The 113374-nt window shown below is 71.2% G+C and carries 110 protein-coding genes, 4 tRNA genes, 1 pseudogene and 1 riboswitch (2 of these 116 cut by a window edge); of the genes and pseudogenes, 78 read left to right on the forward strand and 37 right to left on the reverse strand.

The window, feature by feature from the left end:
- On the forward strand, positions 1-524 hold the 3' portion of the coding sequence (locus ACQZOG_RS16920) for a hypothetical protein (protein ID WP_430741610.1). 316 nt of this gene lie to the left of the window's left edge; the window shows 524 of its 840 coding nt (coding positions 317-840); its start codon lies beyond the left edge, outside the window; its stop codon occupies positions 522-524.
- Positions 525-605: 81 nt separating this feature from the next.
- Here ACQZOG_RS16920 and ACQZOG_RS16925 read toward each other — a convergent pair whose 3' ends face one another.
- The 9 genes from ACQZOG_RS16925 to ACQZOG_RS16965 all read right to left on the reverse strand — a co-directional run bounded on the left by ACQZOG_RS16925 (position 606) and on the right by ACQZOG_RS16965 (position 8710).
- Complete coding sequence (locus ACQZOG_RS16925; protein ID WP_430741611.1) at positions 606-2051, reverse strand: PE-PGRS family protein; 1446 nt, start codon at positions 2049-2051, stop codon at positions 606-608.
- Between the two features lie 88 nt (positions 2052-2139).
- A complete protein-coding gene (locus ACQZOG_RS16930; protein WP_430741612.1) occupies positions 2140-2820 on the reverse strand; it encodes a hypothetical protein in 681 nt (226 codons plus the stop codon).
- A gap of 62 nt (positions 2821-2882) precedes the next feature.
- Entirely contained in the window at positions 2883-3518 is a 636-nt protein-coding gene (locus ACQZOG_RS16935) for a hypothetical protein (protein WP_430741613.1), read from the reverse strand.
- Positions 3519-3654: 136 nt separating this feature from the next.
- Positions 3655-3981 (reverse strand): hypothetical protein, encoded by a 327-nt coding sequence (locus ACQZOG_RS16940; RefSeq protein WP_430741614.1) that lies wholly within the window; start codon positions 3979-3981, stop codon positions 3655-3657.
- A gap of 31 nt (positions 3982-4012) precedes the next feature.
- Positions 4013-5509, reverse strand: coding sequence for a C2 family cysteine protease (locus ACQZOG_RS16945; RefSeq protein WP_430741615.1), 1497 nt, complete (start codon positions 5507-5509; stop codon positions 4013-4015).
- Positions 5509-5862, reverse strand: coding sequence for a hypothetical protein (locus ACQZOG_RS16950; RefSeq protein ID WP_430741616.1), 354 nt, complete (start codon positions 5860-5862; stop codon positions 5509-5511). The genes ACQZOG_RS16945 and ACQZOG_RS16950 overlap by 1 nt, the downstream gene beginning before the upstream one ends.
- Positions 5863-5945: 83 nt before the next feature.
- The gene (locus ACQZOG_RS16955) at positions 5946-6905 is read right to left on the reverse strand and encodes a hypothetical protein (RefSeq protein ID WP_430741617.1); all 960 of its coding nucleotides are present in this window, start codon (positions 6903-6905) and stop codon (positions 5946-5948) included.
- Between the two features lie 107 nt (positions 6906-7012).
- Positions 7013-7681, reverse strand: coding sequence for a hypothetical protein (locus ACQZOG_RS16960; RefSeq protein ID WP_430741618.1), 669 nt, complete (start codon positions 7679-7681; stop codon positions 7013-7015).
- Between the two features lie 279 nt (positions 7682-7960).
- Positions 7961-8710, reverse strand: coding sequence for a hypothetical protein (locus ACQZOG_RS16965; protein ID WP_430741619.1), 750 nt, complete (start codon positions 8708-8710; stop codon positions 7961-7963).
- Positions 8711-9356: 646 nt separating this feature from the next.
- Here ACQZOG_RS16965 and ACQZOG_RS16970 point away from each other — a divergent pair.
- From ACQZOG_RS16970 to ACQZOG_RS17045, 16 genes are all read left to right on the forward strand, one after another.
- A complete protein-coding gene (locus tag ACQZOG_RS16970; protein WP_037640994.1) occupies positions 9357-10085 on the forward strand; it encodes a hypothetical protein in 729 nt (242 codons plus the stop codon).
- A 17-nt stretch (positions 10086-10102) separates the two neighbouring features.
- On the forward strand, positions 10103-10972 hold the full coding sequence (locus tag ACQZOG_RS16975) for a hypothetical protein (protein ID WP_193456039.1): 870 nt from the start codon (positions 10103-10105) through the stop codon (positions 10970-10972).
- A complete protein-coding gene (locus ACQZOG_RS16980) occupies positions 10969-12276 on the forward strand; it encodes a CpaF family protein (RefSeq protein WP_193456040.1) in 1308 nt (435 codons plus the stop codon). The genes ACQZOG_RS16975 and ACQZOG_RS16980 overlap by 4 nt, the downstream gene beginning before the upstream one ends.
- A 4-nt stretch (positions 12277-12280) precedes the next feature.
- Positions 12281-13294, forward strand: a complete 1014-nt coding sequence (locus tag ACQZOG_RS16985; RefSeq protein ID WP_193456041.1) for a type II secretion system F family protein — start codon at positions 12281-12283, stop codon at positions 13292-13294.
- A gap of 14 nt (positions 13295-13308) precedes the next feature.
- A complete protein-coding gene (locus tag ACQZOG_RS16990) occupies positions 13309-14223 on the forward strand; it encodes a type II secretion system F family protein (protein ID WP_033272710.1) in 915 nt (304 codons plus the stop codon).
- 85 nt (positions 14224-14308) lie between these two features.
- A complete protein-coding gene (locus ACQZOG_RS16995; RefSeq protein ID WP_006133157.1) occupies positions 14309-14560 on the forward strand; it encodes a hypothetical protein in 252 nt (83 codons plus the stop codon).
- A 28-nt stretch (positions 14561-14588) separates the two neighbouring features.
- The gene (locus tag ACQZOG_RS17000; RefSeq protein ID WP_033272554.1) at positions 14589-15038 is read left to right on the forward strand and encodes a TadE family protein; all 450 of its coding nucleotides are present in this window, start codon (positions 14589-14591) and stop codon (positions 15036-15038) included.
- Positions 15038-15466, forward strand: a complete 429-nt coding sequence (locus ACQZOG_RS17005; protein WP_430741620.1) for a TadE/TadG family type IV pilus assembly protein — start codon at positions 15038-15040, stop codon at positions 15464-15466. The genes ACQZOG_RS17000 and ACQZOG_RS17005 overlap by 1 nt, the downstream gene beginning before the upstream one ends.
- 116 nt (positions 15467-15582) lie before the next feature.
- A complete protein-coding gene (locus tag ACQZOG_RS17010; protein ID WP_230229899.1) occupies positions 15583-15999 on the forward strand; it encodes a Tad domain-containing protein in 417 nt (138 codons plus the stop codon).
- Between the two features lie 38 nt (positions 16000-16037).
- Positions 16038-16355, forward strand: a complete 318-nt coding sequence (locus ACQZOG_RS17015; RefSeq protein ID WP_033272552.1) for a hypothetical protein — start codon at positions 16038-16040, stop codon at positions 16353-16355.
- Positions 16352-16615, forward strand: coding sequence for a hypothetical protein (locus tag ACQZOG_RS17020; RefSeq protein ID WP_430741621.1), 264 nt, complete (start codon positions 16352-16354; stop codon positions 16613-16615). The genes ACQZOG_RS17015 and ACQZOG_RS17020 overlap by 4 nt, the downstream gene beginning before the upstream one ends.
- Positions 16616-16642: 27 nt before the next feature.
- Complete coding sequence (locus ACQZOG_RS17025) at positions 16643-17779, forward strand: putative T7SS-secreted protein (protein ID WP_430741622.1); 1137 nt, start codon at positions 16643-16645, stop codon at positions 17777-17779.
- Complete coding sequence (locus ACQZOG_RS17030) at positions 17776-19092, forward strand: hypothetical protein (protein ID WP_430741623.1); 1317 nt, start codon at positions 17776-17778, stop codon at positions 19090-19092. Before ACQZOG_RS17025 ends, ACQZOG_RS17030 begins: the two co-directional genes overlap by 4 nt.
- Positions 19089-19703, forward strand: a complete 615-nt coding sequence (locus ACQZOG_RS17035; RefSeq protein WP_033272549.1) for a hypothetical protein — start codon at positions 19089-19091, stop codon at positions 19701-19703. Before ACQZOG_RS17030 ends, ACQZOG_RS17035 begins: the two co-directional genes overlap by 4 nt.
- A gap of 7 nt (positions 19704-19710) precedes the next feature.
- Positions 19711-20301, forward strand: a complete 591-nt coding sequence (locus ACQZOG_RS17040) for a hypothetical protein (RefSeq protein WP_033272548.1) — start codon at positions 19711-19713, stop codon at positions 20299-20301.
- A 360-nt stretch (positions 20302-20661) separates the two neighbouring features.
- Positions 20662-20895 carry a hypothetical protein gene (locus ACQZOG_RS17045; RefSeq protein WP_033272547.1) on the forward strand — a complete coding sequence of 78 codons (234 nt, stop codon included), beginning with the start codon at positions 20662-20664 and terminating at the stop codon, positions 20893-20895.
- A gap of 30 nt (positions 20896-20925) precedes the next feature.
- Here ACQZOG_RS17045 and ACQZOG_RS17050 read toward each other — a convergent pair whose 3' ends face one another.
- The 3 genes from ACQZOG_RS17050 to ACQZOG_RS17060 all read right to left on the reverse strand — a co-directional run bounded on the left by ACQZOG_RS17050 (position 20926) and on the right by ACQZOG_RS17060 (position 23059).
- Entirely contained in the window at positions 20926-21270 is a 345-nt protein-coding gene (locus ACQZOG_RS17050) for a hypothetical protein (RefSeq protein ID WP_351033120.1), read from the reverse strand.
- Positions 21271-21359: 89 nt separating this feature from the next.
- The gene (locus tag ACQZOG_RS17055) at positions 21360-22412 is read right to left on the reverse strand and encodes a hypothetical protein (protein WP_430741882.1); all 1053 of its coding nucleotides are present in this window, start codon (positions 22410-22412) and stop codon (positions 21360-21362) included.
- A 2-nt stretch (positions 22413-22414) separates the two neighbouring features.
- The gene (locus ACQZOG_RS17060) at positions 22415-23059 is read right to left on the reverse strand and encodes a hypothetical protein (protein ID WP_406716418.1); all 645 of its coding nucleotides are present in this window, start codon (positions 23057-23059) and stop codon (positions 22415-22417) included.
- Between the two features lie 251 nt (positions 23060-23310).
- On the opposite strand from ACQZOG_RS17060, the gene ACQZOG_RS17065 reads away from it, so the two are divergent.
- The 4 genes from ACQZOG_RS17065 to ACQZOG_RS17080 all read left to right on the forward strand — a co-directional run bounded on the left by ACQZOG_RS17065 (position 23311) and on the right by ACQZOG_RS17080 (position 28948).
- Positions 23311-26322: a BTAD domain-containing putative transcriptional regulator gene (locus ACQZOG_RS17065; protein WP_037641002.1), complete on the forward strand. Its 3012-nt coding sequence runs from the start codon at positions 23311-23313 to the stop codon at positions 26320-26322.
- Between the two features lie 13 nt (positions 26323-26335).
- Positions 26336-27073, forward strand: a complete 738-nt coding sequence (locus tag ACQZOG_RS17070) for a prepilin peptidase (protein ID WP_193466741.1) — start codon at positions 26336-26338, stop codon at positions 27071-27073.
- Between the two features lie 68 nt (positions 27074-27141).
- Entirely contained in the window at positions 27142-28341 is a 1200-nt protein-coding gene (mqnC, locus tag ACQZOG_RS17075) for a cyclic dehypoxanthinyl futalosine synthase (protein WP_193456051.1), read from the forward strand.
- 7 nt (positions 28342-28348) lie between these two features.
- On the forward strand, positions 28349-28948 hold the full coding sequence (locus ACQZOG_RS17080) for an imidazolonepropionase-like domain-containing protein (RefSeq protein ID WP_391604858.1): 600 nt from the start codon (positions 28349-28351) through the stop codon (positions 28946-28948).
- Positions 28949-28966: 18 nt separating this feature from the next.
- On the opposite strand, the gene ACQZOG_RS17085 is transcribed toward ACQZOG_RS17080, so the two are convergent.
- A complete protein-coding gene (locus tag ACQZOG_RS17085) occupies positions 28967-29956 on the reverse strand; it encodes a chitinase (protein WP_430741883.1) in 990 nt (329 codons plus the stop codon).
- 234 nt (positions 29957-30190) lie between these two features.
- Between ACQZOG_RS17085 and ACQZOG_RS17090 the strand changes: the two genes are divergently transcribed.
- Positions 30191-30886: a demethylmenaquinone methyltransferase gene (locus ACQZOG_RS17090; protein ID WP_033272540.1), complete on the forward strand. Its 696-nt coding sequence runs from the start codon at positions 30191-30193 to the stop codon at positions 30884-30886.
- Here the strand turns inward: ACQZOG_RS17090 and ACQZOG_RS17095 are convergent.
- Both ACQZOG_RS17095 and ACQZOG_RS17100 read right to left on the reverse strand, forming a co-directional pair.
- Positions 30873-31226: a PASTA domain-containing protein gene (locus ACQZOG_RS17095; RefSeq protein WP_430741624.1), complete on the reverse strand. Its 354-nt coding sequence runs from the start codon at positions 31224-31226 to the stop codon at positions 30873-30875. The two genes, ACQZOG_RS17090 and ACQZOG_RS17095, sit on opposite strands and share 14 nt — an antisense overlap.
- Before the next feature lie 111 nt (positions 31227-31337).
- Positions 31338-31871: a GNAT family N-acetyltransferase gene (locus ACQZOG_RS17100; protein WP_245657350.1), complete on the reverse strand. Its 534-nt coding sequence runs from the start codon at positions 31869-31871 to the stop codon at positions 31338-31340.
- Between the two features lie 71 nt (positions 31872-31942).
- Here ACQZOG_RS17100 and ACQZOG_RS17105 point away from each other — a divergent pair, with 71 nt between their 5' ends.
- Both ACQZOG_RS17105 and ACQZOG_RS17110 read left to right on the forward strand, forming a co-directional pair.
- Positions 31943-33226 (forward strand): geranylgeranyl reductase family protein, encoded by a 1284-nt coding sequence (locus ACQZOG_RS17105; RefSeq protein ID WP_033272538.1) that lies wholly within the window; start codon positions 31943-31945, stop codon positions 33224-33226.
- Positions 33227-33393: 167 nt separating this feature from the next.
- Positions 33394-35079, forward strand: coding sequence for a hypothetical protein (locus ACQZOG_RS17110; protein ID WP_193466738.1), 1686 nt, complete (start codon positions 33394-33396; stop codon positions 35077-35079).
- Between the two features lie 301 nt (positions 35080-35380).
- On the opposite strand, the gene ACQZOG_RS17115 is transcribed toward ACQZOG_RS17110, so the two are convergent.
- Entirely contained in the window at positions 35381-36211 is an 831-nt protein-coding gene (locus tag ACQZOG_RS17115; RefSeq protein WP_033272536.1) for a C40 family peptidase, read from the reverse strand.
- A gap of 712 nt (positions 36212-36923) precedes the next feature.
- Here ACQZOG_RS17115 and ACQZOG_RS17120 point away from each other — a divergent pair.
- From ACQZOG_RS17120 to recQ, 15 genes are all read left to right on the forward strand, one after another.
- On the forward strand, positions 36924-37283 hold the full coding sequence (locus tag ACQZOG_RS17120) for an NADH-quinone oxidoreductase subunit A (protein ID WP_007490928.1): 360 nt from the start codon (positions 36924-36926) through the stop codon (positions 37281-37283).
- A 13-nt stretch (positions 37284-37296) separates the two neighbouring features.
- Positions 37297-37851, forward strand: a complete 555-nt coding sequence (locus ACQZOG_RS17125) for a NuoB/complex I 20 kDa subunit family protein (RefSeq protein ID WP_006133126.1) — start codon at positions 37297-37299, stop codon at positions 37849-37851.
- Complete coding sequence (locus tag ACQZOG_RS17130; protein WP_033272535.1) at positions 37848-38597, forward strand: NADH-quinone oxidoreductase subunit C; 750 nt, start codon at positions 37848-37850, stop codon at positions 38595-38597. Before ACQZOG_RS17125 ends, ACQZOG_RS17130 begins: the two co-directional genes overlap by 4 nt.
- Positions 38594-39913 carry an NADH-quinone oxidoreductase subunit D gene (locus tag ACQZOG_RS17135; protein WP_033272534.1) on the forward strand — a complete coding sequence of 440 codons (1320 nt, stop codon included), beginning with the start codon at positions 38594-38596 and terminating at the stop codon, positions 39911-39913. Before ACQZOG_RS17130 ends, ACQZOG_RS17135 begins: the two co-directional genes overlap by 4 nt.
- Positions 39910-40770, forward strand: a complete 861-nt coding sequence (nuoE, locus tag ACQZOG_RS17140) for an NADH-quinone oxidoreductase subunit NuoE (RefSeq protein ID WP_033272533.1) — start codon at positions 39910-39912, stop codon at positions 40768-40770. The genes ACQZOG_RS17135 and nuoE overlap by 4 nt, the downstream gene beginning before the upstream one ends.
- Positions 40770-42116, forward strand: coding sequence for an NADH-quinone oxidoreductase subunit NuoF (nuoF, locus tag ACQZOG_RS17145; protein ID WP_033272532.1), 1347 nt, complete (start codon positions 40770-40772; stop codon positions 42114-42116). The genes nuoE and nuoF overlap by 1 nt, the downstream gene beginning before the upstream one ends.
- A complete protein-coding gene (locus ACQZOG_RS17150; protein WP_430741625.1) occupies positions 42113-44617 on the forward strand; it encodes an NADH-quinone oxidoreductase subunit G in 2505 nt (834 codons plus the stop codon). The genes nuoF and ACQZOG_RS17150 overlap by 4 nt, the downstream gene beginning before the upstream one ends.
- Entirely contained in the window at positions 44614-45987 is a 1374-nt protein-coding gene (gene nuoH / locus ACQZOG_RS17155) for an NADH-quinone oxidoreductase subunit NuoH (protein WP_033272530.1), read from the forward strand. Before ACQZOG_RS17150 ends, nuoH begins: the two co-directional genes overlap by 4 nt.
- Positions 45980-46621, forward strand: a complete 642-nt coding sequence (gene nuoI / locus ACQZOG_RS17160) for an NADH-quinone oxidoreductase subunit NuoI (RefSeq protein ID WP_033272529.1) — start codon at positions 45980-45982, stop codon at positions 46619-46621. The genes nuoH and nuoI overlap by 8 nt, the downstream gene beginning before the upstream one ends.
- The gene (locus ACQZOG_RS17165) at positions 46618-47460 is read left to right on the forward strand and encodes an NADH-quinone oxidoreductase subunit J (protein ID WP_033272528.1); all 843 of its coding nucleotides are present in this window, start codon (positions 46618-46620) and stop codon (positions 47458-47460) included. The genes nuoI and ACQZOG_RS17165 overlap by 4 nt, the downstream gene beginning before the upstream one ends.
- Positions 47457-47756, forward strand: coding sequence for an NADH-quinone oxidoreductase subunit NuoK (gene nuoK, locus ACQZOG_RS17170; protein ID WP_004927567.1), 300 nt, complete (start codon positions 47457-47459; stop codon positions 47754-47756). The genes ACQZOG_RS17165 and nuoK (ACQZOG_RS17170) overlap by 4 nt, the downstream gene beginning before the upstream one ends.
- Positions 47757-47770: 14 nt before the next feature.
- Positions 47771-49735 (forward strand): NADH-quinone oxidoreductase subunit L, encoded by a 1965-nt coding sequence (nuoL, locus tag ACQZOG_RS17175; protein WP_058916752.1) that lies wholly within the window; start codon positions 47771-47773, stop codon positions 49733-49735.
- A gap of 5 nt (positions 49736-49740) precedes the next feature.
- The gene (locus ACQZOG_RS17180; RefSeq protein WP_033272526.1) at positions 49741-51312 is read left to right on the forward strand and encodes an NADH-quinone oxidoreductase subunit M; all 1572 of its coding nucleotides are present in this window, start codon (positions 49741-49743) and stop codon (positions 51310-51312) included.
- The gene (nuoN, locus tag ACQZOG_RS17185) at positions 51309-52961 is read left to right on the forward strand and encodes an NADH-quinone oxidoreductase subunit NuoN (RefSeq protein ID WP_033272525.1); all 1653 of its coding nucleotides are present in this window, start codon (positions 51309-51311) and stop codon (positions 52959-52961) included. The genes ACQZOG_RS17180 and nuoN overlap by 4 nt, the downstream gene beginning before the upstream one ends.
- A gap of 186 nt (positions 52962-53147) precedes the next feature.
- Positions 53148-55121, forward strand: a complete 1974-nt coding sequence (gene recQ / locus ACQZOG_RS17190) for a DNA helicase RecQ (protein ID WP_430741626.1) — start codon at positions 53148-53150, stop codon at positions 55119-55121.
- An 11-nt stretch (positions 55122-55132) separates the two neighbouring features.
- Here recQ and ACQZOG_RS17195 read toward each other — a convergent pair whose 3' ends face one another.
- Both ACQZOG_RS17195 and fahA read right to left on the reverse strand, forming a co-directional pair.
- Complete coding sequence (locus ACQZOG_RS17195) at positions 55133-56071, reverse strand: M56 family metallopeptidase (protein WP_033272523.1); 939 nt, start codon at positions 56069-56071, stop codon at positions 55133-55135.
- Between the two features lie 156 nt (positions 56072-56227).
- Positions 56228-57442 (reverse strand): fumarylacetoacetase, encoded by a 1215-nt coding sequence (fahA, locus tag ACQZOG_RS17200; RefSeq protein ID WP_230229065.1) that lies wholly within the window; start codon positions 57440-57442, stop codon positions 56228-56230.
- Between the two features lie 264 nt (positions 57443-57706).
- Between fahA and ACQZOG_RS17205 the strand changes: the two genes are divergently transcribed.
- Positions 57707-58579, forward strand: a complete 873-nt coding sequence (locus tag ACQZOG_RS17205) for an HAD family hydrolase (RefSeq protein WP_093550559.1) — start codon at positions 57707-57709, stop codon at positions 58577-58579.
- Here ACQZOG_RS17205 and ACQZOG_RS17210 read toward each other — a convergent pair.
- Positions 58543-59019: a transglycosylase SLT domain-containing protein gene (locus ACQZOG_RS17210; RefSeq protein ID WP_203550310.1), complete on the reverse strand. Its 477-nt coding sequence runs from the start codon at positions 59017-59019 to the stop codon at positions 58543-58545. The two genes, ACQZOG_RS17205 and ACQZOG_RS17210, sit on opposite strands and share 37 nt — an antisense overlap.
- Before the next feature lie 3 nt (positions 59020-59022).
- A riboswitch (cyclic di-AMP (ydaO/yuaA leader) is annotated at positions 59023-59150 on the reverse strand.
- A 568-nt stretch (positions 59151-59718) separates the two neighbouring features.
- Here ACQZOG_RS17210 and ACQZOG_RS17215 point away from each other — a divergent pair.
- The 4 genes from ACQZOG_RS17215 to ACQZOG_RS17230 all read left to right on the forward strand — a co-directional run bounded on the left by ACQZOG_RS17215 (position 59719) and on the right by ACQZOG_RS17230 (position 64100).
- A complete protein-coding gene (locus tag ACQZOG_RS17215; RefSeq protein WP_430741627.1) occupies positions 59719-60729 on the forward strand; it encodes a polyprenyl synthetase family protein in 1011 nt (336 codons plus the stop codon).
- A 255-nt stretch (positions 60730-60984) separates the two neighbouring features.
- Positions 60985-62220: a LolA family protein gene (locus ACQZOG_RS17220; RefSeq protein ID WP_430741628.1), complete on the forward strand. Its 1236-nt coding sequence runs from the start codon at positions 60985-60987 to the stop codon at positions 62218-62220.
- 37 nt (positions 62221-62257) lie between these two features.
- Positions 62258-63238 (forward strand): ABC transporter ATP-binding protein, encoded by a 981-nt coding sequence (locus ACQZOG_RS17225; protein WP_401456327.1) that lies wholly within the window; start codon positions 62258-62260, stop codon positions 63236-63238.
- Positions 63225-64100: an ABC transporter permease gene (locus ACQZOG_RS17230; RefSeq protein ID WP_397665292.1), complete on the forward strand. Its 876-nt coding sequence runs from the start codon at positions 63225-63227 to the stop codon at positions 64098-64100. Before ACQZOG_RS17225 ends, ACQZOG_RS17230 begins: the two co-directional genes overlap by 14 nt.
- 52 nt (positions 64101-64152) lie before the next feature.
- Here the strand turns inward: ACQZOG_RS17230 and ACQZOG_RS17235 are convergent, their stop codons facing one another.
- The 3 genes from ACQZOG_RS17235 to ACQZOG_RS17245 all read right to left on the reverse strand — a co-directional run bounded on the left by ACQZOG_RS17235 (position 64153) and on the right by ACQZOG_RS17245 (position 66522).
- Entirely contained in the window at positions 64153-64737 is a 585-nt protein-coding gene (locus ACQZOG_RS17235) for a flavodoxin family protein (RefSeq protein ID WP_033272515.1), read from the reverse strand.
- A gap of 124 nt (positions 64738-64861) precedes the next feature.
- The gene (locus ACQZOG_RS17240) at positions 64862-66019 is read right to left on the reverse strand and encodes an amidase family protein (RefSeq protein ID WP_359498742.1); all 1158 of its coding nucleotides are present in this window, start codon (positions 66017-66019) and stop codon (positions 64862-64864) included.
- Positions 66016-66522, reverse strand: coding sequence for a DUF6668 family protein (locus ACQZOG_RS17245; protein ID WP_193466729.1), 507 nt, complete (start codon positions 66520-66522; stop codon positions 66016-66018). The genes ACQZOG_RS17240 and ACQZOG_RS17245 overlap by 4 nt, the downstream gene beginning before the upstream one ends.
- A gap of 159 nt (positions 66523-66681) precedes the next feature.
- Here ACQZOG_RS17245 and ACQZOG_RS17250 point away from each other — a divergent pair, with 159 nt between their 5' ends.
- Positions 66682-68148 carry a tetratricopeptide repeat protein gene (locus tag ACQZOG_RS17250; protein ID WP_193466728.1) on the forward strand — a complete coding sequence of 489 codons (1467 nt, stop codon included), beginning with the start codon at positions 66682-66684 and terminating at the stop codon, positions 68146-68148.
- Between the two features lie 94 nt (positions 68149-68242).
- Here ACQZOG_RS17250 and ACQZOG_RS17255 read toward each other — a convergent pair whose 3' ends face one another.
- From ACQZOG_RS17255 to ACQZOG_RS17290, 8 genes are all read right to left on the reverse strand, one after another.
- A complete protein-coding gene (locus ACQZOG_RS17255) occupies positions 68243-68716 on the reverse strand; it encodes a VOC family protein (protein ID WP_033272511.1) in 474 nt (157 codons plus the stop codon).
- A 46-nt stretch (positions 68717-68762) separates the two neighbouring features.
- The gene (gene rarD / locus ACQZOG_RS17260) at positions 68763-69782 is read right to left on the reverse strand and encodes an EamA family transporter RarD (RefSeq protein WP_037641030.1); all 1020 of its coding nucleotides are present in this window, start codon (positions 69780-69782) and stop codon (positions 68763-68765) included.
- A 160-nt stretch (positions 69783-69942) separates the two neighbouring features.
- Complete coding sequence (locus ACQZOG_RS17265) at positions 69943-70797, reverse strand: SDR family oxidoreductase (protein WP_193456060.1); 855 nt, start codon at positions 70795-70797, stop codon at positions 69943-69945.
- A 282-nt stretch (positions 70798-71079) separates the two neighbouring features.
- On the reverse strand, positions 71080-72138 hold the full coding sequence (locus tag ACQZOG_RS17270; RefSeq protein WP_037641034.1) for a 2-oxoacid:ferredoxin oxidoreductase subunit beta: 1059 nt from the start codon (positions 72136-72138) through the stop codon (positions 71080-71082).
- Positions 72131-74059: a 2-oxoacid:acceptor oxidoreductase subunit alpha gene (locus ACQZOG_RS17275; RefSeq protein ID WP_193456061.1), complete on the reverse strand. Its 1929-nt coding sequence runs from the start codon at positions 74057-74059 to the stop codon at positions 72131-72133. Before ACQZOG_RS17275 ends, ACQZOG_RS17270 begins: the two co-directional genes overlap by 8 nt.
- A gap of 142 nt (positions 74060-74201) precedes the next feature.
- Positions 74202-74861, reverse strand: coding sequence for a response regulator transcription factor (locus ACQZOG_RS17280; protein ID WP_058916761.1), 660 nt, complete (start codon positions 74859-74861; stop codon positions 74202-74204).
- A 255-nt stretch (positions 74862-75116) separates the two neighbouring features.
- Positions 75117-76481 (reverse strand): sensor histidine kinase, encoded by a 1365-nt coding sequence (locus ACQZOG_RS17285; RefSeq protein WP_033272505.1) that lies wholly within the window; start codon positions 76479-76481, stop codon positions 75117-75119.
- A gap of 110 nt (positions 76482-76591) precedes the next feature.
- Positions 76592-77818: a sensor histidine kinase gene (locus ACQZOG_RS17290; protein WP_037641036.1), complete on the reverse strand. Its 1227-nt coding sequence runs from the start codon at positions 77816-77818 to the stop codon at positions 76592-76594.
- Positions 77819-78058: 240 nt separating this feature from the next.
- Here ACQZOG_RS17290 and ACQZOG_RS17295 point away from each other — a divergent pair, with 240 nt between their 5' ends.
- The 12 genes from ACQZOG_RS17295 (at position 78059) to ACQZOG_RS17350 (ending at position 89592) form a co-directional block, all read left to right on the forward strand.
- A complete protein-coding gene (locus ACQZOG_RS17295) occupies positions 78059-78451 on the forward strand; it encodes an NADH-quinone oxidoreductase subunit A (RefSeq protein WP_030823404.1) in 393 nt (130 codons plus the stop codon).
- Positions 78442-79149 carry an NADH-quinone oxidoreductase subunit B gene (locus ACQZOG_RS17300; RefSeq protein WP_033272503.1) on the forward strand — a complete coding sequence of 236 codons (708 nt, stop codon included), beginning with the start codon at positions 78442-78444 and terminating at the stop codon, positions 79147-79149. Before ACQZOG_RS17295 ends, ACQZOG_RS17300 begins: the two co-directional genes overlap by 10 nt.
- Positions 79146-80441 carry an NADH-quinone oxidoreductase subunit C gene (locus ACQZOG_RS17305; protein WP_193456062.1) on the forward strand — a complete coding sequence of 432 codons (1296 nt, stop codon included), beginning with the start codon at positions 79146-79148 and terminating at the stop codon, positions 80439-80441. The genes ACQZOG_RS17300 and ACQZOG_RS17305 overlap by 4 nt, the downstream gene beginning before the upstream one ends.
- A complete protein-coding gene (locus tag ACQZOG_RS17310; RefSeq protein WP_033272501.1) occupies positions 80438-81406 on the forward strand; it encodes a complex I subunit 1/NuoH family protein in 969 nt (322 codons plus the stop codon). Before ACQZOG_RS17305 ends, ACQZOG_RS17310 begins: the two co-directional genes overlap by 4 nt.
- Complete coding sequence (locus tag ACQZOG_RS17315; protein ID WP_058916764.1) at positions 81406-81963, forward strand: NuoI/complex I 23 kDa subunit family protein; 558 nt, start codon at positions 81406-81408, stop codon at positions 81961-81963. The genes ACQZOG_RS17310 and ACQZOG_RS17315 overlap by 1 nt, the downstream gene beginning before the upstream one ends.
- Complete coding sequence (locus tag ACQZOG_RS17320; RefSeq protein WP_193466723.1) at positions 81960-82637, forward strand: NADH-quinone oxidoreductase subunit J family protein; 678 nt, start codon at positions 81960-81962, stop codon at positions 82635-82637. Before ACQZOG_RS17315 ends, ACQZOG_RS17320 begins: the two co-directional genes overlap by 4 nt.
- On the forward strand, positions 82637-83041 hold the full coding sequence (gene nuoK / locus ACQZOG_RS17325; protein ID WP_037641041.1) for an NADH-quinone oxidoreductase subunit NuoK: 405 nt from the start codon (positions 82637-82639) through the stop codon (positions 83039-83041). Before ACQZOG_RS17320 ends, nuoK (ACQZOG_RS17325) begins: the two co-directional genes overlap by 1 nt.
- Positions 83038-85032, forward strand: a complete 1995-nt coding sequence (locus ACQZOG_RS17330) for an NADH-quinone oxidoreductase subunit 5 family protein (RefSeq protein WP_230229069.1) — start codon at positions 83038-83040, stop codon at positions 85030-85032. Before nuoK (ACQZOG_RS17325) ends, ACQZOG_RS17330 begins: the two co-directional genes overlap by 4 nt.
- Before the next feature lie 6 nt (positions 85033-85038).
- On the forward strand, positions 85039-86613 hold the full coding sequence (locus ACQZOG_RS17335) for a complex I subunit 4 family protein (protein ID WP_193456065.1): 1575 nt from the start codon (positions 85039-85041) through the stop codon (positions 86611-86613).
- Positions 86610-88109, forward strand: a complete 1500-nt coding sequence (locus ACQZOG_RS17340) for an NADH-quinone oxidoreductase subunit N (RefSeq protein WP_193456066.1) — start codon at positions 86610-86612, stop codon at positions 88107-88109. The genes ACQZOG_RS17335 and ACQZOG_RS17340 overlap by 4 nt, the downstream gene beginning before the upstream one ends.
- A 230-nt stretch (positions 88110-88339) precedes the next feature.
- Positions 88340-89200, forward strand: coding sequence for a zinc metalloprotease HtpX (gene htpX, locus ACQZOG_RS17345; RefSeq protein ID WP_037641045.1), 861 nt, complete (start codon positions 88340-88342; stop codon positions 89198-89200).
- Positions 89197-89592: a YccF domain-containing protein gene (locus tag ACQZOG_RS17350; RefSeq protein ID WP_033272494.1), complete on the forward strand. Its 396-nt coding sequence runs from the start codon at positions 89197-89199 to the stop codon at positions 89590-89592. Before htpX ends, ACQZOG_RS17350 begins: the two co-directional genes overlap by 4 nt.
- Positions 89593-89717: 125 nt before the next feature.
- On the opposite strand, the gene ACQZOG_RS17355 is transcribed toward ACQZOG_RS17350, so the two are convergent.
- On the reverse strand, positions 89718-91007 hold the full coding sequence (locus ACQZOG_RS17355; RefSeq protein ID WP_058916769.1) for an APC family permease: 1290 nt from the start codon (positions 91005-91007) through the stop codon (positions 89718-89720).
- A gap of 93 nt (positions 91008-91100) precedes the next feature.
- On the opposite strand from ACQZOG_RS17355, the gene ACQZOG_RS17360 reads away from it, so the two are divergent.
- The gene (locus ACQZOG_RS17360) at positions 91101-91367 is read left to right on the forward strand and encodes a GlsB/YeaQ/YmgE family stress response membrane protein (protein WP_026243884.1); all 267 of its coding nucleotides are present in this window, start codon (positions 91101-91103) and stop codon (positions 91365-91367) included.
- A gap of 112 nt (positions 91368-91479) precedes the next feature.
- Here ACQZOG_RS17360 and ACQZOG_RS17365 read toward each other — a convergent pair whose 3' ends face one another.
- Positions 91480-91968 carry a YajQ family cyclic di-GMP-binding protein gene (locus tag ACQZOG_RS17365; RefSeq protein ID WP_033272492.1) on the reverse strand — a complete coding sequence of 163 codons (489 nt, stop codon included), beginning with the start codon at positions 91966-91968 and terminating at the stop codon, positions 91480-91482.
- 235 nt (positions 91969-92203) lie between these two features.
- Here ACQZOG_RS17365 and ACQZOG_RS17370 point away from each other — a divergent pair.
- A tRNA-Tyr gene (locus ACQZOG_RS17370) sits at positions 92204-92285 on the forward strand.
- A gap of 95 nt (positions 92286-92380) precedes the next feature.
- Positions 92381-93271, forward strand: a complete 891-nt coding sequence (locus ACQZOG_RS17375; protein WP_193456067.1) for a hypothetical protein — start codon at positions 92381-92383, stop codon at positions 93269-93271.
- 96 nt (positions 93272-93367) lie between these two features.
- Here the strand turns inward: ACQZOG_RS17375 and ACQZOG_RS17380 are convergent, their stop codons facing one another.
- Positions 93368-93733 carry a hypothetical protein gene (locus ACQZOG_RS17380; RefSeq protein WP_193456068.1) on the reverse strand — a complete coding sequence of 122 codons (366 nt, stop codon included), beginning with the start codon at positions 93731-93733 and terminating at the stop codon, positions 93368-93370.
- Positions 93734-93934: 201 nt separating this feature from the next.
- On the opposite strand from ACQZOG_RS17380, the gene ACQZOG_RS17385 reads away from it, so the two are divergent.
- The gene (locus ACQZOG_RS17385) at positions 93935-94147 is read left to right on the forward strand and encodes a hypothetical protein (protein WP_078492980.1); all 213 of its coding nucleotides are present in this window, start codon (positions 93935-93937) and stop codon (positions 94145-94147) included.
- 18 nt (positions 94148-94165) lie between these two features.
- Here ACQZOG_RS17385 and ACQZOG_RS17390 read toward each other — a convergent pair whose 3' ends face one another.
- Positions 94166-94822 carry an SDR family oxidoreductase gene (locus tag ACQZOG_RS17390; protein ID WP_033272490.1) on the reverse strand — a complete coding sequence of 219 codons (657 nt, stop codon included), beginning with the start codon at positions 94820-94822 and terminating at the stop codon, positions 94166-94168.
- An 88-nt stretch (positions 94823-94910) separates the two neighbouring features.
- Positions 94911-96179, reverse strand: a complete 1269-nt coding sequence (locus ACQZOG_RS17395) for an amidohydrolase family protein (RefSeq protein WP_193456069.1) — start codon at positions 96177-96179, stop codon at positions 94911-94913.
- A gap of 209 nt (positions 96180-96388) precedes the next feature.
- Between ACQZOG_RS17395 and ACQZOG_RS17400 the strand changes: the two genes are divergently transcribed.
- From ACQZOG_RS17400 to ACQZOG_RS17430, 7 genes and pseudogenes are all read left to right on the forward strand, one after another.
- Positions 96389-96461: transfer RNA gene (locus ACQZOG_RS17400), tRNA-Thr, on the forward strand.
- Positions 96462-96507: 46 nt separating this feature from the next.
- A tRNA-Met gene (locus ACQZOG_RS17405) sits at positions 96508-96580 on the forward strand.
- Between the two features lie 88 nt (positions 96581-96668).
- Positions 96669-96833, forward strand: coding sequence for a 50S ribosomal protein L33 (gene rpmG, locus ACQZOG_RS17410; protein WP_003948671.1), 165 nt, complete (start codon positions 96669-96671; stop codon positions 96831-96833).
- A gap of 119 nt (positions 96834-96952) precedes the next feature.
- On the forward strand, positions 96953-97405 hold the full coding sequence (locus tag ACQZOG_RS17415) for a MaoC family dehydratase N-terminal domain-containing protein (RefSeq protein ID WP_033272488.1): 453 nt from the start codon (positions 96953-96955) through the stop codon (positions 97403-97405).
- Between the two features lie 8 nt (positions 97406-97413).
- The gene (locus ACQZOG_RS17420) at positions 97414-97842 is read left to right on the forward strand and encodes a MaoC family dehydratase (protein ID WP_193456089.1); all 429 of its coding nucleotides are present in this window, start codon (positions 97414-97416) and stop codon (positions 97840-97842) included.
- 57 nt (positions 97843-97899) lie between these two features.
- Positions 97900-98955: a UDP-N-acetylmuramate dehydrogenase gene (locus tag ACQZOG_RS17425; protein ID WP_033272487.1), complete on the forward strand. Its 1056-nt coding sequence runs from the start codon at positions 97900-97902 to the stop codon at positions 98953-98955.
- A 62-nt stretch (positions 98956-99017) separates the two neighbouring features.
- A pseudogene (locus tag ACQZOG_RS17430) lies at positions 99018-99724 on the forward strand (hypothetical protein).
- Here ACQZOG_RS17430 and ACQZOG_RS17435 read toward each other — a convergent pair.
- Positions 99669-100709 (reverse strand): adenosine deaminase, encoded by a 1041-nt coding sequence (locus tag ACQZOG_RS17435; protein ID WP_058916771.1) that lies wholly within the window; start codon positions 100707-100709, stop codon positions 99669-99671. The pseudogene ACQZOG_RS17430 and the gene ACQZOG_RS17435 sit on opposite strands and share 56 nt — an antisense overlap.
- A 126-nt stretch (positions 100710-100835) precedes the next feature.
- A complete protein-coding gene (locus ACQZOG_RS17440; protein ID WP_033272485.1) occupies positions 100836-102062 on the reverse strand; it encodes a pyridoxal phosphate-dependent aminotransferase in 1227 nt (408 codons plus the stop codon).
- 284 nt (positions 102063-102346) lie between these two features.
- On the opposite strand from ACQZOG_RS17440, the gene ACQZOG_RS17445 reads away from it, so the two are divergent.
- The 10 genes from ACQZOG_RS17445 to ACQZOG_RS17490 all read left to right on the forward strand — a co-directional run.
- Positions 102347-102419: transfer RNA gene (locus ACQZOG_RS17445), tRNA-Trp, on the forward strand.
- Positions 102420-102527: 108 nt separating this feature from the next.
- Entirely contained in the window at positions 102528-102797 is a 270-nt protein-coding gene (gene secE, locus ACQZOG_RS17450) for a preprotein translocase subunit SecE (protein ID WP_033272484.1), read from the forward strand.
- Positions 102798-102877: 80 nt separating this feature from the next.
- Positions 102878-103720 carry a transcription termination/antitermination protein NusG gene (nusG, locus tag ACQZOG_RS17455; protein ID WP_037641051.1) on the forward strand — a complete coding sequence of 281 codons (843 nt, stop codon included), beginning with the start codon at positions 102878-102880 and terminating at the stop codon, positions 103718-103720.
- Positions 103721-103898: 178 nt separating this feature from the next.
- Complete coding sequence (rplK, locus tag ACQZOG_RS17460) at positions 103899-104333, forward strand: 50S ribosomal protein L11 (protein WP_024883170.1); 435 nt, start codon at positions 103899-103901, stop codon at positions 104331-104333.
- A gap of 81 nt (positions 104334-104414) precedes the next feature.
- Positions 104415-105140 carry a 50S ribosomal protein L1 gene (gene rplA, locus ACQZOG_RS17465; protein WP_033272482.1) on the forward strand — a complete coding sequence of 242 codons (726 nt, stop codon included), beginning with the start codon at positions 104415-104417 and terminating at the stop codon, positions 105138-105140.
- Between the two features lie 171 nt (positions 105141-105311).
- The gene (locus tag ACQZOG_RS17470; RefSeq protein ID WP_380827043.1) at positions 105312-106253 is read left to right on the forward strand and encodes a hypothetical protein; all 942 of its coding nucleotides are present in this window, start codon (positions 105312-105314) and stop codon (positions 106251-106253) included.
- Between the two features lie 348 nt (positions 106254-106601).
- Positions 106602-107132: a 50S ribosomal protein L10 gene (rplJ, locus tag ACQZOG_RS17475; protein ID WP_019525220.1), complete on the forward strand. Its 531-nt coding sequence runs from the start codon at positions 106602-106604 to the stop codon at positions 107130-107132.
- Between the two features lie 114 nt (positions 107133-107246).
- Positions 107247-107633, forward strand: a complete 387-nt coding sequence (gene rplL / locus ACQZOG_RS17480; protein ID WP_033272480.1) for a 50S ribosomal protein L7/L12 — start codon at positions 107247-107249, stop codon at positions 107631-107633.
- 581 nt (positions 107634-108214) lie between these two features.
- Positions 108215-111700 carry a DNA-directed RNA polymerase subunit beta gene (gene rpoB, locus ACQZOG_RS17485; protein WP_033272479.1) on the forward strand — a complete coding sequence of 1162 codons (3486 nt, stop codon included), beginning with the start codon at positions 108215-108217 and terminating at the stop codon, positions 111698-111700.
- Positions 111701-111794: 94 nt separating this feature from the next.
- Positions 111795-113374, forward strand: partial view of a DNA-directed RNA polymerase subunit beta' gene (locus ACQZOG_RS17490; RefSeq protein WP_033272478.1) — the beginning only. Its footprint extends 2332 nt past the window's final position; only the first 1580 of its 3912 coding nucleotides appear in the window; the start codon lies at positions 111795-111797; the stop codon falls past the right edge of the window.

Genomic DNA, 113374 nt, shown 5'->3' on the forward strand with positions numbered 1-113374 from the left:
AGTACGTGCGTATCGAGCCGAACACGCTCGTCTGGGAGCTGGCGCGGAAGGTCAATCTGCACCGGGACGAGAAGCCGGAGGAGGGTCTTCCTGAGGTCCGCGTGGAGACCACGATGGCCGCGCTCGACAGTGCCTTCGTCGCCGTGGAGGTGTCGGGGCGTGACGACGAGGCTCCCCACGCACCGGTCCGCGCGGCGCTGGCCGAGGCCGACCCCGGTCTCGCGGGGCCGATGCTCGACCGCTTCACCGAACTCGTCACCTCGCTGAACGCGACCTGGCGCATCACCACGGCCTGGGACGGCGATCACGACAACGAGCGCTCCACCATGATCCGTGCACTCGCCGTGTGGGACTGTGGCCCTGCCGGCTACTGGATACGCGAGCAGCCCGAGGAGCCGATCATGCCCGGTCAAGTCGGCCCCGACAGCCCGCTGGTTCTTGTCCGCTCCCACTCGGCGGAGGTGTGGGACAAGATCATTGACCTGCTGCCGGACCGAGAGGAAATTCTGATCGAGGGCGTATGACTGCACGGAGTGTCCGACCGGACGGCGCCCTGCGGCCGGTGCCGGAATCCTGTCACTTACGACGGCATCCCACGGGCTGGGTCAGAACCAGTTCATCGGATTCGCCTTCGACTTGGCGATGCTCTTGCCCAGGTCTCCGACCTTGTCTCCCACCCACTTCTTCGCTGCTCCCGCGCCCTTCTTGATGTCGTCCCAGTGCTCGACCACCTTGGCTCCGCCATAGATCAGGCCCGTTCCCACAGCCAGGCCGATGGTCACCGGGTTGGGAGCGACCATGGCCGCCGTGAGGGAGGCGTTGAAGCCGACCTCGGCGACGTCGGCGACATACGCGGCGCCCCTCTTCTTGAACGCGTCGACCGGGTTGCCCTGGGAGATGACATTGGCTGCGCTGAAGCCGGTCGCGGCCACACCACCGACGATTCCGGCGCCCCGCAGGAATCCGGCGGTCTTGGCGGCGGCGCCCAGCCCGGTGCGCAATGCGCCGTGGCCCCGAGCGACGTCCGGGGCGACCTGTGCCACGGAGTTGACGAACCGCTGCTGGTTGGCGGCCTTCGTGAAGACTTTGATCAGGCTTGCGTTCCCAGCCCGCGCCACGGGCTGCCCCGCATGCGTGAAACCGCCGTAGGCCTTGGCGAGTTCGTCGGAGCCAACCAGGAAGTCGATCACGCCGTTGGCCCGCAGGGTGCTCATCAGAGGGGTCGATCGGACCCAGTTGTAGCCCTCGCCTAGCAGGTCTCCTCGTATGCCGCTCGTGAGGGGAATACGGGAAACGTTCTGGTAGGCCGTGCTGCGGCCGAAGAGGGATCCCAACTGACCCGGCAGCCAGCTGCCCGGGGCGCTCAAGGAGCGAATCTTCGGTGTCCACTTGATGAGGCCGTTGCCGGCGGACCGTATGAGTCCGTTGTCCGAGCCCCGCAGGACCACGCCCAGGCGGGTCTTCCAGGTGCGCAGGGCTCCGGCCTTCAGGGAATTGCCCACCAGGACCTTGGTGAGCGAGGCACCTTGGATGGTGACGACCGCTGTGGCCGCGGTGACACCGGCCCAGTCGCCGTAGAGCCCGATCATGCTGGCGACCGTCTCTTCGTGCGGTTGCAGCCCGGGTATGCGCGTGATGGCGTGTGCCTCGAGCCGCTCGATCCATTCGCTCAGCGTTTCGTCGGGCTTGCGCCTGAATTCGTTGGCATGGGGATCGTCACTGGCCGCCACCGAGTTGGCCAGGAGGAAGGCGTCCGGCCCGAGCCCTTCTCCTTTGAGCTTCTCTACCTCCTTAGCACTGAATCCGGCCCACAGGAGCCCGGCGTGCGGGTCACCACTTTCCAGACGGGCGAACACACTCCGCTTGCGGAGGTCGGATGCGGTGTCCCGGGCCCAGCCGCGAAGGGGTTTGAGGGAGGCCAGCTTGCTGCTGACTCCGAGCCTGGAGGCCCGCGTGAAAGCCTCGTCCACCTTGTCCTCGACGCCGCCCCGGCCGTCCAGGAGCTTCGCGAGTTGGTCCAGATCGTCCGGGTTGACGTTCCTCAGTGCCATCGTTCGACCCCCGTTCCGGCCTGACGGCGTGCGTCAATGCCTACTCGTCCATGCCCTGATGTTGGTGATCCGCCGTGTTCCGCCTCGGTCACATGCTGCGCAGCAGGCCGTACGCGAAGACCAGGCGCCGGTCCAGCCAATCGGCTCTGATCAGATATCGGACGTCGTTGTCGGACGTCATGACAAGGTCCGTGCCCGACCGCCATTCGAGGACGCGTGATTTGGCAGCCTGGTCGCCACCCTCCGCGCCCATGTCGGCCACTGCCTGAACCGCACCCAACAGCAGTTTTCCGGCGCCACGCTGCACGATGTCCTTGCGTCCGCCTTCGGCCCACTCGGCGCTGCTGACGATGGCAGGGTGGCCCGGCTGGTCGATTCTCCAGGTCGGCTTCAGCGCGTGTCTGAGGGGAGCAGTACGAAGAATCGTTCCGACGATCTCTCCCCCAGCACCAATTACGCGGTGGTGGCGTATGCCGTCCACGTTCTCCGGTTCATCGACGGAACAGAGCAGCTGCGTCCCTTCCGGGTCCTCGTACAGTGACCTTGCAAGGTCCTCCGGGTGGGTCGGAGGAGGGAAGAAGGCGCATGGCGAGAGGACGCGTTGGGCGCCTGCGCCCTGCGCCACTCTGAAGGCACGCGGACCCAGCACGGCGTGCTTGCGATGTGCGGAAGCCGGCCGCTCTTCATCGGTGATGCTGCACTCCCAGATGTCAGACCAGGGGATGACGGGTACGGGCGGCTCGTCCGTCTTCTTGTGCTTGCCGAACATCAGTGAATCTCCATGGCCTCAGGCCGTGACGAGGTGTTTCAGAGGAACGGTCCCAGGCGAGGCTACGCGTTCGAGCGGGCGAGTTTCACGACGGTCTCCGACAGCGCCGACACCTCGAACACGACCCCCGCGAACTCCACCGGATCACCGACACGCACGTCCTCGTACGTGGCGGCGGGGATCGCCGCACAGTTCGCTGCGATGCCCGCCGTCCCCGCGTCGGTGTCGAGGTACGAGACCGTGAGGGACAGGCCTGTGGGGAAGCGCTGGACCCCGCCGTTGCCGACGAGGGACAGATCTTCGCCCTCGTCCGGGAATCCGGCTGATGCGGCGGCGAGGACGTCGGGGTTGGTCGTGAAGCACAGGGGCGCGTCCGCGGAACCGCCCACCGACTTCATGGACTTGGGGGCTGCGGCGAGTGCGGCCCTGTCTGCCGCAGCCTCCGGTTCGAGTACGACGCGGTAGGAGCAGATCTGCCGGACGGTGTAGGCATGGCCGGAGACGTTCACCTGGGCCCCGAGCTCTACGGTCCACTGCTGCTGGCCGGACGCGTACCGTGCGCCCTCGCGCAGGGTCGCCTTGCGTGTCGCGCCGTCGGCCTGGGCCTCGGCGTACTGCACACCCCCGCCGCCGGGCAGCTGGAAGCCGCCACCGCGCAGGACATGCAGTCCGTCCCGCGACGTTTCCCCGACACACACCGGCCCCTTGTCCTCGGCAGCCGCCCGTGTGGTCGTCGGAGCCGTCGTCGGCGTGCCGTCGCCTCCACCGGAGGAGGATCCGCAACCGGCCACGAGCGCGAGCGCGCCCAGTACGGATGCCGTGACGCCGTGGAACCTACTCACCCTGAGCACCGGTTTCCTCCTTCGTAATTCCCGTGACACGTTCCAGTGCCACGTGGGTCCGGTACTCGACCTCCGTCACCCGCCACTCGTCACCGGTGATCTCCACCTTGTCCCCGGGAACCAGCTCGTCGTACTCGACGATGAACTGCCCGTCGCGATTGATCTGGATCCGTCCGTGCACCGACGGCTCGGCGAAGATCGTCGCGAGGATGCGATGGGTGGCGCCGTCGTGTTCGACGGTGTACGGGACGTGGTAGCGCAGCACCCACCGGCCGTCGAACTCGAACGGGTACTTCACCTGAGGACGGTCGGTCGTCACTCCACTCACCTGCCGTGCGTCGCGGGATTCGTCACGGGACATCGAACGCCTCCGGACTCTGGAAGTACTGGTTGAACTGCTCCTGCGTCACGGTGATAGGCGGATAGCCGGAAGTCCCCCAGGGATTGCCGAGGATGACCTTGCCGTCATCGGTGAAGCCGCGGACGTAGTAAGCATGATTACTGTGGTAGGTGCTGCCCCATTCCTTGGGGTGATTCTTGTCCAGGCTCTCGTCGGCCGGCGTGGAGACGGTGACGACCTGCCCCGACTCGAATGCCTTCTTCAAGGCGCTCAGGTCCTTGTCGTCGTGCTCGCCGATGCCGAGAAAGCCACCGGTCTTCAGGTCCTCTCCCTCGCGCCCGGTGAGATAGGGGGCGGACTTCTTCGGGTCGTCGCCCTCGATGCCGCCGTAGCCGCGTTCACCGTCGCCGTCCTCCGAGTAGACCATCGCGAAGGCCTTCTCGTAGTACGCGGGCCAGGACTCACCGTTGCCGTAGGTGCTGATCGGGTTCCCGTTCTGGTCGGTGGGCAGGTCTGCGGTCATGGTGACCCACTGGTAATTGCCCTCCTTGTCCCAGACCCTGACGCTGACCGTGCCGTTCGGGTTCTCCTTGATGCCTTCCTGCACGAACCGGGGGTTCTTCTGCGCCAGGCCCGCCAGCGAGGCGACATACCAGCAGTCGCCGAACTGGTTCTGGTTGACGTCGTCGGCCGAGACACCGTTCACGAACAGGGGGTCACCGGGCGGCGCCCAGTGGATGCCGTTATTGGTCTGCCCGTTCTGGTTGTTGCCTCCCGCCTCGTACGCGCCCGTGTTGGTGAAGGTCGGCTGCATCCCGGGGAAGGCCGCCTGGAACTTCGGCAGATTCTCGGGACTGATCTTCGACAGCATCAGGCCGAGCGTCGCCCGGCGCTTGTCCTCGGGCAGGCCGTTCTTGTCGAACGGGTTCCATGCCGAGTCGTCTGTGCTGGTGAGCAGTTCGTTGTAGAAGGCCAGGTCCTTCGGCGACGCCTTGGACATGAGGGCGTCGATCTCGGCGGCCGTCAGCCCGTCGAGTTCACCGGACACCTTCTCCAGATCGTCACGGTTGCCGTTGGTGCCGAAATCCTTGCCTTCGAGGGCTCGCAGATTGCGCAGGGCCTCGTCGATCTTCTCGGCGTCCGGGGCCTTCTCGTCGAGGAACACACTGCCGTCGGCGACGGGGTATCCCTTACGGGCCAGTTCCTGCACGCCCTCCAACTGTTTGATCCGGCGCTTCATCGACGACTGCATGTCGCCGAGCTCACCGGTCAGGGACCCGGGCAGCCGACGGCGGCCGCCGAAGAAGGAAGGTATGGGTATGACGTCCCCGATCAGGGCCTGCAGCTCGGGGTTGCGGGAGGCGCTCTGCCCGGACGGCAGGTTCTGCTGGGCGGAGGTCAGAACAGCGGCCAACTGACTGTGCAACTTGCCCGCGTCCGAAGCGAGCGCGTCGAGGTGGTTGGCGAGCGCGGTGAGCTTGGGAGCGTCGAACCCTCGGAAGACCATCAGTTGCCCCCAGTGCCGGTCTTGGCCTTGTCCTTCTCCTTGGCCTGCCGCTCCAGTTCCGCGGCCTGGTTCTCCCAACGGGTGGCGTCGGCCAGCAGGGCGCCACCCATGTCGTTGAGGGTGCGCTGCCGTTGCCGAAGCTGTTCGGTGCACGTGTCGGCGTACGGCCCCTGCCAGATGGCGTCCTCGCTGTTGCCGGCCCGTGAGCCGGCGCGGGGGATCGCCTTCTTCACGGCATCGTCCAGGTACGGCCCCAGCTTGCGTGCCAGCGACCGAGCCTCACGTGCACACTCCCGCAACCGCTCGGCTCGCTTCTTCAACTCTGCGGCGCTGTCCGCATCTGTGGGCCCCATGGCCGACGTCCTCCCCGTTCGCTGACATGTCCGCTGTTCTCATGTGGGTGGTGCACGGCGTCGCCGAAGCCTATGAGGGCGGCTCAGCGATTGATCGACTGGATCTCCTGAACCGTGACGGCCTGAGTGGAGCCGAAGGCACCGTCGGGCAGGTCGCCTCCCGCGCCGCCCGTGCCGGTCCAGGAGATCTCCCAGGTGATCGTGGCCTGAAGGTTGTACGTGCCGTTGCCCGACGAGCGGAGGTACTTGATGCCGCACGGCGGGGTGCGGTTCGCCTTGCCCCTCGCGTACGGCTCACCGATCGATCGGTCGCCGTTGATCACGCACTCGCCGGATGCCGGGTAGGTCACGGCGTCCTCGGTGCCGGGCTCGAGGGTCAGGGACACCGGTCTGGCCGTCGTCGTGGCCTGGAGGTTGAAGCCCGGCACATTGAGGGCTGCCGTCGCCTGCACCTCGTCGAACACGGCCGTGTCGAGCCACGCCCAGGTCGGCAGGTTGACCTTGGTGGTCTGCTCCGGTGCGAGGGTCACCTCGGTGTCGGGCAGTTGCATGTGCTGGTAGGCCAGGGCCGCGAGGATCTGGGGTGTGATGGCCTCTTCGTACCGGGGCGGGGGCGCCTCGCCGTTGTCCACCCAGAAGGGAAGGTCGTTGCAGGAGCTCCGCTTGAGCGCGTCTGGTTCGTTCGGGTTCTCGACGCCGGCCCAGAACATGCCCTCGCCGTCCTTGTCGACGTTGTAGTCCTCGTAACCGGGGTTGTCGGACCAGCCGTAGCCCGCCTCGTAGTGGCGCTTCAGCTCGGTGAGGGCGGAGCCGGCGGTGCTGCCGATGCCGGGGGTCTTCAGCTGGCGCTCGATGTCCTTGGACATCTTCGCCTTGAAGTCCTTGGCTCCCAGATAGGGGGCGTACCAGCAGGGTGGGGGAGTCCAGTTGACGTCCGCCGACGTCACGTTGCCGGAGGCGCCGTTCGGAGCCACGGAGCCGGAGTACGTGATGCGGGCCGCGGCGTAGATGCCGCTGTCGTCCTTGCCGCCAGACTGCTCCATCCCGCCCTCGGTGTTACTGGGGATCTCGCCGGCGTAGGCCGTACCTGTGAGGGTGAGACCCAGAGTCAGGGAGAGGACGACGGCGGCGGAGGCGGCCCATGACCTGGTCACTGGCACTTCGCCGCCTTCCCCTCGACGTACACCTCGGACGCCTGCCAGAGGCCGTCACTGGTGGGCATCTTGACCATGATGATCTTGAAGTAGTCGAAGTCCGACAGGCTCGGTGTACCCCTATGCACCTTTCCGGTCTTCACTTCCTTCGAATAGAACTTGGTCGAGTCGACACAGAAAGCCACTTCGACGGTGTCGCCGGCGGGTGTCGAGCGCGTGGTGGCCTGGTAATGACGGCGGGTGCCGGTGGCCGTCCACCCACCGTCGAGCCTGGCGTCGATCTGCGTCTGGCCGTACTTCAGTCCCTGCCCCTTGGAGTAGGCCACCAGGGCGGCGTCGTCGGTCGAGCGGTTGTCGATGCCGTGGTAGATGGCCCGGACGTAGTTCGCGGCGTCATCCATCGCCGCCGCCTCGTTCTTGTCCTTCGGTTTGTCCCAGTCGAAGACCAGCTTCAAGTCCGCAGGCAGCGACAGATCCACGCCGTCAGGCTTGTCCTCCTCCTGCGCCCCCGGCTCCGCCGACTCGCTCGGCTGCTCGGACTGCCGGCCGGCGCCGGTGATCTCGTCGCTGTCGGTGGACCCGTCGTCCCCGCCTCCACAAGCCGTGAGCAGCAGAGCCGTCGCGGCGGCGAACGCGATGGCGGTGGACAAGGTGCGGCGCTTCACAGTGACTCCCCGTGAGACAGAAGTGCAGTCGAGAGCAGAGACGGTATCGGTGCCGTTTCCGGTTTCGCCAGGGCGAAGAGGCCTGCGAAAGGCGCGTTCACGGCGCGTGGGGCTGAAGGGGAGCGATCGGGCGTATCCCCGGAACGCGCAGGTCATGTCAGTGAGATCGGTCCTCGGCGACTGCGGTGTGTTCCATTCCACCCAGCGGCCCAGTCACTCGTCCTCGATGCCAGTGCGAAGAGGGTCAAGTGCGCGCCGGGCTGATGGGTCGGAGCCCCGTCAGTCGTCGAGCAAGGCCCGTAGCTGCGGGGGGAGGTCGGGGGTTTCCGCGCCCGCCGCCCGTGCCGCCGCGACCGCTCGGGCGTATGCCTCCGCCTCCGGCCGCAGGTCCGCCTTGCGCCTTCCCTGGCGGTGGCCCGCGACCCAGACGACGACGGCGAGGGGCACGAGCGCCAGCGCGGCGAGTCCGAGGGGTTCGCCCGAACTGACCGCCACCGCGGCGCCGATCCCGCCGGCGAACAGCAGCAGCCAGCCCACCTCGTCGTGCCAGCCGCCCTGGTCGGCGACGCGCTCGTACTCCGACACCGCCTCCGGCTTCGACGGGGGCGTCATAGTCGGAGGTGTGCCGGTGCCTTCGGTGGACCGCTCCACCGGTGCGTACCTCGGTATCGGCGTGACGCCCCTGCCGCTTCCGTCCTCCCGGCGGCCCTCCAGCCACGCCGGAACATGGGCCGGTTCGATGCCGTAGGCCCGGGCGAGGCCCAGCGCCTCGCGGTAACCCGCAAGCTCCTTGTGCAGCAGGGCACGCTTCCAGCGGAGGCGGGCCAGCGTGAGGCACGCGGCCGCCAGGATCAGCAGCGGGCCCGCGGGGGCATAGGCGAGCAGCGGTCTACCGGCCGTCGCGGGGGCCGCGTGGCCGACGAACGGCCAGATCGCGCCCGCCGCCAGGGCGAGACCGCCGATCCATCCGGCGGGCCCGCGGGCGGCCCGGTCGACGGTACGCCGGTGCCGCTCGAGCAGGTCGCTCACCGCCGCGTCGTCCGTGTAGTCGACCCCGGCACGCGCCCCGACGGCACGGACCCTCTCCGACAGGCGTGCGTCCGTCGCAAACGCCGCACCGCCGAGCGGTGGTGTCCTCGTCCGTGCCTCCGCCACGTGAATCCCCCGCATGCCTGCTTGTCGCGTGCTCGGTGACTTTCCGCGCCGCCGGTATCGGTGTGACGTCCGTCGTCCTGGGCGACCGGCCGGTCACCGGTTCGAGGCACGATCATGGCACGCGACTCCGAGGCCTCCGTGAGCGGTTGGTGGGGGAGGCGTGTGCGGCGGGTGAGAAAGTGGCCGCAAAACGCCCCCGAAGGGGGAGCTGAAGCTTCGCGTCCGCACAGTGGACGCGTCGTCCTGCGGCCGTTCCCACAGGGTTGTTGAAGCATGAAATTGCAGATGGGCAACGGTGAGAGGGTCGAGGCGGCCGAGGGTGAACGTGCCTTGAGGGCCGTATGCCCGGCTGATACGGTGCGATGGCTTGACACTCACGTATGCGTTGGCTATTCGCCCCCATCAAGGCGAGTACGCCCCACGCGTCCCGCCCTGTCCGCGCGCGAGCGGACGCGGGTGAAGTGTCCGATATTTCTAGGAACTTGGCAGACATCATCTTGGGTGTACGGGGAGCGGCTGCGTGAAGATCCAGGAGCGTACGGGGGCGGGCGCGGGTCGTTCCGCGGCTCCGGCCGGGCCGTCGGTCGGTGAGCGGCTTCCCACTCCGCCCCGTGAGCGCAAGCCGGCTCTCGCCGCGCTGGCCGTGCTGCTGATCCTGGTGGGCGCGCTCGGCGCCACCATGCTCGTGCTGCAGGCCGGCGACCGTATCGAGGTTGTCAAGATCACCGAGGAGATTCCGGCCGGGCAGTCGGTCACCAAGAGCAACACCACGTCGGTGATGGTCGCCGAGGACCCGGGCATCCACTACGTCCAGTGGTCCCAGCTCGACGCCCTGAAGAAGCTGAAGGCCGTCACCACCATCCCCGCCGGCGTGGTCGCCGTCGGGGAGATGTTCGGCTCGGAGGCCAAGGTGCCCGAGGGCAAGGCCCTCGTCGGTCTGTCCCTGAAGGAGGGGCAGTACCCGGCCGGGCTCAAGAACGGTGTCACCGTGGCCGCGTACCGCGTCGGCGGCACCTCGCGGTCCGGGTCGGGTGACGACGCCGACGGCGGCTCGGCCGGCTCCGCGGGCGGTAACTCCGTCATCGTCGAGAAGGCCCTCGTCAACTACGTCCAGGAAAAGGGCGGCGACGACCTCGTCAGCAGCAGCAACCTCCCCGTCACGCTCCTCGTCGACGACGCGCAGGCCGCGGCGCTCACCCAGGCCGCCACCAACGGCGAGGTCGCGCTCGTCCTCGTCCCTGGCAACTAGAAGGCGGCACCCGACCCATGGCCCTCATCGCCCTCGCCGCCGACAAGGGTTCCCCCGGCGTCACCACCGCGGCCGTCGCCCTCGCGGCGGTCTGGCCGCGCCGCGTCCTGCTCGCCGAGACCGACCCGGCGGGCGGTGACCTCGTGTACCGCAGCGCCGCCGCGCACGGCGGTCCGCTCAACCCCAACACCGGCATGCTGTCCATAGCCGCCACCGCGCGGCGCGGCCTCGTGCCCGACCAACTCTGGGACCACGTCCAGCCGTTGAGCGGCGGACTCGAGGTCCTCGTCGGGCTCGGCATCGCCGAGCAGGCCGCCGGACTCGCCGGGCTGTGGCCCACGCTCGGGCACGCCTTCGCCTCCCTCGCCGACTCGCCCAACGCGCCCGCCGACGTCATCGCCGACTGCGGCCGCATCAGCGGCGACACCCCGGCCGTCGAGCTGTTCCCGCACGCCTCCCTCGTCCTGCTGATCTCCCGCACCGAGCCCGAGGCGCTGGCCCGGGTCCGGGACCGGGCGGCCGCGCTGGCCGGCAAGCTGCACGGCGGGTCGCGCGGCGCCACCACCCTGAACAGCCCCGTCATCGGCGTCGTCCTGGTCGCCGACCCGGGCAACGCGGCCAAGCTGGCCGGGCAGGTCAACGACATGCTCGTGCACGCGCAGACCGGCGCCCGCGTCGTCGGCACCCTCGCCGACGACCCGGCCGGCGCCGAGCAGCTCGCGGGGCGCCGCCGCGGCCGCCTGGACAAGTCGCTGCTGATCCGCTCGGCCCGCAAGGTCACCGCCGACGTGTACCAGCAGTACGGGGCCGCGTGGGCCGCGCAGGCCCAGGCCGCCCAGCAGCAGACGCACGCCGCGCCGCCGCAGGGCCACGGAGCCGGGCGATGACCGCTGTCGACCACTCCCTGGTCAAGCGGTTCCGTCAGGACGCCGGTGACCGGATCGCGGAGCAGCGCCGCCTCGACCAGGTCAACGGCGTCACGCCGATGTCCACCGAGGACGAGCGGCAGTACGCGCGCGCCGTCATAGCCCAGATACTCGAGGAGTACGCCCGCTCCGAGATCAACGCGGGCCGTACGCCGCTGGACGCGGAGACCGAGGAGCAGTACGCGGCCGCCGTGCACGCGGCCCTGTTCGGGGTGGGGCGGCTCCAGCCGCTGCTCGACGACCCCGAGGTCGAGAACATCGACATCAACGGCTGCGACCAGGTGTTCGTCGGCTACGCCGACGGGCGCGAGGTGCGCGGCGAGCCGGTCGCCGAGACCGACGATGAGCTCATCGAGCTGATCCAGGTGCTGGGCGCCTACTCCGGTCTGTCGTCCCGGCCCTTCGACTCCGCGAACCCGCAGCTCGACCTGCGGCTGCCGGACGGTTCGCGTCTGTCGGCCGTCATGGACGTGGCTCGCCGACCCGCGCTGTCCATCCGCCGGGCCCGCATGGGCAAGGTGTTCATCTCCGACCTGGTCGGCAACGGCACCCTCACCCCCGAGCTGGGGCACTTCCTCGCCTGCGCGGTCCGCGCCCGCAAGAACATCATGATCGCGGGTGCCACCAACGCCGGCAAGACCACGCTGCTGCGCGCCCTCGCCAACGAGATCCCGCCGCACGAGCGTCTCATCACCGTCGAGCGCGCGCTGGAGCTGGGCCTCGACACCTTCCCCGATCTGCACCCCAACGTCGTGGCGTTCGAGGAGCGGCTGCCCAACTCCGAGGGGCAGGGCGCCATTTCGATGGCGGAGCTGGTGCGCCGGTCGCTGCGTATGAATCCCTCCCGGGTCATCGTCGGCGAGGTGCTCGGCGACGAGATCGTGACCATGCTGAACGCGATGTCCCAGGGCAACGACGGCTCGCTGTCCACGATCCACGCCAACAGCTCCAGCGAGGTCTTCAACCGCATCTCCACCTACGCCCTCCAGGCCACCGAGCGGCTGCCGATCGAGGCCAGCCAGATGCTCATCGCCGGCGCGGTGAACTTCGTCGTCTTCGTCCAGCGGCGCAACGGCTTCCAGAGCGGCGGCCGCCTCCAGCGCAGCGTGACCTCCGTACGCGAGGTCAACGGCGTCGACGGGCGGGTGCTGTCCAGCGAGGTCTTCGCCGAGGCGCCCGACGGCCGGGTCGTCCCGCACGCCCCCATAGCCTGCCTGGAGGATCTGATGGCCCACGGCTACCGGCCCAGCGGAACGTGGGGGTGAGCCCATGACCACCGATCCACCGATGACCGCCGACCTCGCCGCACTCGGCTCCGTCGGCTCGATGGGCGGCCTGTTCTCCGCCACCGTGCTGTACGCGCTCGCCTGCGGTGTCGCCGTCGGCGGCGGCCTCGCCCTGTTCTTCGTCGCCGTACGCGGACTGCCCGCCAAGCCCGAGCACGAGAAGCAGAAGGCGGGCGAACGGGCGGGCGAGCTGCTCCGGTTCGCCGGGCGGCGCGGATCCCTCGCCGCGCTCGTCGGACTCGCCGTGCTGCTGATGACCCGCTGGGTCGTCGCCGGTGTCGCCTCCGCCGTCCTCGTCTTCTTCTGGGACCGGCTCTTCGGCGGCGCCTCCGAGGAACGGGCCGCCATGCGGCGCGTGGAGGCGCTCGCCTCCTGGACGGAGTCCCTGCGCGACACCATCGCCGGCGCGGTCGGCCTGGAGCAGGCCATCCCGGCGTCCGCGCGGGCCGCCGCGCCCGTGCTGCGCCCGCACCTCGACGCGCTCGTCGACCGGCTGCGCGCCCGCACCCCGCTGCCCGAGGCGCTCCAGCACCTCGCCGACGAGATCGACGACGCCTCCGCCGACATCATCGTCGCCGCACTCATCCTCAACGCCCGCCTGCGCGGCCCCGGTCTGCGGCAGGTGCTCGGCGCGCTGGCCAAGTCGGCGCGCGAGGAGGTCGACATGCGGCAGCGCGTCATGGCGCAGCGGGCGTCCACGCGCCGCTCGGTGCAGATCGTGGTCGCCGTGTCGATCGCGTTCGTGCTCGGCCTGTCCATCTTCAACCGCGACTTCGTCGAGCCGTACGGCACGGCCGTCGGCCAGGTCGTCCTCGCCTGCGTGTGCGGGCTGTTCGCGCTGGGCTTCTGGTGGCTGCGCAAGCTGTCCACCATCGAGACGCCCGAGCGTTTCCTGGTGCGTGACGAGTCCTCGGTGCGCCTGGTGCGTCCCCGCACCCCGGGCGCCGCGCCCGCGCAGGCGTCGCCGTTCCGGCCGGAAGAGGGGGTACGCCGGTGAACGACGGACTGACGATGCCGGTGCTCGTCGGCGCGGTCGTCGGACTGGGCGTCTACGTCCTCGTCCGCGCGCTGATGCCGACGAAGCGCAGCGCGCTCTCCCAGGTGGCCCGGATCGACGCGATGCGGGCCCGCGGCACGGCGTACGAGTCGGCGCGGACCACGGACCGCGAACCGTCCGGCCGTTTCGCCTCGCTCCGCGCCCAGGTGGGCGAGAAGGTCGCCGACTTCTACCGGCAGCAGGGCTGGGAACAGCGGTCCCTGCGCGCCGACCTGGCCGTCCTGGAACGCAGCTGGGAGAAGTTCCTGGCGACGAAGGTGCTGCTGGCGGTGGCCGGCCTGTTCTTCGGGCCGTTCCTGTTCGCCATCGTGTGGCAGCTCGGCTTCGGCAAGAGCCTCGCCGTCCCGGTGTGGCTGGCGCTGCTGTGCGCGGTGCTGTTCTTCGTGCTGCCCGACCTGGAGGTGCGCCGGGACGCCGCCGAGAAGCGGCGCGACCTGCGCCGGGTGATCGGCGCGTACCTGGACCTGGTGTCGATGAGCCTGGCCGGCGGCCGCGGTCTGCCCGAGGCGCTGATGGCGGCGGCCGAGGTGTCCGACGGCTGGGCCACGCAGCGGATCCGCAACGCCCTCGCCGACGCGCGGATCACCGGCCTCAGCCAGTGGCAGGCGCTCGGCCAGCTCGGGGAGGAGCTGGGCGTGGAGGAGCTGAAGGACCTCTCCGCCTCGCTGGCCCTCGTCGCGGACGACGGCGCGAAGGTCCGGGAGTCCCTCGCCTCGCGCGCCGAGACCATGCGGCACCGCGAACTCGCCGAGATCGAGGGCAGCGCGGGTGAGAAGTCCCAGTCGATGCTCGTGGCGCAGCTGCTGCTGTGCGCGGGGTTCCTGGTGTTCCTGATCTTCCCGGCGGCGATGCGGGTGTTCCAGGTGTGAGATACCGGACCGGTGAGCCGCGAACCGCGGACCGCACGCCGTACGTCAGAACTTCCGTGAACCGAATTCGAGAGGACAACGCGTCATGAACGGACGTACCTTCCACACCGGCATCCCCGCCGTCGACTTCCTGGTCACCTTCATGCGGGCGCGTGTCGAGCGGGCGCGCTCCGGCGAACTGGACCGCGGTGCCTCCGCGGTCGAGTGGGTCATCATCTCGGCCGTCGTCGTGGCGATCGTGGGCGTCGTGGCCGCGATCATCAACGCCGCGCTCAGCGAGGGCGCCAACAAGGTCGGCGACTGCATCAAGGGCGCGGACGCGGGCAAGACCTGCTGACCGCGCGAACCTTCTCGACGTGACGGGGATGCCGGTGCGCGTACGCAGCTGGGTACGCCGACGGGTGGAGGCCGCCTCCGCCCGCGGCGATTCCGGCATGACCGCGATCGAGTTCGTCTTCCTCACGCCGATCCTGTTCTTCATGATCTTCGCGACGGTGCAGTTCGCGCTGTACTTCTTCGCCGATCACGTCGCGCAGGCGGCGGCGCAGGCGGGCGCGCGCAAGGCGCGGGCCACGGCGGACGCCGAACCGGGCGGCTGGCGGGGCGAGGCGCGGGACGTGGTCGACAGCTACATCCGGCAACTGGGACCGCAGCTGGTCATCGCCCCCGACGTGAAGATGCTCCAGCCGGAGCAGAACACGGTCGGCGTGGAGATCACCGCCCGCATCCCGACGGTGTTCCCGGGCCTCGACCTGACGGTGCACGCGCGGTCTCAGGGACCGGTGGAGCGGTTCGTGCAGGAGGGGGAGAACTGATGCGCCGTTCTCTTCCACGCGCCGTCCGGCAGGACTCGGGCGACCGGGGTCTGTCCACCGTCGAGGTCGTCATCCTCGCGCCGGTGATAATCCTGTTCATCCTCGTCCTGGTGGCCTTCGGCCAACTCGTCGACGGGCGCGGCGCGTTGGACGGCGCGGCGCGGGACGCGGCGCGTGCGGGGTCGATCCAGAAGGACCACGCGACGGCGATGGCGGAGGCGCGGGCGGCGGCGGAGGCCAACCTCGCCGACGTCTGCTCGGGCCCGGTGACCGTCGTCCAGACCAGCCAGGGCTTCGAACCGGACACCCTGTTCAGCGTCGAGGTGAGCTGCGAGGTGCGGGGCCTCGCCATGCTGGGCCTGGACATCCCGACGACGCTCACCGCGAGCTTCAGCTCGCCGCTCGACCCGTACCGGAGGACGGCGTGAGGACCCGCGTATCCGAGGGCGATGTGAGGACCCGCGTACCCGAGGACGGCACCCGCACGTCGGCGCCGGGCCCGCGCGCACATGTCCGGACCTGGCTCGCGGACCGCGCCCGACGGCTGGACGACCGCGGCTCGGGCGCCGGCGCGGTCATCATCTTCGCGCTGGTCTTCCTCTCCCTGGCGGCCTTCGTCATCGACGGCGGCATGTCGATCTCCAAGCGGGAGCGCGCGGCGGACATCGCGGAACAGGCGGCCCGCTACGCCGCCCAGGACATCGACCGCGAGGCCCTCTACGACAACGAGGGCGGCCCCGCCCCCATCAACTTCCAGAACTGCGACGCCCGCGTGAAGGCCTTCGCCCGCGAGATGAACATGTCGGGCGCGGACATCGCGGGGACCCACTGCGTGACGGCGACCGTCGACGCGGTCGAGGTCGAGGTCCAGCTCACGTACTCGCCCGTGTTCACGGGGATGTTCTACGGCGGTGACGTGGTGGTGCGGGGGCAGGCGATCGCGGAGAACGAGGTCGGCTGAGGGCGCAGCGTCCGGACGGCACGGGCAAGGAGGACACGGTGGGAGACCAGGAAGCCGACATCGCGCGGATCAAGGAGACCGCCCGCTCGCTCGGGCGCATCCGCGACACCTTCGCCGAACGCGCCAACCCCGCCGAGGGGTACGGCGTCGACGACCTCGGCTCCGACAAGATCCTGGACGCCTTCGACACCTTCGCCGACAACTGGAAGATCCACCGCAGGCAGCTCACCGAGGAGCTGGAGAAACTGCACGGGATCACCAAGTCCGCCGCCCAGTCGTACGAGGAGCTCGACCACGAGCTCGCCGAGGCGCTCCGGCGCACCGACAAGGACCAGCCGAAGGGAGCGGGCCGATGACCGCCAGACCGGCCGCCCACCGCTGGGCCGTGCTCGACGAGTCCGCCGACCCGATACCCGGGGACCCGGAGACCGTCGCCCGGCTCGGACGGCAGCTGCGCAAGACCGCCGAGGCCATCGACAAGGAGGCCCGCGAGATCGAGGCGCTGGCGTCGGTGGAGAACTGGAAGGGCAAGACCGCCACCGAGTTCCGCGGCGCCGCCGAGGGCGCGAGCGGCAAGCTGCGCAAGGCGTTCAAGCGGTACGACGAGGCCGCGTAGGCGCTCGGCACCCAGGTGCGGGAGGGCGTGTGCAGCAACGAGTTCGCCTCGGAACTCCACCGCGCCCAGCAGATGGCCGACCAGGCGCTGAAGGACGCCGAACAGGCCGACGAGAGCCTGGGGAGCGCGCGCCGGTCCCTGGACGGGCTGCCGGACGACACCCCGGACGACGACCCGGACCGCAAGCGGCACACCGACCGGCAGAAGGCGGCGACGTCCGCGCTGGCCGACGCGAAGAAGGCGCTGGCGGCCGCCAAGGGCATCCGTGACCGCGCCGCGCAGGCGGCGGCCGACGCCATCCACGACGTCATCGAGAACGACGGACTGAAGGACGGCTGGAAGGACAAGTTCAAGAACTGGGTCCACGAGAACGCCGGCTGGCTCAAGGAGATCTCCAAATGGGCGGGACGCATCGCCCTGTGGGCCGGAGTGGCGGCGCTCGCGCTCGGCTGGATCCCCGTCATCGGGCAGGCGATCGCCGCTGTCGCGGGCGCCATCGCCCTGGCGGCCAGCGTCGTCGCGCTGGCGACCGACCTGGTGCTGGCGCTGGGTGGTGAGGGCAGTTGGAAGGCCGTCGTCCTGGACGCCGTCGGTGTCGCCACCTTCGGCGTTGGGCGGGCCGCGATGGCGGGCGCCAAGGGCGTGGCCGCCGGCAGCAAGGCGCTGGCCCGCAGCAACCTGTACAAGAACGCCGTGCGGTCCGGCATGAAGACCAACAAGGCGTGGAACCTCGCCAACCGCGGCGCGCAGGGTTCGATCCGCGGCAAGGACGCGGCCCGCGCCATGGCCACCATGCCCAAGGGCAAGCTGCCGAACTGGAGCAACATCAAGGAGGGCTTCAGCCCGTCCGCCATGGCCCGGGATACGGTCGACGGCGTGAAATCCATCCGCAACGCCTTCTCCCGGGAGGGCTGGCGCGAGGGCCTGAGCGGCATGGCGGCCCCCCGGTCCGCCGGCACCCTGGACCCGGACCTCGCCCGCACGGCCGCCGGACTCGACGGCATCGCCCCGGCCGCCCGTGAGTTCCCCGCGGTCAGCAACGCCCTGAACAACTTCACCGGCCAGACCAACGTGTGGGCGGGCTCCACCGCCGCCGGTGTGGTCGCCGGCGCCGAGGGCGCCTACGGCACGGTGACCTCCGTCGCCGACAAGGTGACCCCGTGACCGAGGCGCCCGCTCTCCGGCCGGCCGCCGGACGCGGTCCCGGGCTCGAACGGTGTCACGGCTCACGGCTCTCCGCGGAGGACGGCGCCCTCGTGCTCCGCGCCCGGGGCCGTACGCGCCGGGTGCCGGTCGGGGACGGCGGTGTCGCCCGCGCGGTGTTCGTCGACGCGGCGCCCGCGGACGCCGGCCGCGACGAGCCCGGCCGTCCGGGCGCCTGGGGCGAGGTGCGGCTCCAGGACCGGGGCGGTACGCAGGTCGCCCGCATCCCCCTCGGGGAGTGGCTGCCGGAGGCGCCCGCGCTTCCGGAGCGTGCCGTGCAGGGGGAGCAGCTGCTGGAGCGTACGGGCGTGGCCGGGCTGTTGAAGGCCGCGGGCGTGCCGCTGCACGTCGCGCGGGACCGGAACGACCCTCGGGCGGGCTCCGGAAAGGGAGGCGTCTCCCTCGGGCCCGGCCCGGCCTTCCCGCTCTGGTACTGGTGCGTGCGCGGCGCCGCGGGGACGCTGTGGTTCTCCGCGTTCACCGTGGTCGTCTTCTCCGACACCGTGCCCGGGTGGCTCGTCCTGCTGCTCGCCCTCACCGCCCTGTGCGGGCCGGTGACGCGGTTGGCGCTGCGCGCCTGGACCCGGCTGCGGGCGGGACGACGGCGGATCACGGTCGTCGAACGCGTCGCACCCGATCCGGCGGCCGGGACCGGGGCCACGGTCCGTTTCCTGCGGGACACCGAGCTGCGGGTGCAGGACCGCGACCTGGTGCTGCGGGACCTCGGCGGCCAGGAGTACTGGTTCGCCCGCTCGGGACCGCACGCGGTGACGCGGCTGGTGAAGGTGCTCGACGGCACCGGACGGCCGGTCGGGGCGGAGCTGCGGGGGCCGGGCGAGCAGGTGCGGGCGGTGCTCCCGTGGGACCTGTGGTTCGGCGGTGCGGGCGGCGCCGACGGATGGTCGCGGCTGTGCGGCGCCTCGGGCCTCGCGGTGTCCGAACGCCGGCTCAGCGGGAAGCGGACCTGGCCGAAGGGACCGGTGCTGGGCACCGGGCTGCTGCCCCGCACCGGCCGGGACGCCCGCCGGACGGCACGCTTCCCCGGCACGGCGGCGGGAGTCTCGTCCACCGCCGTCATGGCCTTCGGGAACCTCTTCTCCGTGATCCAGGGCGTGCGCGTCGCCGACACGGCGGCAGGCCCCGCGGCCGTCGCCGCGGGGGCTCTCGGCCTCGTCCTCCAGGCCGTGCCGCACGCCGTGCACGAACTGCGCGGACGGCTGGTGCTCGACCGGCCCGCGGCGGAGCGTACGACGAACGAGGAGGCCCGGCGATGACGACCCGCCCCGAGCACGACGAACCACCGTCCGACTACCGGCTCCTGCTGCCCGACGGCTGGTTCCGGATCCTCCTCGACCCGGAACAGCGGGACCGGTCGGTCGACGCGCTCGTGGAACGACGCTTCCAGGGCATCGACAACGCCCCTCACCTCAAGGACGAGATGCGCGCGGATCTGCGCCGCCGGGCCGCCGAGGCCTACCACGGCGGTGGCATCGAGCTGTACCTCAGCTTCCAGGAGGCCGGACCGCTCACGATCCCCGCCTCACTCCTGGTGAGCCTCGCCCCGCTGCGCGGCCCCGAGCCGCTGTCGCCGCACGACCTCGCCGGGGCGTTCGCGAAGGGCGCGGAACCGGACGAGGACGACACGAAGGTGAGCGTCGAGGAACTGGCCGCCGGCACCGCCGTACGCGTCCGGTCCACCACGCGGCCCACCGAGCGGGAGCGGCAGGAGGGGCAGCGCGCCTCCGTCTCGGTGGAGTACCACGTGCCGGTCCCCGGCAGCGCCCAGTACCTGCTGCTCACCTTCTCCACCCCGCTGGAACCCGTCGCCGACGCCATGGCCGGGCTGTTCGACGCCATCGCCTCCTCGCTGACCTGGACGGAGTGAACCGCCGATGACCGACGACCTGTCGACGCTGGGCCTGGAGTGCTCGGAGGACTGGGTGCCGTTCCCGGTGACCGGCACGATCGACCTGTCCTACTGGGCCAGGTACCAGGCGGAGGAGCTCGTCGAGCGGTACGCGCGGGACGGGGAAAAGGGCAACGCCCCAGCGCTGGCCCGCGATCTGGAACGCGCGGCGGCCGACAGCCGGAGCAGGGAGCCGCTGGGCGCGTTCGGCTGGTACATCAGCGGGCACCAGACCGTGGCGGCGGTGCTGGAACTGGACGCGATCCACCCCGACGAGACGTATCCCGAGGTGACCCTCGACCTGCTCGCCGAGTCGATGTCCGCGACGGACTTCGGGCCGCCGGACGTCCGCCGCGTGCGGCTGCCGCTGGGGGACGCCGTACGCATCCGGCAGAACCTCGTCGAGGAGCGCAAGCGCCTGTTCGGGCCGCGCCCCGTGGTCCGCACCCTGTTCCACGGCGTACGCCCGCCGACGACCGACGCGGCCGTCACGCTGATGGTGTCCTGGACCGAACCGGTCCTCGACGAACCCCTCGAAGGCATCGTGGACGGCATCGCGCGGACGCTGAAGCTCTGAGCGGCGGACGTCCCGGCCCGAGACATTCGGGAAACCGGCACAGGGTTCACGAGTACACCTCACGCTGTTTACGCGAGCACGCGAATTCACCGGCCGTGACCGCGGCGAGGGGGATTCCGGTCAATCGGGTGTGAAGGCCCTGCGACCTTTTCCCGCTGTTCCCGTCACACCTGTGACGTGCGGGGCGTGTGGGGGTGGACCGCAGTCCGGACGGCGCTGGTCGGGTGTATCCCCGCGTGCTTTGATCGAGTGGTGCTGTTCGTTCGTCGTGGACCGGCGATTTTCCTGGTCCGACCTTCCGTGACGGGAATCGACGGACATTCCGCGACGCATTGTCCGATACGAAGGGAACGCGCCCCCATGAACCTCGCCCCCCGGGTGGAAACCGCCGAAATCTCCGACGCCGACCTGGACCTCGTCTCCGGCGGCCAGGCGGGCGGTGGCGCCGGCCTCGACATCGGCGTCCACGCGGAGCCGGGCGCGCTCGGCATCCACGTCGAGGCCGGGAACCTCGCCCTCACCGCCGGTGTGGGCGCCTCGGTGTCCGCGCAGGGCATCGCCGTGGACGGCCACCTGCACGCGTCGCTGTACTGAGCCCGCGACGCGGGTCCGGGGCCGGGGAGTTCACTCCTCGGCCCCGTTCCCCTTTTTCGGGCGCTTGTCCTCGACCCGCATCTTCTCGTTGACCTGCTTGGTGAGTTCGTTCTCGAGCTTGTTGAATTCACGGACCACCGCGTCGGACATGTCGGCGAGCGCGTCGAGCTGCTGCGTGATGTCCTCGCGCCCGTCCTCCCAGTTCGACTCGAAGTCGGACAGCGCGTCGTTCACGCTGCCGTCGCCGATGTCGTCCTTGTACGAGTCGAAGAGCTTCTTCGTGTGGTTCATCCGCTTCTTCAACGACCGCAGCCGGCGCCCGTAGTCCTCCAGATCGGACAGCGGAAGCGCGAGGTCGCTTTTACCCTCACCCACGTGAATCCCCCCTCGGTAGCCCGTGGCCGACCCTTGCCTTCAGCAGGGTACGGCTTTGGGCGGTCGGAGGTCCGGGCCGCGGTTCTTGTTCACCGGTTGATCGACTGGATCTCCTGGACCGTCATGTCCTGCGTCGTCTCGAACGTGCCGTCGGGGAGGTCGCCCCGGGCGCCGCCCGTGCCCTCCCAGGAGATCTCCCAGGTGATGGACGCGGTCAGGCGGTACGGGTCTCCGCCCGAGGCGCGCAGGTAGCGGATTCCGCACGGCGGGGTCCTGTCGGCGTTGCCGCGGGTGTACGGCGTGCCGATGGAGCCGTCGGCGTTGATCGCGCAGTCGCCGGTGGCGGGGTAGGTCTCCGCGTCCTTCGTGCCCGGGTCGAGGTGCAGTGCGACGGGCTTGGCGGTGGTCTCGGCCCACAGGGCCGTGCCGGGCAGTTCGGCGCGCACGCTGATCTCACGGAACGTGCCCCGGTCGAGCCAGATCCAGGTCGGCAGGTTCACCGTGGACCGGTTCGCCGGCCTCAGTTCGATTTCCGTCTCCGGAACCTTGACCTTGTCGTAGGCGTACGCGGCGAGAACGTCCGGTGTCGGAGCCTCCGGCTCGTCGGGGACCTCGCCCGCGTCCTGCCAGAACATGAGGCGGCTGCACAGCGAGGTGTCGTCGAGGGCGGACCAGTCAGGGGCGACACCGCGCCAGAAGTAGCCGTCCTTGCCCAGGTTGTAGTTCTCGTAGCCAGGCACGGTCGCGGGTGTGCCGAAGTAGTTCCGGGCTTCCTTCCCGTCCCTGAAGTGGTCGGTCCACAGCCCTTCGCCGTACCAGCCCTGTCGGATACTGACGTCCCCGGCTGCCTCTGTCTCCGCGAAGTTCTTCAACTGCTCCGGGGTGAACACTGGTTCGTACCAGCAGGGCGGAGGTTCCCAGGTCGGGTCGATCGACGACAGGATGCCCCTGCCGCCGGTGGGGCCGCTGGTCTGAGTGACCTTGATGCGGGACGTCGATGCCTTGGCCGTCAGTTCGTTGCCCTCGACTCCGCCGGCGGGACCGTCGCCACGGGTGCCGCCTCCGCCGACGGCGTGGGCGGTTCCCGGCGTCAACAGCGCCATGGCCAGGACGAGGACGGCTGGTACGAGAGCGCGACGCATGCTCACCGCTGGCAGCCTCCCCGCTCCGACCGGACGGAGACCGTCTGCCAGACGCCCTGCTCGTTCTTCGTCATCGAGACGGAGTAGAAGACCTCGGGGTCCGTGCCGGGCGGGTTGCCCTGCACCTCACCGGTCTTGAGGTTCTTCGTCGACGCCTTGCTCTCGTCGGTGCAGTAGTTCAGTACGGCGTTTCCACCTCCGGAGCCGAGAACGACCTCGGGGTCGAAGACGGGCAGGTCACCGATGACCGTGAGGTTCTTGTCGGTGTACGTCTTGATCCACTGCTGGGCCTGCGAAAGACCTGATGCCGTGTGGTAGAAGACGAGCGCTTCGCTGTCGAGGTCGTTGTCGATGATGGCCGCGTACCCGGACCGCAGTTCCTCCTTGCCGTCGTCGAGGACGGCCTGCTCCTCGGACTTGTCGCTCCTCCAGTCCTGGAAGGTGAGTCTGAAGCTGCTCGGGAGGGTGATCTCCGGGCGCTTCGCGCCGGGCGCGGCCGAGGTCGGCGCCGATGCCGACGGGCTCGGCGAACCGGATTCCGCTCCCTTGATGTCGTCCGGGGATTCATCGCCTCCGCAACCGGTCAGCAGCAAGGCCGTCGTCGCGGTGAGAGCGGTAGCGGTGATGGTGAAGGCGCGGCGAGCCACGGACGATTCCCCCTGATGTCGGCTGGGTGTAGCTGTCACCGACGCTAACAAGGCTGTTTGTGAGGCATCGGCGGGTTGTGTGGGGGACGTGGGAAGTGTGCCGTCACTGTGGCGAACGGCACGGCACGGCCTGGACACCCGCGGACTCCGCGTTCCGGAGAGCGGCCGTACCCCTTCGACTGCGGCCATTCGAGTCAATAAGATCCCCGTAGTCCCGATGACCCCTTCCTCCCACACCCAGGACACCCGCCATGCCGCGACGCCGCAGTCCCAGCCCGTCCAGCTCGACGGCTCCGAGGAACCGCACGCCGCAGCCGGTGCGGGTGCGGCAGCGGACGTTCGGGGACTTCGTGAAGGCGTTCCTGGCGTTCGTGGCGCTGGCCGTGCTGCTCGTCGGGGTGCCGGCGGCGCTGGCGATGACGGCGGGCTGGCCGTTCCCGGAGACGTTCGAGCCGATGGAGTGGCTCAAGCAGGACATCTCCGTCTCGACGTTCCTCTCCATCCTCACGTTCGTCGTCTGGCTCGCCTGGGCGCAGTTCACCGCCTGCGTGCTGGTGGAGATGAAGGCCGCGCTGTCCGGGGTCGGCGTGCCGGGGCGGGTGCCCGGCGCCGGGCCGAGCCAACTGCTCGCCCGGCAGCTCGTCGCCGCGCTGCTGCTCGTCGGCGCGACCGCCGCCAGCTTCACGCCCTCGCTCGCGCAGCTCGGCCAGACCTACGACGACAACCAGCGGCCCACCGTGGCCGCCGCCCAGCAGACGCCCGGTCTCTTCGCCCAGCAGCAGGAGCAGGCGGCCGACACCGCGGCCGCGGTCGCCGAGCAGGCCTCGCACACCGAGGCGACGCCCGCGGCCGCCAAGAAGCAGGGCGACACGAAGTTCTACCGGATCCAGCCGCCGGAGGGGCGTCACCACGACTCCCTGTGGGAGATCTCCGAGCGGCACCTGGGCGACGGTCGCCGCTACAAGGAGATCTTCGAGCTCAACAAGGACCGTGTGCAGCCGGACGGTTCGCGGCTGTCCGAGGCCAGTCTGATCCGGCCCGGCTGGATCATGGAGATGCCCGGCGACGCGCGCGGCGGCGACCTCGTCGAGATGCCGGACGACGCCCCCGAGGTGTCGCCCGAGGTGAGCCAACAGATCAGCGACTACGCGAAGACCGGCGACGGCGGCCGGGCACAAGGCGGCGGCCAGGAGCAAGGCGGCGGCCAGGAGCAGGGCGGCGACCAGGCGCAGGGCAGCGGCAGCGGCAGCGGGGGAAGCGGCGGCGGCACCGCTCACGTCGACCTGCCCCAGCAGCGCCCCGCCCCCGACACCGGCCACGCCGACCTTCAGCGCCCCGCCCCGGACCAGGTCGCCACACCCGCCCAGGACTCCTCGTCCTTCGGACTGCCCGAGGCCCTGCTGACCGCGCCCCTGCTCGCCGCCGGTCTGCTCGGGGCGCTCGGCCACCGGCGCCGCCAGGCGCTGTGGCAGTCGGCGTTCGCCGGGATCGGCGGCCGGCGCGGCATGGAGCCGCCCACGCCCACCGGCGACGCCCTCGACGCGCAGGACGCGCTGCTGGTCGGCGCCGACCCCGAGGGCGTACGGCTGCTCGACCGGTCGCTGCGCGGGCTCGCCGCGTCGCTGGCCGCCGAGTCCCGTCCGCTGCCCACGGTCTACGCGGCCTGGATGAGCAACGGCGACCTGCACCTCCAGCTCGCCCAGCCGTCCGGCAAGCCGCCGACCCCGTGGCAGCTCGGGCAGGACCAGACGTTCTGGATGCTGGCCCGCGCCGACGCCGAGACGTACGAGGAGGCCGACACGGCCGCGCCCTACCCGGGCCTGGTCAGCCTCGGCACGATGGACGACTCGCGGCTGCTGCTCAACCTGGAGTCGGTCCCCGGCATCGTGTCGCTGAGCGGCCGTGAGGAGGACCGCGCGGCGGTGTTCGCGTCCGTCGCCGCCGAACTGGCCACCAGCGGCTGGTCGGACCGCATGACCATCACCCTCGTCGGGTTCGGCGAGGACCTCACCGCCCTCGCGCCCAGCAGGCTGCGCCACCTCGACGGCATAGAGGCGCTGATCGAGACGATGGAGGCGGAGACCCGGCAGCGGCGCGGCGCGCTCGGCGCGGCCGGCCACGACTCCGTGCTGACCGGCCGCACCGGCCCTGCCCAGCACACCCGCTGGGCCCCGCACCTGGTGCTGCTGGCCGCCGAGCCGTCCCCCGAGGACGCGACGACGCTCGCCGAACTCGCCGCCGACGCGAGCCGCCTCGGCATCGGCTACCTCGTCGGCACCGGCAGCGGTGAACTGCCGGGCGCCGCCTGGGAGATGGAGATCACCGGCGAGGGCCGGCTGCTCGCACCGCTGCTCGGCCTCGAACTCGACGCGCAGCTCCTGCCCGCCGCCCAGCGGCGCGCGGTCGTCGAGCTGTTCACCGACGCCGACCCCGAGCACGGCCCCGACGGGCCCGGCACCACCCCGCCGTTCCTCGTCGACATCAGCGAGCAGGGCCGGCCCGCCGTGTACGCGCGGCTGGTCGGGCCGTACGAGATCATCGGCCTGGAGACGCCGGACGGCGAGCGGAGCGCGCTGCTGCACGAGGCGCTGGCGCTGCTGCTCCTGCACCGCGAGGGCGTGCACCCGCGGGTGCTGTCCTCCGCGCTGTGGCCGCGCGGCGTCACCGACGACGTGCGCGAGGCGCTCCTCGACCGGCTGCGGGACTGGCTCGGCACCGACCCCGACGGCAGCCCGCGGCTGCGCACCGACGACGCCGGCCGGCTCACCCTCGCCAAGTCCGTGGTGTCCGACCTGGACGTGCTGCGCTCGCTGTACCACGAGGCGACGCAGGGCAAGGGCGTCGACAGCCGGGCGGTGCGCGGGCGGCTGCTCACCGACGCGCTGGTGCTGGTGCGCGGTCCGCTGCTCGCCGACCGGCCCGAGGGCCGCTACCGCTGGCTCACCCACGAGATCGTCGACGCGCAGCTCCCGCTGCTCGTCGCGGACACCGGCCTGGCGCTCGCCGAGTTCCACATGGAGAAGGACCGTGCGGAGAAGGCCATCGAGGCGCTGAACGCCGCGCTGCGCACCGCCCCGTCCGACGAGCGGCTGTGGAACGAACTGCTGCGCGCCACCCACGCCCTGGACGACCCGGAGCGGCTCACCTCCCTCGCGTCCGACCTGGTGACCCGCAGCGGGGCGCGCGGACTGCCGCCGCGCACCGAGGCGCTGCTCGACGAACTGCTGCCGGCGTGGCGCGACGCGGTCGCCGCGGCCGGCTGAGCGGCCGTACGGGATGACCGACGGCCTGGAGTACGCGCTGATCGCCGTCGCCGCCCTGTGGGGCGCGGCGGCCGGCGCGCTGCTGCCCCGCGCCGCGCACCGGTTCGCCGTCCCCGCCGGGGAGGAGTGGCGCACGGCGTGCCCGCAGGGGCACCCGCTCACCGGCTGGCTCGGCCCGGCCCGTTGCCGGACGTGCGGAGGAAGCCCGTACGGGTCGGGTGCGGCCGTCCCCGTGACGGTCACCGCGCTGGTGTGCGCGGCGCTCGCCGCCGCGACCGGTACGCGGCCGGAGTTGGGGGTGTGGCTGCTGTTGGCGCCGGCGGGCGTGCTGCTGGCGACCGTGGACTTCCGGGTGCAGCGGCTGCCCGACCCGCTCACCCTGCCGTTCGCCGCGACGGCCCTGGCGCTGCTGGGCCTGACCTCGCTGGTCCCGGAGCACGCGGGGGAGTGGACGACCGCCCTGCTCGGGGCGCTCGCGCTCGGCGCCGGCTACTTCGTGCTGTTCCTGATCAACCCGGCCGGGATGGGCTTCGGCGACGTGAAACTGGCCCTCGGCGCGGGCGCGGTCCTCGGCTGGTACGGCTGGCCCACCGTGCTGCTCGGCACCCTCGCCGGGTTCCTGTGCGGGGCGCTGTACGCGGGCGCGCTCGTGGTCGCCCGCAGGGCGGGCCGCAAGACGTCGATCCCGTTCGGCCCGTTCCTGATCGGCGGGGTCTTCGCGGGGCTGCTGATCGGCGCGTACACGGCCTGACGTCAAGGGGCGCAACCGGCTGACGTACGCTGATTCCGTCCGTCCACACCCCTGCGAAAGGGACACCGGTGACCGAGAAGGCCGACCTTCAGCCCGTCCTCGACCGTGCCGCCGCGGGTGGGCGGATCACCCCCGAAGAGGCCCTGGTCCTCTACCGGGACGCCCCGCTGCACGCCCTGGGCGCCGCCGCCGACGCGGCCCGCCGCCGCCGGTACGCGGGCATTGAGCACATCGCCACGTACATCATCGAGCGGAACATCAACTACACGAACGTGTGTGTCACGGCGTGCAGGTTCTGCGCGTTCTACGCGGCCCCCAAGGACACCGCGAAGGGCTGGACCCGCGACCTCGACGACATCCTGCGCCGCTGCGCGGAGACCGTCGAGCTGGGCGGCACGCAGATCATGTTCCAGGGCGGCCACCACCCGGACTACGGCGTCGAGTACTACGAGAAGCACTTCGCGGCCATCAAGAAGGAGTTCCCGCAGCTCGTCATCCACAGCCTGGGGGCGAGCGAGGTCGAGCACATGGCGCGGATCTCGAAGGTGAGCGTCGAGGAGGCGATCACGCGGATCCACGCGGCCGGTCTCGACTCCTTCGCCGGCGCCGGCGCCGAGCTGCTCCCGGAGCGCCCGCGCAAGGCGATCGCCCCGCTGAAGGAGTCCGGCGAGCGCTGGCTGGAGATCATGGAGATCGCCCACAACCTGGGCGTGGAGTCCACCTCCACCATGCTGATGGGCACCGGCGAGACCAACGCCGAGCGGATCGAGCACCTGCGGATGATCCGGGACGTGCAGGACCGCACGGGCGGCTTCCGTGCGTTCATCCCGTACACCTACCAGCCGGAGAACAACCACCTGAAGGGCCGCACGCAGGCGACGCTCTTCGAGTACCTGCGGATGATCGCCATCGCCCGGATCTTCCTGGACAACGTGGCGCACATCCAGGGCTCGTGGCTGACCACCGGCAAGGAGGTCGGCCAGCTCTCCCTGCACTACGGCGCGGACGACCTCGGCTCGATCATGCTCGAGGAGAACGTGGTCTCCTCGGCCGGCGCCAAGCACCGGTCCAACCGGCTGGAGATCATCGACCTGATCCGCAAGGCGGACCGGGTCCCGGCGCAGCGCTCCACGACGTACGAGCACCTGGTGGTGCACGACGACCCGGCGAACGACCCGGTCGACGACCGCGTGGTCTCGCACATCTCGTCCACCGCCATCGAGGGCGGCACGGCCCACCCGGAGCTGAAGCTCCTGCCCGCCAACTGACCGGCCCGTGCTGACCCTTCACGCCGCCGAGGCGTCGCCCGAGGCCGCCGTCCTGGTCGACGGCGCGCACCTCGCGGCCGTCGGCCCGTACGAGGAGCTGGCCGCCGCGCACCCGGACGCCCGGGTGCGGAGGTGGCCCGGCATCCTGACGCCCGGACTGCTCAACCCGTACGGTCCGGAACTGCTGGAGCAGGCCTACCACCCCGACCCGCGCGAGGCCGACCGGCTCGGCACCGAGCCGCTGTTCGGGCTGCGGGCGCGGGCTCTCCTCGCCTCCGCGCCCACCGCGCGGGGCGCCAGCGCGCGCCGCGGGGTGCAGCGCCTGCTGGCCCACGGGACGGTCGCGGTCGCCGGGGAGATCCGCGGCCGTGAGGCCCTGGACGCGGTGCGCAGGGCGGGGCTCGCCGTAGGGGCACGCCCGGCCACGCTCCCCGGAACCCCGTCGCTCTCCCCGGTGCCGCTGGTCCTGCTGCCCGCGCTCACCGCCGGGGGCCCCGCCCGGTTCGCGGTGTTCGACGTGGAGGACCGCGACGCCCTGGTCCGGCAGGGCGCGGCCACCTGCGTGGCCACCGTGGTCGGCGGCCGCCTGGTCCACCGGCGGCGCTGACCGCACGGCCGCCCGCCCTCAGCCCGCCAGCGTGTCCCCGAACTTGCCGGGCTCCTGCTCCACCCCGCTGCAGTCGGTCAGCGGGTCGTCCGCGGCGCCCCCGTCGCAGGGGCGGTCCCGGAACGCCGACCAGACCGACACCCACGCGACGCCGTGGTCCTCGGCGAAGGCCCGCACCTGTGCCGCGTCCTCGAGCGTGAACGTCTCGTTCTCCACGTCGTTGACGCCGAGCATCGGGGTGAGCGCCATGCCCCGCCAGGCGGCGGCCTCGGACAGCCCGAAGACGTCCCGCAGCTGGGCGTGCGCCGACCGGGCGGCGGTGAGCGCGTAGTCGCCCATGTCGCCGTCGTAGGACTCGGCGTAGTTCATCGTCATGAGGTTGACGGTGGCGACGTCGACCTCGTGGTCGTTCGCCGACTCCAGCAGCGCCAGGCTGTCCTCGTCGAGCCCGGACGGCATGACCGGGAGGGTGAACGTCACCTCCAGGCCGTCGCGTTCCTCCTGGAGCAGGGCGATCGCCTCCGAACGCCGGTCCACCGAGGCGCGGTCCGTGAGTTCGTCGCCCTCGACGTCGAAGTCGGCGAGGGTGGCGCCGGCCGCGTCCAGCGCCGCGCCGTACGCCTCGGCCAGGTCCTCGGCGGTGTCGCAGACGGCCGCCAGTTCGTCGCCGTGGGCGCCGCCGAAGGAGACCCGCACATCGGCGCCGCCGCGGGTGAGCGCCTCGATCCGGGACGTCACCCGCGCGTCGTCGACGTCCTGGACACCGTCCCAGGCCGGGGTGCAGCCGCCGTCGGAGGCGATGACGAACGCCAGGTTGTACGCCGTGGGGGAACCCGCCGTGTCGGTGCCGGAGGCGGTGGAGGCGTTGACGTAGGGGGCGTACGCGACCGGCGCGGAGGACCCCGAGGCCGAGTCCGCCGCGTCGTCCCCGGCGGAGCAGCCCGTGCCGGCCAGGGCCAGGGCGGCGAGGAGGGCGAACCCGGCGGCGGAGGACAGCGGACCGCGCATCGGGTTCGTTCCGTTCTCGGGGCGGCGGAGGAAGGGGGTGATCATGACACGGGATTCTGCGTGGTGTCCTGGGATGAACACCCGGATTTCGGTGATTCCCGGCGGACGGCCGGGTTCGTGTGATCCCGGGCGGAACCCTCAGGGTACGCAGGTCCGGTCGCCGGCCGGAGGAGACCGCACGGCCCGGGACGAGCCGACGCCTCCGCCGGACGGGCGGGCTGCAAGAATGACCCCGTGACCCGCGCATCCCTGGACAAGCAGCCGCACGAAGTCGCCTCGATGTTCGACGACGTCGCGGAACGGTACGACCTGACCAACGACGTGCTGTCCCTCGGACAGGACCGGCGCTGGCGCAAGGAGGTCGCGAAGGCGGTCGACGCCCGTCCCGCGCAGAAGGTCCTGGACCTGGCGGCCGGCACCGGCACCTCCTCCCTGCCCTTTGCCCGCACCGGCGCCTACGTCGTGCCCTGCGACTTCTCCCAGGGCATGCTCCGGGTCGGCAAGCGGGCCCACGCCTGGCTGCCGTACACGGCGGGAGACGCGACCCGGCTGCCGTTCAAGGACGACGTGTTCGACGCCGTCACCATCTCCTTCGGCCTGCGCAACGTGCAGGACTTCGACGCGGCGCTGCGCGAGATGCACCGGGTGACCCGGCCCGGCGGGCGCATCGTCATCTGCGAGTTCTCGCACCCGACGTGGACGCCGTTCCGCACGGTCTACACCGAGTACCTGATGCGCGCGCTGCCGCCCGTCGCGCGCACGGTGTCCTCGAACCCGGACGCGTACGTCTACCTCGCCGAGTCCATCCGCGCCTGGCCCGACCAGCCCGCGCTGGCCGAGCGGCTGAAGGGCGCCGGCTGGTCCAAGGTGGCCTGGCGCAACCTCACCGGCGGCGTGGTGGCCCTGCACCGGGGCTTCAAGGCGAGCTGAGCACCACCAGCGGCGGCAGGGCGCCCGGTTCCTCCAGTTCGCGCCGCGGTCCGCCCGGCGGAGGCAGCGGACCGCGCGGTTCGCGCACCCCTCCGCCGCCCTCGCCCTCGCCGAAGTCCAGCCACACGTGCACCACGGAGTGGCGGGGCACGGGCGTGCCGGGCTGCGGGTACTGGCGCACCACGTAGTCCACGACGGTGTGCGGGAAGTCCGGCCTGTCGGGCGCGTCGACGACCAGGCCACGCGCCCGGGCCGACTCGCGCGCGTCGACGGCCATCAGTCCGACCAGGCGCGGCACGCGCACGTCGCCGCTCCCGTGTCCCTCGGGTGTCCTACGCATGGACGTCACCCCCAGCGGTACCGGCAGGGTAGGCCGGGGGAGCGCCCGACGGAAGCACTGCGTGATGATCCGTGACATATCGCTACGCAGCGTTACCGCGGGAGGGGTGTGTCAGAGGTCGAGGCGGTAGACGTGGGCCTCGGCCTTGGACACCGGCGTAGTGAACGTCTCCGCGAGCCGCATGCCCAGCCGCCGCGTCACCGCGATCGAGCGGGTGTTGGCGGCCTTCACCAGCGCCACCACGTCCGTCAGGCCCGCCGCGCGCACCCGGTCCAGCGTCTGGAGGGCGGCCGCCGTGACGTAGCCCTTGCCCCAGTGCTCGCGGGCGAGCCGCCAGCCGATCTCGATCTCACCCGTCGGCCCCCACTCGCGCTCCCAGGGCTGGGCGCCGGTGAAGCCGACGACCTGCCCGTTCTCGTCGAGGACGCTCCACAGGCAGAAGCCCAGCTCGGCGTCGTGCCGCCGCTGGCGGGCGGTGAGTTCCTCGTAGACCGACAGCTCCGCAGGCCGGCCGCCGTGGAACTCCATGACGTCGGGGTGGGCGAAGACGCGGTGCCAGGTGACGGCGTCCTCGTCGGTGGGAACCCGCAGCCGTACGGCGGGGAGTGCTCGGTCCACGGGGCAGCCCTTCAGCCGGGTGATCACGTCCGCTGAATAGACTGCCTGTGTCCAGTGCCGGTCGGCACGAAGATTTCGAACTCTGGGGAGATCCCGCCGTGACCGAGCCCCTCTCCGACAACACCGCAGATGTGATCGTCGTGGGCGCGGGGCCAGCCGGCTCCACCACCGCCTACCACCTGGCCCGGTCCGGCCTCGACGTCCTCCTGCTGGAGAAGACCGAGTTCCCGCGCGAGAAGGTGTGCGGCGACGGCCTGACCCCGCGCGCCACCAAGCAGCTCGTGGCGATGGGCATCGACATCTCCGAGGAAGCCGGCTGGCTGCGCAACAAGGGTCTGCGCATCATCGGCGGCGGCGTCCGCCTCCAGCTCGACTGGCCGGATCTCGCCTCCTTCCCGGACTACGGGCTGGTGCGCAAGCGCGACGACTTCGACGAGCAGCTCGCCCGGCAGGCGCAGAAGGCGGGCGCCCGGCTGTACGAGCGGTGCAACGTGGGCGCGCCGATCATCGACGACCGCACCGGCCGCATCACGGGCGTCAAGGCCAAGCTCGGCGAGGAGAAGCGGGAGGTCACCTTCCACGCCCCGCTGGTGGTGGCCGCCGACGGCAACTCCACCCGGCTGTCCCTGGCGATGGGCCTGCACCGGCGCGAGGACCGCCCGATGGGCGTCGCCGTGCGCACGTACTTCACCTCGCCCCGCCACGACGACGACTACCTGGAGTCCTGGCTGGAGCTGTGGGACCGGCGCGGCCCGCAGGACCGGCTGCTGCCCGGCTACGGCTGGATCTTCGGCATGGGCGACGGCACCTCCAACGTCGGCCTCGGCGTGCTCAACACCTCCGACTCGTTCAAGGAGCTGGACTGGCGCGAGGTGCTCAAGGCCTGGTGCGCGTCCATGCCGGAGGAGTGGGGCTACACCCCCGAGAACATGACCGGCCCGATCCGCGGCGCCGCGCTCCCCATGGCCTTCAACCGCCAGCCGCACTACACGCGCGGCCTGCTGCTCGTCGGCGACGCGGGCGGCCTGGTCAACCCGTTCAACGGTGAGGGCATCGCCTACGCGATGGAGTCCGGGCAGATCGCCGCCGAGGTCATCGTGCAGGCGCACGCGCGGTCCACCCCGGCCCAGCGGGAGATCGCCCTCCAGCGCTACCCGCGCGTCCTGAAGGACACCTACGGCGGCTACTACACGCTCGGCCGGGCCTTCGTGAAGCTCATCGGCAACCCGAAGATCATGCAGATCGCCGCCCAGCGCGGCCTGACGCACCCCATGCTGATGAAGTTCACGCTGAAGCTGCTCGCCAACCTGACCGACCCGACGGGCGGCGACGCGATGGACCGCATCATCAACGGCCTGAGCAAGGTGGCCCCGAAGGCGTGAACCACCGGGCGCGCGACCGGAGTCGGCGGGCATGTCCGGCATCTCCGGGCGCGGCGCCGGATCGTGATCGTCGCGTGACGCGTCCGTGAACAACTGATCGACTCCGGGCGGTGTCGAACGGGACGTGACCCAGCCGGGCACGTCCCGTTCGACGAAAGAGCCTTTTCATGACACAGCAGGCGAGACGGCTGCGCGCGCGGCTCGCGGCGCTGGGGGCGGTGGGCGCCACGGCGCTGGCCGCGGCCGGGGTGCAGGGCGCGGCCCACGCGGCCGAGGCACCCCTCCCGGTGGTGATCACGGGCGAGGACCGGGTGGACCTGTCCCTCCACTCGGACAACGGCGACCCCACGGAGCCCCAGGTCGACCTGCGGATCGACGTCCCGGGCGAGGAGTTCGAGGGGGACGGCGAGGTCCCGTCGGTGCACCGCGGGGAGTACACGATCCGCATCGACGCCCGCGGGCTGAAAGGCGTCGCGAAGGCGGACCTGCCCTGTGAGGCCGACGGCCTGGTCGCGGTGTGCACGGGCTACGACCTGTACGCGGGCACGACCTTCAACCGCGTCGGCGGCATCCGGCTGGACCTGTCCGACGACAGCGAGGCAGGCGACACGGGGAAGATCGTCGTCACGGGTGAGGGCGAGGGCCTGGACTTCACGCCGCTCACCGTCGACGTGCGCGTCGGCGGGCCGGAGCTGCTGAACCGTGAACTCTCCGCGCCTGACGGCCTGAAGGCCGGCGACGACTTCGAGCTGCCTCTGGGAGTGATGAACGTCGGCGGGCTGCCGGCCGAGGGCACGGTGCTGCGGCTGCTCGGCTCGCGCGGACTGTCCTTCCCCGACGCTTACGGCAACTGTTCCTCGTCCGAGATCAACACCGGGGACCTGCTGCGGCAGCGCACCGAGGTCCTCTGCACCTTCCCCGGCACCCTCGACGCGGGAGCGGCGTACAGGCTGTCCCGGCAGGTGCGGGTGCAGACGGCGGACTTCGCGCTGAACGACATCTTCTCCTACTCGTTCGATCCCCTGGAGCCGGGCGAGGAGAAGAAGATCCACCGGGGCGAAGGGCGCCGGCAGGGCAGCGGACCCGACCTGACGCTGGAGCGCGTGGCGGACGCCGACCCCGCGCGGTACACCAAGTACGCCGAGCTGGACCTGCCGAGGACCAACACCTACGACCTGGAGCTGACCGGCGCCTCCGCGTCCGGAGAGGCCGGGGAGAAGGTCGAGGTCGAGATCGGCTTCCGGAACAACGGGCCGGCCTGGATCGGCGGCCTGCGGTCCGGCGGAGAGCCGTTCACCTTCACCGTGGCCCCGCCCGCGGGGGCGACGTTCACCAGGACGCCGGAGAGGTGCACGCCCGCCGGCGTCAACGGGAGCGACCCCGCCTACCTCTGCTTCGCTCCCACCCCGATGCTGGAGGACGCCCGGCTCACCTTCCCCTTCGAACTGCGCGTCGACCGGGTCGTGGAGGGCGCCAAGGGCCGGGTCGCCCTGCCCGACTGGGACAACCCCTACGACTCCGACCCGGCCAACGACGTCGCGTGGATCGTGCTGAACGCTGCCGAAGAGCCGGGCGACGACGGCACGGGCGGCTCCGACGGCGGCCCCTCGGACGACCCGACGGCCCCCGGCTCCGGTGACGGCGACGGATCCGGCGGCGACGCGGTCGACGAGGGCACCGGCTCCGCGTCCGGCGGCGGTTCGGGCGACGACGCGGACGGCGGCCTGGCGCTCACCGGCGCCCAGGGCGTGGGTCTGCTCGGCGGCGCCGCGGCGCTCGCTCTGGGGCTCGGCGCGGCGGTCGTGACGTACCAGCGCCGTCGTGCCGGCCGTGACGGAGAGGCAGCCGTCTGACGTACGCGTCGCTGTGACGCCCCTGTGGGGGCCGGAGTCCGCCTCGGCGGCCCTCCGGCCCCCGTCGTGGTTCCGGGGCCCCGTGAGGGCCTGTCACGGGGCGCGCCGGACGCCACGGCAGCTCGGGGCGCGCCGCCAACGCACGGAATCCGGGGTGCAATTCGGGCAATAGGGTGATCTTGCCTCGCCGACGGGCCGAGAAGCACGGGCCGAGAAGGACGGGCCGAGAAGCACGGGCCGAGAAGCACGGAGGGCCGCCGCCTCGCTGAGGCAGCGGCCCTTCGGTCCGTGAAGGCGCGGATCAGAGCACGCGGACGGCGCCCGACGCCGGGTAGCCGGAGAGGTCCTGGATGACGACGCCCTTCGAGGGGTTGGCGGCGTCCAGGTACTGGCCGTTCCCGATGTAGACGCCCACGTGGTACGCGGAGCCCTTGCCGCCCCAGTACAGGATGTCGCCGGCCTGGATCTGCGACAGCGGGATGTCCGTGCCCACCATCGACTGGTCCTGGGAGACGCGCGGCAGGTCCACACCGACCTGCTTGAACGCGGCCTGCACCAGGCTGGAGCAGTCCCAGGCGTTGGGGCCGGTGGCGCCCATGACGTAGGCGTCGCCCACCTGCGCCTGGAGGAAGGCGAGCACGGTCGCGACGCTGCCGCTGGACGGCGTGGAGACGCTCGCGCTCGCGGTCGTGGTGAGCGAGGGGCGCTCGGCGTCACGCGCCGCGCGCTCGGCCGCCGCCTGGCGGGCCTCCTCGGCCGCCTTCTTCCTCGCCTCGGCCTTCTTCTTGGCCTCCGCCAGGTCCGCCTTGGCCTGCTTCGCGGCCTCGGCGGCCGCCGCGTCACGCTCGGCCCGCAGCTGGTAGTTCGCGGCCGCCTGCTGGGTGGCGTCCGCGGACTGGGCGACCTGGGCGGCCAGGTCGGCCGTCAGGGTGGGCAGTTCGAGGGTCTGCGTCACCGGCTCGGCCGCGTTGGCCGCGCTGGACGCCCCGGCCACTGCCAGGGTGCTGAGGACGCCACCGGCAACTCCGGCCCGCACAGCGATCGTGGAGGTCGCGGTGCGGCGGGGCTTCCGGTGGCTGCGTATGTGAGCGGTGTGGGACATGGGAACAACCGGTACCAGGGGCTGCTTCATATCTTCAAGAAACGTGTGCTGCGCCACAGTTGTTCAATCGAGGCCCCAAATTCCCCGCGCGACCCCCTCCATTGACGCCACAACGGACATTGCGGGCGGCCGTGACCGGGCCGTGATCACGCACTTTCATCGTTACGCCCGAATTGCTCCGCACTTACCACCGGTTTAGGTGGTTGGCCAAGCCCCGCTCCTGAGGGGTCCTCAGAAGTGTGACGGACGTCACGGAACGACGGGGACCTCCAGGGCGTCCGTCGGCCACCTCGGACTTCGTGAACGCGTGCACACGTCCACATCGCGCCTCGGGACCCCTCTGACGTGTGAACGCAGCCTCTATCAAGACAACCTGCCCAACGCCAATTTGCATGCAGAGGAATCGTCTTGATATGGAGACGTCCCTTCCAGGACCCCTCTGAGCTGCAACAACCGGTCAAGATGTCACCTTTGGTGATCACGTGGATGCTTGGCGTGTGAAGATCACCGCTCATCCGACTTCATGATCGTTCGTCAGGTGGTGGAGATCACAAAGCTTGTGCAATACCCCGTGTCGCAGATCACAGACCCACAGGCATAAGATGCGGAGCGGTTGGGCTTGTGACCTGCTTCACATGTTCTCGATCTTCGCCGGGGCGGGCGTGGTTCGTGGGGCTGGTGAGGCGGCGGGCCCGCTGCACAACCGCCAGCAGTCAGTGCCGACTGAGAGGAGCGAGGAGCGGTGAACGCGTATGCGCCCATCCTCGTACTGGGAGCCCTCGGGGCAGGCTTTGCGATCTTCTCCGTGGTCATGGCCACGCTGATCGGTCCGAAGCGGTACAACCGGGCGAAGCTCGAGGCCTACGAGTGCGGCATCGAGCCGACCCCCACGCCGGCCGGCGGCGGGCGCTTCCCCATCAAGTACTACCTGACGGCGATGCTCTTCATCATCTTCGATATCGAGATCGTCTTCCTCTACCCCTGGGCCGTCACCTTCGACGCCCTGGGGCTTTTCGGGCTCGTGGAGATGCTGCTCTTCGTGCTCACCGTCTTCGTCGCGTACGCGTACGTATGGCGGCGCGGCGGCCTGGAATGGGACTGAGGGGCCATAAGTCATGGGACTCGAAGAAAAGCTGCCGAGCGGATTCCTGCTGACCACCGTCGAGCAGGCCGCGGGCTGGGTGCGCAAGTCGTCCGTCTTCCCCGCCACGTTCGGCCTCGCCTGCTGTGCCATCGAGATGATGACCACCGGCGCGGGCCGCTACGACCTGGCGCGCTTCGGCATGGAGGTCTTCCGCGGCTCGCCGCGGCAGGCGGACCTCATGATCGTCGCCGGGCGGGTCAGCCAGAAGATGGCGCCGGTGCTCCGGCAGGTCTACGACCAGATGCCGAACCCCAAGTGGGTGATCTCCATGGGGGTCTGCGCCTCCTCGGGCGGCATGTTCAACAACTACGCGATCGTCCAGGGCGTCGACCACGTCGTCCCGGTCGACATCTATCTCCCCGGTTGTCCGCCCCGCCCCGAGATGCTGATGGACGCGATCCTCAAGCTCCACCAGAAGATCCAGAGCTCCAAGCTCGGCGTGAACGCCGAGGAGGCGGCCCGCGAGGCGGAGGAGGCGGCGCTCAAGGCCCTGCCCACGATCGAGATGAAGGGGCTGCTGCGATGAGCGACGCGAACAACACCCCCGGTGACGGCGTGAACCCCGAGAAGGAGCTCTCCGCCGAAAACCTTCCCGGGCAGCGCGGACAGGGCGGCGAGGAGATCCGCGTCCAGCGCGGCATGTTCGGCGCCAACAACGGCGGCGACACCTCCGGTTACGGCGGCCTGGTCCGCTCGGTCCGGCTCCCGGGACCGGCGGCCCGCCCGTACGGAGGCTGGTTCGACGAGGTCGCCGACGAACTGGAGGGCGCGCTGGAGGAGCAGGACCTGCTCCCGGAGAACGCCATCGAGAAGACGGTCGTCGACCGCGGCGAGATCACCTTCCACATCGAGCGCGAGCACCTCGTGCGGGTGGCGAAGACCCTGCGCGACGACCCCGCGCTGCGGTTCGAACTGTGCACCGGTGTCAGCGGCGTGCACTACCCGAACGACAAGGGGCGCGAGCTGCACGCCGTCTACCACCTGCGCTCGATCACCCACAACCGGGTGATCCGCCTGGAGGTCAGCGCGCCGGACAGCGACCCGCACATCCCGTCGCTGTTCTCCGTCTATCCGACGAACGACTGGCACGAGCGCGAGACGTACGACTTCTTCGGCATCGTCTTCGACGGTCACCCGGCCCTGACGCGGATCATGATGCCGGACGACTGGCAGGGCCATCCGCAGCGCAAGGACTATCCCCTCGGCGGCATCCCCGTCGAGTACAAGGGCGCCCAGATCCCGGCTCCGGACCAGCGGAGGTCGTACTCGTGAGCACGCACGCAACCCCTCGCGAGACCACCGAGGGCACCGTCTACACCGTCACCGGCGGCGACTGGGACGAGGTCGTCGAGACCGCGGCCCGGACCGACGACGAGCGCATCGTCGTCAACATGGGGCCGCAGCACCCGTCCACCCACGGAGTGCTCCGGCTGATCCTCGAGATCGACGGCGAGACCGTCACCGAGGCCCGCTGCGGCATCGGCTACCTCCACACCGGCATCGAGAAGAACCTCGAGTACCGGACGTGGACCCAGGGCACCACGTTCGTGACGCGCATGGACTACCTGACGTCGTTCTTCAACGAGACGGCGTACTGCCTCGGGGTCGAGAAGCTGCTCGGCATCGAGGACGAGGTCCCGGACCGCGCCTCGATCATCCGGGTGCTCCTGATGGAGCTGAACCGGCTCTCCTCCCACCTGGTGTGCATCGCCACCGGCGGCATGGAGCTCGGCGCCACCACGATCATGATCTACGGGTTCCGCGACCGCGAGATGATCCTCGACATCTACGAGCTCATCACCGGCCTGCGGATGAACCACGCGTACATCCGCCCCGGCGGACTCGCCCAGGACCTGCCGCCCGGCGCGGTCGACCAGATCCGCGAGCTCGTCAAGAAGATGCGGAAGAACCTCCCGGAGTACGACAAGCTCGCCACCGGGAACCCCATCTTCAAGGCCCGCATGCAGGACGTCGGTTACCTGGACCTGGCCGGCTGCATGGCCCTCGGCGCCACCGGCCCGATCCTGCGTTCCACCGGCCTCCCGCACGACCTGCGCAAGGCCCAGCCGTACTGCGGCTACGAGACGTACGACTTCGACGTCCCGACCGCCGACACCTGCGACTCCTACGGCCGGTTCCTGATCCGGCTGGAGGAGATGCGCCAGTCGCTGCGGATCGTCGAGCAGTGCCTGGACCGGCTGGAGCCGGGGCCGGTCATGGTCGAGGACAAGAAGATCGCCTGGCCCGCCCAGCTCGCCCTGGGACCCGACGGACTGGGCAACTCCCTCGACCACATCAAGCAGATCATGGGCACCTCCATGGAGGCCCTGATCCACCACTTCAAGCTGGTCACCGAGGGCTTCCGCGTCCCGCCGGGCCAGGCCTACGCGGCCGTCGAGTCACCCAAGGGCGAGCTCGGCGTGCACGTCGTCTCCGACGGCGGCACCCGTCCCTACCGGGTCCACTTCCGCGACCCGTCCTTCACCAACCTTCAGGCCATGGCGGCGATGTGCGAGGGCGGCCAGGTCGCCGACGTCATCGTCGCCGTCGCGTCCATCGACCCCGTGATGGGAGGCGTCGACCGGTGACCACCTCTTCTTCCGAGCGGGGCGTCAGCCTGGGCATGCCGGAACTGCCCGCGCCGGCCTACCCGGACGACGTCCGGGCCCGGCTGGAGACCGACGCGCGGGCGATCGTCGCGCGCTACCCGGACTCCCGGTCCGCCCTCCTGCCGATGCTGCACCTGGTGCAGGCGGAGGAGGGGCACGTCACGCGCACCGGCATGCGGTTCTGCGCCGACATGCTCGGCCTGACCACGGCCGAGGTGACCGCGGTCGCCACCTTCTACACCATGTACCGGCGCCGCCCGAGCGGTGACTACCAGGTCGGGGTGTGCACCAACACCCTGTGCGCGGTGATGGGCGGCGACGCGATCTTCGAGGAGCTCCAGGAGCACCTGGGCGTCGGCAACGGCGAGACCACCGCCGACGGCAAGGTCACCCTGGAGCACATCGAGTGCAACGCGGCCTGCGACTACGCGCCCGTGGTGATGGTCAACTGGGAGTTCTTCGACAACCAGACCCCCGAGAGCGCCAAGCGCATGGTCGACGACCTGCGCGAGGGGCGTCCGGTCGCGCCCACCCGCGGCGCGCCGCTGTGCACGTTCAAGGAGACCGCCCGCATCCTGGCCGGCTTCCCCGACGAGCGCGAGGGCGCCGTCGAGGCCACCGGCAGCGCGGGGCCCGCCTCCCTGATCGGCCTGAAGCTCGCCAAGGGCGAGGCCGCCCCCGCGCGCGTGGTGCACCCGCGCGGCGAGGCGCCGCAGGACGCCCCGCCGCACGAGCCGTCGCCCACCGAGCACCTCAGCTCGCACGACGCGCCGCAGGACACGGCGGCCTCCGACCCGGCCCACCCGTCAGGACCTGCCGCCGAGGAGGGGGAGTGATGACCTTGGCACCCGAACTGAAGGACACCGGCCCGGAGAAGCTGCTCGCACCGGTGCTGTCGGCCTTCTGGGACGAGGACAAGTCCTGGACGCTCGACGTGTACCAGCGGCACGACGGCTACGAGGGCCTGCGCAAGGCGCTCGCCATGACGCCGGACGACGTCATCGCGTACGTCAAGGACTCCGGACTGCGCGGACGCGGCGGCGCCGGCTTCCCGACGGGCATGAAGTGGCAGTTCATCCCGCAGGGCGACGGCAAGCCGCACTACCTCGTCGTCAACGCCGACGAGTCGGAGCCGGGCACCTGCAAGGACATCCCGCTTCTCTTCGCCAACCCGCACAGCCTCATCGAGGGCATCGTCATCGCCTGCTACGCCATCAGGTCGTCGCACGCGTTCATCTACCTGCGCGGCGAGGTCGTCCCCGTGCTGCGCAGGCTGCACGAGGCCGTGCGCGAGGCGTACGAGGCCGGGCTCCTCGGCAAGAACATCCTCGGCAGCGGACTCGACCTCGAACTCACCGTGCACGCGGGCGCGGGCGCGTACATCTGCGGTGAGGAGACCGCGCTGCTCGACTCCCTGGAGGGGCGCCGCGGCCAGCCCAGGCTGCGTCCTCCCTTCCCCGCCGTCGCGGGCCTCTACGCCTGCCCCACGGTGGTGAACAACGTCGAGTCCATCGCCTCGGTTCCCGCCATCATGAACCGGGGCAAGGAGTGGTTCCGCTCGATGGGCAGCGAGAAGTCCCCGGGCTTCACGCTCTACTCCCTCAGCGGCCACGTCGCGAGCCCCGGCCAGTACGAGGCGCCGCTGGGCATCACCCTGCGCCAGCTGCTCGAGATGAGCGGCGGGATGCGGCCCGGCCACCGGCTCAAGTTCTGGACGCCGGGCGGCTCCTCGACACCGATGTTCACCGACGAGCACCTCGACGTCCCCCTCGACTACGAGGGGGTCGGCGCCGCGGGTTCCATGCTCGGCACCAAGGCGCTGCAGTGCTTCGACGAGACCACCTGCGTGGTCCGCGCCGTCACCCGCTGGACCGAGTTCTACGCCCACGAGTCCTGCGGCAAGTGCACCCCCTGCCGCGAGGGCACGTACTGGCTCGTCCAGCTGCTGCGCGACATCGAGGCCGGCAAGGGCCGGATGTCCGACCTCGACAAGCTGAACGACATCGCGGACAACATCAACGGCAAGTCCTTCTGTGCCCTCGGCGACGGCGCCGCCTCGCCGATCTTCTCCTCGCTCAAGTACTTCCGCGAGGAGTACGAGCAGCACATCACGGACCGTCGCTGCCCCTTCGACCCGGCCGCGTCGACGGCCTGGGCCGACCGTACGGAGGTGCACGCATGACTGTGACCACCAACGCTCCCTCCGGAGGGGGAGAGGCGGCGGTCCCGCCCGAGGACCTCGTGACGCTGACGATCGACGGCGCCGAGATCAGCGTGCCCAAGGGCACCCTGGTCATCCGGGCCGCCGAGCAGCTCGGCATCGAGATCCCCCGGTTCTGCGACCACCCGCTGCTCGCGCCCGCCGGCGCCTGCCGCCAGTGCATCGTGGAGGTCGAGGGCCAGCGCAAGCCCATGGCGTCCTGCACCATCACCTGCACCGACGGAATGGTGGTGAAGACGCAGCTCTCCTCGCCGGTCGCGGAGAAGGCCCAGAAGGGCGTGATGGAGCTGCTGCTCGTCAACCACCCGCTGGACTGCCCGGTCTGCGACAAGGGCGGTGAGTGCCCGCTCCAGAACCAGGCGATGTCGCACGGCAACGCCGAGTCCCGCTTCGAGGGCAAGAAGCGCACCTACGAGAAGCCCGTCCCGATCTCCACGCAGGTGCTGCTGGACCGTGAGCGGTGCGTGCTGTGCGCGCGCTGCACCCGGTTCTCCAACCAGATCGCCGGCGACCCGATGATCGAGCTGATCGAGCGGGGCGCGCTCCAGCAGGTCGGCACCGGCGAGGGCGACCCGTTCGAGTCGTACTTCTCCGGCAACACCATCCAGATCTGCCCGGTCGGCGCGCTCACCTCGGCCGCCTACCGGTTCCGCTCCCGTCCGTTCGACCTGATCTCCTCGCCGTCGGTGTGCGAGCACTGCTCGGGCGGCTGCGCCACCCGCACCGACCACCGGCGCGGCAAGGTCATGCGCAAGCTGGCCGCCGAGGACCCGGAGGTGAACGAGGAGTGGATCTGCGACAAGGGCCGCTTCGCGTTCCGGTACGCCCAGCAGCGGGACCGGCTCGACACCCCGCTGGTGCGCAACGCGGAGGGTGAGCTGGAGCCGGCGTCCTGGCCGGACGCGCTGCAGATCGCGGCGCAGGGCCTGCTCGCCTCCCGGGGCCGCACCGGTGTGCTCACCGGCGGCCGGCTCACCGTCGAGGACGCCTACGCGTACAGCAAGTTCGCGCGGGTCGCGCTCGCCACCAACGACATCGACTTCCGCGCGCGCGTGCACAGCACGGAGGAGTCCGACTTCCTCGCCGCCCGCGTCGCGGGACACGGCGTCGACCTGGACGGCACGGGCGTCACGTACACGGCGCTGGAGAAGGCGCCCGCGGTGCTGCTGGTCGGCTTCGAGTCCGAGGAGGAGGCGCCCGGCGTCTTCCTGCGGCTGCGCAAGGCCTGGCGCGCGCACGGCCAGCGCACCTTCGCCCTGGCCACGCACGCCACCCGCGGCCTGACCAAGGCAGGCGGCACGCTGCTCCCGGCCGCCCCCGGCACCGAGACCGAGTGGCTGGACGCGCTGGCGAGCGGCGTCGGCCTGGAGGGCGACGGGGCCGCGGCGGCCGAGGCGCTGCGCGCCGAGGGCGCGGTGATCGTCGTCGGCGAGCGGCTGGCCGCCGTACGGGGCGGGCTCACCGCGGCCGTGCGGTTCGCCACCGCGACCGGCTCCCGGCTGGTGTGGATCCCGCGCCGGGCCGGGGAGCGCGGCGCGATCGAGGCGGGCGCGCTGCCGTCGCTGCTGCCGGGCGGCCGCCCGGCGACCGACCCGCGCGCCCGGGAGGAGGTGGCCGCCCTCTGGGGCGTCGCCGAACTCCCGCACCGCTACGGCCGGGACACCGCGCAGATCGTCGAGGCCGCCGCCCGCGGCGAGCTGCAGGCGCTGCTGGTGGCGGGCGTGGAGGTCGCCGACCTGCCCGATCCGGCCCGCGCCCGCGCGGCGCTCGCCGAGGCCGGGTTCGTGGTCTCCCTGGAGCTGCGGCCCGGCGAGGTCACCGAGCTCGCCGACGTGGTCCTGCCGGTCGCCGCGGTCGCCGAGAAGGCCGGCACCTTCCTCAACTGGGAAGGCAGGGTGCGGCTGTTCGAGGCGGCGCTCAAGCCGGACCAGATGACCCGGCGGCCCGCGCCGTCCGACGCGCGCGTGCTGCAGATGCTCGCCGACGCCATGGACGTGCACCTGGGTCTGCCGGACCTGCGCACGATCCGCTCGGAGATCGACCGGCTCGGCCCGTGGGACGGCCCGCGCGCCGCGGACCCGGTGGAGACCGCGGGCGCCCTGCCCCGGCCGGCCGCCGGCGAGGCGGTCCTGGCGGGGCACCGGCTCCTGCTCGACCTGGGCCTGCTCCAGCAGGGCGACGAGGCACTGGCCGGCACCCGGCACGCCGCGCCCGCCCGGCTGTCGGCCGCCACGGCCGCCGAGGTCGGCGTCAAGGACGGCGACACGCTCGCGGTGACCGGTCCGGCCGGGACGCTCGAACTGCCGCTGTCCGTCACCGAGATGCCCGACCGGGTGGTCTGGCTCCCGCTGAACTCCACGGACGGCGGGGTGGCCTCCGGCACCGGGGCGCTCCCCGGCTCCCTCGTCCGCATCGGCTCGGCGACCCTCGCCGGCGAGGCTCCCCAGGAGGTGGAGGCATGAGCCCGTACCTCGCCGCTGAAGACCTCTCGATGTTCGGCCGCGACCCGTGGTGGCTGATCGCTATCAAGGCGGTCTTCTGCTTCGCCTTCCTGATGGTGACCGTGCTCCTGTCCATCGTGATGGAGCGCAAGGTCGTCGCCTGGATGCAGCTGCGCGTCGGACCCAACCGGCACGGCCCCTGGGGCATGCTCCAGTCGCTCGCCGACGGCGTGAAGCTGATGCTGAAGGAGGACGTCGTCGTCAAGCGCGCGGACAAGGTCGTCTACGTCCTCGCGCCGATCGTCGCGGCCATCCCGGCGTTCATGGCGTTCGCCGTGATCCCCTTCGGCCCGGCCGGCAACGAGATCTCGATCTTCGGCCAGCGCACCACGATGCAGCTCACCGACCTGCCGATCGCGATGCTGTACATCCTCGCGGTCGCCTCGGTCGGCATCTACGGCATCGTCCTGGCGGGCTGGAGCTCCGGCTCCACCTACCCGCTCCTCGGCGGCCTGCGCTCCTGCGCCCAGATGATCTCGTACGAGATCGCCATGGGCGCCGCGTTCGCCTCCGTCTTCCTCTACTCGGGGTCGATGTCCACGTCGACGATCGTCGAGGCGCAGGCCGACCGCTGGTACGTGCTGCTGCTGCCGGTGTCGTTCCTCATCTACATCGTGACGATGGTCGGCGAGGTCAACCGTGCCCCGTTCGACATGCCGGAGTCCGAGGGCGACCTGGTCGGCGGCTTCAACACCGAGTACTCGTCGATCAAGTTCGCGATGTTCATGCTCGCCGAGTACATCAACATGGTGACCGTCTCCGCGGTCGCGGTGACCCTCTTCCTGGGCGGCTGGCGGGCCCCGTGGCCGGTCAGCACCTTCTGGGAGGGCGCCAACCACGGCTGGTGGCCGATGCTCTGGTTCACCGGCAAGCTGCTGACCCTGCTGTTCGGCTTCGTCTGGCTGCGCGGCACGCTCCCGCGTGTCCGCTACGACCAGCTGATGAAGCTCGGCTGGAAGGTCCTCATCCCGGTCTCCCTGGTGTGGCTGATGGCGGTCGCCACGGTCCGGGCGCTGCGGAACGAGAACTACGAGTTCGCCGACATCGCGCTCTACATCGCCGGCGGCGTCCTCGTCCTGCTGCTCCTCTCCTTCGTCGCCGACATGTTCCGCGGCCGGGGCGACGAGAGCGGACAGCCCGCGGACCAGCCTCCGTTCGACCCGATGGCGGGCGGGTTCCCCGTGCCGCCGCTGCCCGGGCAGGAGCTGCCCCCGGTGCCGCGGCGCCGCCCGCGCCACGAGCGGGAGCTCGTTGTCAGTGGCGGACCCGATACTCACAGTGACGAATCCCAGGGCGGTTCTACGGATGGAAAGGAGGCGTCCGATGGCTGAGGAACCGAAGGACACCAAGCCCGGTTTCCTGAACCCGGTGGCCGGCTTCGGCGTGACCTTCAAGGCCATGTTCAAGAAGCGGCTCACCGAGCAGTACCCGGAGCAGCAGAAGACCACGGCCCCGCGCTTCCACGGACGGCACCAGCTCAACCGCCATCCGGACGGCCTGGAGAAGTGCGTCGGCTGCGAGCTGTGCGCCTGGGCCTGTCCCGCCGACGCGATCTACGTCGAGGGCGCGGACAACACCGAGGAGGAGCGCTACTCGCCCGGCGAGCGGTACGGCCGCGTCTACCAGATCAACTACGCCCGCTGCATCCTGTGCGGGCTGTGCATCGAGGCGTGCCCGACGCGCGCGCTGACCATGACCAACGAGTTCGAACTGGCCGACTCCAGCCGGGCGAACCTCATCTACACCAAGGAGCAGCTCCTCGCCGGCCTGGAGGAGGGCATGGTCGAGGCGCCGCACGCCATGTACCCGGGCACGGACGAACAGGACTACTACCGCGGTCTGGTGACCGAGGCCGCGCCCGGTACCGAGCCTCAGGTCGCCCACTCCAAGGGCGAGGTGGTGCAGGAGGCCGACTCGACCTTCGGTCCGGAGGAGCCCGCCTCGGAGAAGGTGATCGGGCGATGACCGAGCAGCTCGCCGCCTACTCGACCTCCACCGGCGAGGCCGTGCAGTTCTGGATCCTCGGCACGGTCGCCGTGATCGGCGCCCTGTGCACCGTCTTCATGCGGCGGGCCGTGCACAGCGCGCTCTGCCTCGCCGGGACCATGATCATCCTGGCTGTGTTCTACCTGGCCAACGGCGCCTACTTCCTGGGCGTCGTGCAGATCGTCGTCTACACCGGCGCGATCATGATGCTGTTCCTGTTCGTGGTGATGCTCGTCGGCGTCACGGCCGCGGACTCCCTGAAGGAGACCATCAAGGGCCAGCGCTGGCTGGCCCTGCTGTGCGGCCTCGGCTTCGGCGTCCTGCTGGTCGGCGGCATCGGCAACGCCGCGCTGACCGAGTTCGGCGGCCTCGCCGAGGCCAACGCAGGGGGGAACGTCCAGGGCCTCGCCTCCCTGATGTTCACCCGGTACGTGTTCGCCTTCGAGATCACCGGCGCGCTGCTCATCACGGCGGCCGTCGGCGCGATGGTGCTCACCCACCGGGAGCGCACCGAACGGGCCCGGACGCAGCGGGAGATGGCCGAGCAGCGCGTCCGCGAGGGCACGTACCTGCCGCCGCTGCCCGCGCCCGGCGTCTACGCCCGGCACAACGCGGTCGACATCGCGGGCCTGCTGCCCGACGGCACCCCCTCGGACCTCACCGTCAGCAAGACGCTGCGGGACCGCGGCCAGGTCCGTGACGTGTCCCAGGAGGCGCTCAACGACCTGCGGGCGCTGGAGCAGCGCGCGGAGGAGCGCCTGGAGCGCCGCGCGATCGAGCCGCCGACCTTCAAGCGGGCCGAGGAGGCGTCGAAGTGAATCCCGTCAACTACCTGTACCTGGCGGCGCTGCTGTTCACCATCGGCGCCACCGGTGTGCTGATCCGGCGCAACGCGATCGTGGTGTTCATGTGCGTCGAGCTGATGCTCAACGCCTGCAACCTCGCGTTCGTCGCCTTCTCCCGCATGCACGGCAACCTCGACGGCCAGATCATCGCGTTCTTCACGATGGTCGTCGCCGCCGCGGAGGTCGTGGTGGGGCTGGCGATCATCGTGTCCCTGTTCCGTTCCCGCCACTCGGCCTCGGTCGACGACGCCAGCCTGATGAAGCTGTGAGGGGCTGCTGAATCGTGGAGAACCTGATTGCGCTGCTGGTGGCGGCGCCTCTGCTCGGAGCGGTGGTCCTGCTGTGCGGCGGCCGCCGGCTGGACGCCGTCGGCCACTGGATCGGCACGGTCCTGGCCGCCGTGTCCTTCGCGCTCGGCCTGGTGCTCTTCACCGACCTGCTGGGCAAGGGCGCCGAGGACCGTACGGTCGTGCAGCACCTGTTCAGCTGGATCCCGGTGGAGGGATTCCAGGCGGACGTCGCCTTCCGGCTCGACCAGCTGTCGATGACGTTCGTGCTGCTGATCACGGGCGTCGGCTCGCTGATCCACCTCTACTCCGTCGGGTACATGGAGCACGACGAGCGGCGCCGCCGCTTCTTCGGCTACCTGAACCTCTTCCTCGCGGCGATGCTGATCCTGGTCCTCGCCGACAACTACCTGCTGCTGTACGTCGGCTGGGAGGGCGTCGGTCTCGCCTCCTACCTGCTGATCGGCTTCTGGCAGCACAAGCCCAGCGCGGCCACGGCCGCGAAGAAGGCCTTCCTGGTCAACCGCGTCGGTGACATGGGCCTGTCCATCGCGATCATGCTGATGTTCCTGTGGTTCGGCACCTTCGCCTTCGGGCCGGTGCTCGGCGGCCACGGGGAGGCCGCTCTCGCCGGTGAGGCGGGCGAGGGCAAGCTGACCGCGATCGCCCTGATGCTGCTGCTCGCCGCGTGCGGCAAGTCCGCCCAGGTGCCCCTGCAGTCCTGGCTCGGGGACGCGATGGAGGGCCCGACCCCGGTGTCGGCCCTCATCCACGCCGCGACCATGGTGACCGCGGGCGTCTACCTGATCGTCCGCTCGGCGGCCGTCTTCAACGGCGCGCCGGACGCCCAGCTGGTGGTCACCATCGTCGGCGCGGTCACGCTGCTGTTCGGTGCGATCGTCGGTTGCGCCAAGGACGACATCAAGAAGGCGCTGGCCGGCTCGACCATGTCGCAGATCGGCTACATGGTGCTGGCCGCAGGCCTCGGCCCGATCGGCTACGTCTTCGCGATCATGCACCTGGTGACGCACGGCTTCTTCAAGGCCGGGCTCTTCCTCGGCGCCGGTTCGGTCATGCACGGCATGAACGACGAGGTCGACATGCGCCGCTACGGCGGCCTCAGAAAGTACATGCCGGTCACGTTCGTCACGTTCGGGCTCGGCTACCTCGCGATCATCGGCTTCCCGGGCCTGTCCGGCTTCTTCTCCAAGGACAAGATCATCGAGGCGGCATTCGCCAAGGGCGGCACCGAGGGCTGGATCCTCGGCGCCTGCGCCCTGCTGGGCGCGGCCGTCACCGCGTACTACATGACGCGCGTGATGCTGATGACGTTCTTCGGCGAGGAGCGCTGGCGCAACGCGCCCACGCCGTCCCCCGCCTCCCCCGATGTGGAGCCGGCCGCCGAGACGCGCGGGGAGTACGAGCCGCCGCACCCGCACGAGTCGCCGAAGGTCATGACGGTCCCGATGATCGTGCTGGCCGTCGGGTCGGTCGCGGGCGGCGCGTTCTTCAGCATCGGCGACCGCTTCATCCACTGGCTGGAGCCGGTCACCGGGCACGCCCACGGACACCCGCCGGTCAGCGCGCTGACGGTGACGCTGTCCACGGTCGCCGTGATGGTGATCGGCGTGGCGATCGCCTGGGCACAGTACGGACGGCGCCCGGTGCCGGCCGTCGCCCCGCGCGGTTCGCTGCTCACCCGGGCCGCCCGCCGCGACCTGTACCAGGACGACTTCAACCACGTGGTCCTGGTCCGCGGCGGCGAACACCTCACGCGCTCGCTGGTGTACGTCGACCACACCCTGGTCGACGGGGTCGTCAACGGCACGGCCGCCTCCGTGGGCGGTCTGTCCGGGCGGATGCGCAGGCTGCAGAACGGCTTCGCGCGGTCCTACGCGGTCTCGATGTTCGGCGGCGCGGCGGTCCTCGCCGCCGCGACCCTGCTGATGAGGGCGGTCTGATACCGATGTCCTTTCCTCTCCTGACAGCGACGGCGGCGCTCCCGGCCATCGGGGCGATCGCCACGGCCGCCGTACCGGCCGCGAAGCGCACGGCCGCCAAATGGCTGGCCCTGCTGTTCTCGCTGGCCACCCTCGCCCTGGCGGTCACCGTCCTGGTCCGCTTCGACCCGGACGGCGACCGCTACCAGCTCACCGAGTCCCACTCCTGGATCGCCGACTTCGGCGTCCGCTACGAACTGGGCGTCGACGGCATCGGGGTGGCGCTCATCGCGCTGACCGCGCTGCTGATGCCGTTCATCGTGCTGGCCGGCTGGCACGACGCCGACCCGCTGGAGACGGGCAGCAGGCGGTGGCGGCCGACGCAGGGCTTCTTCGCCCTGATCCTGGCCGTCGAGGCGATGGTGATCATCTCCTTCGCGGCCACCGACGTCTTCCTCTTCTACATCTTCTTCGAGGCCATGCTCATCCCGATGTACTTCCTCATCGGAGGCTTCGGGGACCGTGCGCACAAGGACGGCGAGGAGAAGGCGGCCACCCAGCGGTCGTACGCGGCGGTGAAGTTCCTCCTCTACAACCTGGCCGGCGGTCTGATCATGCTGGCCGCGGTGATCGGGCTGTACGTGGTCGCGGGGAACTTCTCCCTCACCGAGATCGCGCAGGCCCGGGCGAACGGCGAGCTGGAGATGGCGACCAGCACCGAACGCTGGCTGTTCCTCGGCTTCTTCTTCGCCTTCGCGGTGAAGGCGCCGCTGTGGCCGCTGCACACCTGGCTGCCCAACGCCATGCAGGAGTCCACCGCCCCGGTCGCCGTGCTCATCACCGCGGTGGTCGACAAGGTGGGCACCTTCGCGATGCTCCGCTTCTGCCTCCAGCTCTTCCCGGAGGCCAGCAAGTGGGCGACCCCGGTGATCCTGGTGCTCGCGGTGATCAGCATCATCTACGGCGCGCTGCTCGCCGTCGGCCAGCGCGACATCAAGCGGCTGATCGCCTACGCCTCGATCTCGCACTTCGGCTTCATCGTGATGGGCATCTTCGCGATGACCAGCCAGGGCCAGTCCGGGGCGACGCTCTACATGGTCAACCACGGCATCTCGACCGCCGTGCTCATGCTGATCGCCGGGTTCCTGATCTCCCGGCGCGGCTCGCGGCTCATCGCGGACTTCGGCGGTGTGCAGAAGGTGGCCCCGGTGCTCGCCGGCACCTTCCTGATCGGCGGTCTCGCCACCCTCTCGCTGCCGGGCCTCGCGCCCTTCGTCAGTGAGTTCCTGGTCCTGGTCGGCACGTTCACGCGCTACCCGGTGATCGGCATCATCGCCACCTTCGGCATCGTGCTCGCCGCTCTCTACACGCTCGTCCTCTACCAGCGGACGATGACCGGCCCGGTGAAGCCCGAGGTCGCCACGATGCCCGACCTCAGGGTGCGGGAGATCGCGGTGGTGGCGCCGCTGGTCGTGCTGCTGGTGTTCCTGGGCGTCTACCCGAAGCCCGTCACGGACATCGTGAACCCGGCGGTGAAGCAGACCTTGTCCGACGTACAGAAGAAGGACCCCCAGCCCGAGGTGGAGGCGGCCAAGTGAGCGCAACAGCAGCCGTCCACAGCCTGTGGACAACCGCGGCCGATCCGATCGCCAAGATCGACGCACCCAAGATCGAGTACGGGCAGCTCGCGCCCACGCTGATCGTCGTCGGCGCGGCGCTCGTCGGGGTGCTGGTCGAGGCGTTCGTGCCGCGCAAGTCCCGCTACTACGCGCAGATGTTCGTCTCCGCGGTCGCGCTCGTCGCCGCGTTCGCCGCAGTCGTGGCGCTCGCCGCGGACGGGTACGCCACCACCAAGGCGGGCATCGCCGCCATGGGCGCGATCGCCGTCGACGGACCGGCGCTCTTCCTCCAGGGCACGATCCTGCTGACGGCGCTGGTGGGCCTGTTCACCTTCGCCGAGCGCCGGCTCGACCCGGAGGCGCACGGCAACCGCGTCGACTCCTTCGCCGCGCAGGCCGCGGCCGTCCCCGGCAGCGACGCCGAGAAGCGGGCCGTCAAGGCCGGGTTCACCACCACCGAGGTGTTCCCGCTGCTGCTCTTCGCGGTCGCGGGCATGCTGGTCTTCCCGGCGGCCAACGACCTGCTGACGCTGTTCGTGGCGCTGGAGGTCCTCTCCCTCCCGCTGTACCTGCTGTGCGCGCTGGCCCGCCGCAAGCGGCTGATGTCGCAGGAGGCGGCGGTCAAGTACTTCCTGCTCGGCGCGTTCGCCTCCGCGTTCACGCTGTTCGGCATCGCCCTGCTGTACGGCTACGCGGGCTCCATGTCGTACGCGACGATCGCGCAGGTCGTCGACGGCACCGTCCCGGAGGTCACCCCGGCGCTGGCGAACACCATGGGCAACGACGCGCTGCTGCTGATCGGCGCCGCGCTGCTGGTCATGGGCCTGCTGTTCAAGGTCGGCGCGGTGCCGTTCCACATGTGGACGCCCGACGTCTACCAGGGCGCGCCCACCCCGGTCACCGGCTTCATGGCGGCGGCCACCAAGGTCGCGGCGTTCGGCGCCCTGCTGCGCCTGCTGTACGTGGTGCTGCCCGGTCTGCGCTGGGACTGGCGGCCGGTCATGTGGGGCGTCGCCATCGTCACCATGCTGGCCGGCGCGATCGTGGCGATCACCCAGACCGACATCAAGCGCCTGCTGGCCTACTCGTCGATCGCGCACGCGGGCTTCATCCTCGCGGGCGTCATCGCGGCCACGCCGTCGGGCATCTCGTCGGTGCTGTTCTACCTGGCGGCCTACTCCTTCGTGACGATCGGCGCCTTCGCCGTGGTCACGCTGGTGCGGGACGCGGGCGGCGAGGCGACCCACCTGTCCCGCTGGGCGGGCCTGGGCCGGCGCTCCCCATTGGTCGCGGCGGTGTTCGCGGTGTTCCTGCTGGCCTTCGCGGGCATCCCGCTGACCTCCGGCTTCGCCGGGAAGTTCGCCGTGTTCAAGGCGGCGGCCGAGGGCGGGGCGGTCCCGCTGGTCGTGGTCGGTGTGATCTCGTCGGCGGTCGCGGCGTTCTTCTACATCCGCGTCATCGTGCTGATGTTCTTCAGCGAGCCGCGGCCGGAGGGCCCGACCGTCGCGGTCCCGTCGCCGCTGACCATGACCGCGATCGCGGTCGGTGTGGCGGTCACGGTGGTGCTCGGTGTGGCGCCGCAGTACTTCCTGGAGCTGGCCGGGGACGCGGGGGTGTTCGTGCGCTGACGCGCCCCGCCGCTCGTACGACCGCGGCCCGGCACCCCGCACGGGGGCGCCGGGCCGCGGTCGTTCCCGGTCGCATCCGCTCAGGCACGGAGCGTTCCGGGCGGGCCTGTGGACAACTCCGGGCCTGTCGGTCCGGACGCCTATGGTGGACGCAGTGGCCGAGGTACGGCCGCGGGGGACGGGACGATGCACGGGACGGACGGTGTCGCCGGGATGGCAGTGACGGACAGTGAGGCGCTGGCTGCGCTGCACCGGGTCTTCGGCTACGAGACCTTCCGCGGCGAGCAGGAAGCCGTCGTCGACCATGTGATCGCCGGCGGCGACGCGGTCGTGCTCATGCCGACCGGCGGCGGCAAGTCGCTCTGCTACCAGATCCCGGCCCTGGTCCGGCCCGGCACGGGCGTGGTCGTCTCCCCGCTGATCGCACTCATGCAGGACCAGGTCGACGCCCTTCGGGCGCTCGGCGTGCGGGCCGGCTTCATGAACTCCACGCAGGACTTCGACGAGCGGCGGACGGTCGAGGCGGAGTTCCTCGCCGGCGAGCTCGACCTGCTGTACCTGGCGCCGGAGCGGCTGCGCCTGGACAGCAGCCTGGACCTCCTCTCGCGCGGCAAGATCTCCGTGTTCGCCATCGACGAGGCGCACTGCGTCTCCCAGTGGGGACACGACTTCCGGCCCGACTACCTCACCCTCTCCGTGCTGGGGGAGCGGTGGCCGGACGTGCCCCGCATCGCCCTCACCGCGACCGCCACGGACGCCACGCACCGGGAGATCACCGAGCGGCTGGGCATGCCGGACGCCCGGCACTTCGTGGCCAGCTTCGACCGGCCCAACATCCAGTACCGCATCGTGCCGAAGGCCGACCCGCGCAAGCAGCTCCTCGCCTTCCTGCGCGAGGAGCACGCGGGGGACGCGGGCATCGTGTACTGCCTCTCGCGCAACTCGGTGGAGAGGACCGCCGAGTTCCTGACGAAGAACGGCGTCGAGGCCGTGCCGTACCACGCGGGGCTCGACGCGGGGACGCGCCAGGCGCACCAGGCGCGGTTCCTGCGCGAGGAAGGCCTGGTCGTGGTGGCGACCATCGCCTTCGGCATGGGCATCGACAAGCCGGACGTCCGCTTCGTCGCCCACCTCGACCTGCCCAAGTCGGTCGAGGGCTACTACCAGGAGACGGGCCGCGCCGGCCGCGACGGCCTGCCGTCCACGGCGTGGATGGCGTACGGGCTCAACGACGTCATCCAGCAGCGCAAGCTGATCCAGTCCGGCGAGGGCGACGAGGCGTTCCGGCGGCGGGCGGGCCGGCACCTGGACGCGATGCTCGCCCTGTGCGAGAGCGTGCGCTGCCGCCGCGGCCAGCTCCTCGCCTACTTCGGCCAGGAGCCGTCCGGGGAGAACTGCGGCAACTGCGACACCTGCCTCGCCCCGCCGGAGACCTGGGACGGCACGGTGGCGGCGCAGAAGGTGCTGTCCACGGTGGTGCGCCTCCAGCGGGAGCGCGGGCAGAAGTTCGGCGCGGTGCAGATCGTGGACATCCTGCTGGGCCGCCGCACCGCCAAGGTGATCCAGTTCGACCACGACCAGCTGTCCGTGTTCGGCATCGGCGAGGAGCTGAGCGAGGCCCAGTGGCGCGGCGTCATCCGCCAGTTGCTGGCGCAGGGCCTGCTGGCGGTCGAGGGCGACTACGGCACGCTGGTGCTCACCGAGGCCAGCGGGTCCGTGCTGCGGCGCGAGCGGGAGGTGCCGCTGCGCAAGGAGCCCGAGAAGCCGGCGTCGGCCAAGGGCGCGGGCAGCCGGGGCGAGCGCAAGGCCAAGGCCGCCGCGGCCGAGCTGCCCGAGCCGCTCCAGCCGGCGTTCGAGGCGCTCCGCGCCTGGCGCGCCGAGACGGCCAGGGAACAGGGCGTCCCGGCGTACGTGATCTTCCACGACGCCACGCTGCGGGAGATCGTCACGGTGTGGCCCACCTCGGTGGAGCAGCTCGGCGGGATCAGCGGCGTGGGCGAGAAGAAGCGGGCGACGTACGGGGAGGGGGTCGTGGAGGTGCTGGCCGGGCTGTCGGCACCGGGTTCCGCAGCGGCACCGGCCGCCGCCGCGCCCGACGCGTCGGCCGAGCTCCCGGCGCCCGAGGACGACTGGCCCGACGAGGAACCCGACTGGACCTGAGCCCGCACGGCTTACGGCAGCGCCGTCAGCCCCGGTGCGAACGTGATCAGCAGGGGGACCAGCGGCACCAGCGACGCCACCGCGGTCGTCAGGGCGCGGTGGCGGCGGCCCAGCCGCGGAGGCGGCTCCAGGAGGCGGTCCACGCGCTCGCCGAGCAGCCGGTGGCTCGAGGAGCAGGACAGCACGCCCCGGTGCTGGTTCAGCTCGATCAGCGCCAGCGCGGTGGTCAGGTGCCCGCAGCGGCGGGAGGCCGTGTCGTCGGCGGCCAGCTCCACCAGCCGGTGCGTCTGCTCGCAGAAGTGGGCGAACAGCGGGACGCGCGGGAAGCCCGCCGCCAGCGCCGCCGACAGATGCAGCAGCCAGTCGTGGCGGGCCCGGGCGTGACCGCGCTCGTGCGTGAGGACCGCGTCGAGCTGGTGGTCCGTGAGCCGCTGCAGCGCACCGGTCGTGACGATCAGCTGGGGCGGGCTGCCCGGCATCCACCAGGCGTCCGGGTACTCCTCCTCCAGCACCAGCAGCGGCCCCCGCCCCTCGGGGAGCCCCGCCGGAAGGTCGGGCGCGCGGTCCCGCAGGTGCGCGCGGGCGCCGGCGCGACGGCGGCGGGCCTCGACCAGCTCGCGGGCGAGCATCGCGGTGGTCCAGGCGGCGCCCCCGGCCAGCAGCACGGTGAGAACGGTCGTCCACGGCGAGGCGTGCGACAGGTCGTAGGCGGCGGTCACGGCGGGCGGCGCCGGCGCGAACAGCTGCGCGCGGACGGTGCCGAAGACGGCGGCGGCGCCCAGCGCCAGGGCGGTCAGACAGCACAGCAGCACGGTGGCCACCAGGCACTGCCACACCCACAGGGCGACGACCGGCTCCCGTTCCGGCCACTTCGCCCGGGTCAGCAGGCGGGGGACGGGCAGGGCGGCGGTCACGGCGACCACGCTCAGCAGGAGCAGGCAGTACGTCATGCCACGGGCTCCGGATCCTGTCGGAAGAAGCGGCTCGGGACGTGCGGTGGTGCGGGCCGCGCGGCGTGGAGAACGACGCACCGCCCGACGCCAAGTATGACGGCGAAGGGCGGTGCGAGTCAGCGTGGTTGTACGCCTCGGCAAGGGCCGGAGGGGTCAGGACGCGGGGACCACCCGTCCCGTCACCTCGCCGAGGCCCACCCGCGCCCCGTCCGGACCCGGCGCCCAGGCGGACAGTGTCACCACGTCGCCGTCCTCCAGGAACGTCCGCTTGCCGTCGGGGAGTTCGAGCGGGTCGCGGCCGTTCCAGGTCAGCTCCAGCAGGGAGCCGCGCTCCCGCTCGGTGGGCCCGCTGACCGTGCCGGAGCCGTAGAGGTCGCCGGTGCGCAGGGAGGCGCCGTTCACCGTCATGTGGGCGAGCTGCTGGGCGGCCGTCCAGTACATGGTGGAGAAGGGGCACTCGGAGACGTCGTGGCCGTTGATCGTCACGGTGATGCGCAGGTCGTAGCCGCCGGGCTCCTCGCCGGAGTCGTCCAGGTAGGGCAGCAGGTCGTGGGTGCGCGCGGGCGGGGCGACGCGGGCCTCGTCCAGGGCGTCCAGCGGGGTGATCCACGCCGACACCGAGGTGGCGAAGGACTTGCCGAGGAACGGGCCGAGGGGCACGTACTCCCAGGCCTGGATGTCGCGGGCGGACCAGTCGTTGAGCAGGCACAGGCCGAAGACGTGGTCGCGGTAGGCGCTCAGCGGGACGGTCCTGCCCTGCTCGGAGGGGACGCCGACGACGAAGCCGACCTCGGCCTCGATGTCCAGCCGCACGGACGGGCCGAAGACCGGGGCGGGGTCGGCGGGCGCCTTGCGCTGTCCGGAGGGGCGCACGACGTCGGTGCCGGACACCACGACGGTGCCGGAGCGGCCGTGGTAACCGATCGGCAGGTGCTTCCAGTTGGGGGTGAGGGAGTCCTCGGCGTCGGGGCGGAAGATCTGCCCGACGTTCCGCGCGTGGTTCTCCGAGGCGTAGAAGTCGACGTAGTCCGCGACCTCGAACGGCAGATGGAGGGTCACCTCGGACAGCGGGTGGAGGAACGGCTCGACGGTCTCCCGGTGCGCCGGGACCGTCACCCACGCGGTGAGCGCGCGGCGCACGTCCGACCAGGCCGTGCGGCCCGCCGCCAGCAGCGGGTTGAGGGTGGGGCGGGCGAGCAGGGAGGCGTAGGGGGAGCCCAGGGCGTGCGCCGCCGCGCCGGCGTCGAGGACGTGGTCGCCCAGCCGGACGCCCACGGTGCGCTCCGCCGAGCCGGGGAGCGAGAAGACGCCGTACGGCAGGTTGTGCGGGCCGAAGGGGTCGCCCTCGGGGACATCGAAGGGGGGCATCGGGTGCTGCCTCGCTTTCGTGTGCGCGGGTGGGCCACGTGTCCGTGGCCGTGCCACACGTTACGGGGTCGCGTCCCGATGGGCCCCTGTTATCAGGGACGACTCCCGGAGCCGGGGGCCCGTGGAGCGCACCGTGTTCCGGTCAAAAGGGAAAACAGGTCTCAACCGGTCGCGTATCGGCGGCACAAGAAGGCAAAACGCACCCAATGCGCGGGCATACGGGCGCGGTGAATCGGACGGTCCTCTTGTCCGTATTCTCTGATCATGGCCGCACCCACCGATTGTTCTCTCATCGCCACCGACCTGGACGGGACGCTGCTGCGCGGTGACGACACCCTCTCCGACCGCTCCCTCGCCGCCCTCGCCCGGGCGGAGCGGGCCGGTGTCCGGCACCTCGTGGTGACCGGCCGGCCGGCCCCCAGAGTGCGGTCGCTGCTCGACGACCTCGGCTGCACGGGGCTCGCGGTGTGCGGACAGGGCGCGCAGGTCTACGACGCCGCCGCGCGGCGGATGCTGTGGTCGGTCCGGCTGGACCGGGAGCTGGCGGAGACCGCGCTCGGCAAGATCGAGGCCGAGGTGGGGGAGGTGTACGCCGCGGTCGACCAGGACGGGGTCGACGGGCTGACGCTGATCGAGCCGGGCTACCGGATGCCGCACCCGAAGCTGCCGTCGGTGCGGGTGGAGCGGCGGGACGACCTGTGGGAGCGGCCGATCAGCAAGGTGCTGCTGCGCCACCCGGAGCTGTCGGACGACGCGCTGGCGGCGGCGGCCCGGTCGGTGGTCGGCTCGCTGGCCACGGTCACCATGTCGGGGCCGGGCACGGTGGAGCTCCAGCCGTGCGGGGTCACCAAGGCGACCGGTCTCGCGCTGGCCGCCGAGCACCTGGGGCTGCGCCCCGAGGACACGGTCGCCTTCGGGGACATGCCGAACGACGTCCCCATGTTCCGGTGGGCGGGCCACGGCGTCGCCATGGCCAACGCGCACCCCGAGCTGAAGGCGGTGGCCGACGAGGTCACCCTGTCGAACGAGGACGACGGCGTGGCCGTCGTCCTCGAGCGACTGTTCGGGCAGACGGCCGCTCTCGGCCGTCAGAGGTCGGCTCAGTACGCGCCGAAGACGTTGTCGATCGAGCCGTAGCGGTCGGCGGCGTAGTTGCAGGCCGCGGCGATGTTGGCGACCGGGTCGAACGGGTCGAAGGCGGTGCCGGGCACGTGGTACGCCTGGAAGGTCGGGTCGATGACCTGGAGCAGGCCCTTCGACGGGGTGCCCTTCACGGCGTTGGAGTCCCACAGGTTGATGGCGGCCGGGTTGCCGGACGACTCCCGCATGATGTTGCGGTGGATGGAGTCGTAGGAGCCGGGGATGCCGTTCTGCGCCATGACGTCCATCGCCTCGCGGATCCAGCCGTCGAGGTTGTCCGGGTACGCGGTCGTGGAGGCGGCGGCCGTGGCCTGGGCCGAGGGGGCCGCGGAGGCGCTGGTGGCGCCGAACAGCGGCAGCGCGACCACGGCGACGCCGGTGCCGGCGACGGCGAGGGAGCGGACGAGGCGGCGGCGCGACGAAGCGATGACGGGCATGTCTGGGTTCCTCTCCTACGCCTGCGAGGTGAGCTGTCGGGTTCGGGCGGGAGAGTGCCCGGCCGTGCCCCTGCGGGCATGGCTTCACCCCGAGCCGTCCCGGCGCGTGTCCGGTACGGCGACTTACCTGGGTCCCCCGCTCCTGCCGTGCGTGAGTTGGTCGTCGGGTGTGATGCGGGTGGCGGCAGGACTCGGCGTCCACCCGGCAGGCCCGGAACGTATGCGAGAGCACATGTCGGGAACAAGTGCGACGATCACGCCACACCCCGTTTGATCTTGGAATGGGTGGTTTTGCGTGCTTGATCCTTTGCGATCGCCAAGCGTCAACTCCGTTGTGTGGAGCGGGATGACGGACGTGTGCGAGGGTGTCCCGGAGGCCGTCCGGCGCGTGACTCACCTCACGGGACGGTGACCGTGAGCGCATTTGTGGCCAAGGGGAATTAGCCCACCAATGACGGCAAATCGGACTCAGGGGTGGTGCAGGATGGTGCGCGGGTCACTGTGTCCGGGAAGCCGAGGTATGTCCGTTGTTATCAGCCGATCAAAAACACTCCGCTTCTGATCCCGTATCGCCCTGCTTGTGACCCCGGGCCCTGGCGGTGATCGAAACCTGACCGGATACGCTGACTCGAGTGGTGGCAGCGACCTATCGACAAACCGTGTAACCGCCAGCAGACACCAGCAGACAGGAGACCCCTCGTGACCGTCGTCGGGCCGTTCGGGCTGAGCGTGCGGGACCAGGCTCTGGAAGCCGATGTCCAGGCCGGATTGACGGCTGTCGAGGAAGGGCTGCTCGAAGCCACCAAGAGCGAGGTGCCGTTCATCACGGAGGCCGCCCAGCACCTGGTGCGGGCCGGCGGCAAGCGGTTCCGTCCGCTGCTCGTCATGCTCGCCGCCCGGTTCGGCGACCCCTACGCGCCCGGCATCGTGCCGTCGGCCGTCGTGGTGGAGCTCACCCACCTGGCCACGCTGTACCACGACGACGTGATGGACGAGGCCGAGGTGCGGCGCGGGGTCGCGAGCGCGAACGCCCGCTGGGGCAACTCGGTCGCCGTGCTCACCGGCGACTTCCTCTTCGCCCGCGCCTCCCACATCCTGGCCGACCTCGGCCCGGAGGCCGTGCGGGTGCAGGCCGAGGCGTTCGAGCGGCTGGTCACCGGCCAGATCCTGGAGACCGCGGGCCCGCAGGACGGCCGCGACCCGGTCGACCACTACCTGGACGTGCTCGGCGGCAAGACCGGCTCCCTCGTCGCCGTCTCCTGCCGGTTCGGCGCGATGATGTCCGGCGCCGACGAGACCGTCGTCGACGTCCTCACCCAGTACGGCGAGCGCCTCGGTGTCGCCTTCCAGCTCGCCGACGACGTCCTCGACGTCGCCTCCGACTCCCACGAGTCCGGCAAGACCCCCGGCACCGACCTGCGCGAGGGCATCGCCACCCTCCCCGTGCTGCGCCTGCGCGAGCGTGCGGCCCGGCTCGGGCTCGCCGAGGACCTCGCCCTGTGCGAGCTGCTCGACTCCGACCTCACCGACGACGCCCGGCACGCCGAGGCGCTGCGCCTGCTGCGCGCCCACCCCGCGCTCGGCCAGGCCCGCCGGGACACCGTGCGCTACGCCGAGGAGGCGCGCGCCGCCCTCGCGCCGCTGCCCGAAGGGCCCGCCAAGTCGGCGCTCGTCGAGCTGTGCGACGCCGTGGTGCACCGGGCCGGCTGACCCGCCCCCGCCGTCCCCCGTACGCCTCCGGTCCCCGGGTGACCCCTACGGGGCGGGGCAGGCGCCCTCGTCCCGTGTCATACCGCAGCAGTACGCGGAGTTGAGCCCGCGGTCTGACGCTTCCGTCCCCCCGATTTGGTCAGATGGACCACGACGGAGAACACCACTTCTCACCGGTTCGGGTGAGAATGGCGGCTCGGGCCGAACTGGTGCGAGGACACGGGACGGAAGCCGCCGCGACGACGGAGGGCACACATGGCACCGTACGAATCCGACGACACGACGACCGCGGGGGAGGAGGAGCCGCGCGCCGGGCGCCGCAAGGCCGCGCGGTACGTGGTCCCCGTCACCGTGATGGGCGTGGCGGCCGCGACGATCGGACTCGTCCCGGCGCTCGCCGACTCCGGCGACCCCGACCTGCCGGACATCACCGCCGCACAGCTCATCGAGAAGATCGCGCAGTCGGACGTGGAGCGGCTGTCCGGCACCGTGAAGATCACCACCGACCTGGGGCTGCCGAACCTCGGCGGGCTGGAGAGCGGCCTGCTCTCCGGCGCCACGGGCGGCGGCGACGGCGAGGGCGGCTCCTCCGCCGACCCGTCCGGCCGGCTCACCGAACTGGCGTCCGGCACGCACACCCTGCGCGTCGCCGCCGACGGCCCGGACCGCCAGAAGCTGTCCCTGCTGGAGAACGCGGCCGAGTACAGCCTCATCCACAACGGCAAGGACGTCTGGGGCTACGACAGCGCGTCCAACGAGGTCTACCACGCCACCGTCGACGAGGCGGACGCGAAGGAGCGGAGCGCGCAGCAGCCTCCGGCCACGCCGAAGGACTTCGCGGAGGAGGCGCTGAAGGCGGTCGACGACACCACGTCCGTGAAGGTCGACGGCACCGCCCAGGTGGCCGGCCGCGACGCCTACCGGCTGGTGGTCGAGCCCAAGCAGTCCGGTTCCACCGTCGGCGCCGTCAGTATCGCCGTGGACGGCGAGACGGGCATGCCGCTGAAGTTCACGCTCACCCCGTCGAGCGGCGGCTCGGCCGTCGTGGACGTCGGCTTCACCAAGGTGAGCTTCGACCGGCCCGACGCCTCCACCTTCGAGTTCACCCCGCCCAAGGGCGCCAAGGTGACCGAGGACACCGAACAGGACCGGGGCCACGGCGACTTCGGCTTCGACAAGCAGCAGCGGGGCCCGAAGTCCGAGGAGGACCTCGCCAAGGGCCTCGACGGACTGCGGATGCTCGGCGAGGGCTGGAACACCGTCGCCGCCTTCGACACCGGCGCCGGCGCCGGCCTGCCCACCGAGGAGGAGGTCGGCGGCGACCTCGGCGGCTTCCTCGGCTCGCTCGGCGACCAGGTCAAGGGCGACTTCGGCAAGGGCACCGTGTTCAGCACCCGCCTGGTCAACGCCCTCATCACCGAGGACGGCAAGGTCTACGTGGGTACGGTCACCAAGGACGCGCTGGTGAAGGCGGCCGAGGCGGGGAAGTAGTCTCCCCGGACCCACGGGCTGGGGAACGGGGGAGCCGATGGACGGGACGTCCGCCACGGAGCAGACACGCGAGGGGCCGTCCGCGGGTGACGTGGTGGTCGTCACCCGCGGACTGACCAAGCGTTACCGCGGCGGACAGCTCGCCGTGGACGACCTGCGCCTGACCGTCCCGGCGGGCAGCGTCTTCGGTTTCCTCGGCCCCAACGGCTCGGGAAAGACCACCACCATCCGCATGCTGATGGGCCTGATCGAGCCGACCTCCGGGACGGCGCACGTGCTGGGGCGCCCCATGCCCCGCTCCGCGCGCGCCGTCCTGCCGCACGTCGGGGCCCTCATCGAGGGCCCCGCCCTCTACGGCTTCCTCTCCGGCCGGGACAACCTCCTGCGCCTCGACGCCGCCGACCCCACCGCCGACCCGCGCACCCGGAAGGCACGGGTGGCCGCCGCCCTGGACCGGGTGGGCCTCACGGCCGCGTCCGGAAGGAAGGCCCGGGCGTACTCCCTCGGCATGAAGCAGCGCCTCGGCCTCGCCGCCGCCCTGCTGCGGCCCCGCCGGCTGCTGGTGCTGGACGAACCGACCAACGGCCTCGACCCGCAGGGCATGCGGGAGATCCGCGCACTCGTCCGTGAACTCGCCACCGACGGCACGACCGTCTTCCTCTCCTCCCACCTGCTCGACGAGATCGAGCAGGTCTGCACGCACGTCGCGGTGATGGCGCGCGGCCGGCTGCTCACGCAGGGGCCGGTCGCCGAGCTGGCCGCGGGCGCCCGGGGCCGGCTGGTGGTCACCACGCCGGACCCTGCGGACGCGGCCCGGGTGCTGAAGGAACAGGGCCTCGCCGACGTCGTCGCGGACGGCGACCGGGTGACCGCCGAGCCGCCCGCACGGGACCTCGCCGAGGTGAACGCCGCCCTGGTCACGGCGGGCGTGCGGGTGCGCGGCTTCGGGGTCGAACGGGCTTCGCTGGAGGACGCGTTCGTGGCGCTGACGGGGGAGGGGTTCGATGTCGCGGGCTGAGACGGTGAGCGTGTCGGTACGGCCGCGTCCCCTGTGGACCCTCGGCCTGTTCCGCGACGAACTGCGCACCACCTTCCGCCGCTGGCGCACGCTCGCCCTGCTGGGCGTGCTGGCCGCCGTGCCGGTGCTGGTCGGGATCGCCGTGCGCATCGAGACGGGCGACGGCTCGTCCGGGGGCGGCGGCGGCGGGGGCCCCGCGTTCGTCTCGCAGATCACCAACAACGGCCTGTTCCTGGTCTTCACCGCGCTCGCCGCGACCCTGCCGTTCTTCCTGCCCATGGCGGTCGGCGTGATCGCGGGCGACGCCGTGGCCGGCGAGGCGGGCGCGGGCACCCTGCGCTATCTGCTGGTCGCCCCCTCGGGCCGCACCCGCCTGCTGCTCACCAAGTACGCGACGGTCATGGTGTTCTGCCTGGCCGCCACCCTGGTGGTGGCCGTCTCGGCGCTGGCCGTCGGCGCGCTGCTGTTCCCGCTGGGCGACCTCACCACCATCTCGGGCACCCGCATCACCTTCGGCGAGGGACTGCTCCGCGCCCTGCTGATCGCCCTGGTCGTCGCGGCGTCCCTGCTCGGGGTGGCCGCGCTCGGCCTGTTCGTGTCCACCCTCACCAACAGCGGCATCGCGGCGATGGCCACCACGGTCGGGCTGCTCATCACCGTCCAGATCCTCGACCAGATCCCCCAGCTGCACGCCCTCCACCCCTACCTCTTCTCCCACTACTGGCTGTCCTTCGCCGACCTGATGCGCGAACCGGTCCACTGGGACGACCTGACCAGGAACCTCGGCCTCCAGGCCCTGTACGCGGCGGTCTTCGGCTCGGCGGCCTGGGCCCGGTTCACGACGAAGGACGTCACGGCGTAGGACGTCACGGCGTAGGGCGTCACGGCGTAGGACGCCACGGCGCAGGGAAGCGTCAGCCCGCCTCGTACGGGAAGCGGGCGCGTGGGGCGTCCTGGGCGAAGAACGTCTTGGCCCGGGCCAGCGCCTGCGTGTCCTTGAGCACGTCCCCCGGCTTGCTGCCGTTGCCGAGGAGGACACCTCCGAAGCGCATCCCCAGGTAGGCGGCCGAGTTGGTGAGCGTGCCGACCAGGGGGTCGGCCACCTCGGGCTCCTCGTGGGCGAGCGCGGTGACGCCCCACAGCGTGCGGCCCTCCATCGTGGCCTTGAAGTCCACGCCGGGGGTGCGCAGCCAGCCCGACCAGTGGTCCAGGTAGCGCTTGGTCTGCGCCGACACCGAGTACCAGTACAGCGGGGAGACGATCACCAGGTCCGTCGCCGCGAGCGTGGCGTCCAGCAGCAGGGCGGTGGCGCCCTCGGTCGGGCGGACGTGGTCGCTGTCGTGACGCAGGTCCTCGAACTCGGGCAGGGGGTGGGCGGTGAGGTCGATCCACTGCTGTTCCACGTCCGGGGGCAGCTGTTCGGCCGCGCGGCGGGCCAGCAGTTCGGAGTTGCCGTCCGGGCGGGCGCTGCCCAGGACGAAGAGGAAACGGCGGGTCATGGTGGTCTCCCAAATATCCGGCGTTCGCCATTAACAGGCTTCTGCATCATATGCATACGCAAGTAAGTGCCCGCAAGGGTCGCCGGGAGCGGGCGGCCCTTCCCGCGTCCGCCGAGTGGCCGGTTCACCCCCGCGACGGCACCCGCAGCGGTTCGACCGCGCCCCGCCTCTCCGCCTCCTCCGCCACGGTGAGCAGCAGGTCCTCCCGGTCGTGCGGGGCCACGAGGTGCAGTCCGGCCGGGCAGCCGTCGGCGCCCAGGCCGGCCGGAACGCTCAGCGCGGGGTGACCGCTGAGGTTGAACGCCCAGGTGAGGGAGGTGGAGTAGGTGTCGCCGGGGCCGTCGTGGCCGTGCGGCGCGGTGGGCGCCGTAGGCGTGAGCAGCAGGTCGGCGTGGCTGAAGAGGTCGCGGAGGCGGGCGTCGTTGGCGGCTCGGACGCGGTGGGCGTCGGCCGCGTCGGCGCCCGGGGTGCGCAGGGTGAGCCAGGCGGGGCCGGGGTCGAGGAGGGACGGTCGGACCGCCGGCCGCACGAGGCGCACCATGCCCGCGGAGACGAGCCGGCCGGCCGTCTCCCGTGCCAGGGCGACGGGCTCCGGGTCGGGGGAGGCGAAGCCCAGGCTGGGGGACCAGACCGCGGTGAGGGGGAAGGGAGGCGGAGACGCGTCCCGTGCGGAGACGACCCGCCACCAGAGGCCCGTGTCCGCCGCCGTACGGGCGAGAATTCCGGGCGCGGCCAGCCCTGTACGGTCGCGCGACGGGAACCGGCCGCCCGTCACCTTCAGCCCCGCCACCCCGCACCACGCCGCCGGGATCCGCACGGAGCCCGCCCCGTCGGCTCCCGTCGCCAGCGGCACCAGCCCGGCCGCCACCGCCACCGCCGCCCCCGCCGAGGACCCGCCCGGCGTACGGTCCGCCCGCCACGGGTTGACCGTACGGCCGCGCGCCCCGAGCCCCCACGTCTGCCAGGGCGTCCCCGGGCCCGGCACCGACGTGGCGCCCACGGCGACCGCACCGGCCGCGAGCAGCGGCTCCGCCGCCCGCAGTCCGCCCCGCCCCTTGACCGCGACCGGCACCCCGGCCAGCGGCGGGCGCTCCCCGGCGGCGACCCGCGCGTCCACCTCGGCAGCCCGCCGCAACGCCTCCTCGCCCCACACGTCGAGGAACGCGCACAGCTCCGGATCGGCGCGTGCGATCCGCGCCAGCGTCTCCGCGACCACGTCCACGGCCCGGCGCGCGCCCGAGCCCACGGCGTCCGCGATCTCCCGCGCGCCGTCCCCGCTCACCGTGGGGCGCCGGTGAGACGGGCCAGCGGCTCCGTCTCGCGCGGCGGCCGGCCGCCCAGGTCGCCGAGGCGCCAGTCGGGCACCCACGGCACCCGGTACACGTCGATCAGCGGCTCGATCAGCCGGACCCGGTGCGCGAGGGGACGCGGGAGCCGGCCCGGCGCGTCCGCCACGAGGACGACGGCGTCCAGGTCGAGCCCGTGCGGCGCCTCACCGCGCCGGAACAGTTCGACGGCCGGGAGTACCGCGTCCAGACCGGCCGCGTGGGTACGGGCGACCAGCAGCACCGAACGCGGTGCGTCGGGGGCGGGCCAGGACCGTCCGCAGTCGTGGCCGCCGTAGACCGCGGTGAGCGTGGAGACGCCCGCGCCGCCGTGCAGACCCACCCAGGAGAAGCGCCGGGCCGTCGCACGGGCGGGCGACGGCCCTGGACGGTCCGCCTCCGGCGCCGTCACCGGGCCCCGCAGCCAGATCTCCGGTCCCTGTCCCGTGCCTGCTCGCATGACCCTCTCCTGCTCGGCGGCCCGATCGTCCATGCCCCGCGCCCGGTACGGAACCGGGGCCGACGGCCCTTGGGACGAGCCTGTGACAACGCGGTGACGTGCACAGCGCGCGCGAGCGGACACACTCGACGGTAGGTGTACGACCCGAATGAGGGAACGATGTCTCGACTCAGCCGCGAGAAGAAGCGGGAACAGCAGCAGGACGCGGACGCGGCGAACCGTGCGGCGGTGCCGGTCGACGTCCGTGTTCCGTCCGACGGGTCGGACGAGCCGGGGGCCTACGTCGACGGCGTGCGGGTGATCGCGGGCCCCGGCGAGGAGATCCAGCAGGCCGTGCTGAACCGCCTGCACCGCATCGCCGTCGCCACCGGCCACGCCGTGCACGCGACGGTGCGCGACGAGCGCATCGGCTACGTCGTCCCGCTCCGGGTCGCCCCGGACGGCTCCAGCACGTTCGCCGCGCAGCCGGTGCAGCTGCGCGGCGTGCGGGACAGGGAGCAGGCGTCCTCCGAGCCGCCGGCCCCTGGCATACCCCCGGCCCCGGAGACGCCTCGGGGCCCGGCACCCCAGTCCCCGCCCGCCGGACCGGACACCGGCCGCCCGACCCACCAGCTCCGCGCGGTCCCGGAGCGGGAGGCACCGGAGGACCTCCGCCCGGCATCGACGACCGAGGCGCCGGGGGATGCCCGCCCGGACCCGGCGTTCGGGGACCGGCAGCCCGAGGCACCGGCGGCTCCCGGACTGTCCGCGACGCAGCGCGGCGCCTCCGCACCCGTCACCCCCGTCCAGGACGCCGCCCCGACCTTCCCCCTGCACCCGATCCCCGGAACCGAAACCGGAACCGAAACCGGAACCGAAACCGGGACCGGGACCGGGCCTGGAACCGGAGCTGACGCCCCCTACGACTCCCCGCCCACCTTCCGCCTCCGCAGGGTGCCCCGGCCCGGCACCGTCGCGCCTCCCACGGGCGTGTTCGGCCCGCCCCCGGACATGGACGCGCGACCGCACCCCGTCCAGCCCGGCGCGGCGAGCGCTCCCGCCCCCGCGCGCACCCCGACCTCCGATCTCGCGGCAGCGCTCGACGCCGACCCGGACCCCCGTCCCACCCCGCCGCGCGGGTTCGACGCCGTCGCCGAGGCCGTGCTGGGCGACGAGCCCGCCGCCCCCGCGGGCAGCCCCCTCGCCGACCCGATGGAGCGGATCAACGAGGCCGTGCGCGCGGGCCGGATCGACACGGCCGCGCGGCTCACCGACGAGACGCTGGAGCAGGCCGCACAGGCCCTCGGCGCCGAGCACCCGGAGGTGCTGCGTCTCCGGGAGCTGACCGCGTACATCGCCTACCTGGCGGGCGAGCCGCTGCGCGCCTTCCGGCTCTCCCTCGACCTCGCCGTCGTCTGCCGCCGCGCGGGCGACACGGAGGCCGCGTACGGCAACGTCCGCAGCGCCGCCACCGCCTGGCGCGGGGTGCGTGACCCCCTGCTCGGGCTGGAGCTGGGACACGACCTGATCGCGCTGTGGACCGAGCTCGCCTCCGAGGGCGGCCCCGCCGCCGACGAGGAGGAGGAACTGGACTCCGCCCGCGCCCGCATGGACCGCCTCACCACCCGCGCCCGCGACCTGCGCTGATCTCCGCGGGGCTCTCAACGGTCCAGCGGAGCTATCAACGGTCCAGCGGGACTCTCAGCGGTTCAGCGGGACTCTCAGCGGGTCAGTGGAGGGGTCAGTGGAGGCAGAACTCGTTCCCCTCCGGGTCCGCCATCACGACCCAGCTCCCGGAGGGCTCCTCCACCCGCCGCAGCACCCGGGCGCCGAGCCCTTCGAGCCGGGCCAGGTCCTCGTCACGGCGGTCGACACCGGGGTGCAGGTCGAGGTGGAGCCGGTTCTTGACCGTCTTCTCCTCCGGCACCCGCTGGAAGAGCAGCCGCCTGCCGCGCCCCGTGCCGCTCTCCTCCTCGTAGGGGTCGTCGGGGTGGCGTACGGCGGCCAGGTCGCGCCAGGCGCGGCGGCCGTGCGACATGACCGTGAGCGTCTCGGGGACGGCCCCCGCGGCGAGCAGCTTCCCGATGAGCGGGCTGTTGTCCTCGACCACGTAGTGCAGGGCGGCGGCCCAGAAGTCCGCCTGGGCGTGCGGGTCGGCCGCGTCGACGACGACCTTCCAGTGCACCGGCGTGGCCGGCGTAGGTGTGTGCGTCATGCGCCCGTTATAGGGGACGGCACCGACAGCGCCGTCCCGCCGCGCACTACCGCTTGGTCTCCAGCGCCTGTGCCTCCGCCTCGCCGTTCGGCGCGGCGGCCGGCACGGCCCCTCCGGCGCCGGGCGGGGCGCTGGTGTCTCCCGCACCGGCGCGGTGGCCGGACAGGGCGCGGGCGGCACGGCGGGCGGTGCGCAACGCGTCCCAGGTGAGCAGGATGAGCGCCAGCCACACCAGGGCGAACCCGGCCCAGCGCTCCGGCGGCATGGCCTCCTTGAAGTAGAGGATGCCGAGCAGGAACTGGAACACCGGCGCCAGGTACTGCAGCAGCCCCAGCGTGGACAGCGGCACGCGGATCGCCGCGGCGCCGAAGCAGACCAGGGGGAGCGCGGTGACGACGCCGGTCGCGGCGAGCAGCAGCGCGTGCCCCGCGCCCTCCGCGCCGAAGGTCGACTCGCCCTGGGTCCCCAGCCACACCAGGTAGCCGAGGGCGGGCAGGAACTGGATCGCGGTCTCGGCGGCCAGCGACTCGACGCCGCCGAGGTTGACCTTCTTCTTCACCAGTCCGTAGGTGGCGAAGGAGAAGGCGAGGACCAAGGAGATCCACGGCGGGCGGCCGTAGCCGACGGTGAGGACGACGACCGCGAGGGCGCCGACGCCGACGGCGGCCCACTGGACGGGCCGCAGGCGTTCCTTCAGCAGCAGGACGCCCATGGCGATGGTGACCAGCGGGTTGATGAAGTAACCGAGGGACGCCTCGACGACGTGGCCGGAGTTCACCGACCAGATGTAGAGGCCCCAGTTGACGGTGATGACCGCGGCGGCCACGGTGATCAGGGCCAGCTTGCGCGGCTGCCGCACCAGTTCGCCGATCCACGCCCAGCGGCGGATCACGGCCAGCGCGACCGCGACGACGACCAGCGACCACACCATGCGGTGGGCCAGGATCTCCACGGCGCCCGCCGGCTTGAGCAGGGGCCAGAACAGGGGGACGAGCCCCCACATCCCGTACGCCGCGAAGCCGTTCAGCAGTCCTATGCGCCGCTCTGCGGCCGGCTTCCCGGTCACGGGCCCCTCCAGTGTTCCGACGCGTCCCGTAGTCATCCGCGGGACCGCCGACGCGCGCGGAACCCACCCGAACGACGGTAACGCCGCACACCCCCACGTGTCATGTCCGTACCGTCATACGGTCATGACGGTACGGACCTGGGGCGCGACCGGGCCGGGGTCAGTCCTTGAGCGCCGCGGCGACGGCCTCGGAGAGCGGGGTCGTCGGACGCCCGGCCAGCCGGGACAGGTCACCGCTGTCGACCACCAGCTCGCCCTTCGCGATCGCCGCGTCCACGTCGGCGAACATGGCCGCCGCCGGCTCGGGCAGCCCCGCGCCGGCCAGGATGCCGGTGAGCGCCTCGGGCGTGACCGCGTTGTAGGCGATCTCCCGGCCGGTCTGCCGGCTCAGCTCGGCCGCGTACTCGGCGAAGCTCCAGGCCTCGTCGCCGCCCAGCTCGTACGTCGCGTTCTCGTGGCCCTCGCCGGTCAGCACGGCGACGGCGGCGGCCGCGTAGTCCGCCCGCGAGGCGGTGGAGATCCGGCCCTCGCCGGCGGCGGCGACCACCGCGCCGTGCTCCAGCACGGGGGCCAGGTTCTCGGTGTAGTTCTCGTGGTACCAGCCGTTGCGCAGCAGGACGTACGGCACGCCCGAGTCGAGCAGCGCCCGCTCGGTGCCGCGGTGGTCGTCGGCGAGCGAGGCGGTCAGCGAGCCGGGGGCGCTGGTGTAGGCGAGCAGGGCGACGCCGGCCGCCTTGGCGGCGTCGATGACGACGGAGTGCTGCCGCACCCGGCCCTTGTCGAACTCGTTGCCCGAGATCAGCAGGACCTTGTCGCCGGCCGTGAAGAGGCCGTCGAAGGTCTCCGGCGCGTTGTAGTCGGCGACCGCGACCCGCACCCCGCGCTCCGCGAGGTCGGCCACCTTCTCCGGGCTGCGCACGACCGCGGTGACCTGCCCGGCCGGGACCTTCTCCAGCAGCTGCTCCACCACGTGCCGGCCGAGCTTCCCGCTGGCTCCGGTGACGACGATGCTCATGATGCGACCACTCCTCGGGGGTGTGTGTAGGTACTAACCGTACGTCAGGCGCTAACTTTTGGAAAGTGTACGCCTGTCGCGGCCGGGTCGGCGGACCGTGTACGGACCTCAGCGGACCCACGGCGAGTGGTGGGGCCTCGGCGACTTCTGCTGAGCGCACCCGGGCTGACGTGACAGCCCTCGGCGACTTCTGCTGAGCGCGCCCGGGCTGACGTGACAGGGCCCCGGCATCCACAGCGGATACCGGGGCCCTCGCACGTCGGTGCGTCGGTGCGTCGGTGTTCAGCCGACGACGGTCCAGGTGTCCCCGCCGGCGAGGAGTGCGGCGAGGTCGCCCTTGCCGTGCTGGTCGACGGCGGTGTCGAGCTGGTCGGCCATGAGGGTGTCGTAGACCGGCCGGTCGACGGAGCGGAACACGCCGATGGGGGTGTGATGGAGGGTGTCGGGGTCGGCCAGCCGGGACAGCGCGAACGCGGTCGTCGGGGAGGCGTGGTGGGCGTCGTGGACGAGGATGTCGGCCTCGTTGTCCGGGGTGACGGCGACGACCTTCAGGTCGCCGGTGGCCGGGTCGCGGACGACGCCCTTGGAGCGGTCGGCGCCGAAGCGGATCGGCTGCCCGTGCTCCAGCCGGATCACGGCCTCCTCGGCCTGCTGCCGGTCCTTGAGGACCTCGAAGGCGCCGTCGTTGAAGATGTTGCAGTTCTGGTAGATCTCCACCAGCGCCGTGCCGGGGTGGTCGGCTGCCTGGCGCAGGACCTCGGTGAGGTGCTTGCGGTCGGAGTCGACGGTGCGGGCCACGAAGGACGCCTCCGCGCCGATCGCCAGCGACACCGGGTTGAAGGGCGCGTCGAGGGAACCCATCGGCGTGGATTTGGTGATCTTGCCGACTTCGGAGGTGGGGCTGTACTGGCCCTTGGTGAGTCCGTAGATGCGGTTGTTGAACAGCAGGATCTTGAGGTTGACGTTGCGGCGCAGGGCGTGGATGAGGTGGTTGCCGCCGATGGACAGCGCGTCGCCGTCGCCGGTGACGACCCACACGGACAGGTCCCGGCGGGAGGTGGCGAGGCCGGTGGCGATGGCGGGGGCGCGGCCGTGGATGGAGTGCATCCCGTAGGTGTTCATGTAGTACGGGAAGCGGGAGGAGCAGCCGATGCCGGAGACGAAGACGATGTTTTCCCGGGCCAGCCCCAGCTCCGGCATGAAGCCCTGCACGGCGGCCAGCACGGCGTAGTCACCGCACCCCGGGCACCAGCGCACCTCCTGGTCGGACTTGAAGTCCTTCATCGTCTGCTTGCCCTCGGCCTTGGGCACGAGCTGGAGCAGCGTGTCGGCGTCAGTCATCGATGGCCTCCTTCAGCGCCGTGGCGAGCTGCTCCGCCTTGAACGGCATGCCGTTGACCTGGTTGTACGAGCGGGCGTCGACCAGGTACTTCGCCCTGATGAGCGTGGCGAGCTGCCCGAGGTTCATCTCGGGGATCACCACCTTGTCGTATCTGCGCAGGATCTCGCCGAGGTTGGGCGGGAAGGGGTTGAGGTGGCGCAGGTGGGCCTGCGCGACCTGCTGCCCGGCGCGGCGCAGGCGCCGTACCGCCGCGGTGATCGGCCCGTAGGTGGAGCCCCAGCCCAGCACGAGGAGGCGGGCGGTGCCGTCCGGGTCGTCGACCTCCAGATCGGGCACGTCGATGCCGTCGATCTTGGCCTGGCGGGTACGGACCATGAAGTCGTGGTTGGCCGGGTCGTAGGAGATGTTCCCGGTGCCGTCCTGCTTCTCGATCCCGCCGATGCGGTGCTCCAGCCCCGGCGTGCCCGGCACCGCCCATGGCCGGGCCAGGGTGTGCGGGTCACGCTTGTAGGGCCAGAACACCTCGGTGCCGTCGGCGGTGGTGTGGTTCGGGCCCTGCGCGAACTGCACCTTCAGATCCGGCAGCTCCTCCAGCTCCGGGATCCGCCACGGCTCGCTGCCGTTGGCCAGATACCCGTCCGAGAGCAGGAAGACGGGGGTGCGGTAGGCCAGCGCGATCCGCGCCGCCTCCAAAGCCGCGTCGAAACAGTCCGCCGGCGTCCTCGGCGCCACCACCGGCACCGGCGCCTCACCGTTGCGGCCGTACATCGCCTGCAGCAGATCCGCCTGCTCCGTCTTCGTCGGCAGCCCCGTCGACGGCCCGCCGCGCTGGATGTCCACCACCAGCAGCGGCAGTTCCAGGGAGACCGCCAGCCCGATCGTCTCGCTCTTGAGCGCCACCCCCGGCCCCGACGTGGTCGTCACCGCCAGGGACCCGCCGAACGCCGCCCCCAGCGCCGCGCCGATCCCGGCGATCTCGTCCTCCGCCTGGAACGTGCGCACACCGAAGTTCTTGTGCCGGCTCAGCTCGTGCAGGATGTCGGAGGCCGGAGTGATCGGATACGACCCCAGGAACAACGGCAGATCCGCCTGACGCGACGCGGCGATCAGCCCGTAGGACAGCGCCAGGTTCCCGGAGATGTTGCGGTACACGCCCGGCGGGAACGCCGTCGCCGCCGGCGCCACCTCGTAGGAGACCGCGAAGTCCTCCGTCGTCTCCCCGAAGTTCCAGCCCGCCCGGAACGCCGTGATGTTCGCCGCCGCGATGTCCGGCTTCTTCGCGAACTTCGACCGCAGGAACGCCTCCGTCCCCTCCGTCGGCCGGTGATACATCCACGACAGCAGACCCAGCGCGAACATGTTCTTGCTGCGCTCGGCCTCCTTCCGGGTGAGGTCGAACTCCTTCAACGCCTCGACGGTGAGGGTCGTCAGCGGCACCGGGTGCAGGTGGTAGCCGTCCAGCGAGCCGTCCTCCAACGGCGAGGCGTCGTAGCCGACCTTCTGCATCGCCCGCTTGGTGAACTCGTCGGTGTTGACGATGATCTCCGCCCCGCGCGGCAGATCCCCGATGTTCGCCTTCAACGCCGCCGGGTTCATCGCCACCAGCACGTTCGGCGCGTCACCCGGGGTCAGGATGTCGTGGTCGGCGAAGTGCAGCTGGAACGACGACACACCCGGCAGCGTCCCGGCCGGAGCACGGATCTCGGCGGGGAAGTTCGGCAGCGTGGAGAGGTCGTTGCCGAAGGACGCGGTCTCCGAGGTGAAACGGTCACCGGTGAGCTGCATCCCGTCACCCGAGTCCCCCGCGAACCTGATGATCACTCGGTCGAGCCGGCGGACGTCCTTCGCGCCCGCCGCGCGCTGCTCTCCTACGACTGTTCCGTCGGCCTGCTCCGCTGGGCTGCTGACCTGGCTGGTCACTGAACTGGACCTCCTCGAGGCGGCTGTCCGGGACGGCCTTCCCGCAGGCCTTCCCCACGTAAACCCTACGACCGTGAGGGGTGCCCACCATGAGGAACCGAGTGAAGGTGGACACGGCGTCGAGACGTGCGGCGCCGTCCCCTCACGATTTCAAGTACGTCAGCACGGCCAGGACCCGCCGGTGGTCGCCGTCGCTCGGGGACAGCCCCAGCTTCAGGAAGATGTTGCTGACGTGCTTCTCCACCGCGCCGTCGCTCACCACCAGCTGCCGCGCGATCGCCGAGTTCGTCCGCCCCTCCGCCATCAGCCCCAGCACCTCACGCTCACGCGGGGTGAGCCCCGCCAGCACGTCCTGCTTACGGCTGCGGCCCAGCAGCTGCGCCACCACCTCCGGGTCCAGGGCGGTACCGCCCTCGGCCACCCGGACCACCGCGTCCACGAACTCGCGCACCTCGGCCACCCGGTCCTTGAGCAGATAGCCGACGCCCCGGCTCGACGCCGCCAGCAGCTCGGTCGCGTACCGCTCCTCCACGTACTGCGACAGCACCAGCACCCCCACACCCGGGTGGCTCTTGCGCAGCTGCACCGCGGCCCGCACACCCTCGTCGGTGTGCGTCGGCGGCATCCGCACGTCGGCGACCACCACGTCCGGCAGTTGGTCCTCCCGCGCCAGGTCGTCCACCGTCTTGATCAGCGCGTCGCCGTCGCCGACCCCGGCCACCACCTCGTGCCCCCGGTCGGTGAGCAGCCGGGTCAGGCCCTCCCGCAGCAGCACCGAATCCTCGGCGATGACCACCCGCACCCTGTCCTCCACTCCTCGTCCCCCCACAACCCTGCTCCGGGCCCGCCCCTGTGGCGGGCCCGGTCGTCGGGTCCAGCATTTCAGCATCCGGGGGAGGACGGGCCGGGGCAACGCGATCGGGGGTGTCGTCATCGCGTGCCGCCGGCCCGTCCGGACCCGCCCCGGCCCCGGCGCGTCACACCGGGCGGGTGCGCGCCCCTCGGGGCCCGCACCCGCCCGGTGATCGTCTGCCGGACCGCTCACCTCACCGCGCGGTCATCGCGCCCGCTCCGCCCGCCACGGCAGCTCCGCGGTCACCCGCGTCGGGCCGCCGGCCGGCGAGTCCACCACGAGGATCCCGTCCACCGCGTCCAGCCGCTCCGCCAGACCCGCCAGACCCGAACCACGCGCCAGGCTCGCGCCGCCCACGCCGTTGTCCACCACCTGGAGCATCAGCCGGTCCTCCGAACGCCACACCTCCACCTCCGCCCAGGTCGCCCGGCTGTGCTTGCTGACGTTCTGCAGCAGCTCCGAGACCGTGAAGTAGGCGATCCCCTCGATGGCGGGCGCCGGCCGCTCCGACAGGTCCACCTCCACCTGCACCGGCACCGTGCAGCGCGAGGCCACCGCGGAGAGCGCCGCGTCCAGACCGCGGTCGGTGAGGACCGCCGGGTGGATGCCCCGGGCCAGGTCCCGCAGCTCCTGCAGGGCCGTCTTCACCTCACCGTGCGCCTCGTCCACCATCCGCGCCGCCACCTGCGGGTCCTCCCGCAGCTTCTCCTTCGCCAGCCCCAGGTCCATCGCCAGGCTCACGAGCCGCGCCTGCGCCCCGTCGTGCAGGTCCCGCTCGATGCGCCGCAGGTCCGCCGCCGCCGTGTCCACCACGACCCCGCGGTCCGACTCCAGCTCCACCACCCGGGTCGCCAGCCGCGACGGGCCCAGCAGTCCGTGCACCATCACCCGGTCCACCGTCGTCAGAGCCCGCACGATCCACGGCGTGGCCAGCGTGAACAGCAGACCCACGCCCGCCGTCACCGCGATCTCGAACGGGTTGTCCAGGTAGATCGCCCGCTGCTCGTCGCCGTACAGCTGTATGCCGTCCTGGCCCGCGTACATCGGGAGCACCCAGAACCACAGCGGGTACGTCAGCAACGACCAGCCCACCGACCAGAAGGTGACCGTCACCGCGAAGGACAGCACCGCCCACGGCAGCTGGATCACCGAGTACAGCAGCGCCCGCCAGGACGTGCCGCTCTTCAGCACCGCCCCGATCCATCCCATGAACCCCTGCCGCTTCAGCCGCAGCGGCTCCGGCTCGCCCACGTCCAGGCCCAGCAGCCCGCGTGCCCGCGCCCGCTCCACCGACCCGATGCCCCGGCACCCGGCGAGCGCCGCCGCCAGCACCGGCACCCCGAGGAACGTCACCAGCAGGCCCGCGCCCAGCGACACCATCGTGACCGCGTAGGTGAACAGCAGAACGCTGATCGGCAGGCTCAGCAGCACATAGGCCAGCTCCCGCCAGGCGCGCCCCTCGACCGGCGCCCGCAGCGCCGCAGGCATCCGGTGCCGCCGTCCCTCCGCGCCCCGCGCCTGCCCGGGCCCGGTGGGAAGCCCGTAACCCTGTCCGTACTCCGTGGCCATCGGCTTCGTCCTTCTCCTCGTCCGGCGGCTGTGCTGTCGTACAACCAGAGTGCTGCGCCGCAGGTCGGCGGGGAATGGAGGCCGTCGCAGTCTTCGGCGGGGGGTTTTCCCTACCTGCGGCCGCGGGCGGACGCCCCCTTGGCCGGCGCCTTCCCGGCCGGGGTGCCGGAGCGGTCCCGCCACGGAAGCTCGGCCGTCACCGTCGTCGGACCGCCCTCGGGGGAGTCCACGACGAACAGCCCGTCCACCGCGCCCAGCCGGTCGGCCAGCCCCCGCATGCCCGTACCGCCGTCGAGGCTCGCCCCGCCCACGCCGTCGTCCCGCACCTGGAGGAACAGCCGGTCGTCCGACCGCCACACCTCCACCGACGCCGACCGCGCCCGGCTGTGCTTGCTGACGTTCTGGAGCAGCTCCGAGACCGTGAAGTAGGCGATGCCCTCGATCGCGGGCGCCGGCCGCTCCTCCAGGTCGACGGTGACCGCGACCGGCACCGTGCACCGCGCGGCGACCGACGACAGGGCCGCGTCCAGACCCCGGTCGGTGAGCACCGCCGGGTGGATGCCGCGCGCCAGGTCCCGCAGCTCCTGAAGCGCCAGCTTCACCTCGCCGTGCGCCTCCTCCACCATCGACGCCGCCGCGTCCGGGTCCTCCAGCAGCTTCTCCTTCGCCAGACCCAGCCCCATCGCCAGGTTCACCAGCCGGGCCTGCGCCCCGTCGTGCAGGTCCCGCTCGATGCGCCGCAGGTCGGCCGCCGCCGTGTCCACCACGACCCCGCGGTCCGACTCCAGCTCGGCGATGCGCCTCTCCAGCTCGTCCGACGGCGACAGCAGCCCCCGCACCATCGCGCGGTCCACGTCGGCCATCGCCCGCACCACGAACGCCAGCACCGGCCACAGCACGAACAGCCCGGTCAGCGTGACGGTGAAGGTGACGACGCCCCACGGCAGACGTATCAGCGCGTACAGGCACGTCCGCCAGCCCACCGGGTCCTTGACCGCCTGCCACAGCCCCGGCCAGAAACCGCCGGACCTGCGCCACGGCAGCGGACTCGGCTCGGCCACCCGCACCCCGAGCATCGCCCTGGCGCGCGCCCGCTCGAACCGGCCGAGCTGCCGCGCCCCCGTCAGACCGAGCGCGAGCAGGGGCAGCCCGATCACCGTCACCGTCAGGCCCACGCCGACGGACAGCGCGGTCACCGTGAAGACGAAGCCGACGATCGACACCGGGAGGTTCGTCAGGAGATGCGCGATCTCCTTCCAGGTGTGCGCGTCGTAGGCGAAGCGGGCCGGCGGCGGGCGGTCGCCCGGTCCGGCCGGCTGCGGGATCGGTTCGGTCATGGGCCTAGCCTGCCCGGCGGCAGGGGGCCCGCGCCATGAGGCGGACCGCCAACCTGAACTGAGGAAAACCCCACCCCCGCGTGCCGAGCCCCGACGGGCTGCTTACCGTGCCTTTATCAGGGCCTAGACTCCCGTGCGTACAGATCGTCGGACCGTGGCGTTCGGCGTTCACCGGCACGGATCAAGGGCAGGGCACAGGCAGGAGCGCCTGGTCGCCGATCTGAGGAGTGAGGGGCGGACGTGCGGGAAACGACCGTCGTCGCGGCGGACTACTTCCAGTCCTACTCGGTCGTCGGACTGCTCGCCGTCGTCGGCCTGCTGTTCGTCGCCGTCGCCTTCGGCGCGGGCCGCCTGCTGCGGCCGGTGGTGCCCACGCCGGAGAAACTGCTGACGTACGAGTGCGGCGTCGACCCCGTCGGCGAGGGCTGGGCCCACACCCAGGTCCGCTATTACGTCTACGCCTTCCTCTACGTGATCTTCGCCGTCGACTCGATCTTCCTGTTCCCCTGGGCGACCGTCTTCGCCGCCGACGGCTACGGCGCGACCACCCTCGTGGAGATGTTCGTCTTCCTCGGCTTCCTCGCCGTGGGCCTGCTGTACGCCTACAAGAAGGGCGTCCTGACATGGACGTGAACCCTGCCGCCCCCGAGCCCGTCCTGCTCCCGGAACCGAAGAGGCTCGGCGCGCTCGCCCGGCTCGCCCCGGAGCCCATGAAGGTCGTCCTCAACTGGGGCCGCCGCTACTCGCTCTGGGTGTTCAACTTCGGCCTCGCGTGCTGCGCGATCGAGTTCATCGCCGCGTCGATGGCCCGGCACGACTTCATCCGCCTCGGCGTCATCCCGTTCGCCCCGGGACCCCGCCAGGCCGACCTGATGGTCGTCTCCGGCACGGTCACCGACAAGATGGCGCCCGCCGTCAAGCGCCTGTACGAGCAGATGCCCGAGCCGAAGTACGTCATCTCCTTCGGCGCGTGCAGCAACTGCGGCGGCCCCTACTGGGACTCCTACTCCGTCACCAAAGGCGTCGACCAGATCATCCCGGTCGACGTCTACGTCCCCGGCTGCCCGCCCCGCCCCGAGGCGCTGCTCCAGGGCATCCTCAAGCTCCAGGAGAAGATCGCCAGGGAGTCCCTGGGGGAGCGGTACGGCACCGGGCCCGCGGGGCGTCCCTCGGCGGCGGCGCTGCAGAGCGGGCTGGTCCGGCCGCCCGCGCCCAAGAGCGAGGCCACGCCGCCCGCGTCCGAAGGCGAGGCCCGGCCGTCCGCGGCCGAGGGCGAGGTCCGGCCGTCCGCACCCGAGGCCGGGCCGAAGGACGAGGGGGACGCAGGATGACCGCCGTCGGCTGGCTCCCCGCGGACGTCGAGGACCTGTTCGGCGCGCAGGCCACGGCGGAGGAGGCGTACGGCGTCCTCACCGTCGACGTGCCGTCCGACTCCTGGATCCCCGCCCTCGAAGCCGCCCGCGACCGCCTCGGCTGCACCTTCTTCGACTGGCTCAGCGCCGTCGACGAACCCGGCACCGGCTTCCGCGTGACCGCCCACGTCGCCGCCCTCGCCCCGGTACGGCGGCTGCTGCTGCGCACCACCGTGCCGCACGAGGCCCCCGTCCTGCCGTCCGCCGTGGACGTCTACGCGGGCGCGGCCTGGCACGAACGCGAGACCCACGAGATGTTCGGCGTCGAGTTCACCGGGCACCCCGGCCTCGACCACCTGCTGCTGCCCGACAACTTCGAGGGCCACCCGCTGCGCAAGGACTTCGTCCTCGCGGCCCGGGTCGCCAAGGCGTGGCCCGGCGCCAAGGAACCGGGGGAGTCGGAGCACGGCGGACCCAAGCGGCGCCAGATGCTGCCGCCGGGCGTGCCCGACCCGAACGAGTGGGGCCCGCTCAAGGGCCAGCTCCCGCCCGCCCCGGCCCGCCCCGCCCGCCGCACGGCCACCGCGTCGGCCCGCACCCCGGGCGAACGCCCGCCGCGCCGCACCCGCTCCGTCTCCGAGGGCTCGGCGAGCCAGACGGCGGGGACGCCCACCGGCACGGGCGCTGAGGCGGCGGAGGTGACCGACGCGGCCGAGTCCCGGACGCCTGTCAGGCCGCGTCGGTCGCGGTCGGTTTCGGAGGGGTCCGCGAGTCAGAGGGGAGCGGGCAACTCGGAGGCCGGTGCCACCGGGAGCGGCGCGCCTCGTCGGTCGCGGTCGGCGTCCGAGGGTTCCGCGAGCGGGCGGCCGGACGCGCCCGCGCGCCGGTCGCGCAGCGCGAGCGAGGGCTCGGCGTCGCAGCGCGAGAGCGCCCCGGGCGCGGGCGGTCCCCGCCGGGCGCGGTCCGCGTCCGAGGGCTCGGCGTCACAGCGCGCCGCACAGGACCAGCCGCCGGCCGGGGACGACGCGGCAGCGACGCCCGCCGAGGAGCCGCGCGACCGCAAGCCGCCCGCCGCCCCGCGCAGCCCCGACGCCCCGTGGCACCACGCCCGCCCGGCCTTCCAGGAACCGGACGACCCGGAGCGTGAGCAGCCGGAGCCGGAGCCTGAGCCGAAGACCGAGCCTCGGCCCGCCCCGGAGCCCGAAGCGCGTCCGGGCGAGGGCGACAGCGACCCCACCATCCCCGACGACCCCTCAGGAGGCACGCGGTGACCGACGTTCTCGACGTCGCCCTGCGACTCCTCGTCGTGTTCGTCGTCTTCCTGACCTTCCCCCTGCTCGTGGGCCAGACCGAGCACAAGGTCATGGCGCACATGCAGGGCCGTGTCGGCCCCATGTACGCCGGCGGCTTCCACGGCTGGGCCCAGCTCATCGCCGACGGTGTGAAGTTCGCGCAGAAGGAGGACGTCGTCCCGGCCGGCGCGGACCGCCGTATCTTCCAGCTCGCCCCGGCCGTCGCGCTCCTGCCCTACCTCCTCGTGCTGCTCGCGATCCCGATCGGGCCGGGTGAGGGCGCGGTCGGCCAGGTGCTGGACGCGGGCGTGTTCTTCGTCCTGGCCGTGATGGGCGTCGGCGTCCTCGGCTCGCTCATGGCCGGCTGGGCGTCCGCCAACAAGTTCTCCCTCCTCGGCGGCCTCCGCACCGCCGCCCAGCTCCTCGCGTACGAACTGCCGATGCTGCTCACCGCCGCCTCCGTGGCGATGGCCGCCGGGACGGTGTCCCTCGTCGGCATCCTCGACGCGTTCGAGTGGTGGTGGCTGCCCTGGCAGATCACCGGCGCGCTGGTCTTCTTCGTCGCGGGCCTCGCCGAACTCCAGCGCCCGCCCTTCGACATGCCCGTCGCCGACTCGGAGATCATCTTCGGCGCGTACACCGAGTACACCGGCCTGCGCTTCGCCCTGTTCCTCCTCGCCGAGTACGCCGGGATCGTCGTGCTGTGCGGGCTGACCACCGTCCTCTTCCTCGGCGGATGGCACGGCCCCTGGGGTGCCGACGGGCTCGGCTGGGTGTGGACCCTGCTGAAGACCGCCGTCCTCGCCTTCGTCGTCATCTGGCTGCGCGTCAGCTACCCCCGCATGCGCGAGGACCAGCTCCAGAAGTTCGCCTGGACCCTCCTCGTTCCCCTCGCCCTCGCCCAGATCGCCCTCACCGGCGTCGTCAAGGTGGTGTTTCTGTAATGGCCCCGATCCCCGGCTCCGGCCTGGCCAAGGGCCTGGCCGTCACACTGCGGACGATGACGCGGAAGTCCGTCACCGCGCAGTACCCGGACACCCAGCCCGAACTGCCGCCCCGCAGCCGCGGGGTGATCGGCCTGTTCGAGGAGAACTGCACGGTCTGCATGCTGTGCGCCCGCGAGTGCCCCGACTGGTGCATCTACATCGACTCGCACAAGGAGACCGTCCCGCCCGCCGCCCCCGGCGGCCGCGAGCGCAGCCGGAACGTCCTCGACCGGTTCGCCATCGACTTCTCCCTGTGCATGTACTGCGGTATCTGCATCGAGGTCTGTCCTTTCGACGCGCTGTTCTGGTCCCCGGAGTTCGAGTACGCGGAGACCGACATCCGTGACCTCACCCACGAGCGGGACAAGCTCCGCGAGTGGATGTGGACCGTCCCGGCCCCGCCCGCCCTCGATCCGGGCGCGGAGGAACCGAAGGAAGTGGCCGCCGCCCGCAAGACCGCCGACAAGCTCGCGGCCGCCCAGGCCGACGACCCGGGTCAGGAGGGCCGCGCATGAGCACCGCAGCGACCGCCGGCGCGCTCACCGCCGGCACCCTGCGCCGGGCGGCCGAGTCGCCCGGCTTCCTGTCCCCGACCGGCGTCGAGATCACCTTCCTCCTGGTCGGCCTGGTCACCCTCGGGGCCGCCGTCGTCACCGTCACCACCCGCCAGCTGGTGCACGCCGCCCTGTGGCTGGTGGTCGCGCTCGGCGGACTCGCGATCGAATACCTGCTGCTCACCGCGGAGTTCATCGCCTGGGTGCAGGTCCTCATCTACGTCGGCTCCGTCGTCGTCCTCCTCCTGTTCGGGCTGATGCTCACCCGCGCCCCCATCGGTCGCTCACCGGACGCCGACTCCGGCAACCGCCCGGTCGCCCTCGCCGTCGCCGTCGTCGCGGCCGGCGCCCTGGTCTGGGTGGTCGTCGACGCCTTCCGCACCACCTGGATCGACCTGGACGGCGCACCCTCCGGCACCACCGAGGTGACCGGGGCCAGCCTCTTCCAGCACTGGGTCCTCCCCTTCGAGGCCCTCTCCGTCCTCCTCCTCGCCGCGCTCGTCGGCGCGATCGTCCTGTCCCGCAAGGCCAACGCCGGCTCCGAGCCCGGCGCACCCGGCGTGAAGGACACGGCCGCGCCCGGCACGGCGACCGGCGTGACCCGCACCCGGCGCGACCAGGAAGGGGACCGCTGATGCACCTCGCCTATCCCGCCGTGCTCGCCGCCCTCCTCTTCTGCACCGGCCTCTACGGCGTCCTCGCCCGCCGCAACGCGATCCTGGTCCTGATGTCGGTCGAGCTGATGCTCAACGCCGTCAACCTCAACCTCGTCGCCTTCGACGCCTGGCTCAGCCGGGCCGCCGAGGACACCCTCCACTCCGGCCAGGCCCTGGCGCTGTTCACGATCGCCGTCGCCGCCGCCGAGATCGGCATCGGCCTCGCGATCGTCCTCGCCGTGTACCGCAACCGCGGCACCTCGGACATCGACCGGCTCCGCGACACCGCCGAGGGCCACGACCCCGACGACCCCGACAGCGACGCCACCGGCCGCGCCCTCCCCGCCCCGGCCGCCGGCGAGAAGGCCGAGGCCACCGCGTGACCACGACCACCCTCGCCGTCCTCGTCCCTCTCCTTCCGTTCCTCGGCGCGCTCGCCGGACTGCTGCTCGGCCGCACCGCACCCGGCTTCGCCCGCCCGCTCGCCGTCCTGCCGACGCTCGCCTCCCTCGCGCTCGCCGCCACCGTCGCCGCGCGCCAGGGCGGCGGGCCGCCGGTCGACGCCGCGACCGAGCTCACCCCCACCGGCTCGGTCCCGATCGAACTCGCCCTGCACATCGACGGCTTCGCCGCCCTCACCGCCGTGGTCGTCGGCACCGTCGCGACCTGCGTGCAGATCTACTCCACGGGCTATCTCCGCGACGACCCGCGCTACCCCTCGTACGCCGCCCTCGTCTCGCTGTTCACCTCCGCGATGCTCCTGGTCGTCTACACCGGCGACCTGATGGTGCTGCTGGTCGGCTGGGAAGTCATGGGCATCTGCTCCTACTTCCTCGTCGGCCACTACTGGGAGACCCCCGAGGCGCGCGCCGCCTCCCTGAAGGCCTTCCTGGTCACCAAGCTCGGCGACGTCCCCTTCCTCATCGGCCTGTTCGCGCTCGCCGCCGACGCCGGGTCCTTCCGCATCACCCGGATCCTCGGCGCCGTCGCGCACGGCGGCATCGACCATCCGACGCTGATCGCCCTGCTGCTCCTCGCGGGCGTGGCCGGCAAGTCCGCGCAGTTCCCGCTGCACACCTGGCTGCCGGACGCGATGGCGGGCCCCACCCCCGTCTCCGCGCTGATCCACGCCGCGACGATGGTCGCCGCCGGCGTCTACTTCGTCGCCCGTCTCCTTCCGCTCTTCGAGGCCTCGCAGGCCGCGATGACCGTCCTCGCCGTCATGGCCGCCGTGACGATGACCGGCTCGGCGCTCGCCGCCCTCGCCCAGGACGACATCAAGCGCGTCCTCGCCTACTCGACGATCGGCCAGCTCGGCTACATGACCGGCGCCCTCGCCGTCGCCGACCGGGGCGCCGCCGTCTTCCACCTCCTGTCCCACGGCGCCTTCAAGGCGCTGCTGTTCCTCGCCGCCGGCGTGATCATCCACGCCGCCGGCACCAACTCCCTGGCCGCCATGTCCCGCATGAGCCACCTGCGCGACCGCGTCCCCGACGCCTACTGGACGATGACCGTGGCGCTCCTCGCGCTCGCCGCGATCCCGCCGTTCAGCGGCTTCTTCTCCAAGGAGGCCGTCCTCGGCGTCGCCGAGCACGTCGTCACCGGCCACACCGAGCACGCTCCCGCCGCCGCGGGCTGGATCGTCCTCCTCGCCGGACTGCTCACCGCCCTCCTCACCGCCGCGTACGCGACGCGGCTGTGGCTGCTCGCCTTCCGCGGCCGCGGCACCGAGGCCCCCGACCACGGCAGGCAGCCGCTCACCATGACCACCGTGCTGTGGGTGCTCGCCGTGCCGTCGCTGGCGTTCGGCGGCTTCGCCTTCCGGGTCCTGCCCGACTGGTTCGACGGCCACGACCTCACCCCGACCCTCACCACCTCCGTGCTCGGCACGGGCGTGGCCCTGGTCGGCGGCATCGTCACCTACGCCACCTGGCGGCACACCACCGCGCACGCCGCCCGCGTCCCGCTCGGCGCCGTCGCCGCCCACCCCGAGGGCGACGCCGGGCAGGTCGAGGCGGAGGCCATCGCGAGCCACGCACCGGCGTACGGCGACGTCGCCTACGCGGCCGACCCCTCGGACCCCGGACGGCTGCTGCTCGGCCGGCTGCACCGGCACGCCGCCGTCGGCTTCCACCTGGACGCCGTGTACTCGGCGCTCTTCGTCCGCCCGGTACGGGCCGGCGCGAGCATCGTGCGGTTCCTCGACCGGGAGGTCGTCGACACCTACGTACGCGGCGCGGGCATCCTGCCCCGCTGGCTCGGCGCCGCCGTCCGGCGCGCCCAGACCGGCAATCTGCAGACCTATGTGAGCGCGCTGCTCGCCGGCACCGTCGTCCTCGCGGTCGCCGCCGTCCTCGTCGCCACGGGAGCGTGAGCAGGCGTGATCGATATCAACGAGTCCGTGATGCAGGCCCTTCTGGCGTTCACCGTCGTCGGCCCGCTCCTCGGCGCGGCCGCCGCCCTGCTGCCCGCCCCGCCCGGACTGAAGGGGAAGTCGCCCGAGCAGGCCGTGCTCCGCCACGGCGTCACGGTGACCGGCGTGATCCTCCTCGCCGCGATCGTCCTGGCGCTCGGCTTCGACCACGACCACCCGTCGACAATGCAGGCCACGACGGACATCAGCTGGATCCCCGCACTCGATGTGCGGATCCACCTCGGCATCGACGGCATTTCGCTCCCCCTTCTGGTCCTGACCGCCCTGCTGGCCTTCCTCAGCGCCCTCTACTCGTACTTCAAGCCGCCCGCGGGGCCGTCCCCGAAGGCCTTCGTCGCCCTGCTGCTCGTCCTCGAGTCCGGCACCCTGGCGACCTTCGCCGTCCTCGACCTCGTGCTGTTCTTCCTCGCCTTCGAGACCGTCCTCGTCCCGATGTACTTCCTCATCGCCCGCTGGGGCGGCGAGGGTCGGGCCGAGGCCGCCTGGAAGTTCATCCTGTACACGCTGCTCGGCTCGGTGGTCATGCTGCTCGGCCTGCTCCTGATCGGGATCAAGGCGGGCACGTTCGACATGGTGGCACTCGCCACTGACAACGGCCGGTCACTCTCCGTGTCCGTGCAGGTCATCGTGGTTCTGGCCATCGGGATGGGGCTCGCGGTGAAGACGCCGATGTGGCCGCTGCACAGTTGGCTGCCCGACGCCCACACCGCCGCACCGACGGTCGGCTCCGTCCTGCTCGCCGGCGTCCTGCTGAAGATGGGCACGTACGGCTTCGTCCGCATCCTGCTCCCGGCCGCGCCCGACGGCTTCCGCACCTTCGCGCCGTACCTCGCCGCGTTCGCCGTCGTCGGCATCGTCTACGGATCCCTGGCCTGCCTCGCCCTGGCCAGGAAAGGCGCGAAGGGCGACCTCAAGCGCCTCATCGCCTACTCCTCCGTCGGCCACATGGGCTTCGTGCTGCTCGGCATCGCCACCATGACCCCGACCGGCGTCAACGGCGCCCTGTTCGCCAACATCGCCCACGGCCTCATCGCCGGCCTGCTGTTCTTCCTGGTCGGCGGCCTGAAGGAACGCACCGGCAGCACCGACCTCGACGCCCTCGCCCAGGAGACCGGAGCCGCGCTCTACGGCAGGGCCCCGCGCCTCGGCGGTCTGCTCGCCTTCGCCGCCGTCGCCTCCCTCGGCCTGCCCGGTCTCGCCGGTTTCTGGGGCGAGATGCTCGCGCTGTTCGGTGCCTTCGACCCCGCCGACGGGCTGAGCCGCCCCGCCTTCCTCACCTTCATGTCGATCGGCGCCTTCGGCACCCTGCTCACCGCCGCCTACCTGCTGATCGTGGTCCGCCGCGTCTGCATGGGCGCCGCACCGAAGGACATGCCGGCCTACACCGACGTGCGCTCCTACGAGTTCGCGGCCTGGACCCCGCTCGTCGTCCTCACCGTCGTCGCCGGCCTGTGGCCCAAGGCCCTCCTCGGGCTGACCGACCCGGCCGTGCAGCAGCTCCTCGCAGGAGGCACCCGATGAGCTCCCTCGTCCAGTCCGTCGACTGGCTGGCCATCGCACCGCCCACCGTCGCAGCGGTCGTCGGACTCGTCGTCCTCGTCGCCGACCTGTTCCTCACGGAGGCCAGGAAGCCCCTGCTCGGCTGGATCGCCGTGGGCGGACTCGCGGCCGCCGCGCTCATGCTGCTGCCGCTCCTCGACGCCGACCGCTCCACCTTCTGCCTGGTCGGCGACACCGAGGTGTGCAGCTACACCGCGGACCGCTTCACCCTCGTCATCCAGCTCCTGGTGCTCGGCGGCGCCCTGCTCTGCGCCCTGCTGTCGGTGACCGCCCTGAAGGACTCCGGCAAGCGGCTGCCCGAGGGCGAGTACTGGTTCCTGTTCCTCTCCTCAGCCGCCGGCGCGGCCCTGCTGCCCGCCTCCCGGGACCTGGCGACCCTCGTCGTCGCCCTGGAGGTCGCCTCGCTGCCCGCCTTCGCCCTGGTCGGCCTGCGCCACGGCGACCGCCGGTCATCCGAGGCGGCCCTGAAGTTCTTCCTGTCCTCCGTCACCGCCACCGCCGTCAGCCTGCTCGGCATCAGCTTCGTCTACGCCGCCACCGGCACCCTCCACCTCACCCGGGTCGCCGAACGCATCCAGGACGTCGACGGGCAGCTCGCCACCCTCGCGCAGACCGGTGTCGTCCTCACCCTCGTCGGCTTCGCCTTCAAGACGGCCGCCGTCCCCTTCCACTTCTGGGTCCCCGACACCTACGCGGGCGCCCCGCTGCCGATCGCCGCCTACCTGTCCGTCATCGGCAAGGCGGTCGGCTTCTCCGGCCTCATCCTCGTCACCGTCGTCGCCCTTCCCTCGTACGCCGACGCCTGGGCCCCCGCCCTCGCCGTGCTGGCCGCGCTCACCATGACCGTCGGCAACGTCGGCGCCCTCCGCCAGCAGTCCACGCGCGCGTACAGCGCCGTACGCCTGCTCGCCTGGTCGTCCGTCGGCCAGGCCGGCTATCTCCTGGTGCCGATCGCCGCCGCCGGGTACGCCGACGACCCCGAGAAGTCGGTCGGCTCCACCCTCGCCTACGCCCTCATGTACGGCGCCGTGAATCTGGGCGCCTTCGCCGTCGCCGCCCTCGTCGGCCGGGCGCACCGGCTCAACCGGGTCGCCGACTACCGCGGCCTGTACGCCGCGAGCCCGCTGACCGCGCTGCTCATGGGGTTCTTCCTGCTGTGCCTCGCCGGCCTCCCGCCCGGCGTCATCGGCCTCTTCGCCAAGGTCACCGTCTTCGCGGCGGCCGTCGACGCTGGGCTCGGCTGGCTGGCCGTCGTCATGGCCGTCAACGTCGTCATCGCGCTGGTGTACTACCTGCGCTGGACGGCGCTGCTGTTCCGCGCGCCGGAGGGCGAGGCTGCGGCCCAGCGCCTCCCCGCCCCGCTCACCGCGGCGCTCGCCCTGACCGGCGTCCTCGGCGTCGCCCTGTCCGGCGCCCCGCAACTGGTGCTGCGCTTCACGGAGACCGGGCTCTTCTAGGCGTCCGGCGCTCCACGCGCGCGGGGCCGCCCGCCCCGCCCCGCGCGCCCGTTCACCCGGACGGTTGACACGCGCCACCGCCCCCGCAAGGGAACTAGTGCCCTTCGCCTGGCGTTGACCGATACGGGAGGGTCCACTGGACGTGACACCACGGCACCAGTGGGCAGCGCAGGTCAGACGGAAGATCAGTCAGCAAGGGTTCCCCTGCCGCACGACTTGGAGGGCGTACCGTGCACCGCCGGCACAACGGGCTCAAAACCGCGGTCCTCCTCGGGGGACTGTCCGCGCTCATCATCGTCATCGGCAGTTTCTTCGGCCGCACGGGGCTCGTCATCGCCGTCGTCGTCGCGCTCGGCACCAACGCCTACGCGTACTGGAACAGCGACAAGCTGGCCCTGCGGGCGATGCGCGCACGCCCGGTGAGCGAGTTCGAGGCACCCGGCCTCTACCGCATGGTCCGTGAGCTGTCCACGCAGGCCCGCCAGCCCATGCCCCGCCTCTACATCTCGCCGACGGAGGCCCCCAACGCGTTCGCCACCGGCCGCAATCCGCGCAACGCGGCGGTGTGCTGCACGGAAGGCATCCTGCGCCTCCTCGACGAGCGGGAACTGCGCGGCGTCATCGGCCACGAGCTCAGCCATGTCTACAACCGCGACATCCTGATCTCCTCGGTCGCCGGCGCCCTCGCCTCCGTGATCATGTTCCTGGTCAACTTCGCCTGGCTGATCCCCATCGGGCGCTCGAACGACGACGACGGCCCGGGCCTGCTCGGCATGCTGCTCGTCCTCATCCTGGGCCCGCTCGCGGCGTCCCTCATCCAGCTGGCCATCAGCCGCTCCCGCGAGTACGAGGCGGACGCCTCCGGCTCGCAGCTCACCGGCGACCCCCTGGCCCTGGCAAGCGCCCTGCGCAAGCTGGAAACGGGCACCAAGCAGCTCCCGCTGCCCCCTGAGCCGCGGATCGAGACGGCCAGTCACATGATGATCGCGAACCCCTTCCGCCCGGGGCAGGGGCTCGCGAAGATGTTCTCCACCCACCCGCCGATGGCGGAACGCATCGCCCGGCTCGAGAAGATGGCAGGCCACCTGTGAAGACCATCCTGAATCTCATCTGGCTCGTCTTCAGCGGCTTCTGGCTGTTCCTCGGCTACCTGGTGGCCGGCGTGCTGCTGTGCATCACGATCATCGGCATCCCGTTCGGTGTGGCCGCGTTCCGCATCGGCGTCTACGCCCTGTGGCCCTTCGGGTACACGACGGTGGAGCGCCGCGACGCCGGCGCCCCGTCCTTCGTCGTCAACGTGCTGTGGCTGATCCTCGCGGGCTGGTGGCTCGCCCTGGGTCACATCCTCACGGGCCTGGCCCTGTGCGTGACGATCATCGGCATCCCGCTCGGCATCGCCAACTTCAAGCTGATCCCGGTCTCGCTGTTCCCGCTGGGCCGCGAGATCGTCCGTACGGACCAGGCGTTCACGGACCGCTGGTGAGGTGAGCGGCGACACTGCCCGACCGAGGCGGAGGACTGCCGGCCCGGGGTTGTCCACAACCGTCGGTTCATCCACAGGCCCGCACGCGCCTCGCCGTCGCCGCGCATCATGAATCCACGGGCGGGTCACCGCCCGCCCGGACCCGGACGATCACCCTGCCGCCGTCCCCACACCTTCCGCACCCCGTACGCCACCACACCCGCACCGAGCACCGCCGCGCCCACGGCCACCGAGGTCCAGGGCAGGGAGAACGCCAGCACCAGGCACCCGGCGAACCCCACCGTCGGCACCACCCGGGCCGTGACACCCCGGCGCAGTGTCCAGGCCGAGGCGTTCGCCACGGCGTAGTACGTCAGCACACCGAAGGAGGAGAACCCGACAGCGCCCCGCAGGTCGACGGTGGCGGCCAGCACGGCGACGACACCGCCCACGGCCAGCGCCGCCCGGTGCGGCACGTGGAACCGCGGATGAACGGCGGCCAGCGGCGCCGGGAGGTGCCGGTCCCGGGCCATGGCCAGCGTCGTCCGTGACACCCCGAGCAGCAGGGCGAGCAGCGACCCCAGCGCGGCGACCGCCGCACCCGCCCGCACCACCGGCGCGAGCCCGGGCGCCCCGGCCGCCCGCACCGCGTCGGCGAGCGGCGCGACGGACGCACCGAGCGAATCCGCCCCCAGCACGGCGAGGACGGCGACGGCGACACCCGCGTACGCGACGAGCGCGATGCCCAGGGCCACCCGGACGGCCCGCGGGATCGTGCGCGCGGGATCCCGCACCTCCTCGCCGAGGGTCGCGATCCGCGCGTACCCGGCGAACGCGAAGAACAGCAGACCGGCCGCCTGGAGCACCCCGCCGACGCCGCCCGACACGCCGTCGTCCAGCCGGCCCGGGGCGGCGTCCCCGGACGTCAGACACACGACCACCACGGAAGCGAGGACCGCCAGGACCACACCCACGATCACCCGCGTCACCCACGCGGCCCTCTGCACCCCGCCGTAGTCGACCGCCGTGACCAGCACCACGGCGGCGACGGCCACGGCATGCGCCTGCCCCGGCCACGCGTACGCGCCGACGGTCAGCGCCATCGCCGCGCAGGACGCCGTCTTGCCGACGACGAACGCCCACCCTGCGAGGTAGCCCCAGAACTCCCCGAGCCGCTCCCGGCCGTACACGTAGGTGCCGCCCGAGGCCGGGTACAGGGCGGCCAGGCGGGCCGACGAACCGGCGTTGCAGTAGGCGACCACGGCGGCGACGGCCAGCCCGAGGAGCAGCCCCGGACCGGCGGCCCGCGCGGCCGGTGCGAGCGCGGCGAAGATGCCCGCGCCGAGCATCGCGCCCAGGCCGACGACCACGGCGTCGCCCGTCCCGAGGGTGCGGCGCAGTCCGGAAGGGCCGGGATCGGCGGGGGCGTTCGTCATGGGGCCGCACCCTACTGATCAAGGGCAACCGGAAGGTGTACTCGTGACGTCCTTCATGGTGCAAGGACCGGCGGGACAGGGCAGGTACTCGACATGACGATCATCAGCTGGATCATTCTCGGCCTGCTGGCCGGAGCCATCGCGAAGTTCCTGCTGCCCGGCCGCGATCCGGGAGGCCTCGTCGGCACGACCCTGATCGGCGTCGCCGGCGCGTTCATCGGCGGCTGGATCTCGTCCCGCTGGCTGGACCACCCGATCAGCAAGGACTTCTACGACGGCACCACGTGGGTCGCCGCGATCGGCGGTTCGCTGGTCCTGCTGATCGCGTACCGCATCCTGTTCGGCCACTCGCGCGACTGACGACGGGCGACCGACGACGACGCGACCGCGACGTGACGACACAAAGAGGGTGGGCGCCTGAGCAGGCGCCCACCCTTGTGCGTCTGTCCGTTCGTCCGGCGCTTCGGCCGTCCTACCGGTAGTTGACGAACTGCAGGGCGAAGTCGAAGTCCTTGCCCTTGAGCAGCGCGATGACGGCCTGGAGGTCGTCCCGGCTCTTGGAGGTGACGCGCAGCTCTTCGCCCTGCACCTGGGCCTTCACGCCCTTGGGGCCCTCATCACGGATGATCTTCGCGACCTTCTTCGCGTTCTCCTGGGAGATGCCCTCCTCGATCGTCGCGAAGATCTTGTACTCCTTGCCCGAGAGCTGCGGCTCACCCGCGTCCAGGGCCTTCAGGGAGATGCCCCGCTTGATCAGCTTGGACTGGAAGACGTCGAGGACTGCCTTCACCCGGTCCTCGGAGTTCGCCTCCATGAGGATCTTCTCCCCGGACCACGAGATCGAGGCGCCCACGCCCTTGAAGTCGTAGCGCTGCGAGATCTCCTTGGCGGTCTGGTTGAGGGCGTTGTCGACCTCCTGCCGCTCGACCTTCGAGACGATGTCGAAACTGGAGTCGGCCATGTCCTGTGGCTCCTTGATTCGGGGTGCGTATCGGGCTGCGCACCGGATGCGTACCGGCGTGATGGGAGCGGTCCCCAGGCCCGGCATCGGCCCCGGACCGCATCCGGACCAGCCTAGTCACCCCGGGGCCCGGGACGGCGATCAATCGGGTGGCGGAGCACCCCTGTCCATCGGGTATTGTTTACGTCGTTGCCAGCGAGCACCGCCGGAAGGCGGGGTTCCGCGCAGCAACCCCGGCGGTGTGCCCGAGCGGCCAAAGGGAGCAGACTGTAAATCTGCCGGCTCAGCCTTCCCAGGTTCGAATCCTGGCGCCGCCACACTGAGGGAAACCCCCTCCGAACTGCTGAAAAGCAGTACGGAGGGGGTTTCTTCGTATGCAGCGCGCTGTAACGACAGGGTCGAGGAGCGACCCGTGTCCCACATACTCTTCCGTGCCGCCATACCCCTGGCGATGATCGGCGGACTCTTCTGGCCCGCGGTGCTGACGTACACCTTCATGGCCGGAGAGCGGGCCACCGCGCAGGTCGCCGAGTGCCATCGGGGATCCGGCCGGTCCCCGCTCACGTGCACGGGGACCTGGCGCACCGCCGACGGTGACACGGGCTCCGGCGAGATCTACGGTCTCAGCCGCAGCGACGCGGGACGCACCGTCGAGGTGCGCGTCGGCCCGTTGGGGCCGTACCTTCCCGGGCTCAAGGCCGCCGCTGCGCCTGTCTCCCTGTCGGCGTTCTGGCTGGCCTCGTTCGGCGCCCTGACGGTGATGCAGGTCCGCGCAGGGAAGCGCGCCCGCCGGCTCCTCGCGGAACCCGGCGCCCCCGGAAATGTGCTGATCGTCACGGGCAAGGGCGCGCGCACGCCCGACGGCCGGCCCTCGGCTTCGGCGGTCACGCTTCCCCGGCCCGCGCCTGCCGCCCCCGGGGTGAAGACGACGCACTGGGAGGTGCGCGACCCCGCAGGACAGCCCCTGTTCCGGGTCGAGATGCGCCGCGCCGGGACGTCCGCGCCGGAACTGGTGGTCCGGGACCCCTCCGGTGTGTCCGGGCACATCATCCGCCGAGCCGGCGACAACTCACCCGGCGGCTACGCGCTGCTGGCTCTGGACGGTGCGTGGGTGGGCTCCGTCGTGCCTGCCCCGGGCACGAAGCGGGGTGCCTACGAGTTCCGGGACGACCGGGGCGTGATGGCGGCCCGGAGCGTCAGTCGCATGCCTGAATGGGTGCTGCGCCTGGAGCCCACCGGCTCGCCACTCCTCACCCGGCTCGCACTCGCTTTCACCATCGGGCAGTTGCGCCGGTACAGGTGAGGGTCGTCCGGCCGGCCCCTGTGCCTTCTCGCCGGCCGTGGGCTCAACCAGGCAGGGCTGCCTGTCCGTGGGCCGGTGCCAGTATCTGCTCCACCCTCAGCGCCGCCGTGGAGCCGGGTGCCAGCTCACGCAGCCGCTCGGTGAGCCGGGGCCCCGCCGGAACCTGGCCGGGCGGTCGAGGTGGTCACTGCGCAGACACAGCTCCGCGTACGCCGCGAGCAGTCCGAGGTCGTCGGGAAACTCCCGCAGGCCTTCCTGGTGAGCCGCTTCGGCCCGGTTGTCGTGATCGTCGTCGTCCTCGGCCGGGTGAGCCTGCCCCAGCACCAGGAAGAGTTGGGCGCTGGGCCCGTCCGTCTTCAGCGCTTCCGTGGCGGTGTTCCGCGCCTGCGCCAACCGGCCCGTCATCAGCGGGGCCTGCGCCGTGGCGTACGCCGGCGGGACGTCCTGATCCGTGGCCTGCACGTCTTCCTCCGTGTGCACATGCCGGACCAGCCTGAACAGTTCGGCGCGCGGCTATCACCCCCGACCCACCCTTCGTCAAAAAGGGTTGACCGAATCCGCGGTCCGGCAGGGGTCCGGCAGGACAGGGCGTCGCCGCACCTCGCGGCCCTGGTCGCCGCGAGCTGACACCCCGGCACCGACGGGCACAGGCACACTGGACCCATGTCACCCCGCCGCCGTCCCTGCCCCGAGTGCCGTCGTGAGATCGCCGTCGTCGCCGGGCGATACGCGCGGCACGATCCGCCCGGCGCCCACGGCAGCGGGGAGCTGACCTCCTGCCCGGGGTCCCGCCGGCCGGCCCGACCGGGCCCCGAGCAGCCGTCGTTGGACGGTTACGTCGTGCCGCCGTTCCCCGGGCAGATGCCCCTCTTCTGAACCGGCCGTCCGCCGCGCTCAGTTGCCCGCGACCGACCTGACCGCCACCGGAACCGGCGTCGAGCCGCTGATCAGTTCCAGGGTGAGGCCCGCCGTCGCCGGCGTGTCGACCAGTTCCGCCAGGACGGCCGCCACGTCGTCGCGGGGGATCGGGCCGCGGCCCGTGCGGGCCTCCAGGCGTACCTGGCCCGTGCCCGGCTCGTCCGTCAGCTGACCCGGCCGCAGAATCGTCCAGTCCAGACCGTCCAGGCTCCGCACGTACGCGTCCGCCTCGCCCTTGGCGCGCAGGTACACGTCGAAGACCTCGTCCCCCTGGTGCTCCGCGTCCGCGCCCATCGACGACACGATGACGAACCGCCGTACGCCCGCCCGCACCGCCGCGTCCGCGAACAGGACCGCCGCCGCGCGGTCCACCGTGTCCTTGCGGTCCACGCCGCTGCCCGGCCCGGCGCCCGCCGCGAACACCGCGGCGTCCGCGCCCTTCAGGACTTCCGCGACCTCCTCCACGGACGCCGACTCCAGGTCGAGCACGATCGGCTCCGCGCCCAGCTCCCGCAGGTCGTCCGCCTGTTCGGGTTTGCGGATGAGGCCCGCCGCCTCGTCCCCGCGCGCGGCGAGCAACCGCTCGAGCCGCAGCGCGATCTGACCATGACCACCAGCGATGACAATGCGCATGTCTTCGACCGTACGTCGTACCGGGCCCGTCCGCCGTGCGACCAGCCGCGCCACACCGCGGCAGGACTCGCCCGACCGGGGGAACCTCTTACGCGGGCCCCCGCCCCTGCCGCGGCAGCCCCGGCCCCGAGCCCGACGCCGCCGAGTCGCAGTACTCCCGCACCGCGCTCGTGCGGGCCACCACCCGCCCCCCGTGCACCACGATCCGGCTGTACGCCAGGGACAGCGCGGCCGGCAGGCCGTCGCCCCGAACCGCCAGCAGGTCGGCGGGGAAGCCCGCCTCCACCCGCACCTCCGGCAGCCCCATCGCCGCCCGCGCCCGCGTGCTCACCGCCGCGTACGCGTCCTCGGGAGACAGGCCCTGACAGGAGGCCAGCAGATACGCCGCCTCCAGGGGGTCGCCCCGGCCCACCGGGTTCGACACGTCCCGCAGCGAGCCGCTGCCCGCCGCCACCCGTACGCCCGCCGCGCGCAGCAGCCGCACCGGTGCCGCGTCCCGGCCCTCCGAGGCGCCGCAGCCGCCCTGGGGCAGGCACACCACCGTCACCCCGGCCGCCGCGAGCCGCTCCGCCGTACGGGCGGCGACGTCGGCGGGGAGGGCGGACAGGCCCCCGCACGGGCCGAGCGTCACCCCCGGCCGCAGCCCGCCCGCGATCGCCGCGAGGCGGGCCAGCCGGGCCGGGTCGGACGCGTCGGTGTGCAGGTCGACCGGCAGGCCGTGCTCGGAGGCCGTCTCCAGCACCGTCTCCACGTAGCCCGTGGGGTCGGGGTCGAGGTCCGGGCAGCCGCCCACCACGGACGCGCCCATCTTCACCGCGTCCCGCAGCACCGCCAGCCCGTCCGCCCCGGCCACCCCGGTCAGCACCCGGGGCATCGCCACCGTGGTCAGCTCGGTCAGGCCGCGCAGCGAGCGCGCCGCACGCAGCACGGCCCGCAGCGCGCCGAGCCCCGCCATGTCGCCCACGCGCACGTGCGCGCGCAGGGCCGTCGCCCCGTGCCCGAGCTGGAGCAGCGCCGCCTCCGTCGCCCGCCGCTGCACGTCCTGGGGGTCCTGGGAGACCGGGCCCGGGCCCTCGGCCGACAGGGCGGTGTCGGCGTGGGCGTGCGGTTCGGCCGGGGCCGGCAGCAGCAGGTAGCCGGCGAGGTCGAGCCGGGGCACGCACGCGCGGGTGGCGTCCGCCGTGAGGCTGCCCGCCGTGCCGACGGCCTCGATGCGCCCGCCGCCCAGCCGTACGTCCACGGTCCGGCCGTCCGTGAGGCGGGCGCCGCACAGGAGCAGCGCGGGAGAGTCGGCCGGACCGGAACCGGAGGGCGAGGACCACGGCTGGGACGGTGGCTGCGGCCGGTTGTCGGGCATCGCGCTCCTGGGGCTCGGGCTGCGCACGAGGACGCACGTCACGCTGAGACAAGATCACGCAGAGTGAGACGAGCCTAGGACGGCCCCCCGTCCCGCGCCGGGAGGAGCGCAATAGTCGTACCGGCGTGGCCCCTCCGTCCGGGAGGGTGACGGAGGGCGGAAACGGATTTGGGCGAACGGCGGCGGACCGTGTAATGTCTTCATCGCTCGCCCCAATAGCTCAGTCGGCAGAGCGTCTCCATGGTAAGGAGAAGGTCAACGGTTCGATTCCGTTTTGGGGCTCTGGTGTGAGAGGTTCCCGCCGCGAGGCGGGGCCCGATCGCATCAAAGCGGTGTAGCTCAGTCGGTAGAGCAAGCGGCTCATAATCGCTGTGTCACCGGTTCAAGTCCGGTCACCGCTACAGACAGTAGCCGATTGCGGGGTCGGTCCTTCGATCGGCTACTCTTCTTGCGTTAATCAAGTCCATCCGTTCGTCAAGGAGCACTCACGTGGCTGCCACCGACGTCCGCCCGAAGATCACGCTGGCCTGCGTGGAGTGCAAGGAGCGGAACTACATCACCAAGAAGAACCGGCGTAACAACCCGGACCGTCTTGAGATGAAGAAGCACTGCCCGCGTTGCAATGCGCACACCGCGCACCGCGAGACGCGATAAAACAGGCTCGTACACGAGGCCGTCCCCCCACTCGGGGGGCGGCCTCGTGTCGTTTCCCCACCGACACCACACACCGTGAGACACGTCGGTCCTGGACCGACACAGGAGGTGCCGCGCGCATGGCGCTCGACCAGTCCTTCGTGGGGCGGACCTACCCGCCCACCGAGCCCTACGAGGTGGGCCGGGAGAAGATCCGCGAGTTCGCCGAGGCAGTGGGGGACGCCAACCCGGCGTACACGGACACGGAGGCGGCCCGAGCGCTCGGCCACCCCGACGTGATCGCCCCGCCGACCTTCGTGTTCGCCATCACGTTCAAGGCCGCGGGCCAGGTCGTCGCCGACCCGCAGCTCGGCCTCGACTACAGCCGCGTCGTGCACGGCGACCAGAAGTTCGCCTACAACCGGCCCGTGCGCGCCGGCGACCGGCTCACGGTCACGTCCACCATCGAGACCATCCGGACGATGGCGGGCAACGACATACTGGACATCCGTGGCGAGGTGCACGACCAGGACGGCGAGCACGTCGTGACCGCCTGGACCAAGCTGGTGGCCCGCGCGGCCGAGGAGGCGTGAACCACACCATGACGGCGAAGATCTCCTACGCCGACGTCGAGGTCGGCACCGAGCTGCCCGCGCAGACGTTCCCCGCGACGCGCGCCACCCTCGTCCAGTACGCGGGAGCCTCCGGCGACTTCAACCCCATCCACTGGAACGAGCGGTTCGCCAAGGAGGTGGGCCTCCCGGACGTCATCGCGCACGGCATGTTCACCATGGCCGAGGCGATCCGCGTCGTGACCGACTGGGCGGGCGACCCGGGCGCGGTCGTCGAGTACGGCGTCCGCTTCACCCGCCCGGTCGTCGTCCCGGACGACGACAAGGGCGCCGTCATCGAGGTCAGCGGCAAGGTCGCCGCCAAGCTCGACGACAACACCGTGCGGGTGGACCTCGTCGCCACCAGTGCCGGGCAGAAGGTCCTGGGCGCCTCCCGGGCGGTCGTCCGGCTCGCCTGAACCGGACCCGACGGCGGGGGAGCGGGGGCGGCGGCGCCGTCTCGTAGTCTTGAGCCCGTGCAGGAACTCCACGACGCCCCCCTCGCCCCGCTGACCACCTTCCGGCTGGGCGGCCCCGCCACCCGGCTGGTCACCGCGACCACCGACGACGAGGTGATCGCCGCCGTCCGCGAGGCCGACGCCGCGGGCACCCCGCTGCTGGTCATCGGCGGCGGCTCCAACCTGGTCATCGGTGACAAGGGCTTCGACGGCACCGCGCTCGTCGTCGCCACCAAGGGCGTCACCCTCGACGGCACCGGCCTGGAACTGGCCGCGGGAGAGGTGTGGACCGACGCCGTCGCCGCCAGTGTCGAAGCCGGACTCGCCGGCATCGAGTGCCTGGCCGGCATCCCCGGCTCCGCCGGCGCCACCCCCATCCAGAACGTCGGCGCCTACGGCCAGGAGGTCGCCTCGACGATCACCGAGGTCGTCGCCTACGACCGGCGCTCCGGAGAGACCGTCACGCTCTCCAACGAGGAGTGCGCCTTCTCCTACCGGCACAGCCGCTTCAAGGCCGACCCCGAGCGGTACGTCGTCCTGCGCGTCCGCTTCCGCCTCGAGGACGCCGACGGCATGTCCGGCCCGGTCAAGTACGCCGAGACCGCCCGCGTGCTCGGCGTCGCTCCCGGCGAGCGGGTCCCACTGGCCACCGCCCGCGACACGGTCCTGAAGCTCCGCGCCGGCAAGGGCATGGTGCTGGACCCGGAGGACCACGACACCTGGTCGGCCGGCTCCTTCTTCACCAACCCGATCCTCGACGACGAGACGTTCGCCGCATTCCGTACACGCGTGCGGGAGCGGTTGGGGGACGGCGTGGAGCCGCCCGCCTACCCCGCAGGCGAGGGACGCACCAAGACCTCCGCGGCCTGGCTGATCGACAAGGCCGGCTTCACCAAGGGATACGGCAGCGGGCCCGCCCGCATCTCCACCAAGCACACCCTCGCGCTGACCAACCGCGGCGAGGCCACCACGGAGGACCTGCTGGCGCTGGCCCGCGAGGTCGTGGCGGGCGTCCGCGAGGCGTTCGGGATCACCCTGGTGAACGAGCCGGTCATGGTGGGCGTCGGCCTCTAGCCGCGAACTCCGTTGCCAAAGGGCTCACACGGCCGTGACCATGGGCCGGTGAGGCTCCCCGCATGCAGCTGAGACTGCTCCAGTACCGGCCCCGCACAGGGCCGCACGAACACCGTGTCGTCCAGCCGCACCGGCCGCTGCGCCACACGTCGCTGTTCGCCCCCGAGCCCATCGGCCTGCTCCTCGGCGACCACGACGGGCTGAACCGCCTCGCCGGCCTGTTCTCTTCGCCGCGTACTCCCGCCGCACCGTCGTCCATGTGCCGCTGCGCGACACGGTGCCGCCCGACGAGGGCCAGGGGGAGCGTGTGGACCTCGTCGTGGCCCACCACTCCTACGGACTGCGCCCGAGCCAGTGGCCGCGGCTGCGCCGCGCGCTGGGACAGGGCACGTCTCTGACCGTGCGGACCGACGAGGCGCGTACCGGCCGTGACGCGTCCGCCTGGCGCGAGCGCGCCGCGCTCCCCGGCTGCCGGGACGAACTGCGGCACGCCCTGCACGCCCGCACCTTCTTCCTCTTCGGCAGCCGGGATGTCTTCGCCGAGGCGGCCACGTCCTTCGCCTACGCGGCCGGCTGGGGGCCGAGTCAGAAGGGCGTCACGCAGGGACGGCTCGCGATGGTGTCGGCCCTTCCCGGCCTCGTCCAGCAACCGGGCGGAGGGCACCCGCACGAGGTCCTGATCTGCTACAAGGCGTATCCGCCCTACGCCCACTTCACCCCACCGGGGCGGTCAGCCAGGCGTCGACGTCGGACAGCAGCTTCTCCTTGACGTCCTCCGGCGCCGCCGAGCCCCGGATCGACTGCCGGGCCAGCTCGGCCAGCTCCGCGTCCGTGAAGTCGTGGTGCCGCCGCGCGATCTCGTACTGCGCCGCCAGCCGGGAGCCGAACAGCAGCGGGTCGTCCGCGCCCAGCGCCATCGGCACACCCGCGTCGAACAGCGTGCGCAGCGGCACGTCCGCCAGCTTGTCGTAGACGCCGAGGGCGACGTTCGACGCCGGGCACACCTCGCAGGTGACGCCCCGGTCCGCGAGCCGCTTCATCAGCCGCGGGTCGTCCGCCGCCCGCACGCCGTGGCCGATGCGGTGCGCGTCCAGGTCGTCCAGGCAGTCACGGACCGACGCCGGCCCGGCCAGTTCGCCGCCGTGCGGAGCCGACAGCAGCCCGCCGTCCCGGGCGATGGCGAACGCCCGGTCGAAGTCGCGGGCCATGCCGCGCCGCTCGTCGTTGGAGAGGCCGAAGCCGACGATCCCCCGGTCGGCGTAGCGCACGGCGAGGCGGGCCAGCGTGCGGGCGTCCAGGGGGTGCTTCATCCGGTTGGCGGCCACCAGCACCCGCATGCCGAGCCCGGTGTCACGGGACGCGGAGTCCACCGCGTCGAGGATGATCTCCAGGGCCGGGATCAGCCCGCCCAGCCGCGGCGCGTACGAGGTCGGGTCGACCTGGATCTCCAGCCAGCCGGAGCCGTCCCGGATGTCCTCCTCGGCCGCCTCCCGCACCAAGCGCTGGATGTCCTCGGGTGATCTGATGCACGAGCGCGCCGCGTCGTACAGGCGCTGGAAGCGGAACCAGCCGCGTTCGTCCGTGGCCCGCAGCCGGGGCGGCTCCCCGCCGGTCAGGGCGTCGGTCAGCGCCTCCGGCAGGCGCACCCCGTACTTGTCGGCCAGCTCCAGCAGGGTGCTGGGCCGCATGGACCCGGTGAAGTGCAGATGCAGGTGGGCCTTCGGCAGCTCAGAGACATCACGTACACGCTCCATCCGCCGATCCTGCCGCACGTCACCGCCGTCCCGGTAGCGCTTTCCCCGGACGTGGTCTTGCTCGCACAGACGATCGGGGGCGCCCAGGCCAGTCCTGGGCGCCCCCGGAGCGGAACGGAAGGGACGTCAGTCCCGCGCCTCCGCCAGCAGCTTCTGGATGCGGCTCACGCCCTCGACGAGGTCCTCGTCGCCCAGCGCGTAGGACAGCCGCAGGTAGCCCGGCGTGCCGAACGCCTCACCGGGGACCACCGCGACCTCGGCCTCCTCCAGGATCAGCGCGGCCAGCTCGACCGTGTTCTGCGGGCGCTTGCCGCGGATCTCCTTGCCGACCAGCGCCTTCACCGACGGGTACGCGTAGAACGCGCCCTCGGGCTCGGGGCAGACCACGCCGTCGATCTCGTTGAGCATCCGCACGATGGTCTTGCGGCGGCGGTCGAACGCCTCACGCATCGTGGCGACCGCGTCCAGGTCGCCGGAGACGGCGGCGAGGGCGGCGGCCTGCGCGACGTTCGACACGTTCGACGTGGCGTGCGACTGAAGGTTGGTCGCGGCCTTCACGACGTCCTTCGGGCCGACGACCCACCCGACCCGCCAGCCGGTCATGGCGTACGTCTTGGCGACGCCGTTGACGACGACGCACTTGTCGGCCAGCTCGGGTACGACCACCGGCAGGGAGTGGAACTCGGCGTCCCCGTAGACCAGGTGCTCGTAGATCTCGTCCGTGAGGACCCACAGGCCCTTCTCGGCGGCCCAGCGGCCGATCTCCTCGATCTGCTCGCGGCTGTAGACGGCGCCGGTCGGGTTGGAGGGCGAGACGAACAGGAGAACCTTGGTGTTCTCCGTGCGGGCCGCCTCCAGCTGCTCCACGCTCACCCGGTAGCCGGTGGTCTCGTCGGCGACGACCTCGACCGGGACACCGCCCGCCAGCCGGATCGACTCGGGGTACGTCGTCCAGTACGGCGCGGGGACGATGACCTCGTCGCCCGGGTCGAGGATCGCGGCGAAGGCCTCGTAGATGGCCTGCTTGCCGCCGTTGGTGACCAGGATCTGGGCCGGGTCGACCTCGTAGCCGGAGTCGCGCAGCGTCTTGGCGGCGATCGCCTGCTTCAGCTCGGGCAGGCCGCCGGCCGGGGTGTACCGGTGGTACTTGGGGTTCTTGCAGGCCTCGATCGCGGCCTCGACGATGTAGTCCGGCGTCGGGAAGTCGGGCTCACCGGCGCCGAAGCCGATCACCGGTCGCCCGGCGGCCTTGAGGGCCTTGGCCTTGGCGTCCACGGCGAGGGTGGCGGACTCGGAGATCGCGCCGACTCGGGCGGAGACCCGGCGCTCGGTGGGAGGGGTTGCAGCGCTCATGAGGCCCATCGTTCCAGACACGAAACACACTCGGCACAGCGGTTTCACGGACTGAACAACACCGGGCAAAGGGTGGAACACCAGTCCGCATCACGTGTCCGCGGGCGGTGTGGCCAGGACGATCACCGGCCTTCGTGTGGCCGGTGAGCCCCCTCCCAGGCACTTTCTGTTCGACGCCCGGCCCAGGAACACGTACACTCTCACCTCGTTGGCCTTCAGCGGGCCGCGCTCAGCCGGTGCACACCAAGCACCCGGCCGGATGCGGTACGTTGGGGGACGCACAAAGGGTCGTAGCTCAATTGGTAGAGCACTGGTCTCCAAAACCAGCGGTTGGGGGTTCAAGTCCCTCCGGCCCTGCTACACACACCTTCGCCAGGATGTGTGCGCATGTACGTACAGCAATGCACCGCCGTGCGGCTCAGACCGGGCGCGGCACGGCCACGACCCGGAATCAGGTGAGGACGAGTGACGGACGCCGTGGGCTCCATCGACATGCCTGATGCCCAGGAGAAGAAGCCCCGCAAGGGCGGCAAGCGTGCCAAGAAGGGCCCTCTGAAGCGTCTCGCGCTCTTCTACCGCCAGATCGTCGCGGAACTCCGCAAGGTCGTCTGGCCCACGCGCAACCAGCTGACGTCGTACACGACCGCGGTGATCGTCTTCGTGGTCCTGATGATCGGCCTGATCACCCTGATCGACTATGGCCTCAGCAACGCCGCCAAGTACGTCTTCGGCTGATCCCCGAGCGAAGAGCGCCGAGGTACCCGGCGCTCCTTTCGCATGTTCCACCCCTATGTATCCAGGAAGAAGCAGCCACCGTGTCTGACCCGAACGTGAACGACGCCGTCGAGCCTTACGGCGAAGGGGCCGAGTCCGCCGAGGACGCGCTCGCCGCCGTCGAGGCCGCGGACGTCGAGGACACCGAGGCCTCCGCCGAGGCCGAGGCTGCCGACACCACCGACGCCGACGCCACCGACACCGAGGCCGCGGACGAGGAGTCCGCCGAGGCCACGGAAGAGGCCGAGGCCGAGCCGGAGGACGACCGCGACCCGGTCGAGAAGCTCCGCGAGGAACTGCGGACGCTCCCCGGCGAGTGGTACGTCATCCACACCTACGCGGGCTACGAGAACCGCGTGAAGACCAACCTCGAGCAGCGCGCCGTCTCGCTCAACGTCGAGGACTACATCTTCCAGGCCGAGGTGCCGCAGGAAGAGGTCGTCCAGATCAAGAACGGCGACCGCAAGACGATCAAGCAGAACAAGCTCCCGGGCTACGTCCTGGTCCGCATGGACCTGACGAACGAGTCCTGGGGCGTCGTCCGCAACACCCCGGGTGTCACCGGCTTCGTGGGCAACGCCTACGACCCCTACCCGCTGACGCTGGACGAGATCGTCAAGATGCTCGCCCCGGAGGCCGAGGAGAAGGCCGCCCGCGAGGCCGCCGAGGCCGAGGGCAAGCCGGCTCCGCAGCGCAAGGTCGAGGTCCAGGTGCTGGACTTCGAGGTCGGCGACTCGGTCACCGTCACCGACGGCCCGTTCGCCACGCTGCAGGCGACCATCAACGAGATCAACCCCGACTCCAAGAAGGTCAAGGGCCTGGTGGAGATCTTCGGCCGCGAGACGCCGGTCGAGCTCTCCTTCGACCAGATCCAGAAGAACTAGCCTTCTGGACCGGCTGATTCACAGCTTCCGCGCAGGTCAGGCGAACGCTCGCGCGTTTGTCTGACCTGCTCGGTTTTTGGCCGCGCATCCATACCCGTTATCGTTGTGCGGTATGCCTGCGTTCCGGAACTCTTCCGGGACCTGGGCAGGACCCGAATTCGAAAGGACCCGGAGAGCCATGCCTCCCAAGAAGAAGAAGGTCACGGGGCTCATCAAGCTCCAGATCCAGGCCGGTGCCGCGAACCCGGCCCCGCCGGTCGGCCCCGCGCTGGGTCAGCACGGCGTCAACATCATGGAGTTCTGCAAGGCCTACAACGCCGCGACGGAGTCGCAGCGCGGTTGGGTCATCCCGGTGGAGATCACGGTCTACGAGGACCGTTCCTTCACCTTCATCACGAAGACCCCGCCGGCCGCGAAGATGATCCTCAAGGCCGCGGGCGTGGAGAAGGGCTCCGGCGAGCCGCACAAGACCAAGGTCGCGAAGATCACCGCCGACCAGGTCCGTGAGATCGCCACGACCAAGATGCCCGACCTCAACGCCAACGACCTGGACGCCGCGTCGAAGATCATCGCCGGCACCGCCCGTTCCATGGGCATCACGGTCGAGGGCTGACCTCCACCCCCGTAAGCCAAGCAGTAGTGGCAGGGCCGGCTCGGCCCGGACCACAACTCCTCGAACGCACAGGAGCTTTCAGTGAGCAAGCGCAGCAAGTCTCTCCGCGCTGCGGACGCCAAGATCGACCGGGAGAAGCAGTACGCCCCGCTCGAGGCCGTCCGTCTCGCCAAGGAGACGTCCACGACCAAGTTCGACGGCACCGTCGAGGTCGCCTTCCGTCTGGGTGTCGACCCGCGCAAGGCCGACCAGATGGTCCGTGGCACCGTGAACCTCCCGCACGGCACCGGTAAGACCGCCCGGGTCCTGGTCTTCGCGACCGGTGACCGTGCCGAGGCCGCGCGTGCCGCGGGCGCCGACATCGTCGGCGCCGACGAACTGATCGACGAGGTGTCGAAGGGCCGTCTGGACTTCGACGCCGTCGTCGCCACCCCGGACCTCATGGGCAAGGTCGGCCGCCTCGGCCGCGTGCTCGGTCCCCGTGGTCTGATGCCGAACCCGAAGACCGGCACCGTGACCCCGGACGTCGCCAAGGCTGTCAACGACATCAAGGGCGGCAAGATCGAGTTCCGTGTCGACAAGCACGCGAACCTGCACTTCATCATCGGCAAGACGTCGTTCGACGACACCAAGCTGGTGGAGAACTACGGCGCGGCCCTGGAGGAGATCCTCCGTCTGAAGCCGTCCGCCGCCAAGGGTCGCTACATCAAGAAGGCCGCCATCAGCACCACGATGGGCCCCGGCATCCCGCTCGACCCGAACCGCACCCGCAACCTCCTCGTCGAGGAGGACCCGGCCGCCGTCTGAGCAGCCGGGTGAGCCGGCCGACGGCCGGACTCGCGCACGCGTGACAGAACCCGTCCTCGCGCCCAACTCGGGCGCGGGGACGGGTTTTTTCGTACGTCTGTGTCGGTGCGGTGGGTTACCGTTCACAGGAATCACATACGAAGTAAGCCGAAACATCAGGGGTGGGTATTCATGGCCATGGCCGCATGGAAGCGCGCGGGTGTCTGTCTGACGGCCGCGGCGGTCGTCGTGGGCCTGGCGGGGTGCCAGGACGGTGACGGGGGCGGGAGCAAGAAGGCCGCGGGCTCGTCAGGCTCCAAGGCGCAAACGCAGAACGAGGCGACGGAGGTCCTTCAGGCGGCCTTCAAGAAGACCTCCGAGGCGAAGTCCTCGAAGGTTCGGATGACGATGACCATGCCGGCCGGGCTGGACGGCGGCGGCACCATGGAGATGTCCGGGGTGCAGGGGTGGGACCCGGCGGTCATGGACGTCACCATGAAGGGCTCCGCCCTCACCGCGGGCGCCCCGGGCGGGCCCCAGCAGGTCCGCATGATCATGCTGGACGGTGCCATGTACATGGACATGGGTGCCGAGCAGGCCGCGCAGATGGACGGCAAGCGCTGGATGAAGATGGACTTCAAGGCCCTCGCCGACGCGACCGGTGACCCTGAGGTCCAGAAGCAGATGACCGGCGGCCTGGAGAACATGAACCAGGACCCGGCGCAGCAGCTCGCCCTGCTGCTGGGCTCGCCCAGCTTGAAGCACGTGGGCCCGGACAAGGTCGACGGCGTCGAGACGCAGCACTACAAGGGCAGGCTGACGGTCGAGGAGATGCTCGACACCAACAAGGCGCTCGACGGGCTGTTCACCAAGGCGGAGCGCGAGCAGCTCGTCGCCAACATGAAGAAGACGGGCCTGAAGGGCTACGACACGGAGGTCTGGGTCAACGAGGACAACTACCCGGCCAAGATGGTCGTCGGCATGACCATGACCGAGGGCACGATGAAGATGACCGCCCACTACTCCGACTACGGCGCCAAGGCCGAGGTCAAGGCGCCGGCCGCGGGCGAGACCTTCGACTTCATGGAGCTGATGAAGGAGCTGGAGTCGCTGGGCGCGGGGGCGGCTTCCTAGCCCCCCGAGCCGGCCTGTGAGCCGTCGGCTCCCGGCGCCGAGGACGCGTCGGGAGCCCCCGGTCGGCCGATTTGCCTGACGCCGATCCGGTCACGTACTCTTCCGAGGAAGCCAAAGACCGCTGGTCGTTGCCGTGCGCTCGTAAGAGGGTGCGGTGGCCGAAGGATCCGCTGAACTGCGGACGACCCGCGCAGGTGTCAGTGGAAGAGTTCCCGGAAGGCCGCCGCCGCAAGGCGCGGAGATCCGGTTGAGCTTCGCCCCGTGCGCCTGCGCCCGGGGCGTTTCGTTTTCCCCAGTCCTCCTTCGGGTCCGCGCGGTCCGAATCACCCGGAAGGAGGCCGAGGCTCTATGGCGAGGCCCGACAAGGCTGCCGCGGTTGCCGAGCTGACGGACAAGTTCCGCAGCTCCAACGCCGCCGTGCTGACCGAGTACCGCGGTCTCACCGTGGCGCAGCTCAAGACGCTGCGTCGTTCGCTCGGTGAGAACGCCCAGTACGCCGTGGTGAAGAACACGCTGACCAAGATTGCGGCCAACGAGGCCGGGATCACGCTCGACGACCAGCTCTTCGCTGGCCCGACGGCGGTCGCCTTCGTCACCGGTGACCCGGTGGAGTCGGCGAAGGGTCTTCGTGACTTCGCCAAGGACAACCCGAATCTCGTCATCAAGGGCGGTGTCCTTGACGGCAAGGCGATGTCCGCCGACGAGATCAAGAAGCTCGCGGACCTCGAGTCCCGCGAGGTGCTGCTCTCCAAGCTGGCCGGTGCCTTCAAGGCGAAGCAGTCCCAGGCTGCCTCCGTCTTCCAGGCGCTGCCGTCGAAGCTCGTCCGCACCGTGGACGCGCTCCGTGCCAAGCAGGACGAGCAGGGCGGTGCCGAGTAATTCGGCTCGCTTTCCGGCCCTCACCGCATGAGGTGAGGACCGATGCGGGCCCGAGTAACGCCCGCCTCACCCAGTACACCCGGCACCTGCCGATTTAGTGGAAGGACCGCCATCATGGCGAAGCTCACCCAGGACGAGCTGCTGGCCCAGTTCGAGGAGATGACCCTCATCGAGCTCTCCGAGTTCGTGAAGGCTTTCGAGGAGAAGTTCGACGTCACCGCCGCCGCGGCCGCCCCGGTCGTCGTCGCCGGCCAGGGCGGCGGCGCTGCCGCCGAGGCCGTCGAGGAGAAGGACGAGTTCGACGTCGTCCTCACCGGCGCCGGCGACAAGAAGATCCAGGTCATCAAGGTCGTGCGCGAGCTGACCTCCCTGGGTCTGAAGGAGGCCAAGGACCTCGTCGACGGCACCCCGAAGCCGGTCCTCGAGAAGGTCAACAAGGAAGCCGCCGACAAGGCCAAGGAGGCCCTCGAGGGCGCCGGCGCCTCCGTCGAGGTCAAGTAAGACCTTCCGGGTCCGCAGGGATCCGTCACGCGCCTCCAGAGGCGTGTAACGCTCAAGCGCTGAGGAGCGATCATCCATCCGGGTGGTCGCTCTTCGGCGTTCCGGGGGGTCGGCGGCGACTGCCTTGCACCCGGGACGGCGGGGGGTATGGTGATCTTCGTTGTGCCTCCGAGGGGCCGCGGAGATGAGCCGGACGGCGGCGGTTCGGGCAAGGGGGGCCCTTGACGAACCGCACGCAGCGCGCAATTCTCAGGACGCGTCGTCACAAGGATCCGAATCCGAGGCATGGATCGACGGCAAAGAGGGCAGTATCACCGTGCGTTGAGGGCAGCGCCTTGCCGCAGGAGTTGATGACAACGAGGGCCTCCAACCGGTCTCGTACACCGCACTGGACATCAGTGTGCCAAGTGGCTACACTGACCCTTTGCGCTGCCTGTTAGCTGTCCCCTGCCCGTCACCAGGGGCATGCCCTCACTCGAGCATGGACGACCGGATCACTTCCGACCTGGAATGTCCGTCTCTGCGCCCAGTGGGGGGCCGGTACGCGCGTAGTGAGTCCGAGCCCTCGGAAGGACCCCCTCTTGGCCGCCTCGCGCAACGCCTCGACCGCGAATACGAACAACGGCGCCAGCACCGCCCCGCTGCGCATCTCCTTTGCAAAGATCAAGGAGCCCCTCGAGGTTCCGAACCTTCTCGCGCTGCAGACCGAGAGCTTTGACTGGCTGCTCGGCAACGACGCGTGGAAGGCTCGCGTCGAGGAGGCTCTCGAGAACGGGCACGACGTCCCCACCAAGTCCGGTCTGGAGGAGATCTTCGAAGAGATCTCCCCGATCGAGGACTTCTCCGGGTCGATGTCGCTGACCTTCCGCGACCACCGCTTCGAGCCGCCGAAGAACTCCATCGACGAGTGCAAGGAGCGCGACTTCACGTACGCCGCCCCGCTCTTCGTCACGGCCGAGTTCACCAACAACGAGACCGGCGAGATCAAGTCCCAGACCGTCTTCATGGGCGACTTCCCGCTCATGACGAACAAGGGCACCTTCGTCATCAACGGCACCGAGCGTGTCGTGGTGTCCCAGCTGGTGCGCTCGCCCGGCGTCTACTTCGACTCCTCCATCGACAAGACGTCCGACAAGGACATCTTCTCCGCCAAGATCATCCCGTCCCGGGGTGCCTGGCTGGAGATGGAGATCGACAAGCGCGACATGGTCGGTGTGCGCATCGACCGCAAGCGCAAGCAGTCCGTCACCGTCCTCCTGAAGGCGCTCGGCTGGACCACCGAGCAGATCCTCGAGGAGTTCGGCGAGTACGAGTCCATGCGCGCCACCCTGGAGAAGGACCACACCCAGGGCCAGGACGACGCGCTGCTCGACATCTACCGCAAGCTGCGTCCGGGCGAGCCCCCCACCCGTGAGGCCGCGCAGACGCTGCTCGAGAACCTCTACTTCAACCCCAAGCGCTACGACCTCGCCAAGGTCGGCCGCTACAAGGTGAACAAGAAGCTCGGCGGCGACCAGCCGCTCGACGCCGGCGTGCTCACCACCGACGACATCATCGCCACCATCAAGTACCTGGTGAAGCTGCACGCCGGTGAGACCGAGACGGTCGGCGAGTCGGGCCGGACGATCATCGTCGAGACCGACGACATCGACCACTTCGGCAACCGCCGCATCCGCAACGTCGGCGAGCTGATCCAGAACCAGGTCCGTACGGGTCTCGCCCGTATGGAGCGCGTCGTGCGCGAGCGCATGACCACCCAGGACGTCGAGGCGATCACGCCGCAGACCCTGATCAACATCCGGCCGGTCGTCGCCTCCATCAAGGAGTTCTTCGGCACCAGCCAGCTGTCCCAGTTCATGGACCAGAACAACCCGCTGTCGGGGCTGACGCACAAGCGTCGTCTGAACGCCCTCGGCCCGGGTGGTCTCTCCCGTGAGCGGGCCGGCTTCGAGGTCCGTGACGTGCACCCCTCGCACTACGGCCGCATGTGCCCGATCGAGACGCCCGAAGGCCCGAACATCGGTCTGATCGGTTCGCTCGCCTCCTACGGGCGGATCAACCCGTTCGGCTTCATCGAGACGCCGTACCGCAAGGTCGTCGACGGCCAGGTCACCGACGAGGTGGACTACCTGACCGCCGACGAGGAGGACCGCTTCGTCATCGCGCAGGCCAACGCGCCGCTCGGCGACGACATGCGCTTCGTCGAGAACCGCATCCTGGTCCGCCGCCGCGGCGGCGAGGTCGACTACGTCCCCGGCGACGAGGTCGACTACATGGACGTCTCGCCGCGCCAGATGGTGTCGGTCGCGACCGCCATGATCCCGTTCCTCGAGCACGACGACGCCAACCGTGCCCTCATGGGCGCGAACATGATGCGTCAGGCCGTGCCGCTGATTAAGTCCGAGGCCCCGCTCGTCGGCACCGGCATGGAGTACCGCTCCGCCGTCGACGCCGGTGACGTGGTCAAGGCGGAGAAGGCGGGTGTGGTCCAGGAGGTCTCCGCGGACTACATCACCACGGCCAACGACGACGGCACGTACATCACGTACCGCCTGGCCAAGTTCTCCCGCTCCAACCAGGGCACCTCGGTCAACCAGAAGGTCATCGTCGCCGAGGGCGACCGGATCATCGAGGGCCAGGTCCTCGCCGACGGTCCGGCCACCGAGAACGGCGAGATGGCGCTCGGCAAGAACCTGCTCGTGGCGTTCATGCCGTGGGAGGGTCACAACTACGAGGACGCGATCATCCTGTCGCAGCGCCTCGTGCAGGACGACGTCCTCTCCTCGATCCACATCGAGGAGCACGAGGTCGACGCCCGTGACACCAAGCTCGGCCCCGAGGAGATCACCCGGGACATCCCGAACGTCTCCGAGGAGGTCCTCGCCGACCTCGACGAGCGCGGCATCATCCGCATCGGCGCCGAGGTCATCGCCGGCGACATCCTCGTCGGCAAGGTGACCCCGAAGGGTGAGACCGAGCTGACCCCCGAGGAGCGCCTGCTGCGCGCGATCTTCGGTGAGAAGGCCCGTGAGGTCCGTGACACCTCGCTGAAGGTGCCGCACGGCGAGACCGGCAAGGTCATCGGCGTCCGCGTCTTCGACCGCGAGGAGGGCGACGAGCTTCCCCCCGGTGTCAACCAGCTGGTGCGCGTCTACGTCGCGCAGAAGCGCAAGATCACCGACGGTGACAAGCTCGCCGGCCGTCACGGCAACAAGGGCGTCATCTCCAAGATCCTGCCCATCGAGGACATGCCGTTCCTCGAGGACGGGACCCCGGTCGACATCATCCTCAACCCGCTCGGCGTGCCGTCCCGAATGAACCCGGGACAGGTGCTGGAGATCCACCTCGGCTGGCTCGCCAGCCGTGGCTGGGACGTCTCCGGCCTCGCCGAGGAGTGGGCCGAGCGGCTCCAGGTCATCGGCGCCGACAAGGTCGAGCCCGGCACCAACGTCGCCACCCCGGTGTTCGACGGTGCGCGCGAGGACGAGCTCGCGGGTCTGCTGCAGCACACCATCCCGAACCGCGACGGCGAGCGCATGGTGCTCCCGAGCGGCAAGGCGCGGCTGTTCGACGGCCGCTCGGGTGAGCCGTTCCCGGACCCGATCTCGGTCGGCTACATGTACATCCTGAAGCTGCACCACCTGGTCGACGACAAGCTGCACGCCCGTTCGACCGGTCCGTACTCCATGATCACCCAGCAGCCGCTGGGCGGTAAGGCTCAGTTCGGTGGCCAGCGGTTCGGCGAGATGGAGGTGTGGGCACTCGAGGCGTACGGGGCCGCCTACGCGCTCCAGGAGCTGCTGACCATCAAGTCCGACGACGTCACCGGCCGCGTGAAGGTCTACGAGGCCATCGTCAAGGGCGAGAACATCCCCGAGCCCGGCATCCCCGAGTCCTTCAAGGTGCTCATCAAGGAGATGCAGTCCCTGTGCCTGAACGTGGAGGTGCTGTCCTCGGACGGCATGTCCATCGAGATGCGCGACACCGACGAGGACGTCTTCCGCGCAGCGGAGGAGCTTGGCATCGACCTGTCCCGGCGCGAGCCGAGCAGCGTCGAAGAGGTCTGACGGGAGTCCGGCGGCCTTCCCCGTGAAGGCCGCCGGCCCCAGGACCCCCGTTTCAGACCCCATGACTTACAACCCTGAGAGGGATTGACGCATAGTGCTCGACGTCAACTTCTTCGACGAGCTCCGGATCGGTCTGGCCACCGCTGACGACATCCGTCAGTGGAGCCACGGCGAGGTCAAGAAGCCCGAGACCATCAACTACCGCACCCTCAAGCCCGAAAAGGACGGACTCTTCTGCGAGAAGATCTTCGGTCCGACCCGGGACTGGGAGTGCTACTGCGGCAAGTACAAGCGCGTCCGCTTCAAGGGCATCATCTGTGAGCGCTGTGGCGTCGAGGTCACGCGCGCCAAGGTGCGCCGTGAGCGGATGGGCCACATCGAGCTCGCCGCGCCCGTCACGCACATCTGGTACTTCAAGGGTGTCCCGAGCCGGCTGGGCTACCTGCTCGACCTGGCCCCGAAGGACCTCGAGAAGGTCATCTACTTCGCCGCGTACATGATCACGTACGTGGACGAGGAGCGCCGTACCCGCGACCTGCCGTCGCTGGAGGCCCACGTCTCCGTCGAGCGTCAGCAGATCGAGAACCGCCGGGACGCCGACCTGGAGGCCCGCGCCAAGAAGCTCGAGACCGACCTGGCCGAGCTCGAGGCCGAGGGCGCCAAGGCCGACGTCCGCCGCAAGGTGCGCGAGGGCGCCGAGCGTGAGATGAAGCAGCTGCGCGACCGTGCGCAGCGCGAGATCGACCGCCTCGACGAGGTGTGGAACCGGTTCAAGAACCTCAAGGTCCAGGACCTCGAGGGCGACGAGCTGCTCTACCGCGAGCTGCGTGACCGCTTCGGCACGTACTTCGACGGCTCGATGGGCGCCGCGGCGCTGCAGAAGCGCCTGGAGTCCTTCGACCTCGAGGAGGAGGCCGAGAAGCTCCGCGAGATCATCCGCACCGGCAAGGGCCAGAAGAAGACCCGCGCCCTGAAGCGGCTGAAGGTCGTCTCCGCGTTCCTGCAGACCTCCAACAGCCCCAAGGGCATGGTCCTGGACTGCGTCCCGGTCATCCCGCCGGACCTGCGTCCGATGGTGCAGCTGGACGGTGGCCGCTTCGCAACCTCCGACCTGAACGACCTGTACCGCCGTGTCATCAACCGCAACAACCGCCTGAAGCGGCTTCTCGACCTCGGCGCGCCCGAGATCATCGTGAACAACGAGAAGCGCATGCTCCAGGAGGCCGTGGACGCGCTCTTCGACAACGGCCGTCGTGGCCGCCCGGTGACGGGCCCCGGCAACCGTCCGCTGAAGTCGCTGTCCGACATGCTCAAGGGCAAGCAGGGCCGCTTCCGTCAGAACCTGCTCGGCAAGCGAGTCGACTACTCGGCGCGTTCCGTCATCGTCGTCGGCCCGCAGCTGAAGCTGCACCAGTGCGGTCTGCCCAAGGCCATGGCGCTGGAGCTCTTCAAGCCGTTCGTGATGAAGCGCCTGGTCGACCTGAACCACGCGCAGAACATCAAGTCGGCCAAGCGCATGGTCGAGCGCGGCCGCACGGTCGTGTACGACGTGCTGGAAGAGGTCATCGCGGAGCACCCGGTTCTGCTGAACCGTGCGCCCACGCTGCACCGCCTCGGCATCCAGGCCTTCGAGCCGCAGCTGGTCGAGGGCAAGGCCATCCAGATCCACCCGCT

The organism is Streptomyces sp. P13-3-3 (genome assembly GCF_050571355.1).
Lineage (GTDB): Bacteria > Actinomycetota > Actinomycetes > Streptomycetales > Streptomycetaceae > Streptomyces > Streptomyces althioticus.

Bases quoted from the DNA above. Each gene is read 5' to 3' on its own strand.
- ACQZOG_RS17220 (WP_430741628.1), top strand. From the start codon at position 60,985: ATGGCACCGTACGAATCCGACGACACGACGACCGCGGGGGAGGAGGAG.
- nuoI (WP_033272529.1), top strand. From the start codon at position 45,980: ATGGCTGAGGAACCGAAGGACACCAAGCCCGGTTTCCTGAACCCGGTG.
- ACQZOG_RS17000 (WP_033272554.1), top strand. From the start codon at position 14,589: ATGCCGGTGCGCGTACGCAGCTGGGTACGCCGACGGGTGGAGGCCGCC.
- ACQZOG_RS17045 (WP_033272547.1), top strand. From the start codon at position 20,662: ATGAACCTCGCCCCCCGGGTGGAAACCGCCGAAATCTCCGACGCCGAC.
- ACQZOG_RS17035 (WP_033272549.1), top strand. From the start codon at position 19,089: ATGACGACCCGCCCCGAGCACGACGAACCACCGTCCGACTACCGGCTC.
- nuoH (WP_033272530.1), top strand. From the start codon at position 44,614: ATGAGCCCGTACCTCGCCGCTGAAGACCTCTCGATGTTCGGCCGCGAC.
- ACQZOG_RS17005 (WP_430741620.1), top strand. From the start codon at position 15,038: ATGCGCCGTTCTCTTCCACGCGCCGTCCGGCAGGACTCGGGCGACCGG.
- ACQZOG_RS17165 (WP_033272528.1), top strand. From the start codon at position 46,618: ATGACCGAGCAGCTCGCCGCCTACTCGACCTCCACCGGCGAGGCCGTG.
- ACQZOG_RS17180 (WP_033272526.1), top strand. From the start codon at position 49,741: ATGTCCTTTCCTCTCCTGACAGCGACGGCGGCGCTCCCGGCCATCGGG.
- ACQZOG_RS17285 (WP_033272505.1), bottom strand. From the start codon at position 76,481: ATGGCCACGGAGTACGGACAGGGTTACGGGCTTCCCACCGGGCCCGGG.
- ACQZOG_RS16955 (WP_430741617.1), bottom strand. From the start codon at position 6,905: ATGGAGCAGTCTGGCGGCAAGGACGACAGCGGCATCTACGCCGCGGCC.
- ACQZOG_RS17470 (WP_380827043.1), top strand. From the start codon at position 105,312: ATGGCCATGGCCGCATGGAAGCGCGCGGGTGTCTGTCTGACGGCCGCG.
- ACQZOG_RS17360 (WP_026243884.1), top strand. From the start codon at position 91,101: ATGACGATCATCAGCTGGATCATTCTCGGCCTGCTGGCCGGAGCCATC.
- ACQZOG_RS17255 (WP_033272511.1), bottom strand. From the start codon at position 68,716: ATGACGCACACACCTACGCCGGCCACGCCGGTGCACTGGAAGGTCGTC.
- ACQZOG_RS16985 (WP_193456041.1), top strand. From the start codon at position 12,281: ATGACCACCGATCCACCGATGACCGCCGACCTCGCCGCACTCGGCTCC.
- ACQZOG_RS17230 (WP_397665292.1), top strand. From the start codon at position 63,225: ATGTCGCGGGCTGAGACGGTGAGCGTGTCGGTACGGCCGCGTCCCCTG.
- rplJ (WP_019525220.1), top strand. From the start codon at position 106,602: ATGGCGAGGCCCGACAAGGCTGCCGCGGTTGCCGAGCTGACGGACAAG.
- ACQZOG_RS17390 (WP_033272490.1), bottom strand. From the start codon at position 94,822: ATGCGCATTGTCATCGCTGGTGGTCATGGTCAGATCGCGCTGCGGCTC.
- ACQZOG_RS17300 (WP_033272503.1), top strand. From the start codon at position 78,442: ATGGACGTGAACCCTGCCGCCCCCGAGCCCGTCCTGCTCCCGGAACCG.
- ACQZOG_RS17385 (WP_078492980.1), top strand. From the start codon at position 93,935: ATGTCACCCCGCCGCCGTCCCTGCCCCGAGTGCCGTCGTGAGATCGCC.
- ACQZOG_RS17265 (WP_193456060.1), bottom strand. From the start codon at position 70,797: ATGAGCATCGTCGTCACCGGAGCCAGCGGGAAGCTCGGCCGGCACGTG.
- ACQZOG_RS16990 (WP_033272710.1), top strand. From the start codon at position 13,309: ATGCCGGTGCTCGTCGGCGCGGTCGTCGGACTGGGCGTCTACGTCCTC.
- ACQZOG_RS17365 (WP_033272492.1), bottom strand. From the start codon at position 91,968: ATGGCCGACTCCAGTTTCGACATCGTCTCGAAGGTCGAGCGGCAGGAG.
- ACQZOG_RS16930 (WP_430741612.1), bottom strand. From the start codon at position 2,820: ATGTTCGGCAAGCACAAGAAGACGGACGAGCCGCCCGTACCCGTCATC.
- ACQZOG_RS17320 (WP_193466723.1), top strand. From the start codon at position 81,960: ATGAGCACCGCAGCGACCGCCGGCGCGCTCACCGCCGGCACCCTGCGC.
- ACQZOG_RS17055 (WP_430741882.1), bottom strand. From the start codon at position 22,412: ATGCGTCGCGCTCTCGTACCAGCCGTCCTCGTCCTGGCCATGGCGCTG.
- ACQZOG_RS17020 (WP_430741621.1), top strand. From the start codon at position 16,352: ATGACCGCCAGACCGGCCGCCCACCGCTGGGCCGTGCTCGACGAGTCC.
- ACQZOG_RS17130 (WP_033272535.1), top strand. From the start codon at position 37,848: ATGAGCGACGCGAACAACACCCCCGGTGACGGCGTGAACCCCGAGAAG.
- ACQZOG_RS16945 (WP_430741615.1), bottom strand. From the start codon at position 5,509: ATGGTCTTCCGAGGGTTCGACGCTCCCAAGCTCACCGCGCTCGCCAAC.
- ACQZOG_RS17085 (WP_430741883.1), bottom strand. From the start codon at position 29,956: ATGCGCGGTCCGCTGTCCTCCGCCGCCGGGTTCGCCCTCCTCGCCGCC.
- ACQZOG_RS17395 (WP_193456069.1), bottom strand. From the start codon at position 96,179: ATGCCCGACAACCGGCCGCAGCCACCGTCCCAGCCGTGGTCCTCGCCC.
- recQ (WP_430741626.1), top strand. From the start codon at position 53,148: ATGCACGGGACGGACGGTGTCGCCGGGATGGCAGTGACGGACAGTGAG.
- nuoK (WP_037641041.1), top strand. From the start codon at position 82,637: ATGCACCTCGCCTATCCCGCCGTGCTCGCCGCCCTCCTCTTCTGCACC.
- ACQZOG_RS17195 (WP_033272523.1), bottom strand. From the start codon at position 56,071: ATGACGTACTGCCTGCTCCTGCTGAGCGTGGTCGCCGTGACCGCCGCC.
- ACQZOG_RS17420 (WP_193456089.1), top strand. From the start codon at position 97,414: ATGACGGCGAAGATCTCCTACGCCGACGTCGAGGTCGGCACCGAGCTG.
- ACQZOG_RS17270 (WP_037641034.1), bottom strand. From the start codon at position 72,138: ATGACTGACGCCGACACGCTGCTCCAGCTCGTGCCCAAGGCCGAGGGC.
- ACQZOG_RS17095 (WP_430741624.1), bottom strand. From the start codon at position 31,226: ATGCGTAGGACACCCGAGGGACACGGGAGCGGCGACGTGCGCGTGCCG.
- ACQZOG_RS17070 (WP_193466741.1), top strand. From the start codon at position 26,336: ATGACCGACGGCCTGGAGTACGCGCTGATCGCCGTCGCCGCCCTGTGG.
- ACQZOG_RS17235 (WP_033272515.1), bottom strand. From the start codon at position 64,737: ATGACCCGCCGTTTCCTCTTCGTCCTGGGCAGCGCCCGCCCGGACGGC.
- ACQZOG_RS17250 (WP_193466728.1), top strand. From the start codon at position 66,682: ATGTCTCGACTCAGCCGCGAGAAGAAGCGGGAACAGCAGCAGGACGCG.
- ACQZOG_RS17040 (WP_033272548.1), top strand. From the start codon at position 19,711: ATGACCGACGACCTGTCGACGCTGGGCCTGGAGTGCTCGGAGGACTGG.
- ACQZOG_RS17315 (WP_058916764.1), top strand. From the start codon at position 81,406: ATGGCCCCGATCCCCGGCTCCGGCCTGGCCAAGGGCCTGGCCGTCACA.
- ACQZOG_RS17355 (WP_058916769.1), bottom strand. From the start codon at position 91,007: ATGACGAACGCCCCCGCCGATCCCGGCCCTTCCGGACTGCGCCGCACC.
- nuoF (WP_033272532.1), top strand. From the start codon at position 40,770: ATGACCTTGGCACCCGAACTGAAGGACACCGGCCCGGAGAAGCTGCTC.
- ACQZOG_RS17150 (WP_430741625.1), top strand. From the start codon at position 42,113: ATGACTGTGACCACCAACGCTCCCTCCGGAGGGGGAGAGGCGGCGGTC.
- ACQZOG_RS16980 (WP_193456040.1), top strand. From the start codon at position 10,969: ATGACCGCTGTCGACCACTCCCTGGTCAAGCGGTTCCGTCAGGACGCC.
- ACQZOG_RS16995 (WP_006133157.1), top strand. From the start codon at position 14,309: ATGAACGGACGTACCTTCCACACCGGCATCCCCGCCGTCGACTTCCTG.
- ACQZOG_RS17440 (WP_033272485.1), bottom strand. From the start codon at position 102,062: ATGAGCGCTGCAACCCCTCCCACCGAGCGCCGGGTCTCCGCCCGAGTC.
- ACQZOG_RS17210 (WP_203550310.1), bottom strand. From the start codon at position 59,019: ATGCCCGTCATCGCTTCGTCGCGCCGCCGCCTCGTCCGCTCCCTCGCC.
- rplL (WP_033272480.1), top strand. From the start codon at position 107,247: ATGGCGAAGCTCACCCAGGACGAGCTGCTGGCCCAGTTCGAGGAGATG.
- ACQZOG_RS17245 (WP_193466729.1), bottom strand. From the start codon at position 66,522: ATGCGAGCAGGCACGGGACAGGGACCGGAGATCTGGCTGCGGGGCCCG.
- ACQZOG_RS17415 (WP_033272488.1), top strand. From the start codon at position 96,953: ATGGCGCTCGACCAGTCCTTCGTGGGGCGGACCTACCCGCCCACCGAG.
- ACQZOG_RS17290 (WP_037641036.1), bottom strand. From the start codon at position 77,818: ATGACCGAACCGATCCCGCAGCCGGCCGGACCGGGCGACCGCCCGCCG.
- ACQZOG_RS16950 (WP_430741616.1), bottom strand. From the start codon at position 5,862: ATGGGGCCCACAGATGCGGACAGCGCCGCAGAGTTGAAGAAGCGAGCC.
- ACQZOG_RS17225 (WP_401456327.1), top strand. From the start codon at position 62,258: ATGGACGGGACGTCCGCCACGGAGCAGACACGCGAGGGGCCGTCCGCG.
- ACQZOG_RS17305 (WP_193456062.1), top strand. From the start codon at position 79,146: ATGACCGCCGTCGGCTGGCTCCCCGCGGACGTCGAGGACCTGTTCGGC.
- ACQZOG_RS17435 (WP_058916771.1), bottom strand. From the start codon at position 100,709: ATGGAGCGTGTACGTGATGTCTCTGAGCTGCCGAAGGCCCACCTGCAT.
- ACQZOG_RS16975 (WP_193456039.1), top strand. From the start codon at position 10,103: ATGGCCCTCATCGCCCTCGCCGCCGACAAGGGTTCCCCCGGCGTCACC.
- ACQZOG_RS17065 (WP_037641002.1), top strand. From the start codon at position 23,311: ATGCCGCGACGCCGCAGTCCCAGCCCGTCCAGCTCGACGGCTCCGAGG.
- ACQZOG_RS17205 (WP_093550559.1), top strand. From the start codon at position 57,707: ATGGCCGCACCCACCGATTGTTCTCTCATCGCCACCGACCTGGACGGG.
- ACQZOG_RS16925 (WP_430741611.1), bottom strand. From the start codon at position 2,051: ATGGCACTGAGGAACGTCAACCCGGACGATCTGGACCAACTCGCGAAG.
- fahA (WP_230229065.1), bottom strand. From the start codon at position 57,442: ATGCCCCCCTTCGATGTCCCCGAGGGCGACCCCTTCGGCCCGCACAAC.
- ACQZOG_RS17110 (WP_193466738.1), top strand. From the start codon at position 33,394: ATGACACAGCAGGCGAGACGGCTGCGCGCGCGGCTCGCGGCGCTGGGG.
- ACQZOG_RS17340 (WP_193456066.1), top strand. From the start codon at position 86,610: ATGAGCTCCCTCGTCCAGTCCGTCGACTGGCTGGCCATCGCACCGCCC.
- rplK (WP_024883170.1), top strand. From the start codon at position 103,899: ATGCCTCCCAAGAAGAAGAAGGTCACGGGGCTCATCAAGCTCCAGATC.
- ACQZOG_RS17125 (WP_006133126.1), top strand. From the start codon at position 37,297: ATGGGACTCGAAGAAAAGCTGCCGAGCGGATTCCTGCTGACCACCGTC.
- ACQZOG_RS17115 (WP_033272536.1), bottom strand. From the start codon at position 36,211: ATGAAGCAGCCCCTGGTACCGGTTGTTCCCATGTCCCACACCGCTCAC.